Origin of the sequence: Escherichia sp. E.sYA108, from assembly GCF_011754335.1 — a bacterium.
Classification (GTDB): Bacteria; Pseudomonadota; Gammaproteobacteria; order Enterobacterales; family Enterobacteriaceae; genus Escherichia; species Escherichia coli.
Map to the genome: position 1 here is coordinate 115,344 of NZ_JAAQVZ010000001.1, position 115,343 is coordinate 230,686.

General features: G+C 51.5%; 96 protein-coding genes and 1 tRNA gene (1 of these 97 only partly in view). 52 read left to right on the forward strand and 45 right to left on the reverse strand.

Going from position 1 to position 115,343, the window contains the following annotated elements:
* Positions 1-14: 14 nt before the first annotated feature.
* The gene (gene gpmM, locus HBM92_RS00565; protein ID WP_000116566.1) at positions 15-1,559 is read right to left on the reverse strand and encodes a 2,3-bisphosphoglycerate-independent phosphoglycerate mutase; all 1,545 of its coding nucleotides are present in this window, start codon (positions 1,557-1,559) and stop codon (positions 15-17) included.
* Between the two features lie 244 nt (positions 1,560-1,803).
* On the opposite strand from gpmM, the gene HBM92_RS00570 reads away from it, so the two are divergent.
* From HBM92_RS00570 to cysE, 5 genes are all read left to right on the forward strand, one after another.
* Positions 1,804-2,235, forward strand: coding sequence for a rhodanese-like domain-containing protein (locus HBM92_RS00570; protein ID WP_001156181.1), 432 nt, complete (start codon positions 1,804-1,806; stop codon positions 2,233-2,235).
* Between the two features lie 140 nt (positions 2,236-2,375).
* Entirely contained in the window at positions 2,376-2,627 is a 252-nt protein-coding gene (grxC, locus tag HBM92_RS00575; RefSeq protein WP_000024392.1) for a glutaredoxin 3, read from the forward strand.
* 63 nt (positions 2,628-2,690) lie between these two features.
* Positions 2,691-3,158: a protein-export chaperone SecB gene (gene secB, locus HBM92_RS00580; RefSeq protein ID WP_000003377.1), complete on the forward strand. Its 468-nt coding sequence runs from the start codon at positions 2,691-2,693 to the stop codon at positions 3,156-3,158.
* Positions 3,158-4,177: an NAD(P)H-dependent glycerol-3-phosphate dehydrogenase gene (gene gpsA / locus HBM92_RS00585; RefSeq protein ID WP_001076194.1), complete on the forward strand. Its 1,020-nt coding sequence runs from the start codon at positions 3,158-3,160 to the stop codon at positions 4,175-4,177. Before secB ends, gpsA begins: the two co-directional genes overlap by 1 nt.
* 79 nt (positions 4,178-4,256) lie before the next feature.
* Positions 4,257-5,078, forward strand: coding sequence for a serine O-acetyltransferase (gene cysE, locus HBM92_RS00590; RefSeq protein WP_001277561.1), 822 nt, complete (start codon positions 4,257-4,259; stop codon positions 5,076-5,078).
* A 54-nt stretch (positions 5,079-5,132) separates the two neighbouring features.
* On the opposite strand, the gene trmL is transcribed toward cysE, so the two are convergent.
* The 7 genes from trmL to HBM92_RS00625 all read right to left on the reverse strand — a co-directional run bounded on the left by trmL (position 5,133) and on the right by HBM92_RS00625 (position 16,434).
* Positions 5,133-5,606, reverse strand: a complete 474-nt coding sequence (gene trmL / locus HBM92_RS00595; protein WP_000932347.1) for a tRNA (uridine(34)/cytosine(34)/5-carboxymethylaminomethyluridine(34)-2'-O)-methyltransferase TrmL — start codon at positions 5,604-5,606, stop codon at positions 5,133-5,135.
* A gap of 47 nt (positions 5,607-5,653) precedes the next feature.
* Positions 5,654-6,844 carry a quinone-dependent L-lactate dehydrogenase gene (lldD, locus tag HBM92_RS00600; protein ID WP_000586976.1) on the reverse strand — a complete coding sequence of 397 codons (1,191 nt, stop codon included), beginning with the start codon at positions 6,842-6,844 and terminating at the stop codon, positions 5,654-5,656.
* The gene (lldR, locus tag HBM92_RS00605; RefSeq protein WP_001304974.1) at positions 6,841-7,617 is read right to left on the reverse strand and encodes a transcriptional regulator LldR; all 777 of its coding nucleotides are present in this window, start codon (positions 7,615-7,617) and stop codon (positions 6,841-6,843) included. Before lldR ends, lldD begins: the two co-directional genes overlap by 4 nt.
* On the reverse strand, positions 7,617-9,272 hold the full coding sequence (lldP, locus tag HBM92_RS00610; protein ID WP_001443182.1) for an L-lactate permease: 1,656 nt from the start codon (positions 9,270-9,272) through the stop codon (positions 7,617-7,619). Before lldP ends, lldR begins: the two co-directional genes overlap by 1 nt.
* A gap of 411 nt (positions 9,273-9,683) precedes the next feature.
* Positions 9,684-14,786: a trimeric autotransporter adhesin UpaG gene (gene upaG / locus HBM92_RS00615; protein WP_032290772.1), complete on the reverse strand. Its 5,103-nt coding sequence runs from the start codon at positions 14,784-14,786 to the stop codon at positions 9,684-9,686.
* Between the two features lie 43 nt (positions 14,787-14,829).
* Positions 14,830-15,513: a DUF3251 domain-containing protein gene (locus HBM92_RS00620; RefSeq protein ID WP_001049694.1), complete on the reverse strand. Its 684-nt coding sequence runs from the start codon at positions 15,511-15,513 to the stop codon at positions 14,830-14,832.
* Between the two features lie 558 nt (positions 15,514-16,071).
* Positions 16,072-16,434: a YibL family ribosome-associated protein gene (locus HBM92_RS00625; RefSeq protein WP_000665680.1), complete on the reverse strand. Its 363-nt coding sequence runs from the start codon at positions 16,432-16,434 to the stop codon at positions 16,072-16,074.
* 283 nt (positions 16,435-16,717) lie between these two features.
* Here HBM92_RS00625 and yibT point away from each other — a divergent pair, with 283 nt between their 5' ends.
* A complete protein-coding gene (yibT, locus tag HBM92_RS00630) occupies positions 16,718-16,927 on the forward strand; it encodes a protein YibT (RefSeq protein WP_000517097.1) in 210 nt (69 codons plus the stop codon).
* A 10-nt stretch (positions 16,928-16,937) separates the two neighbouring features.
* Here the strand turns inward: yibT and mtlR are convergent, their stop codons facing one another.
* The 3 genes from mtlR to mtlA form a co-directional block, all read right to left on the reverse strand.
* Positions 16,938-17,525 carry a mannitol operon repressor MtlR gene (mtlR, locus tag HBM92_RS00635; protein WP_000228269.1) on the reverse strand — a complete coding sequence of 196 codons (588 nt, stop codon included), beginning with the start codon at positions 17,523-17,525 and terminating at the stop codon, positions 16,938-16,940.
* A complete protein-coding gene (gene mtlD, locus HBM92_RS00640) occupies positions 17,525-18,673 on the reverse strand; it encodes a mannitol-1-phosphate 5-dehydrogenase (RefSeq protein WP_000645420.1) in 1,149 nt (382 codons plus the stop codon). The genes mtlR and mtlD overlap by 1 nt, the downstream gene beginning before the upstream one ends.
* Before the next feature lie 419 nt (positions 18,674-19,092).
* Positions 19,093-21,006 carry a PTS mannitol transporter subunit IICBA gene (gene mtlA, locus HBM92_RS00645; protein ID WP_000093271.1) on the reverse strand — a complete coding sequence of 638 codons (1,914 nt, stop codon included), beginning with the start codon at positions 21,004-21,006 and terminating at the stop codon, positions 19,093-19,095.
* A gap of 536 nt (positions 21,007-21,542) precedes the next feature.
* Between mtlA and HBM92_RS00650 the strand changes: the two genes are divergently transcribed.
* The 8 genes from HBM92_RS00650 (at position 21,543) to aldB (ending at position 31,466) form a co-directional block, all read left to right on the forward strand.
* Positions 21,543-21,905: a DUF3302 domain-containing protein gene (locus HBM92_RS00650; protein WP_000479632.1), complete on the forward strand. Its 363-nt coding sequence runs from the start codon at positions 21,543-21,545 to the stop codon at positions 21,903-21,905.
* Between the two features lie 2 nt (positions 21,906-21,907).
* Positions 21,908-23,044 (forward strand): HlyD family secretion protein, encoded by a 1,137-nt coding sequence (locus HBM92_RS00655; protein ID WP_000364934.1) that lies wholly within the window; start codon positions 21,908-21,910, stop codon positions 23,042-23,044.
* Between the two features lie 70 nt (positions 23,045-23,114).
* Positions 23,115-23,723, forward strand: coding sequence for a glutathione S-transferase (locus tag HBM92_RS00660; RefSeq protein WP_000779792.1), 609 nt, complete (start codon positions 23,115-23,117; stop codon positions 23,721-23,723).
* Positions 23,724-23,820: 97 nt separating this feature from the next.
* Positions 23,821-25,212: an L-seryl-tRNA(Sec) selenium transferase gene (selA, locus tag HBM92_RS00665; RefSeq protein WP_000206261.1), complete on the forward strand. Its 1,392-nt coding sequence runs from the start codon at positions 23,821-23,823 to the stop codon at positions 25,210-25,212.
* A complete protein-coding gene (gene selB, locus HBM92_RS00670) occupies positions 25,209-27,053 on the forward strand; it encodes a selenocysteine-specific translation elongation factor (RefSeq protein ID WP_000582430.1) in 1,845 nt (614 codons plus the stop codon). The genes selA and selB overlap by 4 nt, the downstream gene beginning before the upstream one ends.
* Before the next feature lie 190 nt (positions 27,054-27,243).
* The gene (gene yiaY, locus HBM92_RS00675; protein ID WP_000741494.1) at positions 27,244-28,395 is read left to right on the forward strand and encodes an L-threonine dehydrogenase; all 1,152 of its coding nucleotides are present in this window, start codon (positions 27,244-27,246) and stop codon (positions 28,393-28,395) included.
* A 129-nt stretch (positions 28,396-28,524) separates the two neighbouring features.
* Positions 28,525-29,820 (forward strand): Fic family protein, encoded by a 1,296-nt coding sequence (locus HBM92_RS00680; protein ID WP_000985740.1) that lies wholly within the window; start codon positions 28,525-28,527, stop codon positions 29,818-29,820.
* A gap of 107 nt (positions 29,821-29,927) precedes the next feature.
* A complete protein-coding gene (aldB, locus tag HBM92_RS00685; RefSeq protein WP_000183973.1) occupies positions 29,928-31,466 on the forward strand; it encodes an aldehyde dehydrogenase AldB in 1,539 nt (512 codons plus the stop codon).
* 46 nt (positions 31,467-31,512) lie between these two features.
* On the opposite strand, the gene araD is transcribed toward aldB, so the two are convergent.
* The 10 genes from araD to yiaK form a co-directional block, all read right to left on the reverse strand.
* The gene (gene araD, locus HBM92_RS00690) at positions 31,513-32,208 is read right to left on the reverse strand and encodes an L-ribulose-5-phosphate 4-epimerase (protein ID WP_000893156.1); all 696 of its coding nucleotides are present in this window, start codon (positions 32,206-32,208) and stop codon (positions 31,513-31,515) included.
* Positions 32,202-33,062, reverse strand: coding sequence for an L-ribulose-5-phosphate 3-epimerase (locus HBM92_RS00695; protein ID WP_001304968.1), 861 nt, complete (start codon positions 33,060-33,062; stop codon positions 32,202-32,204). Before HBM92_RS00695 ends, araD begins: the two co-directional genes overlap by 7 nt.
* On the reverse strand, positions 33,055-33,717 hold the full coding sequence (ulaD, locus tag HBM92_RS00700; protein ID WP_000089506.1) for a 3-keto-L-gulonate-6-phosphate decarboxylase UlaD: 663 nt from the start codon (positions 33,715-33,717) through the stop codon (positions 33,055-33,057). Before ulaD ends, HBM92_RS00695 begins: the two co-directional genes overlap by 8 nt.
* Positions 33,714-35,210, reverse strand: coding sequence for an L-xylulokinase (gene lyxK, locus HBM92_RS00705; protein ID WP_000196103.1), 1,497 nt, complete (start codon positions 35,208-35,210; stop codon positions 33,714-33,716). Before lyxK ends, ulaD begins: the two co-directional genes overlap by 4 nt.
* 3 nt (positions 35,211-35,213) lie before the next feature.
* A complete protein-coding gene (gene yiaO, locus HBM92_RS00710) occupies positions 35,214-36,200 on the reverse strand; it encodes a 2,3-diketo-L-gulonate TRAP transporter substrate-binding protein YiaO (RefSeq protein WP_000776928.1) in 987 nt (328 codons plus the stop codon).
* A gap of 12 nt (positions 36,201-36,212) precedes the next feature.
* Positions 36,213-37,490 (reverse strand): 2,3-diketo-L-gulonate TRAP transporter large permease YiaN, encoded by a 1,278-nt coding sequence (gene yiaN, locus HBM92_RS00715; RefSeq protein WP_000153839.1) that lies wholly within the window; start codon positions 37,488-37,490, stop codon positions 36,213-36,215.
* Positions 37,491-37,492: 2 nt separating this feature from the next.
* Entirely contained in the window at positions 37,493-37,960 is a 468-nt protein-coding gene (yiaM, locus tag HBM92_RS25050) for a 2,3-diketo-L-gulonate TRAP transporter small permease YiaM (protein WP_000821445.1), read from the reverse strand.
* Positions 37,961-38,073: 113 nt separating this feature from the next.
* The gene (locus tag HBM92_RS00720; RefSeq protein ID WP_000856282.1) at positions 38,074-38,994 is read right to left on the reverse strand and encodes a DUF4862 family protein; all 921 of its coding nucleotides are present in this window, start codon (positions 38,992-38,994) and stop codon (positions 38,074-38,076) included.
* Positions 38,995-39,016: 22 nt separating this feature from the next.
* Positions 39,017-39,481 (reverse strand): YhcH/YjgK/YiaL family protein, encoded by a 465-nt coding sequence (locus HBM92_RS00725; protein WP_000576092.1) that lies wholly within the window; start codon positions 39,479-39,481, stop codon positions 39,017-39,019.
* 11 nt (positions 39,482-39,492) lie between these two features.
* Entirely contained in the window at positions 39,493-40,491 is a 999-nt protein-coding gene (yiaK, locus tag HBM92_RS00730) for a 3-dehydro-L-gulonate 2-dehydrogenase (RefSeq protein WP_000869018.1), read from the reverse strand.
* A gap of 200 nt (positions 40,492-40,691) precedes the next feature.
* Here yiaK and yiaJ point away from each other — a divergent pair, with 200 nt between their 5' ends.
* Both yiaJ and HBM92_RS00740 read left to right on the forward strand, forming a co-directional pair.
* Complete coding sequence (gene yiaJ / locus HBM92_RS00735; RefSeq protein ID WP_000514241.1) at positions 40,692-41,540, forward strand: IclR family transcriptional regulator YiaJ; 849 nt, start codon at positions 40,692-40,694, stop codon at positions 41,538-41,540.
* Positions 41,541-41,641: 101 nt separating this feature from the next.
* Positions 41,642-42,115: a 4Fe-4S binding protein gene (locus tag HBM92_RS00740; protein ID WP_001296520.1), complete on the forward strand. Its 474-nt coding sequence runs from the start codon at positions 41,642-41,644 to the stop codon at positions 42,113-42,115.
* A gap of 151 nt (positions 42,116-42,266) precedes the next feature.
* Here HBM92_RS00740 and avtA read toward each other — a convergent pair whose 3' ends face one another.
* Both avtA and malS read right to left on the reverse strand, forming a co-directional pair.
* Positions 42,267-43,520, reverse strand: coding sequence for a valine--pyruvate transaminase (avtA, locus tag HBM92_RS00745; RefSeq protein ID WP_000144359.1), 1,254 nt, complete (start codon positions 43,518-43,520; stop codon positions 42,267-42,269).
* A gap of 177 nt (positions 43,521-43,697) precedes the next feature.
* Positions 43,698-45,728 (reverse strand): alpha-amylase, encoded by a 2,031-nt coding sequence (gene malS, locus HBM92_RS00750; protein WP_000761213.1) that lies wholly within the window; start codon positions 45,726-45,728, stop codon positions 43,698-43,700.
* Positions 45,729-46,047: 319 nt separating this feature from the next.
* Between malS and HBM92_RS00755 the strand changes: the two genes are divergently transcribed.
* Positions 46,048-46,872, forward strand: coding sequence for a protein bax (locus HBM92_RS00755; RefSeq protein WP_001297957.1), 825 nt, complete (start codon positions 46,048-46,050; stop codon positions 46,870-46,872).
* Positions 46,873-46,979: 107 nt separating this feature from the next.
* Here HBM92_RS00755 and xylR read toward each other — a convergent pair whose 3' ends face one another.
* The 4 genes from xylR to xylF form a co-directional block, all read right to left on the reverse strand.
* A complete protein-coding gene (gene xylR / locus HBM92_RS00760) occupies positions 46,980-48,158 on the reverse strand; it encodes a D-xylose utilization transcriptional activator XylR (protein WP_000494484.1) in 1,179 nt (392 codons plus the stop codon).
* Between the two features lie 77 nt (positions 48,159-48,235).
* Positions 48,236-49,417 carry a xylose ABC transporter permease XylH gene (gene xylH / locus HBM92_RS00765; protein ID WP_000045978.1) on the reverse strand — a complete coding sequence of 394 codons (1,182 nt, stop codon included), beginning with the start codon at positions 49,415-49,417 and terminating at the stop codon, positions 48,236-48,238.
* Positions 49,395-50,936, reverse strand: coding sequence for a D-xylose ABC transporter ATP-binding protein (xylG, locus tag HBM92_RS00770; RefSeq protein ID WP_001146503.1), 1,542 nt, complete (start codon positions 50,934-50,936; stop codon positions 49,395-49,397). The genes xylH and xylG overlap by 23 nt, the downstream gene beginning before the upstream one ends.
* A 77-nt stretch (positions 50,937-51,013) precedes the next feature.
* The gene (gene xylF, locus HBM92_RS00775; RefSeq protein ID WP_001296518.1) at positions 51,014-52,006 is read right to left on the reverse strand and encodes a D-xylose ABC transporter substrate-binding protein; all 993 of its coding nucleotides are present in this window, start codon (positions 52,004-52,006) and stop codon (positions 51,014-51,016) included.
* Positions 52,007-52,371: 365 nt separating this feature from the next.
* On the opposite strand from xylF, the gene xylA reads away from it, so the two are divergent.
* The 4 genes from xylA to yiaA all read left to right on the forward strand — a co-directional run bounded on the left by xylA (position 52,372) and on the right by yiaA (position 56,213).
* A complete protein-coding gene (gene xylA / locus HBM92_RS00780; protein WP_001149592.1) occupies positions 52,372-53,694 on the forward strand; it encodes a xylose isomerase in 1,323 nt (440 codons plus the stop codon).
* Positions 53,695-53,765: 71 nt separating this feature from the next.
* Positions 53,766-55,220, forward strand: a complete 1,455-nt coding sequence (gene xylB / locus HBM92_RS00785; RefSeq protein WP_000275346.1) for a xylulokinase — start codon at positions 53,766-53,768, stop codon at positions 55,218-55,220.
* Between the two features lie 168 nt (positions 55,221-55,388).
* Positions 55,389-55,730 (forward strand): inner membrane protein YiaB, encoded by a 342-nt coding sequence (gene yiaB, locus HBM92_RS00790; RefSeq protein ID WP_001296517.1) that lies wholly within the window; start codon positions 55,389-55,391, stop codon positions 55,728-55,730.
* Positions 55,731-55,775: 45 nt separating this feature from the next.
* The gene (yiaA, locus tag HBM92_RS00795) at positions 55,776-56,213 is read left to right on the forward strand and encodes an inner membrane protein YiaA (protein WP_001296516.1); all 438 of its coding nucleotides are present in this window, start codon (positions 55,776-55,778) and stop codon (positions 56,211-56,213) included.
* A gap of 41 nt (positions 56,214-56,254) precedes the next feature.
* On the opposite strand, the gene wecH is transcribed toward yiaA, so the two are convergent.
* Complete coding sequence (gene wecH / locus HBM92_RS00800) at positions 56,255-57,250, reverse strand: O-acetyltransferase WecH (RefSeq protein WP_001182637.1); 996 nt, start codon at positions 57,248-57,250, stop codon at positions 56,255-56,257.
* Between the two features lie 174 nt (positions 57,251-57,424).
* Between wecH and HBM92_RS00805 the strand changes: the two genes are divergently transcribed.
* From HBM92_RS00805 to hokA, 4 genes are all read left to right on the forward strand, one after another.
* The gene (locus HBM92_RS00805) at positions 57,425-57,724 is read left to right on the forward strand and encodes a YsaB family lipoprotein (RefSeq protein ID WP_000980102.1); all 300 of its coding nucleotides are present in this window, start codon (positions 57,425-57,427) and stop codon (positions 57,722-57,724) included.
* Positions 57,725-57,818: 94 nt separating this feature from the next.
* On the forward strand, positions 57,819-58,730 hold the full coding sequence (gene glyQ, locus HBM92_RS00810; protein WP_001168544.1) for a glycine--tRNA ligase subunit alpha: 912 nt from the start codon (positions 57,819-57,821) through the stop codon (positions 58,728-58,730).
* A gap of 9 nt (positions 58,731-58,739) precedes the next feature.
* A complete protein-coding gene (gene glyS / locus HBM92_RS00815; RefSeq protein ID WP_001291788.1) occupies positions 58,740-60,809 on the forward strand; it encodes a glycine--tRNA ligase subunit beta in 2,070 nt (689 codons plus the stop codon).
* Positions 60,810-61,131: 322 nt separating this feature from the next.
* The gene (gene hokA, locus HBM92_RS00820) at positions 61,132-61,284 is read left to right on the forward strand and encodes a type I toxin-antitoxin system toxin HokA (protein ID WP_001135732.1); all 153 of its coding nucleotides are present in this window, start codon (positions 61,132-61,134) and stop codon (positions 61,282-61,284) included.
* Here hokA and HBM92_RS25170 read toward each other — a convergent pair.
* The 3 genes from HBM92_RS25170 to HBM92_RS00830 form a co-directional block, all read right to left on the reverse strand.
* Positions 61,261-61,332, reverse strand: coding sequence for a hypothetical protein (locus HBM92_RS25170; RefSeq protein WP_212734239.1), 72 nt, complete (start codon positions 61,330-61,332; stop codon positions 61,261-61,263). The two genes, hokA and HBM92_RS25170, sit on opposite strands and share 24 nt — an antisense overlap.
* Positions 61,333-61,471: 139 nt before the next feature.
* Entirely contained in the window at positions 61,472-61,684 is a 213-nt protein-coding gene (cspA, locus tag HBM92_RS00825) for an RNA chaperone/antiterminator CspA (RefSeq protein ID WP_000014594.1), read from the reverse strand.
* 280 nt (positions 61,685-61,964) lie between these two features.
* A complete protein-coding gene (locus HBM92_RS00830) occupies positions 61,965-62,255 on the reverse strand; it encodes an HTH-type transcriptional regulator (protein ID WP_000455798.1) in 291 nt (96 codons plus the stop codon).
* Positions 62,256-62,688: 433 nt separating this feature from the next.
* Between HBM92_RS00830 and HBM92_RS00835 the strand changes: the two genes are divergently transcribed.
* Positions 62,689-63,399, forward strand: coding sequence for a DUF3053 domain-containing protein (locus HBM92_RS00835; RefSeq protein ID WP_000190516.1), 711 nt, complete (start codon positions 62,689-62,691; stop codon positions 63,397-63,399).
* 49 nt (positions 63,400-63,448) lie between these two features.
* Here the strand turns inward: HBM92_RS00835 and ghrB are convergent, their stop codons facing one another.
* On the reverse strand, positions 63,449-64,423 hold the full coding sequence (gene ghrB / locus HBM92_RS00840) for a glyoxylate/hydroxypyruvate reductase GhrB (protein ID WP_000805032.1): 975 nt from the start codon (positions 64,421-64,423) through the stop codon (positions 63,449-63,451).
* A 103-nt stretch (positions 64,424-64,526) separates the two neighbouring features.
* Positions 64,527-65,186 (reverse strand): OmpA family lipoprotein, encoded by a 660-nt coding sequence (locus tag HBM92_RS00845; RefSeq protein WP_000747625.1) that lies wholly within the window; start codon positions 65,184-65,186, stop codon positions 64,527-64,529.
* A 152-nt stretch (positions 65,187-65,338) separates the two neighbouring features.
* On the opposite strand from HBM92_RS00845, the gene bisC reads away from it, so the two are divergent.
* A complete protein-coding gene (gene bisC / locus HBM92_RS00850) occupies positions 65,339-67,672 on the forward strand; it encodes a biotin sulfoxide reductase (RefSeq protein WP_000013964.1) in 2,334 nt (777 codons plus the stop codon).
* Here bisC and HBM92_RS00855 read toward each other — a convergent pair.
* Both HBM92_RS00855 and tag read right to left on the reverse strand, forming a co-directional pair.
* A complete protein-coding gene (locus tag HBM92_RS00855) occupies positions 67,641-68,081 on the reverse strand; it encodes an N-acetyltransferase (protein ID WP_000617493.1) in 441 nt (146 codons plus the stop codon). The genes bisC and HBM92_RS00855 overlap by 32 nt on opposite strands.
* On the reverse strand, positions 68,078-68,641 hold the full coding sequence (gene tag / locus HBM92_RS00860; RefSeq protein ID WP_000438947.1) for a DNA-3-methyladenine glycosylase I: 564 nt from the start codon (positions 68,639-68,641) through the stop codon (positions 68,078-68,080). Before tag ends, HBM92_RS00855 begins: the two co-directional genes overlap by 4 nt.
* 157 nt (positions 68,642-68,798) lie before the next feature.
* Between tag and HBM92_RS00865 the strand changes: the two genes are divergently transcribed.
* From HBM92_RS00865 to dppA, 5 genes are all read left to right on the forward strand, one after another.
* Entirely contained in the window at positions 68,799-69,497 is a 699-nt protein-coding gene (locus tag HBM92_RS00865) for an autotransporter outer membrane beta-barrel domain-containing protein (RefSeq protein WP_000584467.1), read from the forward strand.
* 228 nt (positions 69,498-69,725) lie between these two features.
* Positions 69,726-70,934 carry an MFS transporter gene (locus HBM92_RS00870; RefSeq protein WP_000189046.1) on the forward strand — a complete coding sequence of 403 codons (1,209 nt, stop codon included), beginning with the start codon at positions 69,726-69,728 and terminating at the stop codon, positions 70,932-70,934.
* A gap of 323 nt (positions 70,935-71,257) precedes the next feature.
* Positions 71,258-72,949, forward strand: a complete 1,692-nt coding sequence (eptB, locus tag HBM92_RS00875) for a kdo(2)-lipid A phosphoethanolamine 7''-transferase (protein ID WP_001269202.1) — start codon at positions 71,258-71,260, stop codon at positions 72,947-72,949.
* Between the two features lie 91 nt (positions 72,950-73,040).
* Positions 73,041-73,117: transfer RNA gene (locus HBM92_RS00880), tRNA-Pro, on the forward strand.
* Between the two features lie 743 nt (positions 73,118-73,860).
* Positions 73,861-75,468 carry a dipeptide ABC transporter substrate-binding protein DppA gene (gene dppA, locus HBM92_RS00885; protein WP_001222871.1) on the forward strand — a complete coding sequence of 536 codons (1,608 nt, stop codon included), beginning with the start codon at positions 73,861-73,863 and terminating at the stop codon, positions 75,466-75,468.
* A gap of 61 nt (positions 75,469-75,529) precedes the next feature.
* On the opposite strand, the gene HBM92_RS00890 is transcribed toward dppA, so the two are convergent.
* Positions 75,530-75,757 carry a hypothetical protein gene (locus HBM92_RS00890; RefSeq protein ID WP_000198577.1) on the reverse strand — a complete coding sequence of 76 codons (228 nt, stop codon included), beginning with the start codon at positions 75,755-75,757 and terminating at the stop codon, positions 75,530-75,532.
* Positions 75,758-75,774: 17 nt separating this feature from the next.
* Here HBM92_RS00890 and dppB point away from each other — a divergent pair, with 17 nt between their 5' ends.
* Genes dppB through dppF form a run of 4 tightly spaced genes read left to right on the forward strand, consistent with a single transcriptional unit; the run spans position 75,775 to position 79,701 of the window.
* Positions 75,775-76,794: a dipeptide ABC transporter permease DppB gene (gene dppB / locus HBM92_RS00895; RefSeq protein WP_000938855.1), complete on the forward strand. Its 1,020-nt coding sequence runs from the start codon at positions 75,775-75,777 to the stop codon at positions 76,792-76,794.
* A gap of 9 nt (positions 76,795-76,803) precedes the next feature.
* Positions 76,804-77,706: a dipeptide ABC transporter permease DppC gene (dppC, locus tag HBM92_RS00900; RefSeq protein ID WP_000084677.1), complete on the forward strand. Its 903-nt coding sequence runs from the start codon at positions 76,804-76,806 to the stop codon at positions 77,704-77,706.
* A 10-nt stretch (positions 77,707-77,716) separates the two neighbouring features.
* Positions 77,717-78,700, forward strand: a complete 984-nt coding sequence (gene dppD, locus HBM92_RS00905) for a dipeptide ABC transporter ATP-binding protein (RefSeq protein ID WP_001196477.1) — start codon at positions 77,717-77,719, stop codon at positions 78,698-78,700.
* Positions 78,697-79,701 carry a dipeptide ABC transporter ATP-binding subunit DppF gene (gene dppF / locus HBM92_RS00910; RefSeq protein ID WP_000103580.1) on the forward strand — a complete coding sequence of 335 codons (1,005 nt, stop codon included), beginning with the start codon at positions 78,697-78,699 and terminating at the stop codon, positions 79,699-79,701. The genes dppD and dppF overlap by 4 nt, the downstream gene beginning before the upstream one ends.
* A 29-nt stretch (positions 79,702-79,730) precedes the next feature.
* Here dppF and HBM92_RS00915 read toward each other — a convergent pair whose 3' ends face one another.
* Positions 79,731-81,002 (reverse strand): aromatic amino acid transport family protein, encoded by a 1,272-nt coding sequence (locus HBM92_RS00915; protein ID WP_001298005.1) that lies wholly within the window; start codon positions 81,000-81,002, stop codon positions 79,731-79,733.
* 475 nt (positions 81,003-81,477) lie between these two features.
* On the opposite strand from HBM92_RS00915, the gene HBM92_RS00920 reads away from it, so the two are divergent.
* A complete protein-coding gene (locus tag HBM92_RS00920) occupies positions 81,478-81,585 on the forward strand; it encodes a type I toxin-antitoxin system toxin Ldr family protein (RefSeq protein WP_000170738.1) in 108 nt (35 codons plus the stop codon).
* Between the two features lie 375 nt (positions 81,586-81,960).
* Positions 81,961-82,068 (forward strand): type I toxin-antitoxin system toxin Ldr family protein, encoded by a 108-nt coding sequence (locus HBM92_RS00925; protein ID WP_001295224.1) that lies wholly within the window; start codon positions 81,961-81,963, stop codon positions 82,066-82,068.
* Positions 82,069-82,153: 85 nt separating this feature from the next.
* Here the strand turns inward: HBM92_RS00925 and bcsG are convergent, their stop codons facing one another.
* The 3 genes from bcsG to bcsE are packed head-to-tail and all read right to left on the reverse strand — an operon-like array spanning position 82,154 to position 85,589.
* Positions 82,154-83,833 carry a cellulose biosynthesis protein BcsG gene (bcsG, locus tag HBM92_RS00930; protein ID WP_000191569.1) on the reverse strand — a complete coding sequence of 560 codons (1,680 nt, stop codon included), beginning with the start codon at positions 83,831-83,833 and terminating at the stop codon, positions 82,154-82,156.
* Positions 83,830-84,021: a cellulose biosynthesis protein BcsF gene (bcsF, locus tag HBM92_RS00935; RefSeq protein WP_000988308.1), complete on the reverse strand. Its 192-nt coding sequence runs from the start codon at positions 84,019-84,021 to the stop codon at positions 83,830-83,832. Before bcsF ends, bcsG begins: the two co-directional genes overlap by 4 nt.
* Positions 84,018-85,589 (reverse strand): cellulose biosynthesis c-di-GMP-binding protein BcsE, encoded by a 1,572-nt coding sequence (bcsE, locus tag HBM92_RS00940; protein WP_001204945.1) that lies wholly within the window; start codon positions 85,587-85,589, stop codon positions 84,018-84,020. The genes bcsF and bcsE overlap by 4 nt, the downstream gene beginning before the upstream one ends.
* Positions 85,590-85,861: 272 nt before the next feature.
* Between bcsE and bcsR the strand changes: the two genes are divergently transcribed.
* The 9 genes from bcsR to HBM92_RS00985 all read left to right on the forward strand — a co-directional run bounded on the left by bcsR (position 85,862) and on the right by HBM92_RS00985 (position 101,602).
* Entirely contained in the window at positions 85,862-86,050 is a 189-nt protein-coding gene (gene bcsR / locus HBM92_RS00945; protein WP_001063314.1) for a cellulose biosynthesis protein BcsR, read from the forward strand.
* Between the two features lie 11 nt (positions 86,051-86,061).
* Positions 86,062-86,814 (forward strand): cellulose biosynthesis protein BcsQ, encoded by a 753-nt coding sequence (bcsQ, locus tag HBM92_RS00950; protein WP_000279525.1) that lies wholly within the window; start codon positions 86,062-86,064, stop codon positions 86,812-86,814.
* The gene (gene bcsA / locus HBM92_RS00955) at positions 86,811-89,429 is read left to right on the forward strand and encodes a UDP-forming cellulose synthase catalytic subunit (RefSeq protein WP_000025883.1); all 2,619 of its coding nucleotides are present in this window, start codon (positions 86,811-86,813) and stop codon (positions 89,427-89,429) included. Before bcsQ ends, bcsA begins: the two co-directional genes overlap by 4 nt.
* Before the next feature lie 10 nt (positions 89,430-89,439).
* Complete coding sequence (gene bcsB, locus HBM92_RS00960) at positions 89,440-91,779, forward strand: cellulose biosynthesis cyclic di-GMP-binding regulatory protein BcsB (RefSeq protein WP_001296510.1); 2,340 nt, start codon at positions 89,440-89,442, stop codon at positions 91,777-91,779.
* Between the two features lie 6 nt (positions 91,780-91,785).
* Positions 91,786-92,892, forward strand: a complete 1,107-nt coding sequence (gene bcsZ, locus HBM92_RS00965) for a cellulose synthase complex periplasmic endoglucanase BcsZ (RefSeq protein WP_001304954.1) — start codon at positions 91,786-91,788, stop codon at positions 92,890-92,892.
* The gene (bcsC, locus tag HBM92_RS00970; RefSeq protein WP_001225077.1) at positions 92,874-96,347 is read left to right on the forward strand and encodes a cellulose synthase complex outer membrane protein BcsC; all 3,474 of its coding nucleotides are present in this window, start codon (positions 92,874-92,876) and stop codon (positions 96,345-96,347) included. Before bcsZ ends, bcsC begins: the two co-directional genes overlap by 19 nt.
* Positions 96,348-96,428: 81 nt before the next feature.
* Positions 96,429-98,417 (forward strand): biofilm formation regulator HmsP, encoded by a 1,989-nt coding sequence (gene hmsP / locus HBM92_RS00975; protein ID WP_001266320.1) that lies wholly within the window; start codon positions 96,429-96,431, stop codon positions 98,415-98,417.
* A 182-nt stretch (positions 98,418-98,599) separates the two neighbouring features.
* Positions 98,600-99,886 (forward strand): C4-dicarboxylate transporter DctC, encoded by a 1,287-nt coding sequence (dctA, locus tag HBM92_RS00980; RefSeq protein WP_000858214.1) that lies wholly within the window; start codon positions 98,600-98,602, stop codon positions 99,884-99,886.
* A 219-nt stretch (positions 99,887-100,105) separates the two neighbouring features.
* Complete coding sequence (locus tag HBM92_RS00985) at positions 100,106-101,602, forward strand: M16 family metallopeptidase (protein ID WP_001163136.1); 1,497 nt, start codon at positions 100,106-100,108, stop codon at positions 101,600-101,602.
* Between the two features lie 95 nt (positions 101,603-101,697).
* Here HBM92_RS00985 and kdgK read toward each other — a convergent pair whose 3' ends face one another.
* Positions 101,698-102,627 (reverse strand): 2-dehydro-3-deoxygluconokinase, encoded by a 930-nt coding sequence (kdgK, locus tag HBM92_RS00990; protein WP_001297976.1) that lies wholly within the window; start codon positions 102,625-102,627, stop codon positions 101,698-101,700.
* Positions 102,628-102,858: 231 nt separating this feature from the next.
* On the opposite strand from kdgK, the gene pdeH reads away from it, so the two are divergent.
* Complete coding sequence (gene pdeH, locus HBM92_RS00995) at positions 102,859-103,626, forward strand: cyclic-guanylate-specific phosphodiesterase (protein ID WP_001304951.1); 768 nt, start codon at positions 102,859-102,861, stop codon at positions 103,624-103,626.
* A 69-nt stretch (positions 103,627-103,695) separates the two neighbouring features.
* Positions 103,696-105,756 (forward strand): AsmA family protein, encoded by a 2,061-nt coding sequence (locus HBM92_RS01000; protein ID WP_001443179.1) that lies wholly within the window; start codon positions 103,696-103,698, stop codon positions 105,754-105,756.
* Positions 105,757-105,934: 178 nt separating this feature from the next.
* On the opposite strand, the gene HBM92_RS01005 is transcribed toward HBM92_RS01000, so the two are convergent.
* The 3 genes from HBM92_RS01005 to HBM92_RS01015 all read right to left on the reverse strand — a co-directional run bounded on the left by HBM92_RS01005 (position 105,935) and on the right by HBM92_RS01015 (position 109,611).
* Complete coding sequence (locus tag HBM92_RS01005; protein ID WP_001149007.1) at positions 105,935-107,257, reverse strand: MFS transporter; 1,323 nt, start codon at positions 107,255-107,257, stop codon at positions 105,935-105,937.
* Positions 107,258-107,649: 392 nt separating this feature from the next.
* Positions 107,650-108,663 carry an inner membrane protein YhjD gene (yhjD, locus tag HBM92_RS01010; protein WP_000191257.1) on the reverse strand — a complete coding sequence of 338 codons (1,014 nt, stop codon included), beginning with the start codon at positions 108,661-108,663 and terminating at the stop codon, positions 107,650-107,652.
* A 48-nt stretch (positions 108,664-108,711) separates the two neighbouring features.
* On the reverse strand, positions 108,712-109,611 hold the full coding sequence (locus HBM92_RS01015) for a LysR family transcriptional regulator (RefSeq protein WP_016265956.1): 900 nt from the start codon (positions 109,609-109,611) through the stop codon (positions 108,712-108,714).
* 519 nt (positions 109,612-110,130) lie between these two features.
* Between HBM92_RS01015 and HBM92_RS01020 the strand changes: the two genes are divergently transcribed.
* Entirely contained in the window at positions 110,131-110,733 is a 603-nt protein-coding gene (locus HBM92_RS01020) for a helix-turn-helix transcriptional regulator (RefSeq protein ID WP_001167663.1), read from the forward strand.
* Between the two features lie 50 nt (positions 110,734-110,783).
* Here HBM92_RS01020 and HBM92_RS01025 read toward each other — a convergent pair whose 3' ends face one another.
* Positions 110,784-112,433 (reverse strand): alpha,alpha-trehalase, encoded by a 1,650-nt coding sequence (locus HBM92_RS01025; protein WP_000934214.1) that lies wholly within the window; start codon positions 112,431-112,433, stop codon positions 110,784-110,786.
* Between the two features lie 404 nt (positions 112,434-112,837).
* Here HBM92_RS01025 and ccp point away from each other — a divergent pair, with 404 nt between their 5' ends.
* Both ccp and HBM92_RS01035 read left to right on the forward strand, forming a co-directional pair.
* Entirely contained in the window at positions 112,838-114,235 is a 1,398-nt protein-coding gene (ccp, locus tag HBM92_RS01030; protein ID WP_000784838.1) for a cytochrome c peroxidase, read from the forward strand.
* Positions 114,236-114,445: 210 nt separating this feature from the next.
* Positions 114,446-115,343, forward strand: partial view of a glutamate decarboxylase gene (locus tag HBM92_RS01035; RefSeq protein ID WP_000372240.1) — the 5' portion only. Its footprint extends 503 nt past the window's final position; the window shows 898 of its 1,401 coding nt (coding positions 1-898); its start codon is at positions 114,446-114,448; its stop codon lies beyond the right edge, outside the window.

The following is a 115,343-nucleotide window of genomic DNA, read 5'->3' on the forward strand; positions in this document are numbered from 1 at the left end:
CTCATGGGGAGGGATTATTCCACGATGAACAGCGGCTTACCAGTCATCTCTTGCGGGATTTCCATACCCATCAGCGACAACATGGTCGGCGCGATGTCAGAAAGTTTGCCGCCTTCAACCGCTTTCACGTTCTTATCACCAACGTAAATCAGCGGAACTGGCAGGTTGGTGTGTGCTGTGTGTGCCTGACCCGTTGCCGGATCGCGCATCTGTTCAGCGTTACCGTGGTCAGCGGTGATCAGCAGTTGTCCACCCACGGACTCAACCGCTTTCGCGACTTCTTCCACGCAGTGATCCAGCGCTTCAACCGCTTTAACCGCCGCTTCCATCACCCCGGTGTGACCTACCATGTCGCCGTTCGGATAGTTACAGATAATGGTGTCGTATTTGCCGCTCTTGATTGCCGCAACCAGTTTTTCGGTCAGCTCTGCGGAGCTCATTTCCGGTTGCAGATCGTAGGTAGCCACTTTCGGTGAGTTGATCAGAATGCGATCTTCGCCTTTGAACGACTCTTCTACGCCACCGTTGAAGAAGAAAGTAACGTGGGCATATTTTTCGGTTTCGGAAATACGCAGCTGAGTTTTGTCGTTTTTCGCCATCCACTCGCCGAAGGTGTTAACCAGGGAAGCGGGTGGGTAAGCCACTGCGGTTTTGATGTCGGCAGCGTATTCGGTCAGCATCACGAAATCGACGTTAACCACTTTCTTACGCGCGAAGCCATCGAAATCAGCGTTCACGAAAGCACGAGTGATTTCACGCGCGCGGTCAGCACGGAAGTTCATGAAAATCAGCGCATCGCCGTCTTCCATTGCCGCATCTGGCTGACCTTCTGCACGAATAACGGTCGCTTTCACGAACTCGTCGTTTTCGTCGCGAGCATAAGCAGCCTGCAAACCGGCAACGGCGGTATCGGCCTGGAACTCACCTTGCGCCAGAGTCAGCAGGTCATAAGCTTTTTCAACGCGATCCCAACGGTTATCGCGGTCCATCGCGTAGTAACGACCAATGATGGACGCTACGCGGCCTTTACCCAGCGCGGCAAATTTCTCTTCGAATTTTTTCAGCGAGGATTCAGCACTGCGCGGCGGAGTGTCGCGACCGTCAAGGAATGCGTGTAGGTAGATTTTTTCTGCGCCGCGTTCAGCTGCCAGTTCTACCATCGCCATGATGTGATCTTCGTGGCTGTGTACACCACCTGCGGAGAGCAGACCCATAATGTGTACTGCTTTGCCTGCGTTTTTCGCTTTATCTACTGCACCAGTCAACACCGGATTAGCAAAGAAAGCGCGATCTTTGATTTCAACGTCCAGACGAGTCAGGTCCTGATACACGATGCGGCCGGCACCCAGGTTAACGTGGCCTACTTCGGAGTTGCCCATCTGACGGTCAGGCAGACCGACTTCCAAACCGGAAGCGTCGATCAGGGTATGCGGACGATTGGCCCACAGTGCATCCATTACCGGGGTTTTAGCACTAAAAATGGCGTTATCCTGCTGTTCTTCGCGATAGCCATAGCCATCCAGAATCACCAGTACCATAGGTTTTTTAGAAACCGACATTGCGACAACCTCATACTCAAGAGTCAAAATTTGCGTAATTTTACTACAGCTGAATCGATAAAATAGCCTCTGAAGATCAAAATATACGACCGCTCGCGGCAAGCAGATGCCAGATTTACGCTTTTTTTTCGTCGCGCCCCGCAAAATTGCATTCCAGTTAACGCGCTGGCTGTATTTGCCGCACTGCGCAGGTATACTCCTTTCCTGGTTTTTTTAATCACTACGTCGGGAGTTGTTACCCCCCATGCAAGAAATTATGCAATTTGTTGGCCGTCATCCCATACTGAGTATCGCCTGGATCGCGTTACTGGTGGCGGTTCTTGTGACTACGTTTAAGAGCCTGACCTCGAAAGTGAAGGTGATTACTCGTGGTGAAGCTACGCGTCTGATCAACAAAGAAGACGCTGTGGTTGTGGATTTACGTCAGCGTGATGACTTCCGTAAAGGCCATATCGCAGGTTCTATCAACCTGTTGCCGAGCGAAATCAAAGCCAACAATGTTGGTGAGCTTGAGAAGCACAAAGACAAACCGGTTATCGTGGTAGATGGTTCTGGCATGCAGTGCCAGGAGCCTGCAAACGCGCTGACGAAAGCTGGTTTTGCGCAAGTATTCGTACTGAAAGAAGGCGTCGCTGGCTGGGCTGGCGAAAACTTGCCTTTGGTGCGCGGCAAATAATTTACCTGCCGTTTTTCATGATGCAGGCCGTTAGCTGCAATTAGGCCCCCAGCGACTTATTGTTATAAGCTTCTGGGGACACTCCATTTTGCTGCCGCCCTGCAACATGAAATTTCAGGGTAAAAAACAGGAGCTAATTTATGGCCAATGTTGAAATCTATACCAAAGAAACCTGCCCGTATTGCCATCGTGCAAAAGCACTGCTGAGCAGCAAGGGCGTGAGTTTTCAGGAGTTGCCGATCGATGGCAATGCCGCTAAGCGTGAAGAGATGATCAAACGCAGCGGTCGCACCACGGTTCCACAGATTTTTATTGACGCACAGCACATTGGTGGCTGTGATGACTTGTATGCATTGGATGCACGTGGTGGACTGGATCCCCTGCTGAAATAACGTGTGAACGTTGGCATTACATTGCGCAGTATTTTAAGGACAACACTTAAGGGTTTTCTACACATGTCAGAACAAAACAACACCGAAATGACTTTCCAGATCCAACGTATTTATACCAAGGATATTTCTTTCGAAGCGCCGAACGCGCCGCACGTTTTCCAGAAAGATTGGCAGCCAGAAGTTAAACTTGATCTGGATACGGCATCTTCTCAACTGGCAGATGACGTTTACGAAGTGGTACTGCGTGTTACCGTAACGGCCTCCCTGGGCGAAGAAACCGCGTTCCTGTGTGAAGTTCAGCAGGGCGGTATTTTCTCCATCGCGGGTATCGAAGGCACCCAGATGGCACATTGCCTGGGCGCATACTGCCCGAACATTCTGTTCCCGTATGCTCGTGAGTGCATCACCAGCATGGTATCCCGCGGTACATTCCCGCAACTGAACCTTGCGCCGGTTAACTTCGATGCGCTGTTCATGAACTATTTGCAGCAGCAGGCTGGCGAAGGTACTGAAGAACATCAGGATGCCTGATGAACCAACGTAATGCTTCAATGACTGTGATCGGTGCCGGCTCGTACGGCACCGCTCTTGCCATCACCCTGGCAAGAAATGGCCACGAGGTTGTCCTCTGGGGCCATGACCCTGAACATATCGCAACGCTTGAACGCGACCGCTGTAACGCCGCGTTTCTCCCCGATGTGCCTTTTCCCGATACGCTCCATCTTGAAAGCGATCTCGCCACTGCGCTGGCAGCCAGCCGTAATATTCTCGTCGTCGTACCCAGCCATGTCTTTGGTGAAGTGCTGCGCCAGATTAAACCGCTGATGCGTCCTGATGCGCGTCTGGTGTGGGCGACCAAAGGGCTGGAAGCAGAAACCGGACGTCTGTTACAGGACGTGGCGCGTGAGGCCTTAGGCGATCAAATTCCGCTGGCGGTTATCTCTGGCCCAACGTTTGCGAAAGAACTGGCGGCAGGTTTACCGACGGCCATTTCGCTGGCCTCGACGGACCAGACCTTTGCCGATGACCTCCAGCAATTGCTGCACTGTGGCAAAAGTTTCCGCGTTTACAGCAACCCGGATTTCATCGGTGTGCAGCTTGGCGGTGCGGTGAAAAACGTCATTGCCATTGGCGCGGGGATGTCCGACGGTATCGGTTTTGGCGCGAATGCGCGTACGGCGCTGATCACCCGTGGGCTGGCTGAGATGTCGCGTCTTGGCGCGGCGCTGGGTGCCGATCCTGCCACCTTTATGGGCATGGCGGGGCTGGGCGATCTGGTGCTGACCTGTACCGACAACCAGTCGCGTAACCGCCGTTTTGGCATGATGCTCGGTCAGGGCATGGATGTACAAAGCGCGCAGGAGAAAATTGGTCAAGTGGTGGAAGGCTACCGCAATACGAAAGAAGTCCGCGAACTGGCGCATCGCTTCGGCGTTGAAATGCCAATAACCGAGGAAATTTATCAAGTATTATATTGCGGAAAAAACGCGCGCGAGGCAGCATTGACTTTATTAGGTCGTGCACGCAAGGACGAGCGCAGTAGCCACTAAACCCAGGGAACCTTTGTTACCGCTATGACCCGGCTCGCGCAGAACGAGCCGGTCATTATCTCATCGTGTGGAGTAAGCAATGTCGTGTGAAGAACTGGAAATTGTCTGGAACAATATTAAAGCGGAAGCCAGAACGCTGGCGGACTGTGAGCCAATGCTGGCCAGTTTTTACCACGCAACGCTACTCAAGCATGAAAACCTTGGCAGTGCATTGAGCTACATGCTGGCGAACAAGCTGTCATCGCCAATTATGCCTGCTATTGCTATCCGTGAAGTGGTGGAAGAAGCCTACGCCGCCGACCCGGAAATGATTGCTTCTGCGGCCTGTGATATTCAGGCAGTGCGTACCCGCGACCCGGCAGTCGATAAATACTCAACCCCATTGTTATATCTGAAAGGTTTTCATGCTTTGCAGGCGTATCGCATCGGTCACTGGTTGTGGAATCAGGGCCGTCGCGCGCTGGCTATTTTTCTACAAAACCAGGTCTCTGTAACGTTCCAGGTTGATATACACCCGGCAGCAAAAATTGGTCGCGGTATCATGCTCGACCACGCGACAGGCATCGTCGTTGGTGAAACGGCGGTGATTGAAAACGACGTATCGATTCTGCAATCTGTGACGCTTGGCGGTACGGGTAAATCTGGTGGTGACCGTCACCCGAAAATTCGTGAAGGCGTGATGATTGGCGCGGGCGCGAAAATTCTCGGCAATATTGAAGTTGGGCGCGGCGCGAAGATTGGCGCAGGTTCCGTGGTGCTGCAACCGGTGCCGCCGCACACCACTGCCGCTGGCGTTCCGGCACGCATTGTCGGCAAGCCGGATAGCGATAAACCGTCAATGGATATGGATCAGCATTTCAACGGCATTAACCATACGTTTGAGTATGGTGATGGGATCTGACATTCTGTGATCGTGCCGGATGCGGCGTGAACGCCTTATCCGGCCTACCGCATCTTAATCTCTCAACACCGCTCCCGGATACCCCAGCTGGCGCCAGGCTTCATACACCACCACCGACACCGCATTGGACAGGTTCATGCTGCGGCTGTCCGGCACCATTGGAATACGAATTTTTTGTTCAGCGGGCAGGGCATCAAGAATGCTCGCTGGCAGGCCGCGTGTTTCCGGGCCGAACATCAGATAATCGCCATCCTGATAGCTTACGGCGCTGTGAGCAGGCGTACCTTTCGTGGTGAGGGCAAACAGACGCTGGGGATTTTCTGCTTCGAGAAACGCGCGATAGTCATGATGACGCGTAACGGCGGTAAACTCGTGATAGTCCAGCCCCGCGCGGCGCAGGCGCTTATCGTCCCAGGCAAATCCCATCGGTTCGATGATATGCAGACGAAAGCCGGTATTAGCGCAAAGACGGATGATGTTGCCAGTATTTGGCGGAATTTCTGGTTCGTAAAGTACGATGTTTAGCATACTGCCCCCTTAGTGCGGGGGCAGGATAGCAGATATTCGTCTAACCCTTAAGCTGCATTCCCTTTCGCCATTGGAGCCAGTGCCGCAGGCAACTCTTTACCCAGCCCCTGCACCAGCGAATCTTGCGTAATTTCGCTAATCGATTTCGCGCCAGTCAGCGTCATCGCCACTTTCATCTCTTTTTCGATCAGATTTAGCAGATTAGCTACACCCGCCTGGCCCGCTGTTGCCAGTGCATACAGGAAAGCACGACCCAGCAGTACGGTGTCGGCACCGAGCGCAATCATACGCACGACATCAAGCCCGTTACGTATTCCGCTATCCGCCAGAATGGCGATATCACCTTTCACCGCATCCGCAATAGCAGGCAGTGCACGAGCAGAAGAGAGTACGCCATCTAACTGGCGGCCACCGTGGTTAGAAACCACAATTCCATCAGCACCAAAACGTACTGCATCGCGCGCATCTTCCGGATCGAGGATCCCTTTGATCACCATCGGGCCATCCCAGAAATCGCGGATCCACTCAAGGTCTTTCCATGAGATGGACGGATCGAAGTTATTCCCCAGCCAGCCGATGTAATCTTCCAGTCCGGTTGGTTTGCCGAGGTAAGCCGAGATATTACCTAAATCATGCGGACGACCGTTCAGGCCCACATCCCACGCCCATTGCGGATGCGTCACCGCCTGCAAGTAGCGGCGCATTGCCGCGTTCGGGCCGCTCATCCCAGAATGCGCATCACGATAACGCGCTCCCGGCGTTGGCATATCCACGGTGAAAACCAGCGTCGAACAACCCGCGGCTTTTGCTCGCTCCAGGGCGTTACGCATAAAGCCGCGATCGCGCAGCACATAAAGCTGGAACCACATCGGACGTTTGATAGCCGGAGCCACTTCTTCAATCGGGCAAACGGAAACCGTCGAGAGAGTAAACGGAATGCCATGCGCATCTGCTGCTTTGGCAGCCTGAACTTCGCCGCGTCGCGCATACATGCCACACAAACCTACCGGACCTAGCGCCACCGGCATCGACAATTTCTCATTAAACAGCGTCGTTTCCAGGCTTAAGTCAGACATGTTTTTCAGAATACGCTGGCGCAGCGCCACTTCTGACAAATCTTCCACGTTGCGGCGCAGCGTGTATTCAGAATATGCCCCCCCATCCATATAGTGGAACAGGAACGGCGGCAGAATGCGTTGCGCTGCGGCGCGATAATCGCTGGCTGCGGAAATAATCATGCGTTTTTCTCCCTCGAATGCTCATTATGGTCACCAGGCAGGCGGGTAATACGTGCATGGCGAGCCTGATCTTCATCGAATCGTTTCATGGTGGTGTGAACAAAGCTAAGGTGCGCCATCATTGCTTTACGCGCCCCGTCAGCATCACCGGCAAAAATGGCGTCAATGACCGCCTGATGTTGTTCGGTCAGCTGTGAAAAAACCGGGGGTACCAGGTACATCCGCTGGCGGCTATGCTTCACAGAGGATTGCAGGACATCGAAGAAACCGCGCATGGTTTGCAGCAACACAATGTTATGTGAAGCTTCGGCAATCGCCAGATGAAAACGAACGTCCGCTTGTGAGGCGAGATCCGGGTCTTCACTTAGCGTTGCTTCAAAGCAAAGCTGAATCTTTTCTTTTTCTCCAGGTGTGGCGCGCATTGCTGCATGCCATGCGGTGCTGGCTTCAATGGCGTATCGGGCTTCCAGAATATCGAAACTGTAATCCGGATCATCGGCCATCAGCGTTTTCAGCGGCTGGACGATGTTTTGCTCCGACCATGTGTCATGACGCCAGCGAATAAACGTCCCGCCGCCACGTCGACTGAGCAGCACACCTTCGCTTACCAGTTTCGCCAGCGCCTCGCGCAGTGAATTTCTCGACACGCCGAGTTGCATCGCCAGTTGACGTTCAGCGGGCAACTTCATGCCCGCTTCCAGGTTTTTTTCATCAATCAGCGCCCGCACACGATCGGCAACCTCGTCTGACAGGCGTCTGGGTAAAACAATCATTAAGGAATCATCCACGTTAAGACATAGGCCTGAAGCGTGGTGATCACGCCCACCATACAGGTGAAGATCAGGCTGTGTTTGACAGTAAAGCGGAACAAATCAGACTCTTTGCCCACCAGGCCTACCGCCGCACAGGCGATAGCGATAGATTGCGGGGAGATCATCTTACCGGTGACACCACCGGTGGTGTTGGCAGCAACCAGCAACAGGTCAGAAACGCCAATTTGTTGTGCGGCGGTAGCCTGCAAAGCGGCAAACAAAGCATTAGATGACGTATCCGACCCGGTCAGGAATACCCCAAGCCAGCCGAGGAACGGCGAGAAGAAGGTGAATGCATGACCGGTGTGCGCCAGTGCCAGCGCCAGTGTTGATGACAGTCCGGAATAGTTCGAGATAAAGGCGAACGCCAGCACCATGCCGATGGAGTAGATAGGCAGAGCCAGTTCTTTCAGCGTGCTGCCGAAGGTGCTGATAGCGTCAGATGGTTTCATCTTCAGCCAGACAATCGAGAGCAAGGCAGCAAACAGAATGGCGGTACCGGTGGCAGAGAACCAGTCAAACTTAAACACGGCGGCATACGCTGTCGCTTCGCTGACCACTGGCGGCATACGGGCAACCAGTTTATCGAGGTACGGCACCGGAATGTTGATCATCCACTCATACAGCGCACCGCCTGAAGCGAACAGGGCTTTAAACGGCGGGATACTCCACAGCGTTACGGTGGCGGTCAGGAACAGGAACGGTGTCCAGGCGCGCAGCACCTGACCTGCCGTGTAACCTGTGTGAGCCAGCGTCATATCAACCTGTGACGCCCCTAAGTCACCGAAGCGGAATACGCGCACTGGTTGCCAGCGTTTGAGGAACAGTGTCAGACAGAGCAGCGATACCAGCGAAGAGATAATGTCTGGCAGTTCCGGCCCAATGAAGTTGGAACTGAGGTACTGTGCGATAGCAAACGAACCACCCGCAACCACGACCGCAGGCCAGGTTTCTTTGATACCGCGCCAGCCGTCCATAATCGCCATGATCCAGAACAGCACGATAATGGTCATAAACGGCAGCTGACGCCCCACCATCTGCCCAATCTCAAAGCTGTCGATGCCTGTTACCTGCCCGGCGACCAGAATCGGAATACCCATCGCACCAAATGCCACTGGCGCGGTGTTAACAATCAGGCACAGCCCGGCGGCGTACAGTGGTTTAAAGCCCAGACCGACCAGCAATGCGGCGGTAATTGCTACCGGTGCGCCAAAGCCTGCGGCTCCTTCAAGGAAAGCGCCGAAACAGAAACCGACGATCAGCATTTGCAGGCGCTGGTCAGGGGTTATCGAAAGAATAGACGAGCGGATGATGTCAAACTGCCCGGTTTTCACCGAGATCTTATAGACGAACACCGCTGCAATAATGATCCACGCGATGGGCCACAACCCGTAGAAGAAGCCATAAACCACCGAGGCCAGCGCGTTAGCGACCGGCATTTTATAGAACAGCAAAGCCACGGCAAGGGCGATTGCCACCGTCCATGAGGCGGCGACGTATCCTTTCAGTTTGAGCTTAATCAGCGCAAAGAAGAAAAACAGGATGGGAAGCGATGCTATCAGGCTGGAAAGCCAGATATTCCCGGCGGGATCGTAGTTTTGTTGCCAGAGATTCATTGCAGGTCTCCTGCAGTCCACACACGCCGTGTAATGAGTCTGTTGCTCATCTCCTTGTCACACGTTGTGTAAAAGTGGCACTGCCAATTGTGTTGTGTAGGGATAATGACAATGGATAGTTAACTAAATGTTATGCATTGGCAACATTGATGTGAGTTTTAATTGGGGAATTGTGAACCAGAGGTCAGATAAGCGAAGAATTGGTAGGGCCAATTCTGGGAGAGAGGTAATAAAGAAAAGGGCAATTCCCATCAGAGAATTGCCCTCAGATTGTTGATCTGGTGCGCCTTATCTTGCCGGATGCGGCGTGAACGCCTTATCCGGCCTACAGGGTAGTGCTGAATCACCCCGTAGGCCTGATAAGCGTAGCGCATCAGGCAATGTGGCGTTTACCCATTTGTTAATGGATGATTACCACTGAATACCGGCACCGAGTGCGGCGGAGTATTCACCCTGGCTATTGGTACTACCTTGTAATTTGTAGACCCAACGACCATTGGCGCTCACCATCGACACACCTAAAGCAACAGCCGATTCACCGTTGTAAGTACCGCCACCAATAGAGGCCATGCTGGCACCCGGCGTGTAAGCCTGCGGCAGACCGGTCATTGCCATTGCAGAAGCGATACCACCACTCAGCTTGCTTTCAGTTTTGGACAGTTTGTTATCCATCTCAACCATGCGCTGATCGGTGTATTGCTTCGTTTCCTGCACACTTTGCTTCAACTGCGCATAGTTCACTGCGTCGTTGTTGTTCACGCCAGCAGAAACGTTGCTGATGCGAGTCGTACCGCTATTGCCGCCACCGAGAGTGATGTTGCTGTAGTCGATAGAGCCATCAGCTTTGGTGTCGTAGCGAACGCCGCCTGCTTCAGAAGACTTCAGTTGCGAAACGTTAACCGCATCGGTGGCATTAACACCGGCAGCAACGTTGGTGATACGACGCTGGTTGGTAGAAGAACCCACAGAGATGGTGTTTTCTTCGTCTGCTACGGAACCCGTGCCCAGTGCGACGCTGTTGTCAGCGGCAGCAATGGAACCAGAACCAATCGCAACACTGTCTTTACCCTGCGCGTTGGCATCTGCGCCATCGGTGTTGGTCTTGAAGTACTTAGTGCTACCGGTGGTTACGATATCGCCAATGCCGTTTTCGATATTGGTCACGCGAGTATCCAGATTAGTGACCTGAGTGTTCAGGTTAGTAATGCTCTGGGTATTCTGGGAAACCTGCGCGTCCGTTACTTTCAACTGACCCACGTTAACCGCATCGGTATCCGCCGAACCTGCTGCGACGTTGGTGATCTGACGTTGACCGTCTTCACTGCCGACAGAGAACTCACCCACAGAGTTCTGCGGTGCATCCATGTTGTAGGCAGTGTAGTTGGTCTGCGCACCACGGGTAGTCTGAGAACCATTACCCATTGCAATGCTGTCGGCATGATTTGCGCGTGCGTTAGAACCGATAGCAATACCGTTGATCGCATCAGCCAGAACCAGCGTGTTCAGGCCGATACCAATACCCGCATTACCATTAACGATGGTTTTCGCGCCCATTGCCAGCGAGTCTTCACCGACTGCCAGTGAGTCTTCAGCCGTTGAGTTGGCGTGATAGTATTTGGTTGGTGTGGTTGCGACTGCACCAATGGCGTTTTGCAACTGGCGAACAGTGACCGCATCATGGGCTTCAGAACCATCCGCGACGTTGATGATTTGACGATATTTACCGTCATCACCAATCGACAACGCGCCAAGCAGTTCGCCATCCGTGGTGTCATAACCAATCACAACACCTTCTTCCGATACGCTGGTGTTACGAGTCCCTTTAACTATTACACGGCTGGAAACGGAACTGCTACCCAGAGCGATACCCGTATCAACTTCGCTGATGCTGTCCTGACCGATGGCTACACTGCTGGCATGAGAGGCAACTGCGTTATAACCTACAGCTGTAGCGCCAATACCTGAAGCGCTGGCATCGTTGAACGCTAAGCCGCTGTCGTTGGTACGTACATAGTTAATACCCGCACCGTTTTCCTCGATGTAGGTTTCGCTAGTGTTACCAGCAAGCTGGTTAATCATTTGGCTATTTTGCGTAACCAGAATATTGGTTGCGTTTAACTGGGAACCGTTAACAGCATCGGTACTGGTTGTGGAGAGATCACCAGCCGCAACGTTGGTGATTTTGCTGGCATTGCCATCATGGCTGGCGTTGTAGGCACCTGCGTCTTCATCCCACAGCAGCGCGTTATTATCGAGCGCATCCAGGGCTTCACCGACGTTGTTGTAATCGGTATTTGCAATGGTGTAAGTCGGTGCAGTGATAGTACCGTCAGCGTTGACTTCTGCATCACCACCCAGCGCATCAGCGATGTACTTATTAGTGCTATAGAGCTGTGAGCCATTAATGGCATCGTTGCTGGTGGCAGAGACTGCACCGTTAGCGACGTTAGTGATTACACTGGCAGTTTTATCTTTCCCGTGAGCGGCGCTAAATGCACCGTTACCGCCATTGGCTGTTGTATCCCACAGCAGAGCATCATCCAGCGTGGTATCGATCGCTTCCAGCGCGTCACCGACGTTGTTGTAACTGCCGCCAGCGATGGCATAAGTTGGTGTAGTGATACTGCCGTCAGTGTTCACCACAGCATTCCCGCCCAGAGCATCGGCAATGTAGTCACTAACACCATAAAGTTGTGAACCGTTAATGGCGTCGCTGCTGGTGGACGAGACTGCACCGTTTGCAACATCAGTGATTACACTGGGAGCATTATTAATGCCGTGTTTGGCGCTGAATTTGCCTGCGGTTGCATCCCAAAGTAGGGCGTCGCCGAGTGATGTGCTAAATGATGTGTTAATGGCTGCCAGAGCATCACCGACGTTAGTGTAGTCAGTACCACCAATAGTGTAGGTTGGCCCACTTAATACACCCGTATCGCTGATATCAGCACCACCACCAAGATATGACGTAAATGAATCCGCTACGCCATAAAGTTGTGAGCCATTAATGGCATCAGTGCTGTTAGAAGATATCTTGCCAGCCAGTAAGTTGGTGATCTTGCTGGTAGCTTCGGTACCGTGCGCGGCGCTGAATGCGCCAGCCGCTTTGTTCCACAGCAGAGAATCGTCCTTAAGGTCGCCAACGGAATCCGTCAGGTTAGTGATGTTGGTGGTGTTGGTCGACACGTTATCGTTGGTGGTTTTGAGCTGGGAGCCGTTAACGGCGTCAGTGCTGCCAGCTGTCAGGTCACCGGCTTTGACATTGGTGATCTTGCTGGTGGCGTCAGTGCCGTGAGCGGCGCTGAATGCGCCAGCTGTTTTGTTCCACAGCAGGGAGTCGTCACCGAGACCGTTAACAGCGTCAGTCAGGTTGGTGATGTTGGTGGTGTTGGTCGACACGTTATCGTTGGTGGTTTTGAGCTGAGAGCCGTTAACGGCGTCAGTGCTGCCAGCTGTCAGGTCACCGGCTTTGACATTGGTGATCTTGCTGGTGGCGTCAGTGCCGTGCGCGGCGCTGAATGCGCCAGCTGTTTTGTTCCACAGCAGGGAGTCGTCACCGAGACCGTTAACAGCGTCAGTCAGGTTGGTGATATTGGTGGTGTTAGTGGCGATGTTGGTGGTGTTGGTCGTCACGTTGTCGTTGGTGGTTTTGAGCTGGGAGCCGTTAACGGCGTCAGTGCTGCCGGCAGTCAGGTTGCCAGCGGTGACGTTGGTGATCTTGCTGGTGGCGTCAGTGCCGTGCGCGGCGCTGAATGCGCCAGCTGTTTTGTTCCACAGCAGGGAGTCGTCACCGAGACCGTTAACAGCGTCAGTCAGGTTGGTGATATTGGTGGTGTTAGTGGCGATGTTGGTGGTGTTGGTCGTCACGTTGTCGTTGGTGGTTTTGAGCTGAGAGCCGTTAACGGCGTCAGTGCTGCCGGCAGTCAGGTTGCCAGCGGTGACGTTAGTGATTTTGCTGGTGGCTTCGGTGCCGTGTGCGGCACTGAATGCTGTGCCGTTCCACAACAGAGCATCCTGCTGCAGGTCGTACAATTGAGAGCCGTTTACTACATCGGTGCTGGTTGCAGAAACCGTACCTTTAGCAACATTAGTGATTTTGTTGGTGGCATTTGCACCGTGATTGGCGCTGAACGCCCCCGCGGTTTTATTCCATTGTAGGGTATTATTGTCGATTCCTGACAGAGCATCACCCACGTTATTATAGGTTCCGCTTCTCAACGCGTAGCTTACTGCGGTTACGGTGCCATCGCTGCCTACAGTAGCGCCTCCTCCGAGTCGCTTGGCGACTGAATCACTGATCGTATAAAGCTGTGAGCCGTTGATGGCATCGGTACTGGTGTTGCTTATGGCACCAGCAGCCATATTAACAATTTTGCGTTTTGTTGCGCTGTTGCCAACTGAAACCGTATTGCTTGCATCTGTGGTCGATCCTGCGCCGATAGCGACAGAATTGTCGGTCGCTGCTGCAGCCCCTACACCGATGGCGACAGAATCATTGCCGTTTGCCCTGGACTGGCTACCGAAAGCAAGGCTGTTGCTGCCACCAGCGGCACTACCCTCTCCCAATGCGATGGCATTCTCTCCCGAGGACAAACTGTTACTTCCCAACGCGATTGAGTTCACTTTGCTTGCAATGCTACCTTGCCCCAGCGCAATCGCATTTTGTTCGCTGGCTTCACTGGTGTTACCTAATGCAATACTGGATTCGCCAGATGCCTGACTTGCATTACCCAGGGCCATCGAATTCACTCCCAGGGCTTGCGTTTTGTTCCCTATCGCGATGGCGTTATCGTTCGAACTGCTACTGTCAGCACCTATTGCCAGTGAGCCAGTGCTATTAGCTGTAGATTTTCTGCCGAATGCGAGGCTATCAGCACCGCCAGCTTTGCTACTTGCTCCCAGCGCCATTGCATACTCTTTTGACGCATTGGCATTATCACCGAGGGCGATGCTCATAATTTCGTAAGCTTTAGCCGTATTTCCTAACGCAATAGTTTTTTCACCATCGGCAAGGGAGGAGTCCCCAATAGCAAGAGATGTAAAACCATTCGTCTTTGCGTAACGACCAAAAGCCATCGAACGATCGCCATTTGCTACTGACGATGCACCTAGCGCGACACTTCTGTCACCCATTGCTTTTGCACTAACCCCGAACGCCATGGATGCTCCACCAGTTGCAAGGGTTTTTGACCCGATGGCAGAACTGTACTCACCTTCGGCTATCGCGTCATATCCTAAAGCTGTACTCGCGCCACTAGTGTTCATAAAGGTATTTGCTTTTGCCCCTTTACCGATAGCAACCCAGCCGTCACCTGCTGAGCCATCGCCATAATCAGTTGGCTGCCCAGTGTAATTATCTGCACTTGCCCCAAACGACGACAACAACCCACCCGCAACCAGTGCAGAAATTAACAGCTTACTGCGCCCGCTTTTTTTACCACGGCTCTTCGCCGTTTCGCTGGCAACGGTGTAACTGCCTGTTGCCGGATTCCAGATAACTTTAAATATTTTGTTCATTATTGATGCTCTCTATTCCTTGATATAAGCGCAGAAGCTGCATTTATTTTTTGTTTTTCCGCTGTGGAGATTCAGCAGGTTGAAGACGGTCGAACTGAATATTTGCCATGTTGATGGCTAATTTCAGATATTTGAGGTTGTTGGGCGAGACACCTTTTAGCGTCAAATTAATGTCTTGCCATTGACCTGGTAATAATTTCAGGGAGGAGTTCATTGCGGTACTAAATAGCAATTGCTGCCATTTTGCTAATGCGTTGATGTCGGTGGGTTTTTCTCCCCCCCATGTTGCGTAGAAACCCATATTTGATACAGGAACACTTAATAAGTTAACCAGTGAAATACGAATAACACTGCCGTTTTCTACTGCGTCAATAGACAGTATTTTCCCTGCCAAACCAACAGAGCCGTTATTTAAAATAAAGTATTGGGTTTGTGCCGGGTTAAATTCTGTAAAGACAAATTCGTCCTGTTTGTTTTTAACTGCCTTCACCACACCAGCGAGCGTTTTGGTACTGTTTATGATGGTAGTTTGTTGTTTTTCAAAGTGTTCTATCTTGCGCTTGTCGAGTTCTTGTTGTTTTTCAAGCGCCTCAATTTTGCTTTTTTGCAACTCTTGCTGTGTAACGAGATCGTCGACCTTACTCGCTTTTTCAATATAGTCACACCCTACCAATAAGCAAAGTTGCAATATCATTAACACGCTTAACAGTGTTTTCTTTAGGTTCATAGGATGAATTCCTTTTCATAATCCCGATACAGTTGATAATTACGGCACAATCATTTTTTTTATGAATGATTGGAATGGGGCATATCCGCAAAATAAATTTGTTAGAGAGTTTTTGTATTAATTGGTTGTGCGAATATGTTATTAAATGTCAAACGATTTCAGTTTGTAGCCAATAATATTAATCGCGCGGATTTTAATGATCGGTGTCAATCGATGTCAAATGTTTCACCGGATAAAGGCACAGGGCAGGGAAAGGTAAATATTCAGTTGAGTGATGTTTTATTGTGGAATTTGCGAAGCTGATTGAAAAATTTAAATAATTAATTATGTTTCGAGCATTGATATGCGGAAATTCATTGTTGATATTGATACATCATTCTTTAATGTGTACCTGATTTTCAGAATTTAGCCTGCTACGATCGCTCAGAAGTGTAGGTGGAGTTGAATATATAATGTTAAGAACGTTATAAAGATTCGATCTCTGAAACAGGCTCCTGCATGTGCCAGCAGGAGCGAGTAAATGGTGAGAGGCTGTGATTACAGCGACGAGAAAGGAACTTAAAACGCAGTCTTTGAGAACCCTGTCATCTCTTGCAGGCCCATTTCGCGGCCCAGCGCGGTCATTGGGTGCACAACCACCAGTCCGCGAACACTTTTTTTCAGCTTGCCCATATCAGCCTGCTCTTTTTTGGTGATTGCACGCTGGAACGGCATCTTCATCAGTTTCTGCGCTTCTTTGCTGAGTTTCTGGCTGTGAACTTCGCGCAGGCGAGCAATTTCTGCTTCCAGAGTGGCTTTCTCTTTTTCCAGTTCGGCATATTTGTCTGCGGCTTCAACCAGCGACAGATCGGCCTGCTGGTGACGGATGGCGTCCAGACGATCGCTGAGACGTTTGATTTCGTTTTTTTCGACTTCTTTCATGTGATGACTTCTGATAGAGATAAATTTATAGCCTCTAGTATGCGCGACCAGGTGCTTTGTTCACAACTGATGGCATTGTAATAGTTCCAGATTGTAACCATTTATGCGTTAAAAAATCACCCAATACATTGATTAGTTAAGAAATTTAAAGAAAAAAGATAGTCAACAGAAGCAGGTGATTATTGAGGATTGAGCACGTTTTCCTTAATGTCATTTATACCGGGATCTAAACTAAAATTGGCGGCCGCGCATTCCCGGCGCGGGGTAATACGGAGATATCATCATGGGCAAATTAGGTGAAAACGTTCCGCTTCTTATCGATAAAGCCGTAGATTTCATGGCATCCAGCCAGGCGTTCCGGGAGTATCTGAAAAAACTACCTCCCCGTAACGCGATTCCGTCCGGAATACCTGATGAAAGCGTGCCGTTATATCTACAACGTCTGGAGTATTATCGTCAGCTTTATCGTCCGAAACAGGTAGAGGAGAAGTAAGCGAAAGTACTTACTTTTGAAAGGCTTTTTTTAAGCTGATTTTGGAAATCAGCTCTGTCAGTGAAAGGACCATTGTTGATCGCACAGCCTGTTGGTAACGCTGAATTTGCATTGCATACAAACTGGAGTCTGCAGGTTCAAACTGTGGCGGCGGTGGTAACGCCGCCACGCAATGCAGTTCACCAAAGGGTCCAAGTATTTCGTCGTCGGTAAAAGCGTACTCGTTGCCGTCGTGATTTAGCTCTTCACGCAATGCCATCAGCAGTTCCGCATCTTCGTATTCCTGGCGGTTAATGACGCCCAACCCGTAAATGAGTTTTAAACGCACAGAAAGATCGCCCAGCGGACCATCGCCGTCGAGTAACGGTTCTACAGCATACTTCACCGCGTAATCGTCTTTGCGGAATACCTGAAGCACCAGAAGATTTACCGCCTCGGTCAAAAGCTCGACGGCGGTGATCAGAAAGCTTCGCACGGTTTTGCCAGCATTCAGACGCTCAAGCACACGGTTTTCAAAGGCCTGGGTTTGTTCCATTGTTGCCTGCATATCTGACAATCTGTTATTCGGGCGCAGGGTATCCTGCGCCTGGTCCACCATTATTGCATTGCTTTATAAGCGGTTACCGCCTCGGATACAACCTCGCTGTTGGCATCAAGACCGGAAATCTGTGCCAGCGCGGCTTGTGGGCCTTTGTCGGCAATCAGCGCTGCCAGTTCCTGAGCCTGCGGGTCATCTTCACTGCGGAAGTGCATTGCAGCGGCAATACCTTCAATCAGGTTTTTATGTGGCAGACCATATTCCAGGGTTCCGAGCAGTGGCTTGATCAGACGGTCGCCAGCACTCAGTTTACGCAGCGGCTGACGGCCTACGCGTTCTACATCATCTTTCAGGTACGGGTTCTCGAAACGACCGAGGATTTTCTGGATGTATGCCGCATGTTTGTCAGCATCAAAGCCGTAGCGCTTGATCAGTACCGCGCCGCTTTCTTCCATTGCCCCTTTTACCACCGCGCGGATTTTCTCGTCGAGAATTGCGTCACGAATGGTCTGATGACCGGCCAGTTTTCCGAGGTACGCGGTTATAGCATGACCTGTATTCAGGGTGAAGAGTTTACGTTCGACAAATGCCATCAGATTGTCGGTTAATTCCATGCCTGGGATGTTCGGCAGCGCGCCTTTGAACTGGGTTTTATCAACAATCCATTCGCTGAATGTTTCTACCGTCACTTCCAGCGGATCGTTAGTTGCCGAAGCCGAAGGCGGTACGATGCGGTCAACGGCGGAATCAACAAAGCCAACGTGTTCTTCTACCCACGCTTTGGCATCTTCCGGCAGGGCGTTCATCACATGGCCTTTCAGCTGCGTGGTGCCGCGGACCATGTTTTCACAGGCGATGATGTTCAGCGGAGATTCATTACCTTGTTCTTTACGTTTCACCAGCCCTTTGGCGATGGCCGGAGCAATACGTTCCAGCACGACAGGGCCAACGGCGGTAGTGACTAAATCGACCTGAGCAATCAGATCAACGACATCATCGCCAATGCTGCTGACGGCATTGACGCCGGAAACGGTATCTACCTGCTCGGTTTCACCAACCACATGAACCTGATAGCTATGACGGGCATTCAGGGCATCAAGTACCACCTGATTTACATCGGCAAACGTCAGTTGGATACCCGCGTCCGCCAGCAGTTTACCGATAAAGCCACGACCGATATTACCTGCGCCAAAATGTAATGCTTTCATAGTATTAACCTTCATCAATGTTTTTACCCGAGAGGGCTGGGGTGAGGCTTTTCCCTCACCCAAACCCTCTCCGTGAGGAGAGGGGCTTTTTGCCGGATGCGGCGTAAACGCCTTATCCGGCCTACGTGTTTGGCACCGACCTGTAGGCCTGATAAGACGCGTCAGCGTCGCATCAGGCATTGTGTACCGACTGCCGGATGCGGCGTAAACGCCTTATCCGGCCTACGTGTTTGGCACCGACCTGTAGGCCTGATAAGACGCGTCAGCGTCGCATCAGGCATTGTGCACCGACTGCCGGATGCGGCGTAAACACCTTATCCGACCGACAAAACAAATTGTGCTTTATGTTGTAGGCCTGATAAGCGAAGCGCATCAGGCAATTAGCCCCACCTTCTTCATGCGGAGAGGGTGGGAATGGATTACTTACGACCTGCCAGCAGTTCCAGCACTTCATCCACGCTGGTGGTGTGTGCCAGACGCTCGATGACGGACTCATCATCCAGTGCATTGGTCAGGCTGGTGATAACCTGAATGTGCTCGTTGTTACGGGCAGCAATACCAATCACCAGACGGGCAATGTCATCTTCTTCTTCACCGAAGCGCACGCCTTCCGGGTACTGGCAGAACACGACGCCCGTTTTCAGTACGCGATCTTTCGCTTCAACCGTACCGTGTGGCACCGCAATAGACTCACCCAGATAAGTCGGGGTCAGTTTTTCACGATCCAACATCGCCTGAACGTATTCCGGCTCAACGTAACCGCCTTTCACCAGCTGCTCGCCAGCAAAACGAATCGCTTCTTCTTTGGTGGCCGCTTTGCGACCGAGGAAGATGTTCTCCGCGCCCAGTTTGAACAGATTAGCACTGGAATCGTCAAAGCTGTCTTTCAGACTGTCTTTCACTTTCACTTCGTTTTCAGTATGGCGCTGGGCAGCAACCAGACGTTCGGTCAGGCTGGTGTACAGGCCGCTGTCGAGGAAGTTGGTCAGCGAAATATGCTGTGCCTGCGGAACCTGGCGCATAGCGCGTTCGGTCAGGTCACGGTGAGTGATGACCAGGTCCACATCTGGCGGCAGGTTGTTGATCGCGCTGTTAGTGACCGAAATCTGCGACAGACCTGCATCCTGAATTTTCTTACGCAGCACGCCTGCACCCATCGCACTGGAACCCATACCGGCATCACAGGCAACGATGATTTTACGTACGTGGCTCAGGTCGTTAGTCACATCGCCCGCAGACAGCGGAGATGCGCCTTTAGACTCAGCTTTCATTTCCTGAACGCGACGTGCAGCAGCTTCAATATCATCTTCTTCTTTCACTTTGCTGGTTTTCAGCAGAATGGCAGAGACAACGAAGGAGACTGCCATCGCCGCACACACACCCGCGATGTTAGCGAAGTAAGCACCTTTTGGCGTCATCGCCAGTACAGCAAGGATAGAACCCGGAGATGCCGGAGAAACCAGACCACCGCCCAGGATAGTCAGCGTGAACACGCCAGTCATACCGCCGAGGATAACGGCCAGAATCAGACGCGGATTCATCAGCACATACGGGAAGTAGATTTCGTGGATACCCCCCAGGAAGTGGATGATTGCCGCACCGCCCGCAGACTGTTTAGCGCTACCACGACCAAAGAACATGTACGCCAGCAGCACGCCCATACCTGGACCTGGGTTAGCTTCAATCAGGAAGAAGATGGATTTACCCAGTTCATGGGACTGCTGAATACCCAGCGGCGAGAAGATACCGTGGTTAATAGCGTTGTTGAGGAACAGGATCTTCGCCGGTTCAACAAAGATAGACGCCAGCGGCAGCATGTCATGGACAACCATGAAGTTAACGCCCGCCGCCAGCATTTTAGACAGGGCTTCAACAACCGGGCCAATGCCGAGAAATGCCAGAATAGCGAGGATCATCCCGATGATGCCTGCGGAGAAGTTATTCACCAGCATTTCAAAACCGGATTTGATCTTACCGTCTACCCAGCGGTCGAAGTGCTTAATGCACCAGCCGCCCAGCGGACCTGCAATCATAGAACCGAGGAACATCGGCATGTCTGCGCCGACGATAACGCCCATGGTGGTGATGGCACCGACTACGCCGCCACGTTCGCCGCCTACCAGCTTACCACCGGTATAACCGATCAGCAGCGGCAGGAGATAAGTGATCATCGGCCCGACCAGCTTCGCCAGCGTTTCGTTCGGTAACCACCCTGTTGGAATAAATAACGCGGTGATGATACCCCACGCGATAAACGCGCCGATATTTGGCATCACCATGTTGCTGAGGAAACGACCAAAGCTTTGCACTTTGATCTTAATATCGGATGACATAAAAACACCCCTTCTTATGTTTGCTGTCGCGCAGGCTGGAAGCCCGAGGTTTTTTGTTAATGTGGCGGCAGAGGTAGCCGGACCTTGTAGATACTGCGAAATCTGGCACTGAATCGGTTAACTGTCCAGTCGGCGGCCTTTTGTGTGATATCAGTCACATAAATGTAGGGGGTAGAGAGGTAATTGACGTGATGCTCATCACAAAATGCTTGTGTAAAAAAGCAACAAGGCGGCGATTTTCGCTAAAAATGGCATTTAAATGTGAGTTATGTCACATTTTTATTTTGATGGTTTGTTGAATCTTTGTGATCTGAATCACAAGATATTTTCTTACGGCGTTCACCTGATGTGATCTACAGCATGTTATGCCTTCGTCATGAAATCGTTATGTAACTAAGCAACTCATCACCTCTTAAAATTATTCTTTGGTGTTATGGCGAGAATCGCGAACCCGGATTATTGTCAAAATATCAGCCTGACTCCCTTCTGGCTGCCAGCCAAAAAACAACACTGATAAACGTGAATCCGAGGCAGATATGTTTCTAAACTATTTCGCGTTGGGAGTGCTGATCTTCGTCTTTCTGGTGATTTTTTATGGAATCATCGCGATACATGACATCCCTTATCTGATTGCCAAAAAGCGCAACCATCCCCATGCCGACGCTATTCATACGGCGGGCTGGGTGAGCCTGTTTACTCTGCATGTTATCTGGCCGTTCCTGTGGATCTGGGCGACGCTCTATCAACCGGAGCGCGGCTGGGGCATGCAGTCGCATGTTACGCCGCAAGAGAAAACGACTGACGCGGAAATCGCCGCACTTTCTGACCGGATTTCCCGGCTGGAGCACCAACTCGCCGCCGAGAAAAAGACTGACTATTCCACGTTTCCGGAGATCTAATTATGGATCTATTGATTGTTTTAACTTACGTGGCGCTGGCGTGGGCGGTCTTTAAAATCTTCCGCATTCCGGTGAATCAGTGGACGCTGGCGACGGCGGCGCTGGGAGGCGTGTTTCTGGTGAGTGGTTTGATTTTGTTGATGAACTACAACCACCCTTACACTTTTACCGCGCAAAAGGCAGTGATAGCGATCCCCATCACGCCACAGGTGACGGGAATTGTTACTGAAGTCACCGACAAAAATAATCAGCTTATTCAGAAGGGCGAGGTGCTTTTTAAGCTCGACCCGGTTCGTTACCAGGCGCGAGTTGACAGGCTTCAGGCAGACCTGATGACGGCGACGCATAATATAAAGACGCTGCGCGCGCAGCTCACTGAAGCGCAGGCCAACACCACCCAGGTTTCAGCGGAGCGCGACCGTCTGTTTAAAAATTATCAACGTTACCTGAAAGGCAGCCAGGCGGCGGTGAATCCGTTCTCGGAACGTGACATCGACGATGCGCGGCAAAATTTCCTCGCGCAGGATGCGCTGGTGAAAGGCTCGGTGGCGGAGCAGGCGCAGATCCAGAGCCAGCTCGACAGTATGGTTAACGGCGAGCAATCGCAGATTGTGAGCTTAAGAGCGCAACTTACTGAAGCAAAATATAACCTTGAGCAGACTGTCATTCGCGCACCGAGCAATGGCTACGTCACTCAGGTACTGATCCGCCCAGGTACATACGCAGCTGCCTTGCCGCTGCGTCCGGTGATGGTCTTCATCCCCGAGCAAAAACGGCAAATTGTCGCCCAATTTCGGCAAAACTCGCTGTTACGTCTGAAACCCGGCGATGATGCGGAAGTGGTGTTTAACGCGCTACCTGGGCAGGTGTTTCACGGCAAACTGACCAGTATTTTACCTGTCGTGCCAGGCGGTTCTTATCAGGCGCAGGGGGTATTGCAATCATTAACGGTCGTGCCCGGCACGGACGGTGTGCTGGGAACCATTGAACTGGACCCTAACGCTGATATCGATGCCTTACCCGACGGCATATACGCCCAGGTGGCAGTTTACTCCGACCATTTCAGCCATGTTTCGGTGATGCGGAAAGTGCTGCTAAGAATGACCAGTTGGATGCATTATCTTTATTTGGATCATTGAGACTTGTATCACCTGTGTTTTGCGCGAGCCTGAGCCATACTGATATTTTTCCTCGCACAAAGGACTCGGCATGAAACTCGTCGGTAGCTACACCAGCCCGTTTGTACGCAAACTTTCTATTCTGTTGTTAGAAAAGGGCATAACGTTCGAATTTATTAATGAACTGCCCTATAACGCGGATAACGGCGTGGCGCAATTTAACCCGTTAGGAAAAGTGCCGGTGCTGGTGACCGAAGAGGGCGAATGCTGGTTTGATTCGCCGATCATCGCTGAATATATTGAATTAATGAATGTTGCTCCGGCGATGTTGCCGCGCGATCCGCTGGAGTCGTTGCGGGTGCGCAAAATTGAGGCACTGGCGGATGGCATTATGGATGCCGGGCTGGTATCGGTGCGTGAACAGGCGCGTCCGGCGGCGCAGCAGTCTGAAGATGAATTGTTACGTCAGCGTGAGAAAATCAACCGCAGTCTGGATGTGCTGGAAGGATATCTGGTCGATGGCACGCTCAAAACCGATACGGTCAATCTGGCGACTATCGCCATTGCCTGTGCCGTCGGATATCTCAATTTCCGCCGCGTTGCGCCAGGCTGGTGTGTCGACCGCCCACACTTAGTCAAACTGGTCGAAAACCTGTTTAGCCGCGAAAGTTTTGCTCGCACCGAACCGCCAAAGGCTTGATGCGCGATATGTCCTCCTGACCCATCTCACGTTACAATCCGTGGTTATGTTAAACGCCCTTCTCCGTGTGAGAGGGCCTTGATCAGCCAGGTTTCCTATGACAACCGAAACGCGTTCCCTCTATAGTCAACTTCCGGCTATTGATCGCTTATTGCGCGATAGCTCCTTCCTTTCTTTGCGTGATACTTATGGTCACACCCGCGTGGTGGAATTGCTGCGTCAGATGCTTGACGAAGCGCGAGAAGTGATTCGAGACAGCCAGACGCTGCCCGCGTGGTGTGAAAACTGGGCGCAAGAAGTCGATGCCCGGTTGACGAAAGAGGCGCAAAGCGCGCTGCGTCCGGTAATCAACCTGACGGGAACCGTGCTGCATACCAACCTTGGGCGAGCTTTACAGGCGGAAGCCGCGGTGGAAGCCGTTACGAAGGCTATGCGTTCGCCAGTGACCCTCGAGTACGATCTGGACGACGCCGGACGCGGACATCGCGATCGGGCGCTGGCGCAGCTGCTGTGCCGTATTACGGGGGCGGAAGATGCCTGTATCGTTAATAACAATGCGGCGGCGGTGTTATTGATGTTGGCGGCCACTGCCAGCGGGAAAGAGGTGGTGGTTTCTCGCGGCGAACTGGTGGAGATTGGCGGCGCGTTTCGTATTCCCGATGTTATGCGTCAGGCAGGATGCACCCTACACGAAGTAGGGACCACCAACCGCACGCACGCGAATGATTATCGTCAGGCGGTGAATGAAAATACCGCACTGTTGATGAAAGTACATACCAGTAACTACAGCATTCAGGGGTTCACCAAAGCGATAGATGAAGCGGAACTGGTGGCGCTCGGCAAAGAACTGGATGTTCCAGTGGTGACTGATTTAGGCAGTGGCTCGCTGGTCGATCTTAGCCAGTACGGTTTGCCGAAAGAGCCAATGCCGCAGGAGTTGATTGCGGCGGGCGTCAGTCTGGTGAGCTTCTCCGGCGACAAGCTGTTAGGCGGGCCGCAGGCAGGAATTATTGTTGGTAAAAAAGAGATGATCGCCCGCCTGCAAAGCCACCCGCTGAAGCGTGCATTACGCGCGGATAAAATGACCCTCGCGGCGCTGGAAGCCACGTTGCGTCTTTATTTACACCCTGAAGCTCTGAGTGAAAAATTACCGACCCTGCGCCTGCTTACCCGCAGCGCAGAGGTCATTCAAATCCAGGCACAACGTTTACAGGCTCCCCTTGCCGCACATTACGGCGCGGAGTTTGCGGTACAGGTTATGCCATGTCTTTCGCAGATCGGCAGTGGTTCGCTGCCGGTTGATCGCCTGCCGAGCGCGGCATTAACGTTTACCCCCCATGATGGACGCGGTAGCCACCTTGAGTCATTAGCCGCCCGCTGGCGTGAATTGCCAGTGCCGGTGATTGGTCGTATTTATGACGGACGATTGTGGCTGGATTTACGCTGCCTTGAAGATGAGCAACGGTTTTTGGAGATGTTGTTGAAATGATTATTGCGACTGCCGGACACGTTGACCACGGCAAAACAACCTTGTTGCAGGCGATTACGGGCGTAAATGCCGACCGTCTGCCGGAAGAAAAAAAGCGCGGCATGACCATCGATCTCGGCTATGCCTACTGGCCGCAGCCGGATGGTCGCGTGCCTGGTTTTATCGACGTACCCGGTCATGAAAAGTTTCTTTCCAACATGCTGGCGGGCGTTGGTGGTATCGATCACGCGCTGTTGGTGGTGGCGTGCGATGACGGTGTGATGGCACAGACCCGTGAGCATCTGGCGATTTTGCAGCTGACCGGTAACCCGATGCTGACAGTGGCGCTGACCAAAGCCGATCGCGTGGACGAAGCGCGTGTTGATGAGGTTGAACGCCAGGTAAAGGAGGTGCTGCGGGAATACGGTTTTGCTGAGGCAAAACTGTTTATCACCGCAGCAACCGAAGGTCGGGGAATTGATGCTCTGCGCGAGCATCTGCTTCAGTTACCAGAACGTGAACACGCCAGCCAACATAGTTTCCGCCTCGCGATCGACCGCGCATTTACCGTAAAAGGTGCCGGGCTGGTCGTCACCGGTACGGCGTTAAGCGGGGAAGTGAAAGTAGGCGATTCACTCTGGCTGACTGGTGTAAATAAACCGATGCGCGTGCGTGCGCTGCATGCGCAAAATCAGCCAACAGAAACTGCCCATGCCGGGCAGCGTATCGCGCTTAACATCGCGGGTGATGCGGAAAAAGAGCAGATTAACCGTGGCGACTGGCTGCTTGCCGATGTGCCGCCGGAGCCGTTCACACGGGTGATTGTCGAGCTTCAAACCCATACACCGCTGACCCAGTGGCAGCCGCTGCATATTCACCACGCCGCCAGCCACGTTACGGGACGTGTTTCGCTACTGGAAGATAACCTTGCCGAGCTGGTGTTCGACACGCCGCTGTGGCTGGCGGATAACGATCGCATAGTGCTGCGCGATATCTCGGCCCGCAACACGCTGGCGGGGGCGCGTGTGGTGATGCTTAACCCGCCGCGTCGCGGTAAGCGTAAGCCGGAATATCTGCAATGGCTGGCGTCTCTTGCACGGGCGCAGAGCGATGCCGATGCGTTATCTGTTCATCTGGAACGCGGCGCGGTTAACCTTGCGGATTTCGCCTGGGCACGGCAGCTCAACGGCGAAGGGATGCGCGAACTGCTGCAACAGCCTGGCTATATTCAGGCTGGTTACAGCTTGTTGAATGCGCCAGTTGCCGCCCGCTGGCAGCGGAAAATTCTCGATACATTAGCGACTTATCATGAGCAACATCGCGATGAACCTGGTCCTGGGCGCGAACGTCTGCGACGTATGGCGTTGCCAATGGAAGATGAAGCGCTGGTACTGTTGCTGATTGAAAAGATGCGCGAAAGCGGCGACATCCACAGTCATCACGGCTGGCTGCATCTGCCGGATCATAAAGCGGGCTTCAGTGCAGAGCAGCAGGCCATCTGGCAAAAAGCAGAGCCGCTGTTTGGTGACGAGCCATGGTGGGTGCGTGACCTGGCAAAAGAGACGGGAACCGACGAGCAGGCAATGCGCCTGACGCTACGCCAGGCGGCCCAACAGGGGATAATTACTGCGATCGTCAAAGATCGTTATTACCGTAACGATCGGATTGTCGAATTTGCCAATATGATCCGCGATCTCGATCAGGAATGCGGTTCAACCTGCGCGGCGGATTTCCGCGATCGCTTAGGCGTAGGCCGCAAGCTGGCAATTCAGATTCTGGAATATTTTGACCGTATTGGCTTTACGCGTCGTCGGGGAAATGATCATTTATTGCGCGACGCATTATTATTTCCGGAAAAATAAGGAAATGATTAATTCATAATAAATATGAATTAATACAAAATTTCTTATTAATGTTAAGAAGGCACGTTATTTGATGAATGTAACGTGCTTTTTATTAAAAATATTTTAATAAACGGTAATGTTGATCATATTTTCAAATGAAAATCCTCAGTAAGCTGCCCGCCCTTTTTTACACTTTCAGGAGTGTGTTATGGCAGCTTCAACCTTTTTTATTCCTTCCGTGAATGTTATTGGTGCTGATTCATTGAATGATGCAATGAATATGATGGCAGATTATGGATTTACCCGTACCTTAATTGTCACCGACAACATATTAACGAAATTGGGTATGGCGGGTGATGTGCAAAAAGCACTGGAAGAACGCAATATTTTTAGCGTTATTTATGATGGCACCCAACCTAACCCCACCACGGAAAACGTCGCCGCAGGTTTGAAATTACTTAAAGAAAATAATTGCGATAGCGTGATTTCCTTAGGCGGTGGTTCTCCACACGACTGCGCAAAAGGTATTGCGCTGGTTGCAGCCAACGGCGGTGACATCCGCGATTATGAAGGCGTTGACCGCTCTGCAAAACCGCAGCTGCCGATGATCGCCATCAACACCACGGCGGGTACGGCCTCTGAAATGACCCGTTTCTGCATCATCACTGACGAAGCGCGTCACATCAAAATGGCGATTGTGGATAAACATGTAACTCCGCTGCTTTCTGTCAATGACTCCTCTCTGATGATCGGTATGCCGAAGTCACTGACCGCTGCAACGGGTATGGATGCCTTAACGCACGCTATCGAAGCGTATGTTTCTATTGCCGCCACGCCGATCACTGACGCTTGTGCACTGAAAGCCGTGACCATGATTGCCGAAAACCTGCCGTTAGCCGTTGAAGATGGCAGCAATGCTAAAGCGCGTGAAGCAATGGCTTATGCCCAGTTCCTCGCCGGTATGGCGTTCAATAATGCTTCTCTGGGTTATGTTCATGCGATGGCGCACCAGCTGGGCGGTTTCTACAACCTGCCACATGGTGTATGTAATGCCGTTCTGCTGCCACACGTTCAGGTGTTCAACAGCAAAGTCGCTGCTGCGCGTCTGCGTGACTGTGCTGCTGCCATGGGCGTTAACGTGACAGGCAAAAATGACGCGGAAGGCGCAGAAGCGTGCATCAATGCCATCCGTGAACTGGCGAAGAAAGTGAATATCCCGGCAGGCCTGCGTGACCTGAACGTGAAAGAAGAAGATATTCCAGTGCTGGCAACCAATGCCCTGAAAGATGCGTGTGGGTTTACTAACCCGATTCAGGCAACTCACGAAGAAATTATGGCGATTTATCGCGCAGCGATGTAATCATCATTCCCACAACGGCTGGCGAGTTGTCAGCCGCTTTTTCAACTATCTCAAAACTTGCTTTTTTTGAGATAGTTTCTCTTTCCTGCTATACACTATCTCAATATTGCGCTTTTTTGAGATAAGCACATGGCTATCAAATCACCTCCCGGACTTATTCCTTTATCACACTTATCGGGTGAGGAACTCCTGGCCCACCTGCGCTTTAACCGGGTTACCGATGAAAAAGGACGTTATCTGCCTTTTGATGAGTTGCAGTACCGCATCAAAAAAGGAGAAAACGTCGATGTGGCGTGGACGCTTACCCGTCTGGCGCGCAACGCGGCGATCCAACGAATTAATTATTGCAATGAAGCGGGTGAACAGGCCGGATTCAACATTACCCCGGTGATTGCAGAAGCGTGCGAGCTTGTCGACAAACGTGCTACCGCGCTGGCGCTGAAAGATCAGACTGAACGGTTACGCGGGGCCGGAGCCGAGTTAAGCCAGTTACGCCTGGAAGAGCCGATCACCAGCTCCCAGCTGGAAGGTGCGAATACTACAACGCTGGTGGCGAGAAAAATGCTGGAAACAGGGCGGTCGCCACGCACTGAAGACGAGCATATGATTGCGGGAAATGCCCGGCTGATGGCGGAAATTCCGCACTTACTCGCAGAACCGCTGACACCTGCGCTTATTCGCCAGTTACATGCCATTGGTATGGGTGGAATCAATGACGCGAAATATCGTCCGGGAGAATTTCGTGAAACAGATGATGTTGTGATCGCCGACTATGATGGCAATATAGTGCATCAACCGCCCGCTGCGGCATTGTTACCGGAACGGCTGGAAAAAGTTTGCCAGTGGTTAAACAGCCATGAAGGGTATATTCATCCGTTGGTCCGTGCCTGCATTCTGCATTTTATGCTGGCCCATGAACATCCGTTTCGGGATGGCAACGGGCGCACCAGTCGGGCGCTGTTTTACTGGTATATGCTGAAATCGGGCTACGATGTCTTTAAATATATTTCCATCAGCAGTTTGCTTCATGCTGCACCGGTCAAATATGCCGCCAGCTACCAGTACACTGAATCAGATGGTATGGATCTGACTTATTTCCTTGAATATCAGGCGGGTGTCATTAAACGTGCTCTGCAAAACTGGCAGCAGCATATCGATGAAATTACACAACGAAGCGCAAAACTCGATAGTGTGCTGTTTAGCTCTGGTGTGCTTAAACGCCTGAATCCGCGCCAGGTAACGCTCCTGAATGTGATGCTCGCCAATCCGGGGAAAGAGTACACAGTTGCTGAAATTAGTGTGAGTCTGAGCGTCTCGGATAATACGGCGCGGACCGATTTACGGACAATTGTTAAAGAAGGATTCGCGCAAGAGAAAAGAATTAATAACCAGCAAGCAGTGTACGTCGCACACTACCCGCTGTAGCTTTTGCCCGTAAATTCGTGATAGCCGTCGTAAAGCTGTTACCGACTGGCGAAGATTTCGCCAGTCACGTCTACCCTTGTTATACCTCACACCGCAAGGAGACGATCATGACCAATAATCCCCCTTCAGCACAGATTAAGCCCGGCGAGTATGGTTTCCCCCTCAAATTAAAAGCCCGCTACGACAACTTTATTGGCGGCGAATGGGTAGCCCCTGCCGACGGCGAGTATTACCAGAACCTGACGCCGGTGACCGGGCAGCTACTGTGCGAAGTGGCGTCTTCGGGCAAACGAGACATCGATCTGGCGCTGGATGCTGCGCACAAAGTGAAAGATAAATGGGCGCACACCTCGGTGCAGGATCGCGCGGCGATTCTGTTTAAGATTGCCGATCGAATGGAACAAAACCTTGAACTTTTAGCGACGGCAGAAACCTGGGATAACGGTAAACCCATTCGCGAAACCAGTGCTGCCGACGTGCCGCTGGCGATTGATCATTTTCGCTATTTTGCCTCGTGTATTCGGGCGCAGGAAGGTGGGATCAGTGAAATTGATAGCGAAACCGTGGCCTATCATTTCCATGAGCCGTTAGGCGTGGTGGGGCAGATTATCCCGTGGAACTTCCCGCTGCTGATGGCGAGCTGGAAAATGGCTCCCGCGCTGGCGGCTGGCAACTGTGTGGTGCTGAAACCCGCACGTCTTACTCCGCTTTCTGTACTGCTGCTAATGGAAATCGTCGGTGATTTACTGCCGCCAGGGGTGGTGAACGTGGTCAACGGCGCAGGTGGGGAAATTGGCGAATATCTGGCGACCTCGAAACGCATCGCCAAAGTGGCGTTTACCGGCTCAACGGAAGTGGGTCAACAAATTATGCAATACGCCACGCAAAACATTATTCCGGTGACGCTGGAGCTGGGCGGCAAATCGCCAAATATCTTCTTTGCTGATGTGATGGATGAAGAAGATGCCTTTTTCGATAAAGCGCTGGAAGGCTTTGCACTGTTTGCCTTTAACCAGGGCGAAGTTTGCACCTGTCCAAGCCGTGCTTTAGTGCAGGAGTCTATCTACGAACGCTTTATGGAACGCGCCATCCGCCGTGTCGAAAGCATTCGCAGCGGTAACCCGCTCGACAGCGTGACGCAAATGGGCGCGCAGGTTTCTCACGGGCAACTGGAAACCATCCTCAACTACATTGATATCGGTAAAAAAGAGGGCGCTGATGTGCTCACCGGCGGGCGGCGCAAGCTGCTGGAAGGCGAACTGAAAGACGGCTACTACCTCGAACCGACGATTTTGTTTGGTCAGAACAATATGCGCGTGTTCCAGGAGGAGATTTTTGGCCCGGTGCTGGCGGTAACCACCTTCAAAACGATAGAAGAAGCGCTGGAGCTGGCGAACGATACGCAATATGGCCTGGGCGCGGGCGTCTGGAGCCGCAACGGTAATCTGGCCTATAAGATGGGGCGCGGCATTCAGGCTGGGCGCGTGTGGACCAACTGTTATCACGCTTACCCGGCACATGCGGCGTTTGGCGGCTACAAACAATCAGGCATTGGCCGCGAAACCCACAAAATGATGCTTGAGCATTACCAGCAAACCAAGTGCCTGCTGGTGAGCTACTCGGATAAACCGTTGGGGCTGTTCTGATGTGAAAGGCTGCCCGGCGTGTATTGCCGGGCACTATCAGGTATGGCTACTGCCCGTAATAGGCATTGGCCCCATGCTTACGCAGGTAGTGCTTATCCAGCAGTTCGTTTTGCATCGCAGGGAGCTGTGGCGCAAGCTGGCGCGAGAACAGACCCATATAGGCGCACTCTTCCAGTACCACGGCGTTATGCACCGCATCGGCGGCATTTTTTCCCCAGGCGAACGGGCCGTGAGAATGCACCAGTACCGCCGGGATTTGTGCCGGGTTCAACCCACGCTCTTCGAAGGTTTTAATGATCACTTCGCCGGTCTGGTATTCATACTCGCCGTTGATCTCTTCTGCGGTCATCAGGCGCGTGCAGGGGATGGCTCCGTAAAAATAATCGGCGTGAGTAGTGCCCCAGGCGGGGAGATCAAGTCCGGCCTGCGACCAGATGGTGGCGTGGCGCGAGTGGGTATGCACTATGCCGCCAATCTCCGCAAAGCGACGGTAAAGCGCCAGATGCGTTGGCGTGTCGGAAGAGGGCTTTTTGCTGCCTTCCACCACCTTGCCGCTGGCTATCTCAACCACCACCATATCGTCGGCGGTCATTACCTCATACTCAACGCCGGAAGGCTTAATCACCATCCATTGCCGCGTTTCGTCTATCGCGCTGACATTGCCCCAGGTGAACGTCACCAGATGATGAACGGGAAGCGCCAGGTTTGCCGCCAGCACGTCAGCTTTCAGTTGCTCTAACATATAAATCCGGCCTCCTGCATACGCGCTTCAATCCAGCGCCGCGCCTGAATAATCTCCAGCACCGGCTCTTTGGCTTTTTCGGTCCACATTTCAATCAGAAATGATCCGCGATAGTTCAGCTCATGCAGCGTTTTGAAGATGCCAACAAAATCGACACAGCCTTCGCCAAACGGCACATCGCGGAACTGTCCGGGGCTATGTTCGGTAACGGGTTGAGTGTCTTTCAGGTGGATGGCGGCGATACGGTCGATGCCCAGTTTCAGTTCGGCGGGAACATCATTGCCCCAGGCGCTGAGGTTGCCGACGTCCGGGTAGACGGTGAACCACGGCGAGGCGAGCATCTCGTCCCATTTTTTCCATTTGCTGATGGAGTTCATAAACGCAGTATCCATAATCTCCACTGCCAGCATGACTTGTGATGCCGCCGCCTGTTCGACCGCCCACGCCAGCCCTTCAGCAAAACGTTGCTGGGTGCCTTCGTCGTGGTCTTCGTAATAGACGTCGTAACCTGCCAGTTGAATAGTACGAATGCCGAGATCGCGCGCCAGGCGAATCGCTTTACTCATAATCTCCCGCGCCCGCTGGCGCACGGCGTCGTCCCGGCTACCAAAAGGAAAACGACGATGTGCGGACAGGCACATTGACGGAATAGCAACACCCGTTTCGATCATCGCGGTAACCAGCGAAGTACGTTGTGCGGCGCTCCAGTCAAGACGTGACAACCGTTCGTCGGTTTCATCCACCGACATTTCGACAAAATCAAAACCACAGCTTTTTGCCAGCACCAGCCGCTCCGGCCAGGAGAGATCTTTCGCCAGCGCTTTTTCATAAATGCCTAACGGATGATTACGCACGCTTGCCTCCCCAGATGGAGTCGATTTGCGCATGGAAATCGCCAGCCACTTGCGCCGGATTTGCTGCGCCTGCCAGCGCCCGTCCGGCAATAAACGCTTTCACGCGGATCTCTTTAAACAGCGGCAGGTCAGCAGGGGTAATCCCGCCGGTAATGGAAAGCTCAAGGCCGATATCGGAAAGCGCTTTCATGCGTGCCAGATCGGCCTCGCCCCACTGTTGCCCGCTGGCCTGCGCGTCACGACCACGATGATAAATGGCCTGCCGCACGCCAATACGATGCCAGTCACGGGCATCGTCCAGCGTCCAGTTGCCGAACAGCTCGATCTGGATTTCACCGCCGCAGCGTTGCGCCATCGCGTGGCCTTTTTCCACCGTGGCGAGCGGCGCGGCGCAGATGATGGTCATCCAGTTAGCGCCTGCGCCAAATGCCTGTTGCGCGAGCGTTTCACCCGCGTCGGCGACCTTCCAGTCGGCAACGATGATTTTGTCAGGGCACTGTTCGCGCAAGGCTTTCACTGCGCCAAGCCCTTCGTTTAAACAGAGAATGGTGCCTGCTTCGACAATATCGACGCTGTCTTTTAACCGCGTCACGTCGCGCTGCGCGGCTTCAAGTGATGAGTGGTCGAGGGCCAGTTGCAGAAGTGGTCGACTCATAATGTGTGCTCCTTGATGTGGGCGTGATAACCCTGAAGTGCGGCAATGAGATGTTGATAGCGTTGGTATTTTTGTTGGTAAAGCTGATGCGCGGCCATATCCGGCAGCAGGGTGCGTACCGGGTGCTGTAAGTCACGTTGGGCTTCGCTGAAATCGCGATAAACCCCGGTACCGACGCGGGCGGCAAGTGCCGCACCAAAGCAGCCGGTTTCTTCCACCTGCGGCAGCTCGATACGCAGACCGCTGACGTCCGCCAGCATTTGCATCCAGACATCGGAGTGCGCCGGGCCGCCAGTGACGCGCAGGGTGTGCACATCAGTAAAACGTTCGCGCATCCGGTTGAGATGGGTCATATGGCTGAACACCACCCCTTCATAGATAGCCTGTAAGAGGTGTGCACGGGTGTGAATGGCCTGCATCCCGTAGAAACCGCTGGTCATTTCGAGTCCGGCGTTGCTGCCGTACAGGAACGGCAGGAAAAAGAGATCGCCACCGGCTTTCGGCAAACTGGCTACGGCCTGATTAATCTCAGCAAATGAGATTTCTCCCCACTGTGCGGTAAACCATTCGAGATTGCCGGAAGAGGTGGGGCTGGCTTCGTGAACGATAAATTGACCATCGTTAACGTAGCGACCATAGACATACGGATGCGCTTCACCGTCACGTAAACCGTGGGTTATGCCGCTGGTCACCGCCCAGGTCCCCATCACCGCATTGAGGGTGAATTCGTCTTCGAGCCCGGCGCAGAGTGCGGTGGAAACCACATCAAACAGGCCGCCGACAACGGGGGTACCCGCTTTCAGACCGGTCAGTACGGCTGTCTGAGCGGTGATTTCCCCGCAGATTTCGGCAGATCCGACAACAGGCGGCAGGGCGTGATTGATTTCAGCAATCCCCAGCCAGTCGGTAAGGCACGGGTCATATTCCCCGCGACTCATGTTGTAGAGATTGGACTCAGAAATATTGCTCTCTTCACAACCTTTGACGCCGGTTAAACACCAGCGCAGGTAGTCGTGCGTCATCATCACGCAGCCAATTTGCGCGTAGCGTTCTGGTTCGTGCTCTTTCAGCCAGCGTAACAGCGACACCGGATGCCCGGTCCATAAGGTTTGTCGGGTCAGCGGATAGAGTTTTTCCGGGATGCCATCTTCCTGCCAGCGACGAACGATTTCCATCGCCCGGCGATCCGAGGACAAAATGGCGTTACCGAGCGGTTTGTCGTTTTTATCAAGTAGAAATAAGCCCTTTCCCTGCGCGGAGATGCCGATACCGACAATTTGTTCCCCGCTGACGCCGGAATGGGTAAGCAGGGCGCGAATGACAGCAGTGCAACATTGCCACAGTTCTGCCATGTCGCGCTCTGCCCAGCCTGGCTGTGGACTTAATGCGCACAGCGGCAGGCGCTGCACGCCCGCCTCCCGGCCTTCTCGGTCATACAGCCCGGCTTTCAGCCAGCTACCGCCACAATCTAACCCCAGCCAGTATTGCGTCATGGTTTATTGCACCTCATCCACGGCTTTCAGCAGATCAGCACCCTGCGGAACATCTTTAACAAACATGTCACGGACCTGGGTACCCAGCGCATCGCTAAAGGCTTTGCGGTCGAGATCGGTGATGACTTCCACGCCCGCTTCTTTCATACCGTCGATGATTTTTTGCTGATCTTCGGCGACCAGTTTGCGCTGATAGCTACCCGCTTCCTGCGCAGATGAGATCAGTGCTTGCTGGAACTCCGGGGTTAAGCCATCAAACTTCGCTTTGTTGATCACCACCAGAAGCGGCGAATAGGCGTGATGGGTCAGAGAAAGGTACTTCTGCACTTCATAAAATTTTGCTGACCAGACGACGTTGATCGGGTGTTCCTGAGCGTCGATAGTGCGGGTTTCCAGCCCGGTATAGACTTCGGCAAACGGCATCGGGATCGGGTTAGCGCCAAAAACTTTAAATGCAGCGATATTCATCGGGCTGTTGTTGGTGCGGATTTTCAACCCTTTCAGGTCGGCAGGCGTTTTGACCGGTGCACGCGAGTTGGTGACATCGCGCCAGCCGTTTTCCCAGTAGGCCAGTACTTTCAGCCCCTTACCTTCAAGGGAGACTTTCAGGTCATCACCGACTTTGCCGTCGAGCGTTTTATGCGCGTGAGCGGTATCGCGGAACAGGAACGGGACATCGAGCAGGTTGATGACGGGCGAGAGTCCCGTAAAGTTGTTAGAGCCAGACATCTCCATATCAATAGTGCCGCCACGCACGCCGCTGATCATCGCCTGCGCATTACCAAGGGTGCTATCCGGGAACAGTTTTAATTTCAGTTCGCCTTTGGTTTTTTCCTGCAGTAATTCATTAAATTTTTTCGCCGCAATATGTTGTGAATCGGTTTGTGAGGTTTCATAACCGAAACGTAATGATTGTGCCGCCAGAGAAGATGTGCTGAACGTCGCCACTCCGGCAATTAATAAAGCGTAGGTTACAGAACGTAATTTCATTATGATTTCCTTTTAACTCATCCATTTAAGAGGAGCGGTAATGAGCTCCGGTATAAAAATAAATAATGCTAACAACATGAATAAAACCATGACGTAAGGCGCAACGCCTTTTACCGCATCGTCAAATTTAAGTTTCGCCACGCCGCATACCACGTTAAGAACATTACCGACTGGAGGCGTAATCAGTGATATTGAACAGTTGATAATAAACATGATGCCGAAATAGACCGGATCTATTCCCGCTTCTTTCACTAATGGCATTAATACTGGTGTAAGAATTAATACGGTAGGCGTTAAGTCCATGACCGTACTGATCACCATAATAGCGAGCATAATGACGATGAATAATAAGCGAGGCGAATCAACCAACGGTTGTAATAGCTCCGATACCATCATGGGTAATTCGGCGATCGTAATAAGCCATGCAGATACCGCAGCAGAGGCCACCAGGAACATCACCACGGATGTGGTTTTTGCCGCGTTAATCAGCACATGATAAAGCGTGGAGAAGGTCATCTCGCGATAGACCACCACCGAGACGAACAGAGCGTAGAAGGCGGCAACCGCGCCTGCTTCGGTCGGTGTAAATAACCCCGAACGGAAACCGCCAATAATAATTATCGGTAAAAAGAGCGCCCAAATACCGGAAACTAAGGATTGCCAGACTTCTCGCAGTGAGGCTTTCGGCTGACAAGGTAAATTCAGTCGTTTTGCCTGCCACCACCAGGTAACCATCAGCGTGACGCCCATCATGATGCCTGGCGCAATGCCCGCCATAAACAGTTTGCTGATGGAGAGTCCGCTGGAGACGCCGAAGATAATGAGTGGTATGGAAGGCGGGATAATGGCCGCAATAATCCCCCCGGAACCGATAAGCCCGGCGGCGCGGTTTACCGGATAGTTGGCCTGGCGCATCATCGGCACCAGCAGCGCCGCGACAGCTGCGGTATCAGCAACCGCAGAACCGGACAGGCTTGCCATGATCATCGCTGCCAGCACGCCCACGTAACCCAGACCGCCTGGCCTGTGGCCTACCAGTTTCATTGGCAAGTCGACGATACGTTGCGACAGGCCGCCCGCGTTCATGATCTCACCCGCCAGTACAAAGAAGGGGATGGCTAACAGGGAGAAGCTGTCTGCGCCATTTACCAACGTTTGTGCCAGAATTTGCACATCAAAGATATCCATCCAGAACATCAATGAAATGCCGCACAGTAATAATGCCCAGGCGATGGGAACGCCAATTGCGATAGCCCCTAACAAACTGACAATAAATATAAGGATTGTCATCGTCAGGCTCCTTGTTGGTTTCGGCTGGGGGTATTTGTGAACTGCCGGTATAAGTGACGCAATTCCAGCAATGCGATAATCAGACTGGTGGGGATAGCGGCGGCGTACATTAAGCCAATGGGGACGCCAAGAATGGGCGATAAGTTGCTCCAGTCTTGCGCTGTTTTTTCTATAGCGCCCCAGGCCAGCCCCAGACACAGCAATAAAATGAGCGTATGGGTTAGCAGCGAAACACGTTGTTGATTAGCCGGTGAGAGTTTTTCGACTAAAAAAGTAACCTGCACATGGCTGTTGTCCATATAAGCAACGATTGCGCCAATAAAGGTTAACCAGACAAATAAAAGTCGGGATAATTCATCAATCGATAATATACTTGTGTGGAATCCATATCGAAGAATGATATTAATAAAAATAATACAAGACAGTATTGCGATGATGATCGCAAGAATGCCTTCGAGTATCCGTTTCATAACGAGTCCTTCTGGTTATGCAATATTTTTTATGCGCTAATGTTGTTAATATTCGTAATAATTATCAGAAAACGGCTAATTAGATATTCAAAGTGATATATAAATGGTTCTGTTTAACGAGATTCATTCAGAGAGTGAATGCCGTTGCGTAATATTTCGATGCGATGGTGCACATCAGCCGTCGCATTTATTTCCAGTAGCTTGATCCCAGCAAAATGCAATGTTGACGATTCTGCTACATTAAATAACTCGCGAACATGATCTGTGGTCATCAGGCTTTCTGCGCAGAATGGTGCAAACGGTGCGTGTAAATCCTGCCATTCGCCGTATGCCCCGTTTAGCGTCGTACCAGAGAACATTAACGCGCCGAGTTTTCCGGCTTGTTTCGCCATTTGGGTGTGGGTCAGCGGCAGCGTTGTATTGCGCCCTTCAATGGCAGAGCGCGCCCAGTTGATACAGATGCTGATGTCATAATCGGTAATAACTTCCAGCACATTTTCTAAAGGCAAAAAGCCTTTTCGGGGGGAAGAAGATGTCATGGCGTCGCAGTGTTCCAGCACCAGCTTGCACGGCCAGTCCCAACTGGCGATTTCTTTCAATGAGCGGGCAAAAGCGTCCGTCGCTTGCATAACATTAGGATTCGTTGCTAACGGTGCAGCCTGGAGCTCCAGTGCGAGCACTTTATTAGCCTGCAATGAGTTGATTTTATTGAACAGGTGGCGATAGTACGCCACGCAGGCCTGGCGCTGTTCTTCATCACTGGAGGCGAGACCAAACCCGCTGTTTTCGCTGCGGCGACGCATGGTTTCCATCACTGCGGTGACGACAAATTTCCAGCTCTCTGGCGTATGACGGAGTAACCATTGATCGCCCAGCGGGTGAAAATTTTCCAGGCAAGGTTGTTCCAGCCCCAAAATGTCTGGAGTCTCAGATAATTGTCGCCAGAAATCCTTCTCTTCCTCTTCACTTCTTTGGTGAAAAGAAGGTGCACAGGGATACGCGCCGATAATATAACCGGCATTATTCGTTTTCATTATGTGCTCCAGTAATCATTTTTTATAAAGCAGCGAGGGCCACTTTAACCACGATCTTGCGTATTGCCGTAGTGGCATTTTTATTACATGCCGGGCGATGTACATCCTGCGGGAAGAAAATAGCGTAACTACCCGGTATCATTTCTATAAATGATTCATGTTCACTATCGTGATAAAAAATAATATCGCGCTGCTCTAATAGTGATTCGCTGACTTTATTGTTTCCCGTATCAATGGCAATGCCGATTTTCTCTTCACCCCACGCCAGAAACTGAATATCGATATACCGACGATGCACTTCCGGACGGTTTTCTACCGCCTCGCGTGTGGTTAAATCGATAATTTGCGCATAAATATTCTTGCCGTCGATTTCGACAACGCCCGGTTCCAGGGCGTTGAAGTCGGTGGTGCGCAGAAAATCGAGCGCCTTTTCAATGGCGGCGGGCAAACGGCACGGATTAGGCTGCGCGATATGTCCAAAAATCATGGCTTATCTCCTTATAACGCCTGGATTTTTGCCCACACGCTGTCATCAACGGTAATACCGTTACGGCGGTTTTCTGCCAGCAGGGTAGTAAATTCGTGGCCGGGTAAACGAATAGCCTGGTTTTCGTCAGCACGCTCGGCACTGGTAACGTAATCCATAATGCGTTGCAGTTTGGCATCGCGGGTGGGACCGTCGATAAGCTTGTCCACTTCAATGGCAATAAAAATTTGTGAAATGCCGTATTCGTCGCTGTTGTCCTCGGTGACTTCGGCAACCGATGCGCCGTCAGAAAGGAGGGTAGCGATCATATCCAGCACAATCGACATGCCCGAACCTTTCCAGTAGCCCATCGGCAAAATGCGGCGATTTTTCTCAATAACGCCAGGTTCTTTGGTCAAATTGCCCTCATCATCAAAGCCACCATCTACCGGGAGCTGACGACCTGCCAGGCGATTAACTTCTAACATGCCGTAAGAGAACATCGACATCGACATATCGACCATGGTGATCGGCGTGGAAGGAATGGCGACGATCAGCGGGTTGGTGCCGATGCGACACTCTTTTGCGCCCCACGGTGGCATTACGGCGATGGAGTTGGTCCAGCAAATGCCAATATAGCCTTTTTCCGCCGCCTGCCAGCCGTAGCTGCCGCCGCGCATCCAGTGGTTGGCATTACGTAGTGCCACCAGACCAATACCGTGATCGGCAGCCAGTTCAATGGCGCGATCCATCATCTTTTTCGCTGTCAGGTTACCGATCGAACGCTGGGCGTCCCACTGTTCAATTGCGCCGAGGCTGGTTATACGTTTGGGTTGGGCATCAGGAATGATATCGCCGTTTTCCAGTTGTTGAATGAAACGAGGGAAACGATTAACGCCGTGAGAATAAACGCCGGATTCGGTGGTGCGGGCGAACATCTCTGCACAGGCGTCAGCCGTTTCGTTGTCAACGCCGCGTGAAATTAAGACCCGATTAAAGGCTGCTTTTAACTGCTCAAATGTCACTTTCATCCCAGGCTTCCTTGTTTTTTTGATCGCTTTTTTGGCTTAAAATTTCAATATACGAAACTTGATTTCAAATATATCGATCACTTTTTAACAAAGCAATCTGATTGATGAATTTCAAAAAACTTAAAAATCAAGTGGTTATAAATTATCTGTCGAGATCGTGAACTACGGCACACTTTGCGCTACCATCAGGACGCGACAAAATGGGGAAAGAAGTGATGGGAAAAAAAGAGAACGAGATGGCGCAGGAAAAAGAGCGCCCAGCCGGAAGCCAGAGTCTGTTTCGTGGGTTGATGCTGATTGAGATTTTGAGCAACTATCCAAACGGTTGTCCGTTGGCGCATCTTTCGGAGCTGGCTGGTTTAAATAAGAGTACCGTCCATCGCTTATTGCAGGGATTACAGTCCTGCGGCTATGTGACCACCGCGCCCGCCGCAGGGAGTTATCGCCTGACCACCAAATTTATTGCCGTCGGGCAGAAGGCGCTATCTTCGCTGAATATCATTCATATCGCCGCTCCGCATCTTGAGGCTCTGAACATCGCCACTGGTGAAACTATTAACTTCTCCAGCCGCGAAGACGATCACGCTATTTTGATTTATAAGTTGGAACCCACAACCGGGATGCTGCGAACCCGTGCCTATATAGGCCAGCATATGCCGCTCTACTGTTCCGCAATGGGCAAGATCTACATGGCGTTTGGTCACCCGGACTACGTGAAGTCATACTGGGAAAGCCATCAGCATGAGATCCAGCCGTTAACCCGCAATACCATTACCGAGCTGCCCGCGATGTTCGACGAACTGGCGCACATTCGTGAAAGTGGAGCGGCGATGGACAGAGAAGAAAACGAACTCGGCGTCTCCTGTATTGCTGTTCCGGTGTTTGATATTCATGGGCGGGTGCCGTACGCCGTGTCGATTTCGCTTTCGACATCACGTCTGAAACAGGTGGGAGAGAAAAATCTCCTGAAACCACTGCGTGAAACCGCGCAGGCTATTTCTAATGAACTGGGATTTACTGTCAGGGACGACCAGGGCGCGATTACATAACCCTTTGGACAAGTGCCAAAACTTTAACATTTCCTTCGTTGGATCAAAGCAGTAGGGACGCGCTCTCTGGCACTCTGCTGTTTTAGTGCAAAGGAGTGATCATGAACCGGTTTATTATTGCGGATGCGACGAAATGTATCGGTTGCCGTACCTGTGAAGTGGCTTGCGCAGTGTCGCATCAGGAGAATCAGGATTGCGCTGCGTTGTCACCAGACGAGTTTATTTCCCGTATTCGTGTTATTAAAGACCACAGCTGGACCACGGCAGTAGCCTGTCATCAGTGTGAAGATGCACCGTGCGCGAATGTCTGCCCTGTTGACGCGATAAGCCGCGAACATGGGCATATTTTCGTTGAACAATCACGTTGCATTGGCTGTAAAAGCTGTATGCTGGCTTGCCCGTTTGGTGCGATGGAGGTCGTTTCTTCGCGCAAAAAGGCGAGGGCGATTAAGTGCGATCTGTGCTGGCATCGGGCGACGGGGCCGGCCTGTGTTGAAGCCTGCCCGACAAAGGCGTTGCAGTGCATGGATGTCGAGAAAGTGCAGCGACATCGGCTACGGCAGCAGCCTGTTTGAAACGTTTTTCCGGCGTTTCTCAACGCAGGGATAGTGCGCTTTGTTTATGCCGGATGCGGCTAAAACGCCTTATCCGGCCTACAAATTCTACCAAATTCAATATATTGCAGAAATCATGTAGGCCTGATAAGCGTAGCGCATCAGGCAATTTTTAGTGACTTTCAGCCCAGGCTCTTTCTATCTCTTCCGCCAGAATCTTCACACCCGCCTCAATTTTCTCCGGCTCTGGTACGTAGTTCATGCGCATACATTGATGCGTATGCGGCCACGGTTTATCCAGTCCCGGGAAGAAGTTGTGCCCCGGCACCATCAGCACGCCGCGTGCTTTCAGGCGCTGGTAGAGCTGCTCGGTCGTAATGGGCAAATCCTTAAACCATAGCCAGAGGAAAATGGCTCCTTCCGGTTTATGAATCAGGCAGCGATCTTCCGGTAAATAGCGGCGAATGATGGCGATAGTTTCCTGAACACGCTGGTAGTAAAACGGTTTGATGACTGTTTCAGACAGGCGCAGCAGATCGTTACGCTTAATCATTTCACACATCATCGCCGGACCAATACCGCCAGGTGCCAGGCTGATAATGCCGTTCATATTGGTGATGGCGGTGATGATTTTTTCATTGGCGATGATAATGCCGCAGCGGGAGCCAGGTAGCCCCAGCTTGGAAAGACTCATGCACAGCACGATATTCGGATTCCATAGCGGGCGCGCTTCGCTGAAGATGATACCCGGGAACGGGACGCCATAAGCGTTATCAATCACCAGCGGAATACCGTGTTGATTCGCCAGCGCGTCAAGCTTCAGCAACTCTTCGTCAGTAATCACATTGCCTGTTGGATTCGTCGGCCGGGAGACGCAAATCATCCCGGTTTCTTCGCCAATATGTAGATGCTCAAAATCGACGTGGTATTTAAACTGGCCTTCCGGCAGCAGTTCAATATTCGGACGCGCAGAGACAAACAGATCTTCTTCCAGTCCGGCGTCAGCGTAGCCAATGTATTCCGGTGCCAGCGGGAACAGCACTTTTTTGACCCGACCATCGGCACGGCGTCCGGCAAACAGATTAAATAAGTAGAAAAACGCGCTCTGGCTGCCGTTTGTTAGTGCAATATTCTGTGGTTCGATATCCCAGCCCAACTTCTCGCGCAGCATTCCGGCAAGCAGTGTGAGTAGCTCCGTTTTCCCCTGTGGACCGTCATAATTGCACAGTGCATCAGTCGCTTTGCCACTTTCCAGCATGTCGGTCAGTAGCGTCTGGAAGTAGTCCTGCATTTCCGGGATCTGCGCCGGATTACCGCCGCCGAGCATAATCGCGCCAGGCGTGCGTAAACCGTCGTTCAGATCTTCCATCAGCAGCGTAATGCCGGAGTGGCGGGTAAATTTGTCACCAAAAAGGGAGAATGTCATAGCGGGATATCTGTCGAACTCTGTAGCAAGGAAGGTAACAATAACGCTACATTTGCTGGGGTGCAAATCGGTCTGTTGAAGAGTGAGCGGTGCTTTATCCTGCAATGCTGATTAGGGCTGACATTTTATCCTGGTTGGCGGCTTCCCGAGGTACTGACGAACGGGAAGCCGGAAAAGTCACTGTTGCCCCGCCCAGATGACCAGCACTTTATCGTCGCCATGCTCACGAACAAAGCCGTAGCCCTGCTTCAGCGAAAGTGTCGTTTGTTTGCCCGCGCCAATTGCGGGATGGCGGGCGCGGAACTGGCTGATTTTTTGCCAGTGCGCGACGCTGGCGGCAGATTTACCGCTAACATCCTGCCAGTTCATATCCGAACGCGTACCTTGCAGCGGATCAGAACCGGTAGGACCGAACGGACGCGAGGATTCATCGCCATAAAAAATTTGTACCGCGCCTGGCGCTAATAATAATAACTCTGCTGCTTTGTCGCCCCCTTCACGGAACAGGCGGGTATCATGCGACGAGAGGTAGCTCAACACGTTGAAATCCTGCAATTTCTCCGCCATTTGCTGCCAGGTCGTATCCATCTGCGCCAGACAATCGACTGCTTTCGCCGCCTGCTCCTGATAATCGAAATTGATCATCGCATCGAAGTCGTGGCGATAGTAATCACTTTGCATCACGCCGTGGCCCCAGGCTTCACCGGTCATCCAGAAAGGTTTGTCATCTAATGCTTTGTCGGGGTTAGCTTTTTTCCATTCGCGAAGTGCAGCGCTGGCTTCGGTTTTCAGTTGCTGCCAGGCGGGCAACTCAACATGTTTGGCGGTATCGACCCGAAAACCATCAATCCCATAGTCGCGGACCCACTGACTTAACCAGTGGGTTAAGTAATCGCGAGGGGTAAAGCCGTCGATGTCTTTAGCGTGGGTATCCGTTTTGTTTTTATAGAACACTGGCAGACCAGAAGCGCTAGTTGATTCGGTTTTGATATCCGGCAAAAAGGCCAGCGACATAGTGAGATCGTCGAATCCAGGATTGTCGTAATCGCCGATATCCGTTCTGATCCAGTTTTTTCCCCACCATTTATCCCAGCCTGTTTTGTCGCTGAAATTAATGTAATCGTTAAAGCTATGCCAGGTTTGCCCGGCGGCAGGTTTCCAGTCGCTCCAGCGTTCACCCAGCGTTTTTTTCAGCTCGTCACCAGAAAGATATAACGCGCCAAACTGATACTCCTGCATATCCGCCAGCGTGGCATAGCCGGTGTGGTTCATCACGACATCAAAGAGAATACGAATACCGCGCTGATGCGCGCTATCAACCAGCGTCCGTAGATCGGCTTCACTGCCCATATTGGCATCAAGATTCGTCCAGTCCTGTGTGTAATAACCATGATAGGCATAATGCGGGAAATCACCTTTTGTACCGCCGCCGACCCAGCCGTGAATTTGCTCAAATGGGGCGCTTATCCATAAAGCATTAACGCCCAACTGCTGGAGATAATCCAGTTTGTTGGTCAGGCCGCGTAAATCGCCGCCGTGAAAAGTGCCAATTTCCGCCATACCGTCTTTATGACGTCCGTAACTCTGGTCATTACTGGGATCGCCGTTTTCGAAACGATCTGTCAGCACAAAGTAAACCGTGGCGTTATGCCAGTCGAAAGGGGCGGATGTGTCAGTTTCTGCCCGTTCCAGCAGGAGTAAACCGTTGCTGGTGGCAGCGGGTTGTAACGTTATTTGACCGTTCTTCACTATCGCAATTTGCTGGCTGTAATAATCCCGGACAGCGGCTCCCTCCGCAAAAGTGGCGCTGACATCCAGTGTGAGCGGTAATCCATCCCATTTCGGGCATTCACGGACCAGGCTTGCTACCGGTTCGACGGTGTTCTGGAGGGAAATCATCAATGTTGGCGTACCGGAGCGGGTGTCTAGTTGCAGCGTATATTCGCCGTCCCTGAACAATCGCCATTGAGGTGGCGTGTTGCTACAAGGTTGCAGGGAAAGCATCTGATTGAGTTTTATCGCATCCGCAGGCTGCCAGCACTGTTGGTCAAAATTTAGCATTAGTGGACGCGTACCTTTGGGCAACTGCGCGTGGCTGACAAATGTTCCCGTCCCCTGTTCGCTAAAGGCAGGGAACCCCGGAGAAGTCCAGCTGGCGGCAACGGCGAAGCCAGGAAGGAGTGTCAGAAAACAGGCGGCGAGTTTCATGGCGGATGAGTCCTTATTGCTGCGATTTCAGACAGTTTGCCAGCGATAAGCCAGACAAAACTCATCCCTGAGCGGTAAGTCCACAGGATGAGAAGCAAGGGTGAGCGATCGCGCGCAAAAAACGGCTGAATTTTGCGATAAACCCCACATTTTCTGCGATTTAGCGCCAATCTGAATCGTTAACTCGTGACATAGTTTCAGATTTGGACTATTCCTTGGGGTGCTCTTGACAGCTATTTTTGATATGATTTGAGATTCAACTCTCAAATTTGTAAAAAATATAAGGTGTTGGAATGATTAAATCCGACCAGGAGACCTGATGATTTTGACTCCCATACGACGATATGGGGCGATGATTCTTATGTTACTCACTCTGGTGTTTTCGAGTGAGGTGTTAGCGAAGACGCACACAACAACAGCGAGTCAAAAGTCCCACTTAACTAAAGCTAGTAATAAACAGGTAAGCAGTAAACAAGAGTATTCTCGCAATAGTGCAAAGAGTAGTTCACTTCCTGATTTGCGAAAATACCCTTCCGGAACACCAAGGAAAAAGGCGTTTCTCCGGACTGTAATGCCTTACATTACCAGCCAAAATGCGGCCATTACTGCGGAACGTAACTGGCTGATTTCAAAACAGTATCAGGGCCAATGGTCACCTGCTGAGCGTGCGCGTCTGAAAGACATCGCCAAACGCTACAAGGTGAAGTGGTCTGGTAATACGCGAAAAATCCCGTGGAATACCTTGCTTGAACGCGTAGACATTATCCCTACCAGTATGGTGGCGACGATGGCTGCAGCAGAAAGCGGTTGGGGAACGTCAAAGCTGGCGCGCAACAACAACAACCTGTTCGGCATGAAATGCATGAAAGGACGTTGTACCAATGCGCCGGGTAAAGTGAAAGGGTACTCACAGTTTAGTTCTGTCAAAGAATCGGTGAGCGCCTATGTCACTAACCTCAATACGCACCCGGCTTACTCTTCGTTCCGTAAATCGCGTGCACAACTGCGTAAAGCGGATCAGGAAGTGACTGCCACAGCGATGATTCACAAGCTGAAGGGCTACTCGACCAAAGGGAAGAGTTATAACAACTACCTGTTCGCAATGTACCAGGATAACCAACGGTTAATCGCGGCGCATATGTAATTGCATTTCCTCGAGCCTTATCCGACTTGTCAGGCGGATAAGGCTTTTGCTCGTATCAGGTGGTTGTGCTGAGTTACCTGATGCGACGCCGATAATTCTCATCATCGCTACAACATGACCTCGCTATTTACATCGCGATACTCTTTTGGCGTTGTGTCATATGCTTTTTTAAAAACAGAGTAGAAATATTGCAGCGATGGATAACCGCACATTTGCGATATCTCGTTAATTGACAAGGTAGTAGAAATCAGCAGGCTGCGCGCTTTCTCCAGCTTTTCGGCATGAATCATGGCGTGAATGGTTTCGCCCACCTCTTCTTTAAAACGCTTCTCAAGATTGGAGCGTGATATGCCCACCGCATCCAGTACCTGATCCACTTTAATCCCTTTACAGGCGTGATTACGAATGTAATGCATGGCCTGAATAACGGCGGGATCGGTCAGCGAGCGGTAATCTGTTGAGCGCCGTTCAATGACGCGAACTGGTGGGACCAAAATCCGCTGTAGCGGCATTTCTTCTTTATCTAATAATCGATGCAACAGTTTTGCCGCCTGATAGCCCATTTGCCGTGCGCCCTGAGCGACCGAAGAAAGGGCGACACGCGACAGATAGCGGGTCAGTTCTTCGTTATCGATGCCAATCACGCATAATTTTTCCGGTACGGGAATGTGTAGATGTTCACATACTTGCAGAATATGCCGCGCCCGGGCGTCAGTAACGGCAATAATCCCGGTTTGCGGTGGCAGCGTTTGTAGCCAGTCTGCCAGCCGATTTTGCGCGTGTTGCCAGTTCTCTGGCGCGGTTTCTAACCCCTGATAAACCACTCCGCGATACTTTTCTTCGGCGACAAGCTGACGAAATGCATATTCGCGTTCAGTGGCCCAACGTTTACCGCTTGATTCCGGAAGACCATAAAAAGCAAAGCGGTTAACGCCTTTCTCTTTTAAATGCAAAAATGCGCTTTCAACCAGCGCATAGTTATCGGTGGCAATGTAATGAACGGGTGGGTAACTTTCGGCAAGGTGATACGAGCCACCAACCCCAACAATGGGGACGTCGACATCAGCCAGCGCTTGCTCGATTTGTTTGTCGTCGAAGTCGGCAATGACGCCATCTCCTAACCAGTCCTTGATTTTATCAATGCGGGCGCGGAAATCTTCTTCAATGAAAATATCCCATTCCGATTGTGACGCCTGTAAATATTCCCCTACGCCTTCTACTACCTGCCGGTCATAGGCTTTATTGGCATTGAACAGTAATGTGATGCGGTGACGTTTAGTAAACATGGTTCTTTTCCTGCTGAATCATGCAAAAACTCAAAACCGGTAATACGTTACCGGCTTTGAGAAAATTTTTATCAAAATCAAGAACGGCGTTTGGTTGCGGAGTCCATCCATACTGCCAGCAACAGAATCGCACCTTTAACGATATACTGCCAGAAGGTCGGTACATCCATCATACTCATGCCGTTATCCAGTGAAGCCATGATGAATGCCCCCATTACTGCTCCAGCCACGCTCCCGACGCCGCCTGCCAGACTGGTGCCGCCAATCACACATGCTGCAATTGCGTCCAGCTCGGCGATATTTCCCGCAGAAGGTGAACCAGCGCCGAGTCGAGAACTGAGGATTAATCCGGCGATGGCTACCATTAATCCGTTAATAGCGAACACGGCAAGTTTGGTGCGTTCAACGTTAATCCCGGAGAGACGTGCCGCTTCCAGATTGCCGCCGATGGCATAAATGCGTCGTCCAAATGCCGTCCGCGTTGCCATAAACATTCCGCCGAGTAACAGCAACGTCAGCAGCAGAACAGGAGTGGGAACACCACGGTAATCATTCAACAGCCAGATTGCGCCTAATACGATGATAGCGGTTAAAGCCTGGCGACCGACTACTGCGGTAGAGGCCGGAGACTGCAAACCCAAAGCCTGACGGCGCATTCTTCCGCGCCATTGCCAGCCAACAAAAGCCATTAAGCCAAGCGCGCCAATGATGAAGCCGGTGCTGGCAGGTAGATAGCTTTGCCCAATTTGTGACATCGCGGCGCTGGTGGGGGAAACAGTCGTGCCGTTGGTGATGCCAATGAGTATGCCACGAAATGCCAACATGCCCGCGAGGGTGACAATAAATGAAGGGACTTTGCGGTACGCGACCCACCATCCGTTCCAGGCTCCGAGAAGCAGTCCCAGAACCAACGTCACAATGATGGTAAGTGGCAAAGGCCAGCCTAGCCAGACGTCACAAATCGCCGCGACGCCACCTAACAGCCCCATCATTGAGCCGACGGAAAGGTCGATTTCAGCAGAAATTATGACGAACACCATTCCTACCGCGAGGATGCCGGTAATCGCGGTTTGGCGTAACAGGTTGGAGACGTTACGGGCGCTTAAGTAGGCACCATCGGTGGTCCAGGTAAAGAACAGCATGATTGCGATGATAGCTGCAATCATCACGAAGACCTGCAAATTCAGTGATTTCAGCCCGGAAAAGCCACCGGATGTCGGTACGGCTAATTTCACTTCAGACGGATTGCTTTTCGACATGATGTTCGCTCCTCAATGCGGCTTCCATCACCTGCTCCTGAGTCAGGTTATGATTTATCAGGTTGGCTTTTAGTTTCCCTTCATGCATCACCAGTACACGATCGCTAAGGCCGAGCACTTCAGGTAATTCGGAAGAGATGACAATAACGGCAATACCCTGCTGGACGAGTTGGTTAATTAATTTGTAGATCTCGTATTTCGCGCCAATATCGATACCCCTGGTGGGTTCATCAAGAATGAGAATGCGCGGGTTAAGTAACAGACAGCGAGCGAGGATCGCTTTTTGTTGATTGCCGCCGCTCAAACGTCCAATAGCAAGGTCGGGGGACGACGTTTTAACTTTGAGTTGCTGGATTGATTCCAGAATACATTTTTGCTCTGCCGCGTCATCAAGCTGGCTAATACTACCGGTAAATTTTTTGAGTGCGGCGAGGGTAATATTTTTACCAACCGCCATTACCGGAACGATGCCGTCGCGCTTTCTGTCTTCGGGTACCATCGCAATCCCCTGGGCGATGGCTTGCTGACAGTTACGAATATCTACCTGTTTGCCGTCAATATAAATTTTCCCTTCCCATTGTCCGGGCCACACACCAAACAGGCACTGAATAGTCTCGGTACGTCCGGCACCAACGAGTCCGGCGATACCCAGTATTTCGCCACGTTTCAGGGAAAACGAGACATCATTAACTCGTTTAATATGACGATTAACCGGATGCCATGCCGTCAGATGTTCAATACGTAATATTTCATCTCCGGTGGTATGTGGTTCATTAGGGTAAAGCGCGGTTAACTCTCGCCCGACCATCATGGTGATAATATCGTCTTCACTCATTCCAGCAGCATCACGCGTGCCAATGTGCTGACCGTCGCGAATAACGCAAATCGTATCGGAAATCGCTTTGACTTCGTTGAGTTTGTGCGAAATATAAATACAGGCGATACCGTGCTGTTGTAGATCGCGAATAATATCCAGTAAAACCGACGTTTCCTGCTCAGTTAATGAGGCTGTCGGCTCATCGAGAATTAACAAACGCACCTGTTTATTAAGTGCCTTGGCAATTTCAACCAGTTGTTGTTGCCCAAGTCCTAAATCGCCAACGCGGGTATCAGGTGAAATGGATAAACTGACCTGTGCGAGCAGCTTCTGACAGCGTAGCGTCATCAGGTCATAATCCATAATGCCATTATGGGTTATTTCGTTACCCAGGAAGATATTTTCCAGCACGGTCAGTTCTTTCACCAGCGCCAATTCCTGGTGAATAATGGCGATACCTTTGCGTTCGGTATCGCGGATGTGACTCGCCTGAATCTCTTCTCCCGCAAAAATAATTTCGCCTTCGTAGGAACCATGGGGATAAATACCACACAGCACTTTCATCAGCGTTGATTTACCTGACCCATTTTCCCCACAGAGTGAGACGATTTCGCCAGCATTCAACCGCAAGCTGACGTTATCAATCGCCTTCACACTGCCGAAGGTTTTGGTAATGTTCTTCATTTCAAGTAGATAAGGCATAACGACTCCACCTAAGCCAATCAATTCACGCGGCATGGAGAGAAATCACGCCCCCGCTCCGCGCCGGGGCGTAACGCTTACAGCTCGCTCTCTTTGTGGAATCCGTCTTTAACTACCGTATCTTTGATGTTGTTTTTATTCACATCGATCGGTGTCAGCAGGCGGGAGGGAACATCTTTCAGGCCATTATTCAGTGTGGTATCCGCTTTTGGCTCCTGACCATTGCCCAACTCAACGGCAATTTCTGCGGCAGTATTTGCCAACAATGTAATAGGTTTATACACCGTCATAGTTTGCGTACCGGCAGCAATACGTTTAATACCTGCAAGATCCGCATCCTGGCCGGAAATTGCTACTTTCCCTGATAAACCTTGCGCGCTTAATGCCTGAATTGCCCCTCCTGCGGTGGCATCGTTTGAGGCAACTACAGCATCAATTTTGTTATTATTGGCGGTTAGCGCGTTTTCCATAATTTTCAATGCGTTTTCCGGTAACCAGCCATCAACCCATTGGTCACCAACGACTTTAATTTTTCCGGAATCAACATAAGGTTTTAATACTTTCATTTGCCCGGCGCGGAACAGCTTGGCGTTGTTATCTACCGGCGAGCCGCCCATCAGGAAGTAATTACCTTGCGGAACAATATCGACCAGGGCTTTTGCCTGCAGTTCACCGACTTTTTCATTATCGAAAGAAATATAAAAATCGATATCCGCATCGTTAATCATACGGTCGTAAGCTAATACTTTAATACCTTCTTGTTTGGCTTCTTTTACAACGTTACTTAATACCTGACCGTTATAAGGAATAATGACAAGAACATCGACACCCCGGTTAATCATGTTTTCAATCTGCGACATTTGTGTTTCTTCATTGCCATTTGCAGACTGTACAAATACTTTCGCGCCGAGAGATTCTGCTTTTTTCACAAAAATATCTCGATCTTTTTGCCAGCGTTCAAGACGGAGATCATCAATCGCCATACCTATTTTGACTTCTTTGGCGTGTGCCGCAACGTTGGTAAGCAGAAGTGAGGTGCAAAGGGTGAGTAGAATGTTCTTTATTTTCATGGTGTAGGGCCTTCTGTAGTTAGAGGACAGCTTTAATAAGTAACAATCACCGCGATAAACGTAACCAATTTTTAGCAACTAAACAGGGGAAAACAATTACAGATTTTTATCTTTCGATTACGATTTTTGGTTTATTTCTTGATTTATGACCGAGATCTTACTTTTGTTGCGCAATTGTACTTATTGCATTTTTCTCTTCGAGGAATTACCCAGTTTCATCATCCCATTTTATTTTGCGAGCGAGCGCACACTTGTGAATTATCTCAATAGCAGTGTGAAATAACATAATTGAGCAACTGAAAGGGAGTGCCCAATATTACGACATCATCCATCACCCGCGGCATTACCTGATTATGGAGTTCAATATGCAAGCCTATTTTGACCAGCTCGATCGCGTTCGTTATGAAGGCTCAAAATCCTCAAACCCGTTAGCATTCCGTCACTACAATCCCGACGAACTGGTGTTGGGCAAGCGTATGGAAGAGCACTTGCGTTTTGCCGCCTGCTACTGGCACACCTTCTGCTGGAACGGGGCGGATATGTTTGGTGTGGGAGCGTTTAATCGTCCGTGGCAGCAGCCTGGTGAGGCACTGGCGTTGGCGAAGCGTAAAGCAGATGTCGCATTTGAGTTTTTCCACAAGTTACATGTGCCATTTTATTGCTTCCACGATGTGGATGTTTCCCCTGAGGGCGCGTCGTTAAAAGAGTACATCAATAATTTTGCGCAAATGGTTGATGTCCTGGCAGGCAAGCAAGAAGAGAGCGGCGTGAAGCTGCTGTGGGGAACTGCTAACTGCTTTACAAACCCTCGCTATGGCGCGGGTGCGGCGACGAACCCAGATCCTGAAGTCTTCAGTTGGGCGGCAACGCAAGTTGTTACAGCGATGGAAGCAACCCATAAATTGGGCGGTGAAAACTATGTCCTGTGGGGGGGTCGTGAAGGTTACGAAACGCTGTTAAATACCGACTTGCGCCAGGAGCGTGAACAGCTGGGCCGCTTTATGCAGATGGTGGTTGAGCATAAACATAAAATCGGTTTCCAGGGCACGTTGCTTATCGAACCGAAACCGCAAGAACCGACCAAACATCAATATGATTACGATGCTGCGACGGTCTATGGCTTCCTGAAACAGTTTGGTCTGGAAAAAGAGATTAAACTGAATATTGAAGCTAACCACGCGACGCTGGCAGGTCACTCTTTCCATCATGAAATAGCCACCGCCATTGCGCTTGGCCTGTTCGGTTCTGTCGACGCCAACCGTGGCGATGCGCAACTGGGCTGGGACACCGACCAGTTCCCGAACAGTGTGGAAGAGAATGCGCTGGTGATGTATGAAATTCTCAAAGCAGGCGGTTTCACCACCGGTGGTCTGAACTTCGATGCCAAAGTACGTCGTCAAAGTACTGATAAATATGATCTGTTTTACGGTCATATCGGCGCGATGGATACGATGGCGTTGGCGCTGAAAATTGCAGCGCGCATGATTGAAGATGGCGAGCTGGATAAACGCATCGCGCAGCGTTATTCCGGCTGGAATAGTGAATTAGGCCAGCAAATCCTGAAAGGCCAAATGTCACTGGCAGATTTAGCCAAATATGCTCAGGAACATAATTTGTCTCCGGTGCATCAGAGTGGTCGCCAGGAGCAACTGGAAAATCTGGTAAATCATTATCTGTTCGACAAATAACGGCTAACTGTGCAGTCCGTTGGCCCGGTTATCAGTAGCGATACCGGGCATTTTTTTAAGGAACGATCGATATGTATATCGGGATAGATCTTGGCACCTCGGGCGTAAAAGTTATTTTGCTCAACGAGCAGGGTGAGGTGGTTGCTGCGCAAACGGAAAAGCTGACCGTTTCGCGCCCGCATCCACTCTGGTCGGAACAAGACCCGGAACAGTGGTGGCAGGCAACTGATCGCGCAATGAAAGCTCTGGGCGTTCAGCATTCTCTGCAAGACGTTAAAGCATTAGGTATTGCCGGACAGATGCACGGTGCAACCTTACTGGATGCTCAGCAACGGGTGTTACGCCCTGCCATTTTGTGGAACGACGGGCGCTGTGCGCAAGAGTGCACTTTGCTGGAAGCGCGAGTTCCGCAATCGCGGGTGATTACCGGCAACCTGATGATGCCCGGATTTACTGCGCCTAAATTGCTATGGGTTCAGCGGCATGAGCCGGAGATATTCCGTCAAATCGATAAAGTATTATTACCGAAAGATTACTTGCGTCTGCGTATGACGGGGGAGTTTGCCAGCGATATGTCTGACGCAGCTGGCACTATGTGGCTGGATGTCGCAAAGCGTGACTGGAGCGATCTCATGCTGCAGGCTTGCCACTTATCTCGTGACCAGATGCCCGCATTATACGAAGGCAGCGAAATTACTGGTGCTTTGTTACCTGAAGTTGCGAAAGCGTGGGGTATGGCGGCGGTGCCAGTTATCGCAGGCGGTGGCGACAATGCAGCTGGTGCGGTTGGTGTGGGAATGGTTGATGCTAATCAGGCAATGTTATCGCTGGGGACGTCGGGGGTCTATTTTGCTGTCAGCGAAGGGTTCTTAAGCAAGCCAGAAAGCGCCGTACATAGCTTTTGCCATGCGTTACCGCAACGTTGGCATTTAATGTCTGTAATGCTGAGTGCGGCTTCGTGTCTGGATTGGGCCGCGAAATTAACCGGCCTGAGCAATGTCCCTGCTTTAATCACTGCAGCTCGACAGGCTGATGAAAGTGCCGAGCCAGTTTGGTTTCTGCCTTATCTTTCCGGCGAGCGTACACCACACAATAATCCCCAGGCGAAAGGGGTTTTCTTTGGTTTGACTCATCAACATGGCCCCAATGAACTGGCGCGAGCAGTGCTGGAAGGCGTGGGTTATGCGCTGGCAGATGGCATGGATGTCGTGCATGCCTGCGGCATTAAACCGCAAAGTGTTACGTTGATTGGTGGCGGGGCGCGTAGTGAGTACTGGCGTCAAATGCTGGCGGACATCAGCGGTCAGCAACTGGATTACCGCACGGGTGGCGATGTGGGGCCAGCACTGGGCGCAGCAAGGCTGGCGCAGATTGCGGCGAATCCAGAGAAATCGCTCATTGAGTTGTTGCCGCAACTACCGTTAGAACAGTCGCATCTACCAGATGCGCAGTGTTATGCCGCTTATCAGCCACGACGAGAAACGTTCCGTCGCCTCTATCAGCAACTTCTGCCATTAATGGCGTAAACGTTATCCCCTGCCTGACCGGGTGGGGGATAATTCACATCTATATATATAAATAATTAATTAATATTTAGTATGAATTTATTCTGAAAATCATTTGTTAATGGCATTTTTCAGTTTTGTCTTTCGTTGGTTACTCGTAATGTATCGCTGGTAGATATGGAGATCGTTATGAAAACCTCAAAGACTGTGGCAAAACTATTATTTGTTGTCGGGGCGCTGGTTTATCTGGTTGGGCTATGGATCTCATGCCCATTGTTAAGTGGAAAAGGTTATTTTCTTGGCGTGTTAATGACGGCAACTTTTGGCAACTATGCATATCTTCGCGCAGAAAAACTTGGGCAACTGGATGATTTTTTTATCCACGTCTGTCAGTTGGTAGCGTTAATCACTATCGGTCTCTTGTTTATCGGTGTTTTAAACGCACCTATCAATGCTTATGAAATGGTGATCTACCCCATCGCCTTTTTTGTCTGCTTGTTTGGTCAAATGCGTTTGTTTCGCTCGGCATGAGCAACATAAAGTTCTTACACATTCAGGAATGAAAGGAATACTGTGATGGACAACAAAATATCAACCTATTCTCCGGCATTTAGTATTGTTTCATGGGTAGCCCTTATTGGCGGTATTGTTACCTATCTGTTAGGACTATGGAATGCAGAGATGCAGTTAAATGAAAAAGGGTATTATTTTGCCGTACTGGTATTAGGTTTGTTTTCCGCGGCGTCTTATCAAAAGACCGTTCGGGACAAGTATGAAGGCATACCTACCACCCCCATTTATTATATGACTTGCCTGACGGTCTTTATTATCTCTGTTGCGTTGTTGCTGGTAGGTCTATGGAATGCAACGTTATTACTCAGCGAAAAAGGCTTTTATGGGCTGGCTTTCTTCTTAAGCTTGTTTGGTGCAGTAGCGGTGCAGAAGAATATTCGTGATGCCGGAATAAACCCACCAAAAGAAACACAGGTTACCCAGGAAGAATACAGCGAATAATTCACATAAGCCCGGTCAGTCCAATGTGACCGGGCTTCTACTTAACTCACTAATCTGTTTCTGTCGATTCGTTGTACCAGCATAGAAAGTAATAAACTCACTGCCAGGGTCGCGCAAAAGATCCAAATAATATCGAGTATTGGCCAGTTTTTAAGCTCAATCCCCCGGGTGCGCAGTGCATGGATAATCAATGCATGGAACCCGTATATACCTAACGAATGGCGGGAGATTAAGCCAAGTCCGCAAATAGTACGCGTATACAGCGTGTTTTTAACCAGAGTCAATAACGCGATTGCGCAGATAAAAACCATCGGCCCACAGTAAAGATACCAGGTATCGGCAAAATTTCCGCGCCACTGTAATTCATATAATGTCCCGCGAGAGATAATAAAAACCCCCGTCGCAAACAGTGCGGCGCTCACCCACGACAGTGCTTTATGCTGTGTGTCCATCATCCCTATAGCGCGGCCCAACATGCCATAAAGGATGTAGTAAAAAGTATCGCCATTGATATATAAGTTAATTGGCAGCCATTCAAAACCGTCGATTTTCTGCGGCACGGTGTTTGGGTTAGCGATGACACCAATCACCACCATTAGCACCAGCAACATTTTTCCGCCGACGTTCTTCACCTGAATCAGCGGTGAAACCAGATAAATCACTGCAATCGCGAAGAAAAACCATAAATGGTAAAACACTGGCTTTTGCAGCAGGTTTTTCAGCGCTAACTCCACATTGATGGAGGTAAACAGCGCAATGTAGAGCAGCGCGATTGCGCTATAAAAAAACAGGCATAAGCCGATACGCAAGAAATGGCGCGACTGGGCGCTGCGTTCGCCAAAAAAGAGATAGCCGGAAATCATGAAAAATAGCGGCACGCTGACACGAGAGGCAGAATTCAGAACATTGGCGATATCCCAGGTGATGGGGCTAACACTATGAGCATTGGTCACATACCAGGTAGTGGTGTGAATCATCACCACCATTAAACACGCTATCCCTCGCAGGTTATCAATCCAGTAAATTTTGGGCTGCATCTGTGTCTCTGTATCTGGTTAAAAAAAGTCTGACCGATAAATCATTCAGTTGGCGCACTGGAATAATCTGAGTTTTATCACTACAGCTTATAGAGGCTTAAGGAAATTCGTAAGATATCAGCCACTATACCGATATAAATAATAAGACTCACCTGCAAACCAGACGGTAATTTAATGATGATGAACGCTTTCTTTCCAGCAATGGCGCTTATTGTGCTAGTGGGTTGTTCTACACCGCCACCCGTGCAGAAAGCACAACGGGTAAAGGTTGATCCTCTGCGTTCGTTGAATATGGAAGCGTTATGCAAGGATCAGGCGGCAAAACGTTATAACACCGGCGAGCAAAAAATCGACGTCACCGCCTTCGAACAGTTCCAGGGAAGCTATGAAATGCGCGGTTATACCTTCCGGAAAGAGCAGTTTGTCTGTTCTTTTGACGCGGATGGCCATTTTTTGCATCTTTCCATGCGTTAAGCCCTGCTTTTTCCCGTTTCGTACTGTATATCTTCCATCCAGCGGGTATACTGATCCCTTCCTTTAAATCCACACGTATCCAGCACGAAATAATATGCAAAAGTTTGATACCAGGACCTTCCAGGGCTTGATCCTGACCTTACAGGATTACTGGGCTCGCCAGGGCTGCACCATTGTTCAACCATTGGACATGGAAGTCGGCGCGGGAACCTCTCACCCAATGACCTGTCTGCGCGCGCTGGGGCCAGAACCGATGGCGGCTGCTTATGTTCAGCCTTCTCGTCGCCCGACCGATGGTCGCTACGGCGAAAACCCCAACCGTTTACAGCACTACTATCAGTTCCAGGTGGTCATTAAGCCATCGCCGGACAATATTCAGGAGCTGTACCTCGGTTCTCTGAAAGAGCTGGGCATGGACCCGACCATCCACGACATCCGTTTCGTGGAAGATAACTGGGAAAACCCGACGCTGGGTGCCTGGGGGCTGGGCTGGGAAGTGTGGCTAAACGGCATGGAAGTGACGCAGTTCACTTACTTCCAGCAGGTTGGTGGTCTGGAATGTAAACCGGTTACCGGTGAGATCACCTACGGTCTGGAACGTCTGGCCATGTACATTCAGGGCGTAGACAGCGTTTACGACCTGGTCTGGAGCGACGGCCCGCTGGGTAAAACCACCTACGGCGACGTGTTCCATCAGAACGAAGTGGAGCAGTCCACTTACAACTTCGAATACGCGGATGTGGACTTCCTGTTCACCTGCTTCGAGCAGTACGAGAAAGAAGCGCAGCAACTGCTGGCGCTGGAAAATCCGCTGCCGCTGCCAGCCTACGAGCGTATTCTGAAAGCCGCCCACAGCTTCAACCTGCTGGATGCGCGTAAAGCCATCTCCGTCACCGAGCGTCAGCGCTATATTCTGCGCATTCGCACCCTGACCAAAGCAGTGGCAGAAGCATACTACGCTTCCCGTGAAGCCCTCGGCTTCCCGATGTGCAACAAAGATAAGTAAGAGGCGGCTATGTCTGAGAAAACTTTTCTGGTGGAAATCGGCACTGAAGAGCTGCCACCAAAAGCACTGCGCAGCCTGGCTGAGTCCTTTGCTGCGAACTTTACTGCGGAGCTGGATAACGCTGGCCTCGCACACGGCACCGTTCAATGGTTTGCTGCTCCGCGTCGTCTGGCGCTGAAAGTCGCTAACCTGGCGGAGGCGCAACCGGATCGCGAAATAGAAAAACGCGGCCCGGCAATTGCCCAGGCGTTCGACGCTGAAGGCAAACCGAGCAAAGCGGCAGAAGGTTGGGCGCGTGGTTGCGGTATTACCGTTGACCAGGCTGAGCGTCTGACTACCGATAAAGGCGAATGGCTGCTGTATCGCGCCCATGTGAAGGGTGAAAGCACCGAAGCACTGCTGCCGAATATGGTTGCGACTTCGCTGGCGAAACTGCCGATCCCGAAACTGATGCGTTGGGGCGCAAGCGACGTGCACTTCGTGCGTCCGGTTCACACCGTGACCCTGCTGCTGGGCGACAAAGTTATTCCGGCTACCATTCTGGGTATTCAGTCCGATCGCGTGATTCGCGGCCACCGCTTTATGGGCGAGCCGGAATTCACTATCGACAATGCCGATCAGTATCCGGAAATTCTGCGTGAGCGCGGGAAAGTCATCGCCGATTACGAAGAACGTAAGGCGAAGATTAAAGCCGATGCTGAAGAAGCAGCACGTAAGATTGGCGGTAACGCTGACTTAAGCGAAAGTCTGCTGGAAGAAGTGGCTTCGCTGGTGGAATGGCCGGTTGTGCTGACCGCAAAATTCGAAGAGAAATTCCTCGCGGTGCCGTCTGAAGCGCTGGTTTACACCATGAAAGGTGACCAGAAGTACTTCCCGGTGTATGCGAACGACGGCAAACTGCTGCCGAACTTTATCTTCGTTGCCAACATCGAATCGAAAGATCCGCAGCAGATTATCTCCGGTAACGAGAAAGTCGTTCGTCCACGTCTGGCGGATGCCGAGTTCTTCTTCAATACCGACCGTAAAAAACGTCTTGAAGATAACCTGCCGCGCCTGCAAACCGTGTTGTTCCAGCAACAGTTGGGGACGCTGCGCGACAAAACTGACCGCATTCAGGCGCTGGCTGGCTGGATTGCTGAGCAGATTGGCGCTGACGTTAACCACGCTACCCGTGCGGGCCTGCTGTCTAAGTGTGACCTGATGACCAACATGGTCTTCGAGTTCACCGACACCCAGGGCGTTATGGGGATGCACTACGCGCGTCACGATGGCGAAGCGGAAGACGTAGCTGTCGCGCTGAATGAGCAGTATCAGCCGCGCTTTGCCGGTGATGACCTGCCGTCTAACCCGGTAGCCTGTGCGCTGGCGATTGCTGACAAGATGGATACCCTGGCGGGTATCTTCGGTATCGGCCAGCATCCGAAAGGCGACAAAGACCCGTTTGCGCTGCGTCGTGCCGCACTTGGCGTGCTGCGTATTATCGTTGAGAAGAACCTCAACCTTGATCTGCAAACGCTGACCGAAGAAGCAGTGCGTCTGTATGGCGATAAGCTGACTAACGCCAACGTGGTTGATGATGTTATCGACTTTATGCTCGGTCGCTTCCGCGCCTGGTATCAGGACGAAGGTTACACCGTTGACACCATCCAGGCGGTACTGGCGCGTCGTCCGACTCGTCCGGCTGATTTCGATGCCCGTATGAAAGCGGTATCGCACTTCCGTACCCTGGAAGCAGCTGCAGCACTGGCGGCGGCGAACAAACGTGTATCTAACATTCTGGCGAAATCTGACGAAGTGCTGAGCGATCGCGTGAATGCCTCTACTCTGAAAGAGCCGGAAGAAATTAAGCTGGCTATGCAGGTTGTGGTGCTACGTGACAAGCTGGAGCCGTACTTTGCGGAAGGTCGTTACCAGGATGCGCTGGTCGAACTGGCTGAGCTGCGTGAACCGGTCGATGCTTTCTTCGATAAAGTGATGGTCATGGTTGATGATAAAGAATTGCGTATCAACCGTCTGACCATGCTGGAAAAACTGCGCGAACTGTTCCTGCGCGTTGCGGATATTTCGCTGTTGCAGTAATAACGCCGTTATTAAAAAGCCTGCCATCTGGCAGGCTTTTTTTATCGCTAAATAATACAGCAACCTTTAATAATCTTCTGCTGAATAAAGATTATCTCATATATTAATTTTATGAGATTTTTTTAGGATTATATCAAGGAGAAGAAACGAACTTATTAAGCTGGAATAGCCACGGGTGCTTGAGACTGTTTGTCTCAGGTATTCACCGAAAGGCAGACAGAGAAAAGCCCCACCTGACTATAAATCAAAGTGAGGCCCCTCTATGCATAGACACCATAAGGTTAGCCTCTTACTCGTTGGAAATCAACACAGGGGGCTGGGAATGCCGCAGAAATATAGATTACTTTCTTTAATAGTGATTTGTTTCACGCTTTTATTTTTCACCTGGATGATAAGAGATTCACTGTGTGAATTGCATATTAAACAGGAGAGTTATGAGCTGGCGGCGTTTTTAGCCTGCAAATTGAAAGAGTAAGCGTCTTCGGCGGGAAATTATTCCCGCCTTTCTTACGGTGTTGCGCATTCTCATTGCACCCAAATTTATTCTTCACAAAAATAATAATAGATTTTATTACGTGATCGATTATTTATTTCCTGAAAAACAAATAAAAAAATCCCCGCCAAATGGCAGGGATCTTAGATTCTGTGCTTTTAAGCAGAGATTACAGGCTGGTTACGTTACCAGCTGCCGGGCCTTTAGCGCCGCTTTCGATGGTGAAGGACACTTTCTGACCTTCGTCCAGAGATTTGTAACCATCGTTCTGGATAGCAGAGAAGTGTACGAACACGTCTTTAGAGCCATCGTCAGGAGTGATGAAGCCGAAGCCTTTGTCAGCGTTGAACCATTTTACGATACCAGTCATTTTACCGGACATAGTGTATTACCTTTAATAATTAAGTGTGCCTTTCGGCGATATGGCGTGCTTTACAGATTTTGAAGCGTTAAAGGAATGTGCACTACGAGGGGTATCAACGATAACTCTTGAAGGGACTTGCCTTACTACACTGCTTTAATGGTCTGTACGTCAAACCGTTGATGTGCATTAAGCCACGCATTGGTGGGTGATGCAACAATTATTTTTCATATTTATGATTAATCGGTTGGAAAACGGTCCTGTTATCAGGACCGTAAACAGAAATAAAGTGGATAAAAGTCTATTCCATCAACTGCTTACTTAATGCCGGGTTGGCTTGAATCAAACGCATCAGTTTTAGTTCGGCACTTGAAGGCTTCACGCGTCTGGATTCCCATTCCTTTACCATGGCGACTGATACGCCCAAAACCCGGGCGAAATCATCGATTTTTAATCCTGTCCCTTTTCGTAACTGCTCAATTTCGGTACAGGACGTTGTTCTGTGCGTCAGGGTAATTTTCTGCGTTTCATCTTTAAAAACAATCTGTTCCAGGCTGCTCAACAGCTCATGCATTGGATCTTTATATTCCATTGAAAACTCCTCAAATCACACTGCGGGATCGTGAATTGCATCGAAGCTCATTAAGAATAGTCGGGAAAAACAGACACAGCGGGGTGTAGTCAGGGCATACTCTGACTATGATTCGATTCAGCCAGTCATTTAGCGTGACTTATAGCCACCTAACGATCTGATAAATGCCGATATATCTCTTACCACTCCCGGTTTGTAAAGATTTCGAAAATCTAACGTTCTGCGAAGGCGTAAATCTCTGGCTACAAAAAAGGCAACGGCAATATCATTTTTTAACAATGAAACAACAAATTAACCTTGTTTCATTTTCTCCATGATTTTACCAGGAAGATTACGTAGAAAGGGTATCCTGCAAGCCTGTCCTGGACTATCCTTGTCACGTCAGACACGCGTGTGTCGTTGTGCGCTTTTTTTGGGTGAAAGGAGTAAGAAAATGGCGACAGGAAAGTCCTGCTCTCGCTGGTTTGCGCCTCTTGCGGCGTTATTAATGGTAGTTAGCCTGAGTGGGTGTTTTGATAAAGAAGGCGATCAGCGTAAAGCGTTTATCGACTTCCTGCAGAATACAGTGATGCGTAGCGGTGAACGTCTACCAACCCTGACTGCCGATCAGAAAAAACAGTTTGGTCCTTTTGTCTCTGATTACGCGATTCTGTATGGTTATTCTCAGCAGGTGAATCAGGCGATGGATTCCGGTCTGCGCCCGGTTGTAGACAGCGTTAACGCAATTCGCGTACCGCAGGATTACGTTACGCAAAGCGGTCCGCTGCGTGAAATGAACGGTTCGCTGGGTGTGCTGGCGCAACAGCTGCAAAATGCGAAGTTGCAGGCCGATGCTGCGCACTCTGCGTTAAAACAGAGTGATGACCTGAAACCGGTCTTTGATCAGGCATTCACCAAAGTGGTAACGACGCCAGCTGATGCATTGCAACCGTTGATTCCGGCGGCACAAACTTTCACGCAACAACTGGTGATGGTTGGAGACTACATTGCTCAGCAAGGTACTCAGGTGAGCTTTGTCGCAAATGGCATCCAGTTCCCGACTTCACAGCAGGCAAGTGAATATAACAAACTGATTGCGCCATTACCGGCACAACATCAGGCGTTTAATCAGGCCTGGACTACAGCAGTTACTGCAACCCAATAAAGAGTAAAAGCCCGAGCGATTATCGGGCTTTACTCCACGCAGTCGCGGCTTAGTCCGCGACGTGCGGATTCACACAGTTCTTCTCAACCTTTCCTTGTAACGCATCAATCAAATTATCCACGGCACAGGCGGCCATGCCATAACGCGTCTCATGAGTGGCAGATCCAATATGCGGTACTGCGACGACGTTGGCCATTGAGAGCAACGGCGAATCTACGGACAGTGGCTCTTGTTCGAAGACATCCAGCCCGGCGGCGTGAATTTCCCCTTTCTGCAATGCAGCAATCAGTGCATTTTCATCAACCACCGGGCCACGTCCGGCATTAATGAAAATGGCGGAGGATTTCATTTTGGCGAATTGTTCTGCGCCAAACAGATGATGCGTCTCATCCGTTAACGGCAGGATCAGGCAAACGAAATCTGACTCTTGTAACAGAGTATCCAAATTGCAGTAGCGGGCGTTGAAGCGTTCTTCTGCTTCTTTATGGTGGCGACGCGCGTTATAGAGGATGGGCATGTTGAAGCCAAAGTGCGCACGTTGTGCCAGCGCCATGCCGATCCGTCCCATCCCGACAATGCCCAGTGTTTTATGGTGAACGTCAGTGCCGTACCAGTCCGGGCCTATGCTCGCGGTCCATTCGCCTGCTTTTACCCGTTCTGCTACCTCCACAACCCGACGAGCGGTAGACAACACCAGCGCCATCAGCGTATCGGCGACGGTTTCTGTTAATACGGTTGGTGTGTGCATCAGCAGAATTTTTCGGGCGGTAAGCGCATCGACATCAAAATTGTCATAGCCGACGGAGATCGTTGATGTGGCACGCAGTTTCGGCATTTTTTCCAGCAATGCGGCATCAACATTCTCGTTTGAACCCAGCAAGCCTTCAGCTTCGGCAAAAATTGCTGCATTTTGTTCGACGGTTTGTGGGCTGAGGTTTGCCACCTGGTGAACGGTGAAATGTTCTTGCAGGCGTTGCAGTAAATCATCAGGTAAGGCTTTGTAGAGGATAACGGACGGCTTCATGCTTCTCTCCATTCACTGATAAGGCGATCACCTTAGCCTGAAATATGATGAAGGAAAACTGAAGAATGCCAGGTGATTTCTGCATCACCTGACATGAAAGGGATTACAGTGGGCTTAAGGTAATTTCTACACGGCGGTTTTGCGCTTTACCTTCTGCGGTGCTGTTGCTGGCGATTGGGTTAGCCGGGCCAAGGCCTTGAGTACGGATGCGGCTGGCGTCCACGCCCTGGGTGATCAACGCGCTGGCAACGGAATCCGCACGCTGCTGGGAGAGACGCATGTTCAGGTCGTGACCCCCCGTGCTGTCGGTATAACCAATCACGTTAACCGCCGTTTTCGGATACTCTTTCAGTACCATTGCCACGCCGGTCAGGGTGTTAGCGCCCGCCGGTTTCAGGGTTGCGCTGCTGCTGTCGAAGGTCACATTGTTCGGCATATTGAGGATAATGTTATCCCCGCTGCGGGTTACGCTAACACCAGTGCCGCGCATTTTGTCACGCAGCTTCGCTTCCTGCACATCCATGTAATAACCAACGCCGCCGCCCAGAGCTGCGCCTGCTGCTGCGCCAATGAGCGCGCCTTTACCGCGATCTTTCTTCGAAGAAGAGAGCGCACCAATACCCGCGCCAACGAGAGAGCCCAGACCTGCGCCGATAGCAGATTTACCTGCTTCGCGTTCGCCGGTGTAAGGGTTAGTTGTACAGCCAGATACCGCCAGAGCGCCACTCACTACGGCGGCAATAAGATAAACACGTTTCTTCATTGTTAATCCTTAATAACCTTTTTATTCTTTGCCACGGGTTCCGTGGCGGGAGATTATGCCGCGTGAGCATGAAGATTATTCCTGGGAATACTCGGAAATTTGTAAGTAATATTTAACTGCTCAATACATCTAACCTTTCAGGAGTCTTCGGTTTGGCCAACTCATCCTCACGATATTCCGTTCTGACTGCCGCCCACTGGGGGCCTATGCTGGTTGAAACCGACGGCGAAACCGTGTTTAGCTCGCGTGGCGCGTTAGCCACAGGAATGGAAAACTCCTTGCAGAGCGCGGTTCGCGACCAGGTTCACAGCAATACGCGGGTGCGATTTCCAATGGTGCGCAAAGGCTTTCTTGCGTCACCGGAAAATCCGCAAGGCATTCGTGGGCAGGATGAATTTGTTCGCGTGAGTTGGGATGAGGCGCTGGAGCTTATTCACCATCAGCATAAACGCATTCGTGAGGCTTATGGTCCGGCATCGATTTTTGCTGGTTCCTACGGCTGGCGTTCAAACGGCGTGCTGCATAAGGCCTCGACATTATTACAACGCTATATGGCGCTGGCAGGCGGTTATACCGGGCATCTGGGGGATTATTCGACCGGCGCGGCACAGGCGATCATGCCGTATGTCGTGGGTGGCAGCGAAGTTTATCAACAGCAAACCAGTTGGCCGCTGGTGCTGGAACATAGCGATGTCGTGGTGCTGTGGAGTGCTAACCCACTCAATACGCTGAAAATTGCGTGGAATGCATCCGATGAGCAGGGGCTTTCTTACTTTTCCGCACTGCGTGACAGCGGGAAAAAGCTGATCTGCATTGATCCAATGCGATCGGAAACCATCGATTTCTTTGGCGATAAAATGGAGTGGGTGGCACCACACATGGGCACCGATGTTGCGTTGATGCTGGGGATCGCCCATACGCTGGTGGAAAATGGTTGGCACGACGAAGCGTTTCTGGCGCGTTGCACCACAGGTTATGCCGTCTTCGCCTCTTATTTGCTGGGCGAGAGTGACGGTATAGCGAAAAACGCCGAATGGGCGGCAGAGATTTGTGGTGTTGGCGCAGCGAAAATCCGCGAGCTGGCGGCTATTTTCCACCAAAATACAACCATGCTGATGGCAGGCTGGGGAATGCAGCGCCAACAGTTTGGTGAGCAAAAACACTGGATGCTCGTCACGCTGGCAGCAATGTTGGGGCAAATCGGCACACCCGGCGGCGGTTTTGGTCTTTCTTACCATTTTGCCAATGGTGGTAACCCCACGCGGCGCGCTGCGGTACTCTCTTCCATGCAGGGCAGCTTGCCGGGTGGCTGCGATGCGGTAGATAAAATCCCTGTCGCCCGCATTGTTGAAGCACTGGAAAACCCTGGTGGCGCATATCAACATAACGGTATGGACCGACATTTCCCGGATATTCGTTTTATCTGGTGGGCGGGCGGTGCCAACTTTACTCATCATCAGGATACCAATCGCCTGATCCGTGCCTGGCAAAAACCGGAGCTGGTGGTGATCTCTGAATGCTTCTGGACGGCTGCGGCGAAACACGCGGATATCGTTCTGCCTGCGACCACCTCTTTTGAGCGTAATGATCTCACCATGACCGGTGATTACAGTAATCAGCATCTGGTGCCGATGAAGCAAGTGGTGCCGCCACGCGATGAAGCGCGTAATGATTTTGATGTTTTTGCCGACTTGAGTGAACGTTGGCAGAAGGGCGGTTATGCACGTTTTACGGAAGGAAAAAGTGAGCTGCAATGGCTGGAAACGTTTTATAACGTTGCCCGGCAGCGCGGGGCAAGCCAGCAGGTTGAATTGCCGCCATTTGCTGAGTTCTGGCAAGCCAACCAGTTAATTGAGATGCCGGAAAACCCGGACAGTGAGCGGTTTATTCGCTTCGCCGATTTTCGCCGCGATCCGCAGGCGCATCCATTAAAAACCGCCAGCGGTAAGATTGAAATCTTCTCGCAGCGTATTGCCGATTACGCTTATCCGGATTGCCCGGGGCATCCAATGTGGCTGGCGCCGGACGAATGGCAGGGCAATGCCGAACCGGAACAGTTGCAGGTACTTTCTGCTCATCCGGCGCATCGTCTGCACAGCCAGCTGAATTACAGTTCTCTGCGCGAATTGTACGCGGTGGCAAATCGTGAGCCTGTCACCATTCATCCTGACGATGCCCAGACGCGCGGCATACAAGATGGCGATACTGTTCGGCTGTGGAACTCACGCGGGCAAATTCTTGCCGGAGCGGTCATTAGCGAGGGAATTAAACCTGGCGTGATTTGTATTCACGAAGGCGCATGGCCAGATCTGGATTTAACCGCTGACGGCATTTGTAAAAACGGCGCAGTGAACGTGCTGACCAAAGATCTCCCCAGCTCGCGGCTGGGGAATGGCTGTGCGGGTAATACGGCGCTGGCATGGCTGGAAAAATACAACGGTCCGGAACTGACACTTACAGCGTTTGAACCACCGGCCAGCTCATAATCCAGGTGGGTAGTTGGGTTTCATCCTGCCATGCGCAATCGACAATGTGAAAACCCTGCGCATGGTAGAAATCTATCGCCGGTTGATTTTTTTGATAAACCTCCAGCATCAGATGGGGATGGCGCTGCTGCACATACTGCATCAGCGCCTTACCAATACCGCGTCTGACGGCCTTCGGTGCGACAAACATTGCTGCCAGAAATCGGCCTTCCATAATACTGACAAAACCGAGAAGCTTGCCGTCTTCTTCCCAGACCCAGTTTTGCGCGTTGGCAAGATACGCATCGCGCACCAGCGGAATGCAGTCACGCCAGTAACTCGATTTTATAAAGGGATGCCCCCAGATTGTACTTTCCAGCCACAGTTCGAGGAGCGCGGGGAGTTCTGAACGTTGCGCTTCCCGAATCATGGTTTATTTCCCGGATGGCAACAGCAGCCAACCACATGATCATTCACCAGCCCACATGCCTGCATAAAGGAGTAACAGATTGTGGTACCGACAAACTTAAAACCACGTTTTTTTAGTGCTTTAGATAGGGCGTCGGAGGCGGGTGTAGATGTGGGGATTTCGCTCAACGTTGTGGCTTGTGTCACCTGTGGTTGATGATTGACAAACGACCAGACAAAGTCGGCAAACGGTTCGCCGTTCTGTTCCATTTGCAGGTACGCCCGCGCATTACCAATAATTGCCTGAATTTTCCCACGATGGCGGATAATCCCGGCGTCCTGTACCAGTCTTTCGACATCCTCTTCCTGCATTGCGGCAACTTTCACCGGATCGAACTGATGAAAGCATGCGCGATAGTTTTCGCGTTTTTTGAGGACGGTGATCCACGATAACCCAGCCTGCTGCCCTTCCAGGCAGATCATTTCGAACAGTTTTTTACTGTCAGTTTCAGGCACGCCCCATTCATTATCATGGTAGGCAATATAAAGCGGGTCCTGACTCACCCAGCCGCAACGTTCCATACTTTCCCTCGCTATGTACCCGATCGTAAAAATTTCAGCCGCTTTTCTTGACGCATCGGTGAAAAAGTCAATATTTAATACAGGGCTACTATGCCCGATATCCTTCATACAATGACAATAATATTGCCGAATTCGGCTCTTCCCTGGAGTCGTGTTAATGATCATAAAAAAAAGCGGTGGTCGCTGGCAGCTAAGCCTGCTTGCGAGCGTGGTAATCAGTGCCTTTTTTCTCAACACAGCTTACGCCTGGCAACAAGAATATATCGTTGATACGCAACCCGGACATTCCACAGAGCGTTACACCTGGGATAGCGATCATCAACCTGATTACAACGATATTTTGTCGCAACGTATTCAAAGTAGCCAAAGGGCGCTGGGACTGGAAGTCAATCTGGCGGAAGAAACCCCTGTGGATGTGACCAGCAGTATGAGTATGGGCTGGAATTTTCCTTTATATGAGCAGGTTACAACCGGCCCGGTCGCGGCATTACATTACGATGGCACAACTACCTCGATGTATAACGAGTTTGGCGACAGTACTACCACGCTGGCCGATCCGTTATGGCATGCCAGCGTGAGTACCTTAGGCTGGCGTGTTGACTCCCGGCTTGGCGATCTTCGACCCTGGGCGCAAATCAGCTATAACCAGCAATTTGGCGAGAATATCTGGAAGGCGCAATCAGGCCTGAGCCGGATGACGGCGACAAACCAGAACGGCAACTGGCTGGATGTCACCGTAGGCGCTGATATGTTGCTCAATCAAAATATTGCTGCCTATGCTGCGCTATCTCAGGCAGAAAATACCACTAACAATAGCGACTATCTGTATACGATGGGGGTTAGTGCCAGATTTTAACGTTATAGATACAATTGAAACCCATAAATAACAACTAATGTGGCGATAGTGGGGACTAACTTACTAAATAATAAATTTGGCGAATAATTGTCGAGTCATTCATTCCTGAACTAATGCATTTCATTCCGTTCTGATGGCATTTCATGCCGTTTTTCCCCAGGCATAAAGCGCACTTCGTTATGGTTGTCAGCAGAGATTTTTCCTTTTTATTACTGCAGGAATACTGCCATGACACCTTCAAATTATCAGCGTACTCGCTGGCTGACACTCATCGGTACTATCATTACCCAGTTTGCTCTGGGGTCGGTTTATACCTGGAGTCTGTTTAACGGTGCGCTTTCTGCCAAGCTGGGGGCTCCTGTAAGCCAGGTTGCTTTCTCTTTCGGCTTGTTAAGTCTGGGGCTGGCAATTTCGTCTTCTGTTGCGGGCAAATTGCAGGAACGTTTTGGTGTTAAACGCGTCACTATGGCTTCCGGCATTTTGCTGGGATTAGGTTTCTTCCTGACAGCACATTCCAACAACCTGATGATGCTGTGGTTAAGCGCCGGTGTGTTGGTTGGTCTGGCGGATGGTGCGGGTTACCTGTTGACGCTCTCTAACTGCGTGAAGTGGTTTCCGGAGCGTAAGGGACTTATCTCTGCTTTTGCTATCGGTTCTTATGGTCTGGGCAGCCTGGGTTTTAAATTTATCGACACGCACCTGCTCGAAACGGTGGGTCTGGAAAAAACCTTTGTTATTTGGGGCGCGATTGTACTGGTGATGATTGTCTTTGGCGCAACGTTAATGAAAGATGCGCCGAAGCAGGAAGTGAAAACCAGCAATGGTGTGGTGGAGAAGGACTACACCCTGGCAGAGTCGATGCGTAAACCGCAGTACTGGATGTTAGCGGTTATGTTCCTGACTGCGTGCATGAGTGGTCTGTATGTGATTGGTGTAGCGAAAGATATCGCTCAAAGCCTGGCGCATCTTGATGCAATTTCCGCAGCCAATGCTGTGACGGTTATTTCCATCGCCAACCTTTCTGGTCGTCTGGTGCTGGGCATTCTGTCTGACAAAATCGCCCGTATCCGTGTTATCACCATTGGTCAGGTGATTGCGCTGGTGGGTATGGCTGCCCTGCTGTTTGCACCATTGAATGCAGTGACGTTCTTTGCAGCGATTGCCTGTGTGGCATTTAACTTTGGTGGCACGATTACGGTGTTCCCGTCACTGGTCAGTGAGTTCTTCGGCCTCAATAACCTGGCGAAAAACTACGGCGTCATTTACCTCGGTTTCGGTATCGGCAGCATTTGTGGTTCGATTATCGCTTCACTGTTTGGCGGATTCTATGTGACTTTCTACGTGATTTTCGCCCTGCTGATTCTGTCACTGGCGCTTTCTACGACCATTCGCCAGCCAGAGCAGAAAATGTTGCGTGAGGCGCATGGCTCCCTTTAATCATCTGCCGCGAGCTACTGGGCTTCAGCTTCAGTGTGCATCAAACGCATCAACGAAATGTATAAACAATAACGCGTAAAATTTGGGCCAGTTAGCTGGCCCTTTTTACTGCTTTTTGTAACGCTAAAGTCTCTTTTCAAACTTGCATTTTTGTAAATTTGTGCTTCGTGCACACTCTTTCCCCACACTTTTTCCCTTTGCTGTGGTCTACTTATTCGCGCGTGTAGATTTTACTTATCTGACTACCTCCGCACTTTTCCCCTGCCTGGCCTGAAAAGCCACTAAGCAGGGTGTTATCACCTGTTTGTCCAGGGTTTGTTTGCATGAGATACATCAAATCGATTACACAGCAGAAGCTGAGCTTCTTGCTTGCAATCTATATTGGCCTTTTTATGAATGGCGCGGTTTTTTACCGCCGCTTCGGCAGCTATGCGCACGATTTTACCGTCTGGAAAGGTATTTCTGCTGTTGTTGAACTGGCCGCCACCGTACTGGTGACCTTCTTTTTACTGCGTCTTCTTTCGCTGTTTGGCCGCCGCAGCTGGCGTATTCTGGCATCGCTGGTGGTGCTCTTTTCCGCAGGTGCCAGCTATTACATGACCTTCCTTAATGTAGTCATTGGTTATGGCATCATCGCATCCGTCATGACCACCGATATCGACCTGTCAAAAGAAGTTGTTGGTCTGAACTTTATTCTCTGGTTAATCGCCGTAAGCGCGTTGCCTCTTATCCTTATCTGGAATAACCGCTGTCGTTACACCTTGCTCCGACAACTGCGAACCCCAGGGCAACGTATTCGCAGCCTGGCGGTCGTCGTACTGGCAGGTATTATGGTTTGGGCACCGATTCGTTTGCTGGATATCCAGCAGAAGAAAGTGGAGAGGGCGACAGGTGTTGATTTGCCGAGTTATGGCGGCGTCGTCGCGAACTCTTATCTGCCATCAAACTGGCTTTCGGCATTAGGTCTTTATGCCTGGGCGCGGGTCGATGAATCTTCCGATAACAATTCTCTCCTTAATCCTGCGAAGAAGTTTACGTACCAGGCTCCACAAAACGTTGATGATACATATGTCGTTTTCATTATTGGTGAAACCACGCGCTGGGATCATATGGGCATTTTCGGCTATGAACGCAATACCACACCGAAGCTGGCTCAGGAGAAAAATCTGGCGGCGTTCCGTGGTTACTCCTGTGATACTGCAACCAAACTCTCACTGCGTTGCATGTTTGTACGTCAGGGTGGAGCAGAAGATAATCCGCAGCGCACATTAAAAGAACAGAACATTTTCGCGGTATTGAAGCAGTTAGGATTCAGTTCTGATCTCTACGCTATGCAAAGCGAAATGTGGTTCTACAGCAATACGATGGCGGACAACATTGCTTATCGTGAGCAGATTGGTGCGGAGCCACGTAACCGTGGCAAGCCGGTAGATGATATGTTGCTGGTAGACGAAATGCAGCAATCGCTGGGGCGCAACCCGGATGGTAAGCATCTGATCATTCTGCATACCAAAGGCTCACACTTTAACTACACCCAGCGTTACCCGCGCAGCTTTGCGCAGTGGAAGCCGGAATGTATTGGTGTTGATAGCGGCTGTACCAAAGCGCAGATGATCAACTCATACGACAACTCGGTGACCTATGTGGATCACTTTATTTCCAGCGTGATTGATCAGGTTCGCGATAAGAAAGCGATTGTGTTCTATGCAGCTGACCACGGTGAGTCAATTAATGAACGCGAGCACCTGCACGGCACGCCGCGTGAACTGGCACCGCCGGAACAGTTCCGTGTGCCGATGATGGTCTGGATGTCGGATAAATATCTGGAAAATCCGGTCAATGCGCAGGCATTTGCGCAGCTGAAAAAAGAAGCCGACATGAAAGTGCCACGCCGTCATGTAGAGCTGTACGACACCATCATGGGTTGTCTTGGCTATACTTCACCGGATGGTGGAATTAACGAAAACAACAACTGGTGCCACATCCCGCAGGCAAGAGAGGCGGCGGCTAACTAAGAGGCCTGCTGACTTTCTCGCCGATCAAAAGGCATTTTGCTATTAAGGGATTGACGAGGGCATATCTGCGCAGTAAGATGCGCCCCGCATTCGGTGATTGGCGCAGCCTGGTAGCGCACTTCGTTCGGGACGAAGGGGTCGGAGGTTCGAATCCTCTATCACCGACCAAATTCGAAAAGCCTGCTCAACGAGCAGGCTTTTTTGCATCTGTAGCTCATGAGGAAGAGAACCCCCGGGGGCGGGGAGGTTCGACTCGACGTAGGCCTGATAAGACGCGCCAGCGTCGCATCAGGCAAATGTACCGGCCCATTGTCGGATGCGGCGCGACCGCCTTATCCGATCTACACACCACACATTTCCCTGTCAAATTTGCGCCCCATATCTCACTATCCATTAACGGATTTGTGACAGAAACCATTGTCTTTTTTTATATTTGCTTAAATCTTTTTTTGCGTTACTTATGGCTGGCGCTGGCATTTTCCGCTGTGCGTTTTAGCGTTCATGGTATTAATCGCTCAGATATCCACCTTTTCCTCAGATTTTTTTCACAAAATGCATAAAACTTAATCACCAATTGTTGCTAAATATTAAGCTGATTGTTCTGGTCATGTTGGAGTAGCACAAATTTCTCTGCTGCAAATAGCTGTTTGAAGTTTTTTTAATCTTTGTTTGTGGATTCTCACCGTTGGTGTAAATCCCGGTTGGCTGTATTGACGTTTTCACATTCTGTTGACAGATTGTAGGTCACGAGGGGCATTTTATGGAGGATCCGCACTGTTACACTGATGTTAATTAGTACGGCATCCCCACCTCATAACGTTGACCCGACCGGGCAAAAAACAAAAAAGGTCAGGCAGCGACAACCCACTGCAAAGGGTTAAAACAACAAACATCACAATTGGAGCAGAATAATGCGTATTTCCTTGAAAAAGTCAGGGATGCTGAAGCTTGGTCTCAGCCTGGTGGCTATGACCGTCGCAGCAAGTGTTCAGGCTAAAACTCTGGTTTATTGCTCAGAAGGATCTCCGGAAGGGTTTAACCCGCAGCTGTTTACCTCCGGCACCACCTATGACGCCTCTTCCGTACCGCTTTATAACCGTCTGGTTGAATTTAAAATCGGCACCACTGAAGTGATCCCGGGCCTCGCTGAAAAGTGGGAAGTCAGCGAAGACGGTAAAACCTATACCTTCCATCTGCGTAAAGGTGTGAAGTGGCACGACAATAAAGAATTCAAACCGACGCGCGAACTGAATGCCGATGACGTAGTGTTCTCGTTCGATCGTCAGAAAAACGCGCAAAACCCGTACCATAAAGTCTCTGGCGGCAGCTACGAATACTTCGAAGGCATGGGCTTGCCAGAGCTAATCAGCGAAGTGAAAAAGGTGGACGATAACACCGTTCAGTTTGTGCTGACTCGCCCGGAAGCGCCGTTCCTCGCTGACCTGGCAATGGACTTCGCCTCTATTCTGTCAAAAGAATATGCTGACGCGATGATGAAAGCCGGTACACCGGAAAAACTGGACCTCAACCCAATCGGTACCGGCCCGTTCCAGTTACAGCAGTACCAGAAAGATTCCCGTATTCGCTATAAAGCGTTTGATGGCTACTGGGGCACCAAACCGAAGATCGATACGCTGGTCTTCTCTATTACTCCTGACGCTTCCGTGCGTTACGCGAAATTGCAGAAGAACGAATGCCAGGTGATGCCGTACCCGAACCCGGCAGATATCGCCCGCATGAAGCAGGATAAATCCATCAACCTGATGGAAATGCCGGGGCTGAACGTCGGTTATCTCTCGTATAACGTGCAGAAAAAACCACTGGATGACGTGAAAGTTCGCCAGGCTCTGACCTACGCGGTGAACAAAGACGCTATCATCAAAGCGGTTTATCAGGGCGCGGGCGTATCAGCGAAAAACCTGATCCCGCCAACCATGTGGGGCTATAACGACGACGTTCAGGACTACACTTACGATCCTGAAAAAGCGAAAGCCTTGCTGAAAGAAGCGGGTCTGGAAAAAGGTTTCTCCATCGACCTGTGGGCAATGCCGGTACAACGTCCGTATAACCCGAATGCTCGCCGCATGGCGGAGATGATTCAGGCAGACTGGGCGAAAGTGGGCGTGCAGGCCAAAATCGTCACCTACGAATGGGGTGAGTACCTCAAGCGTGCGAAAGATGGCGAGCATCAGACGGTAATGATGGGCTGGACTGGCGATAACGGGGATCCGGATAACTTCTTCGCCACCCTGTTCAGCTGCGCCGCCTCTGAACAAGGCTCCAACTACTCAAAATGGTGCTACAAACCGTTTGAAGATCTGATTCAACCGGCGCGTGCTACCGACGACCACAATAAACGTGTTGAACTGTACAAACAAGCACAGGTCGTGATGCACGATCAGGCTCCGGCACTGATCATCGCTCACTCCACCGTGTTTGAACCGGTACGCAAAGAAGTTAAAGGCTATGTGGTTGATCCATTAGGCAAACATCACTTCGAAAATGTCTCTATCGAATAATTAAAGCCATACAAGACTGATGGCAAAGGCAAAACTGCCTGATGCGCTCCGCTTATCAGGCCTACGAAAACTCTGCAATGTATTGAGTTTGCACGATTTTGTAGGTCGGATAAGGCGTTTGCGCCGCATCCGGCATAAACAAAGCGCTCTTTGTCAACAATCTGCATACCCGGTGGCGCTGTGCCTCTGCGTGCAGCGCCATCCGGCAGCAATACTTCATTCCCTGTCCCACAAGGGCGGGAATTGATTTGTGAGCAATACAGACACGCAGTTCCAGGCTGCGGGTCATTATAGAGAATCCGGGTTATGTTGCAGTTTATTCTCCGACGTTTGGGACTCGTCATCCCCACGTTTATCGGTATTACCCTTCTCACATTTGCCTTTGTCCACATGATCCCGGGCGATCCGGTGATGATCATGGCGGGCGAACGTGGGATCTCCCCAGAGCGTCACGCGCAATTGCTGGCTGAACTCGGCTTAGATAAACCGATGTGGCAGCAGTATCTCCATTACATTTGGGGCGTAATGCACGGTGATTTAGGCATTTCGATGAAAAGCCGAATTCCGGTATGGGAAGAGTTCGTGCCGCGCTTTCAGGCCACGCTGGAACTTGGCGTCTGCGCGATGATTTTTGCGACCGCAGTCGGGATTCCGGTTGGTGTGCTGGCTGCGGTTAAACGTGGTTCCATTTTCGATCACACAGCGGTTGGCCTGGCGCTGACCGGCTACTCGATGCCAATTTTCTGGTGGGGCATGATGCTGATCATGCTGGTTTCGGTGCACTGGAACCTGACGCCTGTCTCCGGTCGTGTGAGCGACATGGTGTTCCTCGATGATTCCAATCCGTTAACCGGTTTTATGCTGATCGACACCGCCATCTGGGGTGAAGACGGTAACTTTATCGATGCCGTCGCCCATATGATCCTGCCCGCCATTGTGCTGGGTACCATCCCGCTGGCGGTCATTGTGCGTATGACGCGCTCCTCGATGCTGGAAGTGCTGGGCGAAGATTATATCCGCACCGCGCGTGCCAAAGGTCTTACCCGGATGCGGGTGATTATCGTCCATGCGCTGCGTAACGCGATGCTGCCGGTGGTGACCGTTATCGGCCTGCAGGTGGGAACATTGCTGGCGGGGGCGATTCTGACTGAAACCATCTTCTCGTGGCCCGGTCTGGGGCGCTGGTTGATTGACGCACTGCAACGCCGCGATTATCCGGTAGTGCAGGGCGGCGTATTGCTGGTGGCGACGATGATTATCCTCGTCAACCTGCTGGTCGATCTGCTGTACGGCGTGGTGAACCCGCGTATTCGTCATAAGAAGTAAGGGGACATCATGTCACAGGTTACTGAAAATAAAGTGATTAGCGCACCGGTGCCGATGACCCCGTTACAGGAGTTCTGGCACTATTTTAAACGCAACAAAGGCGCGGTTGTCGGGCTGGTTTACGTCGTCATCGTGCTGTTTATCGCGATCTTTGCCAACTGGATTGCACCCTATAACCCAGCGGAACAGTTCCGCGATGCACTGCTCGCCCCGCCAGCCTGGCAGGAAGGCGGCAGCATGGCGCACTTGCTGGGCACTGATGACGTGGGGCGTGATGTGCTGTCGCGGCTGATGTACGGCGCGCGCTTGTCGCTGCTGGTTGGCTGTCTGGTAGTGGTGTTATCGCTGATTATGGGCGTTATTCTCGGCCTGATCGCTGGTTACTTTGGCGGTCTGGTCGATAACATCATCATGCGTGTGGTCGATATCATGCTGGCGCTGCCAAGTCTACTGCTGGCACTGGTGCTGGTGGCGATTTTCGGCCCGTCGATTGGTAACGCCGCGCTGGCGCTAACCTTCGTTGCGCTGCCGCATTATGTGCGCTTAACCCGCGCCGCCGTGCTGGTGGAAGTTAACCGCGATTACGTCACCGCGTCTCGCGTGGCGGGTGCCGGGGCAATGCGCCAGATGTTTATTAACATCTTCCCGAACTGCCTTGCGCCGCTGATTGTTCAGGCGTCGCTCGGTTTCTCTAACGCCATTCTCGATATGGCTGCTCTTGGTTTCCTCGGCATGGGCGCGCAGCCGCCAACGCCGGAGTGGGGCACCATGCTCTCTGATGTGTTGCAGTTCGCGCAAAGCGCCTGGTGGGTCGTGACCTTCCCGGGTCTGGCGATCCTGCTGACGGTGCTGGCATTTAACCTGATGGGTGACGGTCTGCGTGACGCGCTCGATCCCAAACTGAAGCAGTAAGAGGTTCGAGATGGCGTTATTAAATGTAGATAAATTATCGGTGCATTTCGGCGACGAAAGCGCACCGTTCCGCGCCGTAGACCGCATCAGCTACAGCGTAAAACAGGGTGAAGTGGTCGGGATTGTGGGTGAGTCCGGCTCTGGTAAATCGGTCAGTTCGCTGGCAATTATGGGGCTGATTGATTATCCGGGCCGCGTAATGGCGGAAAAGCTGGAGTTTAACGGTCAGGATTTGCAGCGTATCTCAGAAAAAGAGCGCCGCAACCTGGTGGGTGCCGAAGTGGCAATGATCTTCCAGGACCCGATGACCAGCCTTAACCCGTGCTACACCGTGGGTTTCCAGATTATGGAAGCGATTAAGGTGCATCAAGGCGGCAACAAAAGTACCCGCCGTCAGCGAGCGATTGACCTGCTGAATCTGGTCGGTATTCCCGATCCGGCATCGCGTCTGGATGTTTACCCGCATCAGCTTTCCGGCGGCATGAGCCAGCGCGTGATGATCGCCATGGCGATTGCCTGTCGACCAAAACTGCTGATTGCCGATGAACCGACCACTGCGCTGGACGTGACCATTCAGGCGCAAATTATCGAACTGCTGCTGGAGCTACAGCAGAAAGAGAACATGGCGCTGGTGTTAATTACCCATGACCTGGCGCTGGTGGCGGAAGCGGCACATAAAATTATCGTGATGTATGCAGGCCAGGTAGTAGAAACGGGCGATGCGCACGCTATCTTCCATGCGCCGCGTCACCCGTATACTCAGGCATTGCTGCGTGCGCTGCCGGAATTTGCTCAGGACAAAGAACGTCTGGCGTCGTTGCCAGGTGTCGTTCCCGGCAAGTACGACCGCCCGAACGGCTGCCTGCTTAACCCGCGCTGCCCCTACGCCACTGACAAATGCCGTGCTGAAGAACCGGCGCTGAATATGCTCGCTGACGGGCGTCAGTCCAAATGCCATTACCCACTTGATGATGCCGGGAGGCCGACACTATGAGTACGCATGAGGCCACCTCGCAACAACCGCTGTTGCAGGCTATCGACCTGAAAAAACATTATCCGGTGAAGAAAGGCATGTTCGCGCCGGAACGTCTGGTGAAGGCGCTGGATGGCGTTTCGTTTAACCTTGAACGTGGCAAAACGCTGGCAGTAGTAGGTGAATCTGGCTGCGGTAAATCGACCCTCGGTCGGTTGCTGACGATGATTGAAACGCCCACCGGCGGCGAACTGTATTACCAGGGGCAGGATCTGCTCAAGCACGATCCGCAGGCGCAGAAGCTACGTCGGCAGAAAATCCAGATTGTCTTCCAGAACCCTTACGGTTCGCTGAATCCGCGTAAAAAAGTTGGGCAGATTCTCGAAGAGCCGCTGCTGATCAACACCAGCTTAAGCAAAGAACAGCGTCGGGAAAAAGCCCTGTCGATGATGGCGAAAGTCGGCCTGAAAACCGAGCATTACGACCGCTATCCGCATATGTTCTCCGGCGGTCAGCGTCAGCGTATCGCCATTGCCCGAGGTCTGATGCTCGACCCGGATGTGGTGATTGCCGATGAGCCGGTTTCCGCGCTGGACGTCTCAGTGCGTGCGCAGGTGCTGAATCTGATGATGGATTTGCAGCAGGAACTGGGGCTATCTTATGTCTTTATCTCCCACGATCTGTCGGTGGTGGAGCACATTGCTGATGAAGTGATGGTGATGTACCTGGGCCGCTGCGTGGAGAAGGGGACGAAGGACCAAATCTTCAATAACCCGCGCCACCCGTACACTCAGGCGCTGCTCTCCGCGACACCACGCCTGAACCCGGACGATCGTCGCGAACGCATCAAACTTACCGGTGAACTGCCAAGCCCGCTGAATCCACCGCCAGGCTGCGCCTTCAACGCCCGCTGTCGTCGGCGCTTCGGCCCCTGCACCCAGTTGCAGCCGCAGCTAAAAGACTACGGCGGTCAACTGGTAGCCTGTTTTGCTGTTGATCAGGATGAAAATCCGCAGCGTTAACTCACAAAACCGGGGCCATGCGCTCCGGTTTACTCAATCAACTTCAACAGTGGCGACAAGCATAACAAAATGCCGTACAGCAGAATCATCCAGGCTTTAAACCCGCGAAGTTTTTCCAGTTGTGAGACTTTATAGATCAGGAAAAACGGAATGAGGCACGACACAATGCCATATAACGGGCTTCCCAACTGAAAGAACACCAGCACCGATACACGAAACGAAACCCAAATCGTCAACGTAATGACGATAAAAGTGCAGATCGCCAGAGTCAGCACGAGTGAGTTAATTTTCCTGGTATCAATAATTCGGCTTAACAGATTGAGAATAATGCCTTTAATGGCCTCGTGGAAACCGAGATAAATGCCAAAGAATGCAGTCAGTACGGCAAAGATATTCAGTACCGTAGAGGTGATATGAATGATATGCCCAGGGATCACCTGCGCGGCCAGTGCCAGTGCCGAGATATTTTGTTCAAAGGCAGAAACGGCTTCTTCGTGGCTAATTGAGAAGGTAAACGAAAAGGCAAAAAACAAGATCACCGCAATGAGCGTGATATAGCTAATCCGGTGGGTACGCAGCGCGAGCCGGGTTGCCAGTACTTTATCCGCTTCCCGTTTACGATAGGCAATATTCATTGGGTTAAGTACCTGAATAAATACCGCGGAAAAGAAGCAAAATGGAATAGTAAGCAGGACATCGCGGAAAAAGTCGGAGGCTTGCGGGAAGGCGGTTATATTGGCGAAATTCCAGTGCGGGATCATCGCAAAACCGAACACGACAATAATCCCCACTTTGACCACCACCATTGGTCCGGAAATCTTAAACAGTAATCGTTCACCACCAGACGCAATCGCCACCAGTACGGCGAAAATGGCGACTTTATAAAATAGAGATTGAGAAAGATCGGCATCGGTTAAACCGAAGGTTTTCAGGTACGAGGCGCTGTCGAAAACCACGGAGAGAGAGTAGATAAAAATCCCGTGGATAATCATCAAAAAGTAGATAACCCCGAGGAAAATTCCCCAGTTCTTCCCCAGGTAATGACTGATAATATCGGTGTAGTCATTACAGGAATCGCTTTCAGAAAGGGTTTTTAAATAAATGTCCTGTACTACCCAGGTGGCAGGATAAGCAATGATCGCTGCGGTAATAAATACCCAAATTCCCTTCAAGCCAATTTGTACTGGCATCAGCACGGTTCCGGCACCAATCGCCATGCCTATGCATAATAAAACCCAGCCGAAGTCGTAGCGTGTAAACGGCAATTTCTGATCGTGTTTCGGTAGTGTGTTGTGCTGCATAAAGTCCTGTCCAGAAAGAAGTCGGCCTCGCAAAAATGAATAAACCCAGTTTCTCTTGCGCAACAGGTGGAGAAGTCGAATACGCAGTATGTAAAAAATGAGGCAACAGATTCACTGGGGAGGTCGCGAGGAGGCGCAATTCTACAAAATTGCGCATTTCACTACTAGTCTGGAGTCAGCCCGGATATGAGCTGCAACTATTGCAAATAAAGAAATTAAGCTGGAAGGCATCACGCAATGAGGAAGATTGCCGGGTGCTGACGGCAAAAAACAATCGTAAAATCAGCGGCAAGCCGGAAGGGTTCCGGTGAGGCGCAATGTTGCGGGGGCTTTATCCCTGGTGGCATTGGTTGCTGGAGAGAGAAAACCCCCGCACGTTGCAGGTATGCACCTGACAACATCACGGGGGCTAATCTTGAACCTAGACCACTCAAGAATAGCCGCGAAACGTTGTCATTACAACTCAGGCGGCTATATGACGCTCGCAGAGCTGGGCATGGCCTTCTGGCATGATTTAGCGGCTCCGGTCATTGCTGGCATTCTTGCCAGTCTGATCGTGAACTGGCTGAACAAGCGGAAGTAACGTGCCAGACGGGCGTCAGGCTGCCGTAATGGCAATTTGCGCCCGGATCAGGCCGCAGGGATAAAACTCTGCGGCCTTTTTCGTAAGAAAAATGCAACGGTTGCAAGCGGATAATATTCTGCGGAATGCGCAGCACAGAGTGAAGACGTGACGGATTCCGGAACAGAAAAACAGTCGTAGAATCAGCGGCAAGCCGGAAGGGTTCCGGTGAGGCGCAATGTTGCGGGGGCTTAATCCCTGGTGGCATTGGTTGCTGGAGAGAGAAAACCCCCGCATATTGCAGGTATGCACCTGACAACATCACGGGGGCTAATCTTGAACCCAAACAACTCAAGAATAGCCGCGAAACGTTGTCATTACAACACAGGCGGCTATATGACGCTCGCAGAACTGGGCATGGCCTTCTGGCATGATTTAGCGGCTCCGGTCATTGCTGGCATTCTTGCCAGTATGATCGTGAACTGGCTGAATAAGCGGAAGTAACGTGTCATGCGGGCGTCAGGCTGCCGTAATGGCAATTTGCGCCCGGATCAGGCCGCAGGGGGAAACTCTGCGGCCTTTTTCGTTCTTACTGCGGGTAAGGCACCCAGTCGCCGCCGTTCAGGCGAACGTACGGTTTATCCTGGTATTGAATAACTACTGCATTTGAGTTCTCGGAGACCGGTGCTGTTTGTGGCAACCCACTGGTGAGTTTTTTCCAGTCAACATTGTCTTCGGAGAAAATCTTGCCATCAAGAACGCGAACCACCAGATCGGAGATAGCCAGGAAGCTGCTCGGTTGGTCGATGACAATCGGTGCCCCCTGATGTGGTGCCTTCATGCCGAAGAATTTCACCCCAACGGGGACGTCTGTGATAGACGGGCTAGGGATATCACGTAGACCAGATACCTGCATTCTGTCGCCCTTCAGCGCGCCGCCGTGTTCCGGCACCACGACCACCATCACTTTACGACCCGATTTCTCCAGTTCAGTAAAGAAGGCGTCCAGTTCATCAAAGAATTTTTGCGCCCGCGCGTTGTAATCCGCTGTTTTGCTGACGCCCGGATAATGGTTGCCGTCATGCAGTGGAAGCGTGTTGTAGAACGTGGCACTACGGCTGTTTTTATCTTTTTCGGTAACGTCCAGCCAACGGTTAAGCACGGCGGTATCGTCATAAACCGGCGAACCATCAAAGCCCAGCAAAATAACCGGCAGATTTGTTTGATCCATCAATTCGCTCTGCATGCCGCCATTTTCGCGAACTTCTTTCAAAAAACCGCCGAACTGGCCGTTATGTCCCATCATCAGGTGCTGGGTAAAGCCCAGTTTCGACAGGTTATCAAACAGATAGCAGTCGTTATTTGCCGGTTGATACAGATTAGTGTGCGAAGTCTGCCCGCAGCTGGCGCGCAGTAAACGGATCGCCGCCGGGCCACTGTAGGAGGTGGCGGAGTTAAAGTTCTTGAACTCAATATCGAAATGCGACCACAGTGGATGCGACATCAATCCGGCGGCTTCAATATCCGACCAGGAAAGCGAACAGATATTAATCACCAGTAGTTCAAATGGCTGAGCATCAGCGGGCAGCGAAGACGGGAAGATCGATTTACGTTTCGCCTCCGCGTTATAGAAATTATTCAGCCAGGCGTTAAGGTTTGCTGTTGTTGGCGGTGCAGTTTGTGCGGGTATATCACCCACTACCGGTGCGCCACCCGTCGCCGCAACGGTTGCCGCTGCGTTACCACCCGTCGTTGTTACAGTGGTCGTCGGTTGACCGGCTGGCCACAAGGAGAAACTTGGTCCCGCCAGGGTAAGTACGTTCAGCCATAGCAGAATGGCAACCACAAAAACGGTAATGCGAATCCATTGTGACAGGAATAACCAGGCCACGAATAAAACAAAAATGGCCCCAATCATCTGCCAGTTAATAAAGCGTGTGACAAGATCGATTAAATAATCGGTACTGAACCCCGCCACCTGCGAACCCTGGCTCATTATGCTTTCCGGGCCAGGCAACCAGGTGTCATGCCAGAACAAAGCAAAGCCGATCGGCAGGGCAATCCAGTGGCGCAAGCGATGCAGGCTGTAGCGCGGAATGGGCATCAGCAGAAACGCGGCAAACACCAGATTGAGGAGCGGATGGAAGTTAAGATATCCCGCCCACAACAGGCCGAACTTAACCAGAAAATAGAAGTTCCAGCCGGAAAGGCCGCGCCAGTATTGCCAGAGGGAAGAAGGCATGGCGGTATTTTGCGTAAATTGAGTCATTTTTTGGTTGCCCTGGCTTTTTCCGTGCGGCGTAACGTCCCGGCCGGTTTAACATAACGAGGTTTAGCAAAGAACAAACGTAAGGTGTCGCGAATGCGTCGCAAAGAGTGCCGCGCCAGATAGCCCAGCGGGAAAAATATCAGTGCGCAAACGACAATAATTTCAATGATATCGCTGATGGTCATCATGATGAGCGCTCCACAGCATCATCTAACAGTCGCATTGGTTCTGGTATTCGTCGCCAGTGGCGACCATCGTGCTCGGCATTGATGACCGGTTTAGAACTTTGCGCTAAAGGCAGCGGCATGCCCCATTGTTCTGGGGCAAGCAGGCGCATCTGCACCAGCTCGGCACTGATTTGATCATCTTCAAACCAGACCATTCGGTTTGAGAAAATGTCGCCAGTAGGCAATGGGAAAATATGATTCAACGCGGTATCCAGATCGTTAATCCGACAGAATGAGAGAAACAGCACCAGCCGATTACCGCCAATGGTCATGATATCGCCGGTACGGTTAGGGCGACATAGCGTCAGGGCTTGCTCAACGCGGATACCCGGTACCGGACGTAGGGCAACCAGAACGCCTTTACCGTGGGCAGGTAATAGAGGGTTATTCATCATGTTGTTGACGGCATTACAGAACACATCCCACTTCTGGAAACCACGCAGTTTGAGCGGCTGGGTCATTGACAGCAAGGTAGTGATATCTTCCGGCACATAGCGACTAAACTTCTGCCCTTGCACGCTTTCGATCATCGTCAGACAGCGGGAGAGTGGCGCATTCCACGGGATAACCATATTTGCACCGCAGGCCAATAATAAACGTTCATCGGTGGCGCGCAGGCTGGCGGTATTTTCCCGTACGAGGATTTTCATCGCACTACCGCGCTGGCGACGCAGAGTATGAATGCTGCGGGCCAGTGGCTCGATTTGTGCATTTTGCTGTAAAGAAAAGACCACCGTCGCCGCCTGAGCGGTACGGGCTTCATTGAACAGGACTTCGTTATTGTTGAACAGTTGCCAGTGTTCCGATAGCGGCGGAGCACCCTCCAGTACAGCAACATTACTCAGAATGCGTTTTTCGTCGCTGCGTGGTTGGATTTCCGCCTCCTGGTGTTGAACTAATGTCCAGCAACCATTTTGTTGCTGAACGCTAAGCTGCTGACGGGCGCTGACCCCTTTTTCGTTGCACCAGAAAGCAATATCCAGCAAATGTTGGTCGCCCTGAAAACGCAAACTGGCAAGACCAAAAAGTGAACGGTATTCCTCAAGTAACAATGAAAATTGTTTATCGTTATTATTTCCGGAATTAATTACCAAAAGCGAACAATGGTTTAGCCGGCTCCATTTATTCATTTTATCCAACCATGAGCGAAGCCGCTCGGCAGGAATGTTTTGCCATGCGTTATTTGCGCAAACAAGAATAAAAAGGTAATTATGGGGATCAATAGAACACTGCAAATCACGGGCCAAATAGTATAGACCTTTTTCATGATTTAGCATTGAAAATAATGTTATTTTTCCCGGCCCTTGAGAATCATCTAATTGAAAGATTTTCGCTGGATCGCTGTCCATGCTAATGACCGCGACGTGTGCGGTTTCAGCCTGGGATGCAATTGTTTGATTCGCCAGACTGATAGCATCTTCATGGCGATCGACGTTAAACCACCAGACGCCGCCTGCTGGCATATGTCGCAGCTCATCCCATAATGATGAGATACCGATAGAGAATACAGGGTCCACAATGTCCCTCATGTCAACATTTTGTCTGATTATCAGTTTACTAGCGAAAGCTAAGAAATAAACCTACCATTGAAATTAAAACTTATCAGATTTAGCATGTGAATCAATTTAGCAGGTCACAAGACATGTGATTTTAGTCTTTTCGTTTTTAACTTTTTCTGTTGCGTAACGGAAAGTCAAAAAGTGAGCACATTCCCGTCTCGCCGTAAACAATAAACCGACGAAATGCTCACAGTTAGAATTGTCTCATGAACGGTACGGTTATTTCATAGGGATCAAGAAAAATGAATAACAATGAACCAGATACTCTGCCTGATCCCGCGATAGGCTATATCTTCCAGAATGATATTTTGGCGTTAAAGCAGGCATTTTCACTGCCTGATATTGATTATGCCGATATTTCCCAACGCGAACAGTTGGCCGCGGCATTAAAACGCTGGCCGTTGCTGGCAGAGTTTGCGCAACAAAAGTAGGGGATTGGTGAATGGCCGTACTGGGATTGCAGGGGGTTCGGGGAGGCGTGGGGACAACAACCATCACCGCCGCATTAGCCTGGTCATTACAAATGTTGGGAGAAAATGTCCTGGTGGTCGATGCCTGCCCGGACAACTTGTTGCGCCTGTCATTTAACGTTGATTTTACCCACCGTCAGGGTTGGGCCAGAGCTATGCTGGATGGCCAGGACTGGCGTGACGCCGGGTTACGCTATACCTCGCAGCTCGATTTGCTGCCTTTTGGTCAGTTATCCATTGAAGAACAAGAAAATCCACAGCACTGGCAAACCCGGCTGAGCGATATTTGCTCCGGCTTACAGCAACTAAAAGCCAGCGGGCGTTACCAGTGGATTTTAATTGACTTACCGCGTGATGCCTCGCAGATAACCCACCAGCTGCTGAGTTTGTGCGATCACTCGCTGGCAATCGTCAATGTGGATGCCAACTGCCATATCCGACTGCATCAGCAAGCGCTGCCGGATGGTGCACATATTTTGATTAATGACTTCCGTATTGGCAGCCAGGTTCAGGACGATATTTACCAGCTTTGGTTGCAAAGCCAGCGCCGATTGCTGCCGATGCTCATTCATCGTGATGAAGCGATGGCTGAATGTCTGGCAGCTAAGCAACCAGTCGGTGAATTTCGCAGTGATGCGCTGGCGGCTGAAGAAATACTGACGCTGGCTAACTGGTGCCTGTTAAACTATTCCGGGCTGAAAACGCCAGTCGGGAGTGCATCATGAGTATCCTGACCCGGTGGTTGCTTATCCCGCCGGTCAACGCACGGCTTATCGGGCGTTATCGCGATTATCGTCGTCACGGCGCGTCGGCTTTCAGCGCGACGCTCGGCTGTTTCTGGATGATCCTGGCCTGGATTTTTATTCCGCTGGAGCACCCGCGCTGGCAGCGTATTCGCGCAGAACATAAAAACCTGTATCCGCATATCAACGCCTCGCGTCCGCGTCCGCTGGACCCGGTCCGTTATCTTATTCAAACATGCTGGTTACTGATCGGTGCATCGCGCAAAGAAACGCCGAAACCGCGCAGGCGGGCATTTTCAGGTCTACAAAATATTCGTGGACGTTACCATCAATGGATGAACGAGCTGCCTGAGCGCGTTAGCCATAAAACACAGCATCTTGATGAGAAAAAAGAGCTCGGTCATTTGAGTGCCGGGGCGCGGCGGTTGATCCTTGGTATCATCGTCACCTTCTCGCTGATTCTGGCGTTAATCTGCGTTACTCAGCCGTTTAACCCGCTAGCGCAGTTTATCTTCCTGATGCTGCTGTGGGGGGTAGCGCTGATCGTACGGCGGATGCCGGGGCGCTTCTCGGCGCTGATGCTGATTGTGCTGTCGCTGACCGTTTCTTGCCGTTATATCTGGTGGCGTTACACCTCGACGTTAAACTGGGACGATCCGGTCAGCCTGGTGTGCGGGCTTATTCTACTCTTCGCTGAAACGTACGCGTGGATTGTGCTGGTGCTCGGCTATTTCCAGGTCGTATGGCCTCTGAATCGTCAGCCGGTGCCATTGCCGAAAGATATGTCGCTGTGGCCGTCGGTGGATATCTTTGTCCCGACTTACAACGAAGATCTCAACGTGGTGAAAAATACCATTTACGCTTCGCTGGGTATCGACTGGCCGAAAGACAAGCTGAACATCTGGATCCTCGATGACGGCGGCAGGGAAGAGTTTCGCCAGTTTGCGCAAAACGTGGGGGTGAAATATATCGCCCGTACCACTCATGAACATGCGAAAGCGGGCAACATCAACAATGCGCTGAAATATGCCAAAGGCGAGTTCGTGTCGATATTCGACTGCGACCACGTACCAACGCGATCGTTCCTGCAAATGACCATGGGCTGGTTCCTGAAAGAGAAACAGCTGGCGATGATGCAGACGCCGCACCACTTCTTCTCGCCGGATCCGTTTGAACGCAACCTGGGGCGTTTCCGTAAAACACCGAACGAAGGCACGCTGTTCTATGGTCTGGTGCAGGACGGCAATGATATGTGGGATGCCACTTTCTTCTGCGGCTCATGTGCGGTGATTCGCCGTAAGCCGCTGGATGAGATTGGCGGTATTGCTGTCGAAACGGTAACCGAAGATGCGCACACTTCTCTGCGTCTGCACCGTCGTGGCTACACCTCCGCGTATATGCGTATTCCGCAGGCAGCGGGGCTGGCGACCGAAAGTCTCTCGGCGCATATCGGTCAGCGTATTCGCTGGGCGCGCGGGATGGTGCAAATCTTCCGTCTCGATAACCCGCTCACCGGTAAAGGGCTGAAGTTTGCTCAGCGACTGTGCTATGTCAACGCCATGTTCCACTTCTTGTCGGGCATTCCACGGCTGATCTTCCTGACTGCGCCGCTGGCGTTCCTGCTGTTTCATGCCTACATCATCTACGCGCCAGCGTTGATGATCGCCCTGTTTGTGCTACCGCATATGATCCATGCCAGCCTGACTAACTCGAAGATCCAGGGCAAATATCGCCACTCTTTCTGGAGTGAAATCTACGAAACGGTGCTGGCGTGGTATATCGCACCACCGACGCTGGTGGCGCTGATTAACCCGCACAAAGGCAAATTTAACGTCACCGCCAAAGGTGGACTGGTGGAAGAAGAGTACGTCGACTGGGTGATCTCGCGGCCCTACATCTTCCTTGTTCTGCTCAACCTGGTGGGCGTAGCGGTTGGGATCTGGCGCTACTTCTATGGTCCGCCAACCGAGATGCTCACCGTGGTCGTCAGTATGGTGTGGGTATTCTACAACCTGATTATTCTCGGCGGCGCAGTCGCAGTATCGGTAGAAAGCAAACAGGTACGCCGATCGCACCGCGTGGAGATGACGATGCCCGCAGCAATTGCCCGCGAAGATGGTCACCTCTTCTCGTGTACCGTTCAGGATTTCTCCGACGGTGGTTTGGGGATCAAGATCAACGGTCAGGCGCAGATTCTGGAAGGGCAGAAAGTGAATCTGTTGCTTAAACGCGGTCAGCAGGAATACGTCTTCCCGGCTCAGGTGGCGCGCGTGATGGGTAATGAAGTTGGGCTGAAATTAATGCCGCTCACTACCCAGCAACATATCGATTTTGTGCAGTGTACGTTTGCCCGTGCGGATACATGGGCGCTCTGGCAGGACAGCTACCCGGAAGATAAGCCGCTGGAAAGTCTGCTGGATATTCTGAAGCTCGGCTTCCGTGGCTACCGCCATCTGGCGGAATTTGCGCCTTCTTCGGTGAAGGGCATATTCCGTGTGCTGACTTCTCTGGTTTCCTGGGTTGTATCGTTTATTCCGCGCCGCCCGGAGCGGAGCGAAACGGCACAACCATCGGATCAGGCTTTGGCTCAACAATGATGATAACGCGATGAAAAGAAAAATATTCTGGATTTGTGCAGTGGCTCTGGGGATGAGTGCGTTCCCCTCTTTCATGACGCAGGCGACGCCAGCAACGCAACCACTGATCAATGCTGAGCCAGCTGTAGCCGCCCAGGCGGAGCAAAATCCGCAGGTGGGGCAAGTGATGCCGGGCGTGCAGGGCGCAGATGCGCCAGTCGTGGCGCAGAACGGTCCTTCCCGTGATGTGAAGCTGACCTTTGCGCAAATTGCGCCGCCGCCGGGCAGCATGGTGCTACGTGGCATTAACCCGAACGGCAGCATTGAGTTTGGTATGCGCAGCGATGAAGTGGTGACGAAGGCGATGCTCAACCTCGAATACACGCCATCGCCATCATTACTGCCTGTCCAGTCGCAGTTAAAGGTTTATCTCAATGATGAACTGATGGGCGTGCTGCCAGTGACCAAAGAACAGTTGGGTAAAAAAACGCTGGCACAAATGCCCATTAACCCGCTGTTTATTACTGATTTCAACCGTGTGCGGCTGGAGTTTGTCGGCCATTATCAGGACGTGTGCGAAAACCCGGCCAGCACCACGCTTTGGCTGGATGTTGGGCGGAGCAGTGGACTGGATCTGACCTATCAGACCCTGAATGTGAAGAATGACCTGTCACACTTCCCGGTGCCATTCTTTGACCCGCGTGATAACCGCACCAACACCTTGCCGATGGTCTTTGCGGGTGCGCCGGATGTTGAGCTGCAACAAGCATCTGCCATTGTCGCCTCGTGGTTTGGTTCGCGTTCTGGCTGGCGTGGGCAGAACTTCCCGGTGCTCTATAACCAACTGCCGGATCGCAATGCCATTGTCTTTGCCACCAATGACAAACGCCCGGACTTCCTGCGCGATCATCCGGCGGTAAAAGCCCCGGTGATTGAGATGATTAACCATCCGCAGAATCCTTACGTCAAACTGCTGGTGGTGTTTGGTCGTGACGACAAAGACTTGTTGCAGGCAGCGAAAGGTATCGCTCAGGGTAACATTCTGTTCCGTGGTGAAAGTGTGGTAGTGAATGAAGTGAAACCGCTGCTACCGCGTAAACCGTACGATGCGCCGAACTGGGTGCGTACCGATCGTCCGGTCACCTTTGGTGAACTGAAAACCTATGAAGAACAATTACAATCCAGCGGTCTTGAGCCAGCAGCGATTAACGTTTCGCTAAACCTGCCGCCGGATCTCTACCTGATGCGCAGTACCGGCATTGATATGGATATTAATTACCGCTACACCATGCCGCCGGTGAAAGACAGTTCGCGGATGGATATCAGCCTGAATAACCAGTTCCTGCAATCCTTCAACCTGAGCAGCAAACAGGAGGCGAACCGCCTGCTGCTGCGGATTCCGGTATTACAAGGTTTGCTGGATGGCAAAACGGATGTCTCTATTCCAGCGCTGAAACTGGGCGCGACCAACCAGCTGCGGTTCGACTTTGAGTATATGAACCCGATGCCGGGCGGTTCGGTGGATAACTGCATTACCTTCCAGCCGGTGCAGAATCATGTGGTGATTGGTGACGACTCCACCATCGACTTCTCGAAGTATTACCACTTCATCCCGATGCCGGATCTACGCGCCTTTGCTAACGCGGGCTTCCCGTTCAGCCGGATGGCGGATTTGTCGCAAACCATCACCGTGATGCCGAAAACGCCAAACGAAGCACAGATGGAAACCTTGCTGAATACCGTTGGCTTTATCGGTGCGCAGACGGGCTTCCCGGCGATTAACCTGACGGTGACCGATGATGGCAGCACCATTCAGGGCAAAGATGCCGACATCATGATCGTCGGTGGTATCCCGGACAAACTGAAAGATGACAAGCAGATCGACCTGTTGGTGCAGGCTACCGAAAGCTGGGTAAAAACGCCGATGCGCCAGACCCCGTTCCCCGGTATTGTGCCGGACGAGAGCGATCGCGCGGCAGAAACCCAGTCAACGCTGACCTCTTCCGGTGCGATGGCGGCGGTGATTGGCTTCCAGTCGCCGTATAACGACCAGCGCAGCGTGATTGCGCTGCTGGCAGATAGCCCACGCGGTTATGAAATGCTTAACGATGCGGTGAACGATAGCGGCAAACGCGCCACCATGTTCGGTTCGGTCGCGGTGATCCGCGAGTCCGGTATCAACAGCCTACGTGTTGGCGATGTTTATTACGTAGGTCATCTGCCGTGGTTCGAGCGCTTGTGGTATGCGCTGGCAAACCATCCGATTCTGCTGGCGGTGCTGGCGGCTATCAGTGTGATATTGCTGGCGTGGGTACTGTGGCGTCTGCTGCGTATTATTAGTCGTCGTCGTCTTAACCCGGATAACGAGTAATTGAAGATGAATGTGTTGCGTAGTGGACTCGTGACGATGCTGCTGCTGGCTGCCTTTAGTGTTCAGGCAGCCTGTACCTGGCCTGCCTGGGAGCAGTTTAAAAAGGATTACATCAGTCAGGAAGGGCGCGTCATCGACCCCAGCGACGCGCGCAAAATCACCACCTCCGAAGGGCAAAGTTACGGCATGTTCTTTGCCCTGGCGGCTAACGACCGTGCAGCTTTCGATAATCTTCTCGACTGGACGCAGAACAATCTCGCTCAGGGTTCTTTAAAAGAACATTTGCCCGCCTGGCTGTGGGGCAAGAAAGAGAACAGTAAGTGGGAAGTGCTGGACAGCAATTCGGCCTCCGATGGTGATGTCTGGATGGCCTGGTCGTTGCTGGAGGCGGGGCGTTTGTGGAAAGAGCAGCGTTATACCGACATCGGCAGCGCATTGCTAAAACGTATCGCGCGGGAGGAAGTGGTGACGGTGCCTGGGCTGGGCTCCATGTTGTTACCGGGCAAAGTGGGTTTTGCTGAGGATAACAGCTGGCGTTTTAACCCCAGCTACCTGCCGCCGACGCTGGCGCAGTATTTCACCCGCTTTGGCGCGCCGTGGACCACGCTGCGCGAAACCAATCAACGTTTATTGCTGGAAACCGCCCCGAAAGGCTTTTCGCCAGACTGGGTGCGCTATGAGAAAGACAAAGGCTGGCAGCTAAAAGCCGAAAAAACATTGATCAGCAGCTACGACGCTATCCGCGTTTACATGTGGGTAGGCATGATGCCTGACAGCGATCCGCAAAAAGCGCGGATGCTCAACCGGTTTAAACCGATGGCGACATTCACTGAGAAAAACGGTTATCCGCCGGAAAAAGTGGATGTGGCTACGGGGAAAGCGCAGGGTAAAGGACCGGTCGGTTTTTCTGCCGCCATGCTGCCCTTTTTACAAAACCGCGATGCGCAGGCCGTTCAGCGCCAGCGCGTGGCCGATAACTTTCCCGGCAGCGATGCCTATTACAACTATGTGCTGACCCTGTTTGGACAAGGCTGGGATCAACACCGTTTCCGCTTCTCGACAAAAGGTGAGTTATTACCTGACTGGGGCCAGGAATGCGCAAATTCACACTAAACATATTCACGCTTTCCCTCGGTCTGGCCGTCATGCCGATGGTCGAGGCAGCACCAACCGCTCAGCAACAGTTGCTGGAGCAAGTTCGGTTAGGCGAAGCGACCCATCGTGAAGACCTGGTGCAACAGTCGTTGTATCGGCTGGAACTTATTGATCCGAATAACCCGGATGTGATTGCTGCCCGTTTTCGTTCTCTGTTACGTCAGGGCGATATTGATGGCGCACAAAAACAGCTCGATCGGCTGTCGCAGTTAGCGCCGAGTTCAAATGCGTATAAATCGTCACGGACTACGATGCTGCTTTCCACGTCGGATGGTCGTCAGGCACTGCAACAGGCAAGATTGCAGGCGACGACTGGTCATGCGGAAGAAGCTGTGGCGAGTTACAACAAACTGTTCAACGGTGCGCCGCCGGAAGGTGACATTGCTGTCGAGTACTGGAGTACGGTGGCGAAAATTCCGGCCCGCCGTGGCGAAGCGATTAATCAGCTAAAACGCATTAATGCGGATACGCCGGGCAACACGGGCCTGCAAAACAATCTGGCGCTATTACTGTTTAGTAGCGATCGCCGTGATGAAGGTTTTGCCGTCCTGGAACAGATGGCGAAATCGAACGCCGGGCGCGAAGGGGCCTCTAAAATCTGGTACGGGCAGATTAAAGACATGCCTGTCAGCGATGCCAGCGTTCAGGCACTGAAAAAATATCTCTCGATCTTTAGCGATGGCGATAGCGTAGCTGCTGCACAATCGCAACTGGCAGAACAGCAAAAACAGCTGGCCGACCCTGCTTTCCGCGCTCGTGCGCAAGGTTTAGCGGCGGTGGACTCTGGCATGGCGGGTAAAGCCATTCCCGAACTACAACAGGCGGTGCGGGCGAACCCGAAAGACAGTGAGGCTCTGGGGGCGCTGGGCCAGGCGTATTCTCAGAAAGGCGATCGCGCTAATGCGGTGGCGAATCTGGAAAAAGCCCTCGCGCTGGATCCGCACAACAGCAATAACGACAAATGGAACAGTCTGCTGAAAGTAAACCGCTACTGGCTGGCGATCCAGCAGGGCGATGCCGCGCTGAAAGCCAATAATCCTGACCCGGCAGAACGGCTGTTCCAGCAGGCACGTAATGTCGATAACACCGACAGCTATGCAGTGCTTGGGCTGGGCGATGTGGCGATGGCGCGCAAAGATTATCCCGCCGCCGAACGCTATTACCAGCAGACCTTGCGTATGGACAGCGGCAACACTAACGCCGTGCGCGGGCTGGCGAATATTTACCGCCAGCAGTCGCCAGAAAAAGCCGAAGCGTATATCGCCTCGCTCTCTGCCAGCCAGCGGCGCAGCATTGATGATATCGAACGCAGCCTGCAAAACGACCGTCTGGCACAGCAGGCAGAGGCACTGGAAAACCAGGGGAAATGGGCGCAGGCGGCAGCACTTCAGCGGCAACGACTGGCGCTGGACCCCGGCAGTGTATGGATTACTTACCGACTTTCGCAGGATCTCTGGCAGGCCGGACAACGCAGCCAGGCCGATACGTTAATGCGCAATCTGGCGCAGCAGAAGCCGAACGACCCGGAGCAGGTTTACGCTTACGGGCTGTACCTCTCCGGTCACGACCAGGACAGAGCGGCGTTGGCGCATATCAACAGCCTGCCGCGCGGGCAGTGGAACAGCAATATTCAGGAGCTGGTTAATCGACTGCAAAACGATCAGGTGCTGGAAACCGCTAATCGCCTGCGAGAAAACGGTAAAGAGGCAGAAGCGGAAGCGATGCTGCGCCAGCAACCGCCTTCCTCGCGTATTGACCTCACGCTGGCTGACTGGGCGCAGCAGCGACGTGATTACACCGCCGCCCGCGCTGCATATCAGAATGTCCTGACGCGGGAGCCAACTAACGCCGATGCCATTCTTGGTCTGACGGAAGTGGATATTGCTGCCGGTGACAAAGCGGCGGCACGTAGCCAGCTGGCGAAACTGCCTGCCATTGATAACGCCTCGCTGAACACACAGCGGCGCGTGGCGCTGGCACAGGCGCAGCTTGGCGATACCGCAGCGGCGCAGCAGACATTTAATAAGTTGATCCCGCAGGCAAAATCTCAGCCACCGTCGATGGAAAGCGCGATGGTACTGCGTGATGGTGCGAAGTTTGAAGCGCTGGCGGGCGATCCAACGCAGGCGCTGGAAACCTACAAAGACGCTATGGTTGCATCCGGTGTGACCACGACGCGTCCGCAGGATAACGACACCTTTACCCGGCTGACCCGTAACGACGAGAAAGATGACTGGCTGAAACGCGGCGTGCGCAGCGATACGGCGGACCTCTATCGCCAGCAGGATCTTAACGTCACTCTCGAGCACGATTACTGGGGTTCGAGCGGTACCGGTGGTTACTCCGATCTGAAAGCGCACACCACTATGTTGCAGGTGGACGCGCCCTATTCTGACGGGCGGATGTTCTTTCGCAGTGATTTCGTCAATATGAACGTCGGCAGTTTCTCCACTAATGCCGATGGCAAATGGGATGACAACTGGGGCACCTGTACATTACAGGACTGTAGCGGCAACCGCAGCCAGTCGGATTCCGGTGCCAGCGTGGCGGTCGGCTGGCGAAATGACGTCTGGAGCTGGGATATCGGTACCACGCCGATGGGCTTCAACGTGGTGGATGTGGTCGGCGGCATCAGTTACAGCGATGATATCGGGCCGCTGGGTTACACCGTTAACGCCCACCGTCGGCCCATCTCCAGTTCTTTGCTGGCCTTTGGTGGGCAAAAAGACTCTCCGAGCAATACCGGGAAAAAATGGGGCGGCGTGCGTGCCGACGGCGTGGGGCTAAGTCTGAGTTACGATAAAGGTGAAGCAAACGGCGTCTGGGCATCGCTTAGCGGTGATCAGTTAACCGGTAAAAATGTCGAAGATAACTGGCGTGTGCGCTGGATGACGGGCTATTACTATAAGGTCATCAACCAGAACAATCGCCGCGTCACAATCGGCCTGAACAACATGATCTGGCATTATGACAAAGACCTGAGTGGCTACTCACTCGGTCAGGGCGGTTACTACAGTCCGCAGGAATACCTGTCGTTTGCCATACCGGTGATGTGGCGGGAGCGCACGGAAAACTGGTCGTGGGAGCTGGGGGCGTCTGGCTCGTGGTCGCATTCACGCACCAAAACCATGCCGCGTTATCCGCTGATGAATCTGATCCCGACCGACTGGCAGGAAGAAGCTGCGCGGCAATCCAACGATGGCGGCAGCAGTCAGGGCTTTGGCTACACGGCGCGGGCATTACTTGAACGACGTGTTACTTCCAACTGGTTTGTCGGCACGGCAATTGATATCCAGCAGGCAAAAGATTACGCACCCAGCCATTTCCTGCTCTACGTACGTTATTCCGCCGCCGGATGGCAGGGTGACATGGATTTACCGCCGCAGCCGCTGATACCTTACGCCGACTGGTAAGTTTTCAGATAGCGCCTCTCTTAATGCCGCTGCGATCGGGTATACTCGGGCGGCAATCTGGGATTTCCGGGGGGAGACAATTTGCGCGTAAGTCGCTCGTTAACAATCAAGCAGATGGCAATGGTGGCAGCCGTTGTCCTGGTGTTCGTTTTTATTTTTTGCACCGTTTTGCTGTTCCATCTGGTCCAGCAGAATCGCTATAACACGGCTACGCAACTGGAAAGCATTGCTCGCTCTGTCCGCGAACCCTTATCTTCTGCCATTTTGAAAGGCGATATTCCCGAAGCGGAAGCTATTCTTGCCAGCATTAAACCGGCCGGCGTGGTCAGCCGTGCCGATGTAGTGCTGCCCAACCAGTTCCAGGCGCTGCGTAAAAGTTTTATTCCAGAGCGTCCGGTGCCGGTAATGGTTACTCGCCTGTTTGAGCTACCGGTGCAAATCTCGCTGGGCGTTTACTCGCTGGAACGTCCGGCAAACCCGCAGCCAATTGCCTATCTGGTGTTACAGGCGGATTCCTTCCGCATGTATAAGTTCGTGATGAGCACCCTCTCAACGTTAGTGACCATTTACTTACTTTTGTCGTTAATATTGACGGTGGCGATTAGCTGGTGCATTAACCGCCTGATTTTGCATCCGTTACGCAATATTGCTCGCGAACTTAACGCCATCCCACCCCAGGAGCTTGTTGGTCACCAACTGGCATTACCGCGTCTGCATCAGGACGATGAAATCGGTATGTTGGTGCGCAGTTACAACCTCAACCAGCAATTGCTGCAGCGCCATTATGAAGAACAGAACGAAAATGCGATGCGCTTCCCGGTGTCGGATTTGCCGAACAAAGCCTTGCTGATGGAGATGCTGGAGCAGGTGGTGGCGCGTAAACAAACTACCGCGCTGATGATCATCACCTGTGAAACCCTGCGTGATACTGCGGGTGTGCTGAAAGAGGCGCAACGAGAAATTCTGCTGCTGACGCTGGTGGAAAAACTCAAATCGGTACTGTCGCCACGCATGATCCTCGCGCAGATTAGCGGTTATGACTTTGCTGTCATTGCCAACGGTGTACAGGAACCGTGGCACGCTATCACATTAGGTCAGCAAGTGCTCACTATCATTAGCGAGCGCCTGCCGATTGAACGTATTCAACTCCGTCCGCACTGTAGCATTGGCGTGGCGATGTTCTACGGCGATCTCACCGCCGAACAGCTTTACAGTCGCGCTATTTCTGCGGCATTTACCGCTCGCCATAAAGGCAAAAATCAGATTCAGTTCTTTGATCTGCAGCAGATGGAAGCCGCCCAGAAGCGGTTGACGGAAGAGAGCGATATCCTTAATGCACTGGAAAATCATCAGTTTGCGATTTGGTTACAGCCACAGGTCGAGATGACCAGCGGTAAACTGGTCAGTGCGGAAGTGTTACTGCGTATCCAGCAACCGGATGGCAGTTGGGACCTGCCCGATGGCTTAATCGATCGCATTGAGTGCTGTGGGCTGATGGTTACCGTCGGTCACTGGGTGCTGGAAGAGTCCTGTCGATTGCTTGCTGCCTGGCAAGAGCGCGGCATTATGCTGCCCTTGTCGGTAAACCTCTCAGCGCTGCAACTGATGCATCCAAATATGGTGGCGGATATGCTGGAACTGTTAACCCGCTATCGCATTCAGCCGGGAACACTGATTCTGGAAGTGACAGAAAGCCGACGTATTGACGATCCTCATGCTGCGGTGGCAATCCTCCGTCCGCTGCGCAATGCCGGAGTTCGGGTGGCGCTGGATGATTTCGGCATGGGCTACGCAGGGCTGCGTCAGCTGCAGCATATGAAATCGTTGCCAATCGACGTACTGAAAATCGACAAAATGTTTGTTGAAGGTTTGCCGGAAGATAGCAGCATGATTGCTGCAATTATCATGCTGGCGCAGAGCCTGAACTTACAAATGATTGCCGAAGGCGTGGAGACTGAAGCACAACGCGACTGGCTGGCAAAAGCGGGCGTTGGTATTGCCCAGGGCTTCCTTTTTGCTCGCCCACTCCCTATTGAAATCTTCGAAGAGAGTTACCTGGAAGAAAAGTAGCTACCCCAAACTGATTACAAAACTTTAAAAAGTGCTGGTTTGTGCGAGCCAGCTCAAACTTTTTAACCTTTTTGTTTCAATTATGATCCAGGTACATTTCTGTGATGTTGTCTGGGTGTTATTTTAAGGCCGCAGGTACCCCATAACCTTACAAGACCTGTGGTTTTACTAAAGGACACCCTATGAAAACCTCTCTGTTTAAAAGCCTTTACTTTCAGGTCCTGACAGCGATAGCCATTGGTATTCTCCTTGGCCATTTCTATCCTGAAATAGGCGAGCAAATGAAACCGCTTGGCGACGGCTTCGTTAAGCTCATTAAGATGATCATCGCTCCTGTCATCTTTTGTACCGTCGTAACGGGCATTGCGGGCATGGAAAGCATGAAGGCGGTCGGTCGTACCGGCGCAGTCGCACTGCTTTACTTTGAAATTGTCAGTACCATCGCGCTGATTATTGGTCTTATCATCGTTAACGTCGTGCAGCCTGGTGCCGGAATGAACGTCGATCCGGCAACGCTTGATGCGAAAGCGGTAGCGGTTTACGCCGATCAGGCGAAAGACCAGGGCATTGTCGCCTTCATTATGGATGTCATCCCGGCGAGCGTCATTGGCGCATTTGCCAGCGGTAACATTCTGCAGGTACTGCTGTTTGCCGTACTGTTTGGTTTTGCGCTCCACCGTCTGGGCAGCAAAGGCCAACTGATTTTTAACGTGATCGAAAGTTTCTCGCAGGTCATTTTCGGCATCATCAATATGATCATGCGTCTGGCACCTATTGGTGCGTTCGGGGCAATGGCGTTTACCATCGGTAAATACGGCGTCGGCACACTGGTGCAACTGGGGCAGCTGATTATCTGTTTCTACATCACCTGTATCCTGTTTGTGGTGCTGGTATTGGGTTCAATCGCTAAAGCGACTGGTTTCAGTATCTTCAAATTTATCCGTTACATCCGTGAAGAACTGCTGATTGTACTGGGGACTTCATCTTCCGAGTCGGCGCTGCCGCGTATGCTAGACAAGATGGAGAAACTCGGCTGCCGCAAATCGGTGGTGGGGCTGGTCATCCCGACAGGCTACTCGTTTAACCTTGATGGCACATCGATATACCTGACAATGGCGGCGGTGTTTATCGCCCAGGCCACTAACAGTCAGATGGATATCGTCCACCAAATCACGCTGTTAATCGTGTTGCTGCTTTCTTCTAAAGGGGCGGCAGGGGTAACGGGTAGTGGTTTTATCGTGCTGGCGGCGACGCTCTCTGCGGTGGGCCATTTGCCTGTAGCGGGTCTGGCGCTGATCCTCGGTATCGACCGCTTTATGTCAGAAGCTCGTGCGCTGACTAACCTGGTCGGTAACGGCGTAGCGACCATTGTCGTTGCTAAGTGGGTGAAAGAACTGGACCACAAAAAACTGGACGATGTGCTGAATAATCGTGCGCCGGATGGCAAAACGCACGAATTATCCTCTTAATCTCACCACTTATGCCCGCACTCCCTTCCCCGAGTGCGGGTGTTTGCGCATAATTGACCCCTGTGCCTGAACTTACCACCTGGGTGAGTTCAGGTTTATTTCACTTCTTCCGTGACATTTTCATGTTCTTGCGGTCTAACACGAAGTGTTTTTAACGTCATTTAGACTGACCGACAACGGGCAGTTTTTTATTACCAGGATAGTTGATCAGGGGTTCACATGCAGGGCACAAAAATTCGACTTTTAGCGGGCGGTTTGCTGATGATGGCCACTGCTGGCTATGTGCAGGCAGATGCGCTCCAGCCTGATCCAGCATGGCAACAGGGGACGCTTTCCAACGGTTTACAGTGGCAAGTGCTGACTACGCCCCAACGTCCCAGCGATCGTGTTGAAATTCGCCTGCTGGTTAATACCGGTTCGCTCGCCGAAAGTACACAACAGAGCGGTTACAGTCACGCCATCCCTCGTATTGCGCTAACGCAAAGCGGTGGCCTTGACGCAGCGCAGGCGCGTTCATTGTGGCAGCAGGGGATCGACCCTAAACGCCCGATGCCGCCGGTAATTGTCTCTTATGACACCACGCTGTTTAATCTGAGTTTGCCCAATAACCGTAACGACTTGCTGAAAGAGGCGCTCTCTTATCTGGCAAATGCCACTGGCAAACTGACTATCACGCCAGAAACCATCAACCATGCGTTGCAAAGTCAGGACATGGTGGCAACCTGGCCTGCCGATACTAAAGAGGGCTGGTGGCGTTATCGTCTGAAAGGATCAACCTTGTTAGGTCACGATCCTGCCGATCCGCTGAAACAACCCGTTGAAGCGGAAAAGATTAAAGATTTCTATCAGAAATGGTACACCCCGGATGCAATGACGCTGCTGGTGGTGGGAAACGTGGATGCGCGCTCGGTCGTCGACCAAATCAATAAAACGTTTGGCGAACTGAAAGGCAAACGTGAAACACCGGCTCCGGTGCCGACGCTTTCTCCGCTGCGTGCGGAAGCGGTGAGTATTATGACCGACGCGGTGCGTCAGGACCGGCTATCTATCATGTGGGATACGCCGTGGCAGCCGATTCGTGAATCAGCCGCACTGCTGCGCTACTGGCGTGCGGACCTGGCCCGTGAGGCGCTGTTCTGGCATGTTCAGCAAGCGTTAAGCGCCAGTAACAGTAAAGACATCGGTCTTGGATTTGACTGTCGTGTGCTGTATCTGCGTGCGCAGTGTGCCATCAACATCGAATCACCAAACGACAAGCTGAACAGCAACCTTAATCTGGTGGCGCGTGAACTGGCGAAGGTTCGCGATAAAGGTCTGCCGGAAGAAGAGTTCAATGCGTTAGTGGCGCAAAAGAAACTGGAGCTGCAGAAACTGTTTGCCGCCTATGCGCGAGCTGATACCGATATTCTGATGGGGCAGCGGATGCGTTCGTTGCAAAATCAGGTCGTCGATATCGCGCCGGAGCAATATCAGAAACTGCGTCAGGATTTCCTTAACAGCCTGACGGTGGAGATGTTAAATCAGGATCTGCGTCAGCAGTTGTCGAATGATATGGCGTTAATACTGCTGCAGCCGAAAGGCGAGCCGGAATTTAACATGAAAGCGTTGCAGGCGGCCTGGGATCAAATCATGGCCCCATCGACTGCGGCTGCCGCCACATCTGTCGCCACGGATGACGTACATCCTGAAGTGACGGATATTCCACCTGTACAGTAATGCCTGATGGTGATGAGTTAGCACAACCATCAGGTATTTATGGATGAGCTGGATAGGGGGGTAACACTCTATCCAGCCTTTTGCATATGCTGCTTTTACGCTGGCATCGCTTCACGCGGGATAATCGCGCCGCGATACTGAATAACGGTACTTGCGGTCAGGTGCCCGCGTTTCGCTGCGTCTTCCGCAATTCCGCCCGTCAAACGTACCGCCAGATAACCGGCACTGAAAGAGTCGCCAGCTGCGGTGGTATCGATCACTTTTTCTTTCGGCAGTTTTACCGCCGGAACATCCACTAACCCTTCGCCAGCAATGGACACCAGGCAAGAATCCGCCCCGCGTTTCACCACCACTTCTTTCACGCCCGCGTTATGGGTGCGCGCAATGACGTCTTCCACCGGCTGTTGACCCCACAGCGCGTCTTCATCGTCCAGCGTCAGGAAGGCGATATCCGTGCATTCCAGCATTTGTTGGTACACCTGCTGTGTCTCTTCTTTGCTGGCCCACAGGCGCGGACGATAGTTATTGTCGAAAATCACTTTTCCGCCGTTGGCGCGGCATTCGCGCAGCAGGGAAAGCAGCTTTTCGCGGCTGGTCGGGCTTAAGATCGCCAGGCTAATCCCGCTCAGGTAGAGATAATCGAAATTCGCCAGCTCTTCGCAAATCGCCGCGGATTGCTCACTCTCCAGCCAGAATTTGGCGGCGGCTTCGTTACGCCAGTAGTAGAACGTACGTTCGCCGGTGCTGTCGGTTTCAATGTAGTAAAGGCCCGGCAGACGGTTTTCCATCCGTTGGGTCAGGGAAGTATCAACGTTCTCGCCGCGCCAGGCGTCCAGCATCTGCTGGCTAAAACTGTCCGTTCCCAGCGCCGTTACGTAATGAACGGTTAATGCCGCAGGATCGACCTGACGGGCGATATAGACGGAAGTGTTCAGGGTATCGCCGCCGAAACCGCGCTTAACGTCCGCGCCTTTCTCGGAAAGCTCAATCATGCATTCGCCAATCACGGCAATCTTTTTGGACATAGTCGTGAACCTGATCTGTAAAAAATTAGCGTTAGTTTGCGCTGTGGTGGTTTGCTGGTCAACCATATTAAAACAGTGTTCCATTATTTTTTTGAGCCAGAACGTATTCCTGAAAGATTCCATTGTGGAGTGGGGAAATTTACCCCGGCCAGGCGGTAAAGTTCTGCCTTTGCGCGCCGATAATCTTTGTCGAGTCCGGGCAGCATCACTTTTAAACACAGGACATCTTTGATGATAAGGCAGGTTATCCAGCGAATAAGCAACCCTGAAGCAAGCATCGAGAGCTTGCAGGAACGGCGTTTTTGGTTGCAGTGTGAGCGTGCTTACACCTGGCAGCCGATCTATCAAACATGCGGGCGGTTAATGGCCGTGGAGCTATTAACGGTGGTCACGCATCCCTTGAACCCTTCGCAACGCCTGCCGCCGGATCGCTATTTTACTGAAATCACCGTTAGCCATCGGATGGAGGTTGTGAAAGAGCAGATTGATTTGCTGGCGCAAAAAGCCGACTTCTTTGTAGAGCACGGCCTGCTGGCATCGGTCAATATTGATGGCCCTACGCTCATCGCCCTGCGTCAGCAACCAAAAATCCTGCGCCAGATTGAGCGTCTTCCCTGGCTGCGTTTCGAACTGGTGGAACACATCCGCCTGCCGAAAGATTCAACCTTTGCCTCGATGTGTGAATTTGGCCCGCTGTGGCTGGATGATTTTGGTACCGGGATGGCAAATTTCTCTGCACTAAGTGAAGTGCGTTATGACTACATCAAAATCGCGCGAGAACTGTTTGTGATGCTGCGTCAGTCACCGGAAGGACGCACACTCTTTTCTCAGCTTTTACATCTAATGAATCGCTATTGTCGCGGGGTGATTGTCGAGGGCGTAGAAACACCAGAAGAGTGGCGTGATGTTCAGAACTCGCCCGCATTCGCCGCACAAGGCTGGTTTCTTTCACGCCCGGCACCGATAGAAACGCTGAATACGGCGGTTCTGGCGCTATAAGCTGCCTCATTTTCCGCCTGGCTGGACTATCTTTAGGACTGGCACAGGAAGAATATGAGGAAGCGAACGATGAGCAAGGCAGGCAAAATAACCGCTGCGATTTCAGGGGCTTTCTTGTTGTTGATTGTCGTGGCGATCATTTTGATTGCAACTTTTGACTGGAATCGACTCAAACCGACCATCAACCAGAAAGTCTCTGCGGAGTTGAATCGTCCGTTCGCTATCCGTGGCGATCTGGGCGTGGTGTGGGAGCGGCAAAAACAAGAAACTGGCTGGCGCAGCTGGGTGCCGTGGCCCCATGTACACGCGGAAGACATCATTCTTGGCAATCCACCGGATATTCCCGAAGTCACAATGGTGCATTTGCCGCGAGTAGAAGCGACGCTGGCCCCGCTGGCGCTGCTGACCAAAACGGTCTGGTTGCCGTGGATCAAGCTCGAAAAGCCCGACGCGCGCCTGATTCGCCTCTCCGAAAAGAACAATAACTGGACGTTTAATCTCGCCAACGATGACAACAAAGACGCGAATGCAAAGCCGTCGGCGTGGTCGTTTCAGCTGGATAATATTCTTTTCGATCAAGGGCGGATCGCCATTGATGACAAAGTAAGCAAAGCGGATCTGGAAATTTTTGTCGATCCGTTAGGCAAGCCGCTGCCGTTCAGCGAAGTTACCGGATCGAAAGGTAAAGCGGATAAAGAAAAGGTGGGCGATTACGTTTTTGGCCTGAAGGCGCAGGGACGTTATAACGGTGAACCGCTCACTGGTACGGGAAAAATAGGCGGTATGCTGGCGCTGCGTGGCGAAGGAACGCCGTTTCCGGTACAGGCTGATTTCCGCTCTGGTAACACCCGTGTTGCTTTTGATGGCGTTGTGAATGACCCAATGAAGATGGGGGGTGTCGATTTACGGCTTAAATTTTCTGGCGATTCGCTGGGTGATCTCTATGAACTGACGGGCGTTCTGCTGCCCGATACACCGCCGTTTGAAACGGATGGTCGGCTGGTAGCGAAAATCGACACTGAAAAATCGTCGGTCTTTGATTATCGCGGTTTTAATGGGCGCATTGGCGATAGCGATATCCACGGTTCTCTGATCTATACCACCGGCAAGCCACGACCAAAACTGGAAGGTGATGTCGAGTCGCGGCAATTGCGGCTGGCGGACCTGGGACCGTTGATTGGCGTTGATTCCGGGAAAGGGGCAGAAAAGTCGAAACGGTCTGAACAGAAGAAGGGCGAAAAAAGCGTTCAGCCTGCGGGCAAAGTGCTGCCTTATGACCGCTTCGAAACCGATAAATGGGACGTTATGGATGCCGATGTTCGCTTCAAAGGGCGGCGCATTGAGCATGGCAGCAGCCTGCCGATTAGCGATCTTTCTACTCATATCATCCTCAAAAATGCTGACCTGCGCCTGCAACCGCTGAAATTTGGCATGGCGGGCGGCAGCATTGCGGCGAATATTCATCTGGAAGGCGATAAAAAGCCGATGCAAGGGCGGGCAGATATTCAGGCCCGTCGGCTGAAACTGAAAGAACTGATGCCGGATGTGGAACTGATGCAGAAGACGCTGGGGGAAATGAACGGTGACGCGGAACTGCGCGGTAGCGGTAACTCGGTGGCGGCGCTTTTAGGCAACAGTAACGGCAACCTGAAACTGTTGATGAATGACGGGCTGGTGAGCCGCAACCTGATGGAGATTGTTGGGCTGAATGTCGGCAACTACATTGTCGGTGCGATATTTGGTGACGATGAGGTGCGGGTGAACTGCGCGGCAGCGAATCTGGATATTGCCAACGGTGTGGCGCGTCCGCAGGTTTTTGCTTTCGATACTGAGAACGCGTTGATTAACGTTACCGGCACGGCAAGTTTTGCTTCGGAACAGCTGGATTTGACTATTGATCCGGAGAGTAAAGGGATTCGGATTATCACACTGCGTTCGCCGCTGTATGTGCGTGGGACGTTTAAAAATCCGCAGGCTGGGGTGAAAGCCGGGCCGTTGATTGCTCGCGGAGCCGTTGCGGCGGCACTGGCAACGCTGGTAACACCGGCGGCGGCGTTACTGGCGCTGATCTCACCTTCCGAAGGGGAGGCTAATCAGTGCAGGACAATTTTGTCGCAGATGAAGAAGTGATGATAATTGCCGGATGTCTGACATCCGGCAATTAAACAGATTTAGATTGTTGGCAAAGTGTGCTTTGTTCATGCCGGATGCGGCGTGAACGCCTCCGGCTTACAAATCCTTGCTAATTCAATATATTGTATGGAAATTCTGGCCTGATAAGCGTAGCGCATCAGGCTTTTCACTCTGATTACAACGACTGATGTCGCGTCTCATGGGTCAGCAGCAGGGCGATTAACGTCAAGCCAGCCATCGCCGCCAGATATAGCCCCACCGCACCTAACCCGTAGTTAGTCTGCAACCAGGCTGCGATATATGGCGCAACGGAAGCCCCGAGAATCGACGATACGTTGTAAGAGAACGATGCTCCGGTGTAACGCACTTCTGTCGGGAACAGCTCTGGTAACAGCGCGCCCATCGGACCGAAGGTCAGCCCCATCAGACTTAACCCCAGCAGCAGGAAGGCAAAAACCAGAATCGGGTTGCCAGAACCGAGCAAAGGGTTAAAGGCGAATAGCGCGAACAGGATGATCAGCGTGGTGATGATTACCATGCTTTTACGGCGACCAAAGGCATCAGCCAGTAATCCGGCGACGGGCACCATCACGCCAAAACCAATAACTGCCATCATCAGCATCCACAACACTTCGTTACGCGGCAGGCCAAGCCCAACTGGCGCGGCGGCGGTACTAAAGGTCATAGAGTAGACCGTCATGATGTAAAACAGCGTATAGGTTGCCAGCATAATGAACGTACCCAGTACGGTTACGCGAACATGTTTGGTCAGCAGCGTACCCAGCGGGATCTTCACCTGTTTTTTCGCTTTAGCGACTTTCTCAAACACCGGCGACTCATGCAGCGACACGCGAACATACAGGCCGATAATGACCAGCACCGCCGAGAAGATAAATGGCACACGCCAGCCCCAGCTCATAAACTGCTCGTCGGTCAGTAGCCAGGAAAGCAGCAAGAAAGTGCCGTTGGCAAAGAAGAAGCCAATCGGTGCGCCCAGCTGCGGGAAGGAGCCGTACAATGCACGTTTGCGCGGTGGGGCGTTTTCAGTCGCCAGCAGCGCCGCGCCGCCCCATTCACCACCTAAGCCCAGACCCTGACCAAATCGAGCCAGCGCCAGCAGCAGCGGGGCGAAAATACCAATCGTGGCATAGCCTGGCAGCAGGCCAATCACCACGGTCGAAATCCCCATCGTTAGCAACGAGGCGACCAGCGTCGCTTTACGCCCAACGCGATCGCCAAAATGACCAAAAACGGCAGAGCCAATGGGGCGCGCGACGAAGGCGATGGCAAAGGTGGCGAGCGACTGTAGCGTTGCTGCCGTTGGATCGCCCTGCGGGAAGAAGATATGCGGAAACACAATAACGGCCGCAGTGGCGTAAATGTAAAAGTCGAAGAACTCAATGGCCGTGCCAATGAGAGAGGCGACAAGGACTTTATTACGCGAGTTGATCGGCGTGTATTCTTGCTCGTGGTCGAGTGTTGTGGCTGTTGCTTGCATAATCTTTTCTTATTTTTTGGCTAACGAATAGCCATATTACGCACAGCAAAAGTGATATTTCAATGTGTAACAAATCGCGGAAATGGTCAAAAATCAGGCAAAAAGGGGATAATGTTTAGGCCAGTGATTTTTCTTCTATGAAATGCTTCACATAATTTTATAAATGGTGGATTAAACTGGTTTTAGGTTAAATAAAAGTTACCAACTGGATTTATATGCTGGGGTTATAAGTTGGAATGAAATTGTTTGCTCCTGAATAGATGGCTAAAGAGGCTCTGGGAAAGAGTTTCAAGAGGTTATGTGTGCATTATAGCCGGATGCGATGCTGGCGCATCTTATCCGGCCTACGGGGAGCCAGGCCGAATAAATTCGTACGCCGCATCCGGCCTATTTTAAGGCTGCGTTTTCCCCGGCATTCGCGGGTCGTCTTTATATTCGGCGGTGGCAATCCACGCCGCGCAAAACAGCGTCAAACGGGCGAAGAAGTAGAAAAATGCCATCAGCCCCAGCACGGAACCAAATGCTGCGCCAGAGGGTGATTTCATCAACGATGGCAGGGTGTAGGTCATCACGATTTTAATCACTTCAAAACCAATAGCAGCCAGAAATGTTCCGCGGATCAGGGCTTTTTTGCGCGGACGGTGGCGCGGCAACCGCCAGAAGATCCAGAAGAAAAGCAGATAGTTGGCGAAGATGGAAATCGCCAGGCCAATCAACCGCCATGTCGGTTTCAGCCACTCAATGCTGTTCAGGTGCAGGGCGCTAATAATCATTTGCTGCGCAGAACCGGCAACCGAGGTGATAGAAAGCGTCACAATCAGCGCAATCAACAAACCAATCAGCGAAATAAAATCACGCAGATATTTTACCCAGAACTTCTCCTGATCTTGCGGCGAGCGTTCCCAGACATCGCGTGACTGGGCGCGAATCGCTTCACGCAGGTTACCCATCCAGTTGATGCCGGAATAAAGCGCCACTGCCAGACCGACAAGCCCTACAGTCGTACGCTGCTGAACGGCGGTGTTGATGGTGTTTTTCAACGTGGCGGCTAGCGTCGGATCGCTAATGTTTTGCAGAATTTTGTCGAAGATATCCTGTAGCAACATCGGATGGGAGGCCAGCACAAAGCCCCCTGCGGCAAACGACACCATCAAAATGGGGATCATCGACAAAAATGAGAAATAGGTGATAGCCGCCCCAAACTGGTTACCCAGCCGATCGTTAAAGCGTTCTGTCGCGCGAATCAGGTGCGCAATAACCGGTTGGCGTTGGACTTTCTCGGCAGTGGTGGTGACGGTTTCCAGCGCCTGGCTAACTTTGCCGCCTTTCTCGCTATTATCCAACTGCTTAATCGGCTCGTGCTCCAGATCCTGGGTGGGACGTTTGATCTCGTTTTCCTGCGTCATCCGCTCTTTTGTCCTTCTGTCGTGGTTATTCTTAAAAAGTATAGTCGGTCAGTCCAGGTGCTCTTTCATTACGCCAGCCAGCCACTGCATAAACAGGTTTACACGCCGGGAAAGCTCCCGACGCTGCGGATAAACCAGTGAAAGGGACAGCGGCTCGGCACGGTAGCCAGGCAACACTTCAATAAGCCGCCCGGCACGCAGGGCTTCGCGCACGGCAATGCGCGGGATCTGAATAATCCCCAGACCGGCAATACCGGCGGCGAGATAGTTTTCGCTACTGTTTACCGTCAACATGCCGCCAGACTTAAACCACTGGACGCCATTAACGCTGGCAACCTCAAAACCTAACGGATGTACACCCAGGTGCGGTGTATAACGCACTATTGCGTGTGAAGTCAGATCATCGGGGCTTTGCGGATAACCAAAGCGCGTCAGATAGTGTGGACTGGCACAGTTGACCATGGCCAGTTTGCCGAGAGAACGGGCGATAACGCCATCTTCCGGTAATGCGCCAGTGCGTATCACGCAATCAAAACCATCATGAAGAATATCTACCGGACGGTCATGGCTACTCAGTTCCAGCTCAATTCCCGGATGCAGATAGAGAAATTCCGACAAGCGCGGTAGTAACAGGCTTTTCGCGATTCCTGACGGGATGTCGATGCGTAATTTACCGCTGATACTGGTGGCATCCTGTTGAAACAGACCGTCCAGTTCGCTGAGATTACTCAACACATCTTTTGCTCGTTGATAATAGGTCATGCCTTCTGGCGTGAGTTTGACCCGTCGCGTGGTGCGCTGGAGAAGCTGGGTGCCAAGTTGATGTTCCAGTGCCTGTATCTGGCGCGAAACACTTCCCTTTGGCAAAGCAAAGAAATCCGCTGCGCGGGAAAAACTTTCCAGCTCCGCGACTTTGATGAACAACTGCATTGCGTGAATTTTATCCATCTCTTTGACCGATTGTTGTTCACAACGAAACAGTAGCGCGCATATCGCATTGTTTATTGTTTTTTCTAACATCTAATGCCGGGTTTCACAATGTTGTCATGATGAATGTGGCGATTTCTCAGCAGGAAAAGGGAGGAATAGCTTTATGAGAAAGGTGAATTCCCTTAAACAGAGCGTATTTTTCAGCGATTCACTTTAAAGTGAATAGAAGATGTATTGGCTATTTGTGCTTATTTTTATCTCATTGCCGTTTGTTATTTTTGTTTATGGTCGCGGAATTTCATTTTTGATTGCATGCGTACTAACTACCGATATAAGGAAATCCTCAAAAATGTTTTAAATAGTGCCCTCGACATGTAATTTCAGGCGTTTAGCTGTAACTATTTATATCGGTAACTATTTTCTACGCGTTATCTCTGTAGAATGGCCACCGCCAAATGGCGAATTCTTATTTTTTCTCGCGAGTAATACCCTTCCACTACTTAAGTCTTTTTAACGTATTCAGGTGGAGATTCAGTTATGCAAATAGTCATGTTTGACAGGCAGTCAATATTTATTCATGGAATGAAAATCAGTTTACAGCATCGTATTCCAGGAGTGAGTATTCAGGGGGCCAGTCAGGCAGACGAGTTATGGCAAAAGCTGGAAAGTTACCCTGAAGCCTTAGTGATGCTCGATGGCGATCAGGATGGTGAGTTTTGCTACTGGTTGCTGCAAAAAACCGTGGTGCAATTTCCTGAGGTTAAGGTGTTAATTACGGCGACGGATTGCAACAAACGGTGGTTACAGGAAGTTATTCATTTTAATGTGCTGGCCATTGTGCCTCGTGATTCAACCGTCGAGACATTTGCGTTGGCGGTAAATAGTGCGGCGATGGGGATGATGTTTCTGCCTGGAGACTGGCGAACGACGCCGGAAAAGGACATTAAAGATCTCAAATCGTTAAGCGCCCGCCAGCGGGAGATTTTAACCATGTTAGCGGCGGGCGAATCAAATAAAGAGATCGGCAGGGCGCTGAATATCAGTACCGGAACGGTAAAAGCGCATCTGGAATCACTGTATCGCCGTCTGGAAGTCAAAAATCGCACCCAGGCGGCAATGATGTTAAATATCTCCTCCTGAAGAGGATAATTTTACAGCCAGCAGGAAGTTAGCGGCTGGCTGTAAAAATATTATGGTTCGCCGTACAAACCAATTAAACGGCGTACCACACCGTTAGTCCAGCCAAACCCATCCTGCAACGGATACTCGCCACCGCCGCCTTCGCGAGGAACACCATCGGCAATATGGTATTTCTCGATCAGTTTGTGCTGTTCCAGATAGAACTGATTCACCGTCTTCAGCCAGTTGCGCGCGATTTCATCACCCAGAAGGTCATCGCCGTACATCTTAAATCCCTGAATTGCCATCCATTGTAACGGTGCCCAGCCGTTGGGTTTATCCCACTGTTCACCGGTTTCGTACTCGCTTGCCAGAATCCCGCCAGGTGTCAGTAACCGGCTGCGCACGGCGTTTGCCAGACGATCGGCCTGTTCATGGTTCGCCATACCGACATAGAGCGGCACAATGGCGGCAGCGGAAAACAGCGCCAGTTGCTCGCGTCGCCAGTCGTAATCGCGGTAGATGCCGTTTTCATCATCCCAGAGGTAACGGTTTACCGCATCGCGACGGGCACTGGCCTTCTGGCGGAACAGTGCTTCTGTCTCTTTCTCGCCTTTCAGCGCCGAGATGTTGGCGATGGCGCTCTCCAGTTTAAACAGGAAGGCATTCAGATCGATGGGGATGAACTGGGTGGTACGAATGCTCGCCAGACGACCAGTATCACGCAGCCAACGGGAAGAGTAATCCCAACCGGAGGCCGCCCCCGCACGTAAATCGCGGTACACCTCGTTAGGCGGGCGACCAGAATGTTTCGCGGTTTCAACGTCCTCAAGCCAGGATTCGTCACGCGGCGTGTCGCGATCGTCCCAGTAACGGTTGAGCAGCGAGCCGTCCGGCATCCGCACAACATGGCGATAGGCCTGATTAGGGATCAACGATTCTGCACCGTCCATCCAGAAGGCATATTCCATTTTCAGGTGGTCGAGATAGCGGCGCGCGCCGCGTACACCATCTTCTTCAAACAACTCCACCATCAGCGCAAAAACCGGTGGTTGCGAGCGGCTCAAATAATAGGTGCGGTTGCCGTTGGGGATGTGGCCGTAGTTTTCGATCATCCAGGCGAAGTTATCGGCCATGCATTTCAGCAAATCTTCCCGACCACTTTCCGCCAGCCCCAGCATGGTGAAATAGGAATCCCAATAGTAGGTTTCGCTAAAACGGCCGCCCGGGACAATATATGACTGCGGCAGCGCCAGCAGAGAAGACCACGGAATGTGATCCTGTGGTTCACGGGTTAGCACCGGCCACAGCTGGTCGATATGCTCTTTCAGGGAATTTTGCGGGTCCGATACATACTCGCTGGAGTAGACCTCCGGCAGCCAGAAGTGGTTTTCAACAAACTTGCGCAAGTCAAAATCACGATGACGGCGCACTTTACGGTAGCGGATTAAAATATCCAGCGGGTCCATTTTGGGTGCGCAGTCGGGAAAGGTTTTACTGTCGGGGAAAATTTTCGCCGACTGAACATGCTCGAACAGTTCGAGATAGCGATCGGCAGGCGTCAGCGCATCAGAGGCGGGCAGCCCTTCAATCATCTCGGGTTCCGGTTCTGCCTCGATCATCTCATCCAGTTTTAATTCATACGGGTCCAGCTCATAGCAGAGATCGACCTCGATCATCAGTTCGTCTGGATTAGGGTTTTGAATTTTCTGATTGAGCATAAGGATCCGACCTCCGAAATTCGTCGCTAATTATCGGGCTTTTCTTTAAGGGTAGTCATTCGCTCCGCCTGGTGGGCGACAAAGCGTGCGGTGGATCACGTTTATTAACCTGCCAAAAAATATAACGCACTAATATCAATGGAATTTATAAAAATACGGATTTCGTGTTGTTTTTCATTTTCAGAACATTCAATCCTGCTCTCGCCGCAATCATGATATGCCATTCCTGAGCTGGATAATAGGCACTGGCTATCTTATTGATAGTTTATATTCATGTAATTGATTGATTCCTATCAAAAAGCATATCTCCCTGTTTTTTATGATGGCTTTGTCTCGCAGAGACGTTTGCAGCATTCTGGAAAATTTTCTGGGTCACAATAACTCACTACCGTGAGGGAAGAATAATGAAAATGGTCTCACGTATTACCGCGATCGGCCTGGCTGGCGTCGCGATTTGCTATTTAGGGTTATCTGGTTATGTGTGGTACCACGATAATAAACGCAGTAAACAGGCCGATGTTCAGGCATCTGCTGTCAGTGAAAATAATAAGGTTTTAGGCTTTCTCCGCGAAAAAGGATGCGATTATTGCCATACGCCTTCGGCAGAATTACCTGCCTATTATTATATTCCCGGCGCGAAACAGTTGATGGATTACGACATAAAGCTTGGATATAAATCTTTTAACCTCGAGGCCGTGCGTGCGGCTCTGCTGGCTAATAAACCCGTTTCGCAAAGCGATCTGAATAAGATTGAATGGGTGATGCAGTATGAAACTATGCCGCCAACGCGTTATACCGCGCTACACTGGGCGGGTAAGGTGAGTGATGAAGAGCGGGCGGAAATACTGGCCTGGATTGCAAAACAGCGCGCGGAATATTACGCCAGCAATGATACTGCTCCGGAGCATCGCAATGAACCGGTGCAGCCCATCCCGCAAAAACTGCCTACCGATGCGCAAAAAGTGGCGTTGGGTTTTGCGCTGTATCACGATCCCCGTTTATCGGCGGATAGCACCATTTCATGCGCTCATTGCCATGCGTTGAATGCGGGGGGCGTCGATGGCAGAAAAACATCGATTGGTGTTGGTGGCGCAGTTGGGCCGATTAACGCGCCGACGGTATTTAACTCAGTATTTAATGTTGAGCAGTTCTGGGATGGTCGTGCGGCAACATTGCAGGATCAGGCTGGTGGACCGCCGTTGAACCCGATTGAAATGGCGTCGAAATCCTGGGACGAAATTATTGCTAAGCTGGAAAAAGATCCGCAGCTTAAAGCGCAGTTCCTCGAAGTCTATCCGCAAGGTTTCAGTGGCGAAAATATTACTGATGCCATTGCTGAATTTGAGAAAACATTAATTACGCCGGATTCCCCATTTGATAGATGGTTGCGTGGAGATGAGAATGCTCTGACGGCGCAACAGAAAAAAGGCTATCAATTATTTAAAGATAATAAATGTGCAACTTGTCATGGTGGTATTATTCTCGGCGGACGTTCCTTTGAACCGTTGGGGCTGAAAAAAGACTTTAACTTTGGTGAAATTACGGCGGCGGATATTGGTCGTATGAATGTTACTAAAGAAGAGCGTGATAAATTGCGTCAGAAAGTACCCGGTTTACGTAACGTTGCTTTAACGGCACCGTACTTCCATCGCGGTGACGTGCCGACGCTGGACGGGGCGGTGAAACTGATGCTGCGCTATCAGGTAGGCAAAGAGCTGCCGCAGGAGGATGTGGATGATATCGTCGCTTTCCTGCACAGTCTGAACGGGGTTTACACGCCGTATATGCAGGATAAACAATAATTAATTTGATCGCCCGAACAGGAGTGTTTGGGCGATTTTTATTACGATAATAAAGTCTGTTTTTAATATTATCATATTAAATGTTTATATTATAAAAAGTCGTTTTTCTGCTTAGGATTTTGTTATTTAAATTAAGCCTGTAATACCTTGCTTCCATTGCGGATAAATCCTACTTTTTTATTGCCTTCAAATAAATTTAAGGAGTTCGAAATGGACCAGAAGCTGTTAACGGATTTCCGCTCAGAACTACTCGATTCACGTTTTGGCGCAAAGGCCATTTCTACTATCGCGGAGTCAAAACGATTTCCGCTGCACGAAATGCGCGATGATGTTGCATTTCAGATTATCAATGATGAATTATATCTTGATGGCAACGCTCGTCAGAACCTGGCCACTTTCTGCCAGACCTGGGACGACGAAAACGTCCATAAATTGATGGATTTGTCGATCAATAAAAACTGGATCGACAAAGAAGAATATCCGCAATCCGCTGCAATCGACCTGCGTTGCGTAAACATGGTTGCCGATCTGTGGCATGCGCCTGCACCGAAAAATGGTCAGGCCGTTGGCACCAACACCATTGGTTCTTCCGAGGCCTGTATGCTCGGCGGGATGGCGATGAAATGGCGTTGGCGCAAGCGTATGGAAGCCGCAGGCAAACCAACGGATAAACCAAACCTGGTGTGCGGTCCGGTACAAATCTGCTGGCATAAATTCGCCCGCTACTGGGATGTGGAGTTGCGTGAGATCCCTATGCGCCCCGGTCAGTTGTTTATGGACCCGAAACGCATGATTGAAGCCTGCGACGAAAATACCATCGGCGTGGTGCCGACTTTCGGCGTGACCTACACCGGTAACTATGAGTTCCCGCAGCCGCTGCACGATGCGCTGGATAAATTCCAGGCCGACACCGGTATCGACATCGACATGCACATCGACGCCGCCAGCGGTGGCTTCCTGGCACCGTTCGTCGCCCCGGATATCGTCTGGGACTTCCGCCTGCCGCGTGTGAAATCGATCAGTGCTTCAGGCCATAAATTCGGTCTGGCTCCGCTGGGCTGCGGCTGGGTTATCTGGCGTGATGAAGAAGCGCTGCCGCAGGAACTGG

What these genes read in the sequence shown, in the direction of transcription:
- mtlR (WP_000228269.1), bottom strand. Translation starts at nt 17,525, where the DNA reads ATGGTGGACCAGGCGCAGGATACCCTGCGCCCGAATAACAGATTGTCA.
- HBM92_RS00650 (WP_000479632.1), top strand. Translation starts at nt 21,543, where the DNA reads ATGTTTCTAAACTATTTCGCGTTGGGAGTGCTGATCTTCGTCTTTCTG.
- mtlA (WP_000093271.1), bottom strand. Translation starts at nt 21,006, where the DNA reads ATGTCATCCGATATTAAGATCAAAGTGCAAAGCTTTGGTCGTTTCCTC.
- dppA (WP_001222871.1), top strand. Translation starts at nt 73,861, where the DNA reads ATGCGTATTTCCTTGAAAAAGTCAGGGATGCTGAAGCTTGGTCTCAGC.
- dppC (WP_000084677.1), top strand. Translation starts at nt 76,804, where the DNA reads ATGTCACAGGTTACTGAAAATAAAGTGATTAGCGCACCGGTGCCGATG.
- HBM92_RS00805 (WP_000980102.1), top strand. Translation starts at nt 57,425, where the DNA reads ATGATGATGAACGCTTTCTTTCCAGCAATGGCGCTTATTGTGCTAGTG.
- grxC (WP_000024392.1), top strand. Translation starts at nt 2,376, where the DNA reads ATGGCCAATGTTGAAATCTATACCAAAGAAACCTGCCCGTATTGCCAT.
- xylF (WP_001296518.1), bottom strand. Translation starts at nt 52,006, where the DNA reads ATGAAAATAAAGAACATTCTACTCACCCTTTGCACCTCACTTCTGCTT.
- HBM92_RS00625 (WP_000665680.1), bottom strand. Translation starts at nt 16,434, where the DNA reads ATGAAAGAAGTCGAAAAAAACGAAATCAAACGTCTCAGCGATCGTCTG.
- glyS (WP_001291788.1), top strand. Translation starts at nt 58,740, where the DNA reads ATGTCTGAGAAAACTTTTCTGGTGGAAATCGGCACTGAAGAGCTGCCA.
- HBM92_RS00725 (WP_000576092.1), bottom strand. Translation starts at nt 39,481, where the DNA reads ATGATTTTTGGACATATCGCGCAGCCTAATCCGTGCCGTTTGCCCGCC.
- malS (WP_000761213.1), bottom strand. Translation starts at nt 45,728, where the DNA reads ATGAAACTCGCCGCCTGTTTTCTGACACTCCTTCCTGGCTTCGCCGTT.
- xylH (WP_000045978.1), bottom strand. Translation starts at nt 49,417, where the DNA reads ATGTCGAAAAGCAATCCGTCTGAAGTGAAATTAGCCGTACCGACATCC.
- yiaB (WP_001296517.1), top strand. Translation starts at nt 55,389, where the DNA reads ATGAAAACCTCAAAGACTGTGGCAAAACTATTATTTGTTGTCGGGGCG.
- HBM92_RS00740 (WP_001296520.1), top strand. Translation starts at nt 41,642, where the DNA reads ATGAACCGGTTTATTATTGCGGATGCGACGAAATGTATCGGTTGCCGT.
- bcsF (WP_000988308.1), bottom strand. Translation starts at nt 84,021, where the DNA reads ATGATGACCATCAGCGATATCATTGAAATTATTGTCGTTTGCGCACTG.
- HBM92_RS00920 (WP_000170738.1), top strand. Translation starts at nt 81,478, where the DNA reads ATGACGCTCGCAGAGCTGGGCATGGCCTTCTGGCATGATTTAGCGGCT.
- kdgK (WP_001297976.1), bottom strand. Translation starts at nt 102,627, where the DNA reads ATGTCCAAAAAGATTGCCGTGATTGGCGAATGCATGATTGAGCTTTCC.
- HBM92_RS00660 (WP_000779792.1), top strand. Translation starts at nt 23,115, where the DNA reads ATGAAACTCGTCGGTAGCTACACCAGCCCGTTTGTACGCAAACTTTCT.
- bcsZ (WP_001304954.1), top strand. Translation starts at nt 91,786, where the DNA reads ATGAATGTGTTGCGTAGTGGACTCGTGACGATGCTGCTGCTGGCTGCC.
- bcsE (WP_001204945.1), bottom strand. Translation starts at nt 85,589, where the DNA reads ATGAGGGACATTGTGGACCCTGTATTCTCTATCGGTATCTCATCATTA.
- dctA (WP_000858214.1), top strand. Translation starts at nt 98,600, where the DNA reads ATGAAAACCTCTCTGTTTAAAAGCCTTTACTTTCAGGTCCTGACAGCG.
- HBM92_RS01025 (WP_000934214.1), bottom strand. Translation starts at nt 112,433, where the DNA reads ATGCTCAATCAGAAAATTCAAAACCCTAATCCAGACGAACTGATGATC.
- HBM92_RS00915 (WP_001298005.1), bottom strand. Translation starts at nt 81,002, where the DNA reads ATGCAGCACAACACACTACCGAAACACGATCAGAAATTGCCGTTTACA.
- gpmM (WP_000116566.1), bottom strand. Translation starts at nt 1,559, where the DNA reads ATGTCGGTTTCTAAAAAACCTATGGTACTGGTGATTCTGGATGGCTAT.
- secB (WP_000003377.1), top strand. Translation starts at nt 2,691, where the DNA reads ATGTCAGAACAAAACAACACCGAAATGACTTTCCAGATCCAACGTATT.
- lldP (WP_001443182.1), bottom strand. Translation starts at nt 9,272, where the DNA reads ATGAATCTCTGGCAACAAAACTACGATCCCGCCGGGAATATCTGGCTT.
- cspA (WP_000014594.1), bottom strand. Translation starts at nt 61,684, where the DNA reads ATGTCCGGTAAAATGACTGGTATCGTAAAATGGTTCAACGCTGACAAA.
- bcsC (WP_001225077.1), top strand. Translation starts at nt 92,874, where the DNA reads ATGCGCAAATTCACACTAAACATATTCACGCTTTCCCTCGGTCTGGCC.
- yiaK (WP_000869018.1), bottom strand. Translation starts at nt 40,491, where the DNA reads ATGAAAGTGACATTTGAGCAGTTAAAAGCAGCCTTTAATCGGGTCTTA.
- HBM92_RS00720 (WP_000856282.1), bottom strand. Translation starts at nt 38,994, where the DNA reads ATGAAAACGAATAATGCCGGTTATATTATCGGCGCGTATCCCTGTGCA.
- dppD (WP_001196477.1), top strand. Translation starts at nt 77,717, where the DNA reads ATGGCGTTATTAAATGTAGATAAATTATCGGTGCATTTCGGCGACGAA.
- ghrB (WP_000805032.1), bottom strand. Translation starts at nt 64,423, where the DNA reads ATGAAGCCGTCCGTTATCCTCTACAAAGCCTTACCTGATGATTTACTG.
- HBM92_RS01020 (WP_001167663.1), top strand. Translation starts at nt 110,131, where the DNA reads ATGCAAATAGTCATGTTTGACAGGCAGTCAATATTTATTCATGGAATG.
- HBM92_RS01005 (WP_001149007.1), bottom strand. Translation starts at nt 107,257, where the DNA reads ATGCAAGCAACAGCCACAACACTCGACCACGAGCAAGAATACACGCCG.
- HBM92_RS00680 (WP_000985740.1), top strand. Translation starts at nt 28,525, where the DNA reads ATGGCTATCAAATCACCTCCCGGACTTATTCCTTTATCACACTTATCG.
- avtA (WP_000144359.1), bottom strand. Translation starts at nt 43,520, where the DNA reads ATGACATTCTCCCTTTTTGGTGACAAATTTACCCGCCACTCCGGCATT.
- HBM92_RS00985 (WP_001163136.1), top strand. Translation starts at nt 100,106, where the DNA reads ATGCAGGGCACAAAAATTCGACTTTTAGCGGGCGGTTTGCTGATGATG.
- xylB (WP_000275346.1), top strand. Translation starts at nt 53,766, where the DNA reads ATGTATATCGGGATAGATCTTGGCACCTCGGGCGTAAAAGTTATTTTG.
- eptB (WP_001269202.1), top strand. Translation starts at nt 71,258, where the DNA reads ATGAGATACATCAAATCGATTACACAGCAGAAGCTGAGCTTCTTGCTT.
- yiaO (WP_000776928.1), bottom strand. Translation starts at nt 36,200, where the DNA reads ATGAAATTACGTTCTGTAACCTACGCTTTATTAATTGCCGGAGTGGCG.
- yiaA (WP_001296516.1), top strand. Translation starts at nt 55,776, where the DNA reads ATGGACAACAAAATATCAACCTATTCTCCGGCATTTAGTATTGTTTCA.
- selA (WP_000206261.1), top strand. Translation starts at nt 23,821, where the DNA reads ATGACAACCGAAACGCGTTCCCTCTATAGTCAACTTCCGGCTATTGAT.
- yiaJ (WP_000514241.1), top strand. Translation starts at nt 40,692, where the DNA reads ATGGGGAAAGAAGTGATGGGAAAAAAAGAGAACGAGATGGCGCAGGAA.
- xylR (WP_000494484.1), bottom strand. Translation starts at nt 48,158, where the DNA reads ATGTTTACTAAACGTCACCGCATCACATTACTGTTCAATGCCAATAAA.
- HBM92_RS00830 (WP_000455798.1), bottom strand. Translation starts at nt 62,255, where the DNA reads ATGGAATATAAAGATCCAATGCATGAGCTGTTGAGCAGCCTGGAACAG.
- HBM92_RS01015 (WP_016265956.1), bottom strand. Translation starts at nt 109,611, where the DNA reads ATGGATAAAATTCACGCAATGCAGTTGTTCATCAAAGTCGCGGAGCTG.
- HBM92_RS00845 (WP_000747625.1), bottom strand. Translation starts at nt 65,186, where the DNA reads ATGAAGAAACGTGTTTATCTTATTGCCGCCGTAGTGAGTGGCGCTCTG.
- lldD (WP_000586976.1), bottom strand. Translation starts at nt 6,844, where the DNA reads ATGATTATTTCCGCAGCCAGCGATTATCGCGCCGCAGCGCAACGCATT.
- bcsQ (WP_000279525.1), top strand. Translation starts at nt 86,062, where the DNA reads ATGGCCGTACTGGGATTGCAGGGGGTTCGGGGAGGCGTGGGGACAACA.
- HBM92_RS00865 (WP_000584467.1), top strand. Translation starts at nt 68,799, where the DNA reads ATGATCATAAAAAAAAGCGGTGGTCGCTGGCAGCTAAGCCTGCTTGCG.
- HBM92_RS00570 (WP_001156181.1), top strand. Translation starts at nt 1,804, where the DNA reads ATGCAAGAAATTATGCAATTTGTTGGCCGTCATCCCATACTGAGTATC.
- dppF (WP_000103580.1), top strand. Translation starts at nt 78,697, where the DNA reads ATGAGTACGCATGAGGCCACCTCGCAACAACCGCTGTTGCAGGCTATC.
- hokA (WP_001135732.1), top strand. Translation starts at nt 61,132, where the DNA reads ATGCCGCAGAAATATAGATTACTTTCTTTAATAGTGATTTGTTTCACG.
- HBM92_RS00835 (WP_000190516.1), top strand. Translation starts at nt 62,689, where the DNA reads ATGGCGACAGGAAAGTCCTGCTCTCGCTGGTTTGCGCCTCTTGCGGCG.
- yiaY (WP_000741494.1), top strand. Translation starts at nt 27,244, where the DNA reads ATGGCAGCTTCAACCTTTTTTATTCCTTCCGTGAATGTTATTGGTGCT.
- HBM92_RS00620 (WP_001049694.1), bottom strand. Translation starts at nt 15,513, where the DNA reads ATGAACCTAAAGAAAACACTGTTAAGCGTGTTAATGATATTGCAACTT.
- yiaM (WP_000821445.1), bottom strand. Translation starts at nt 37,960, where the DNA reads ATGAAACGGATACTCGAAGGCATTCTTGCGATCATCATCGCAATACTG.
- lyxK (WP_000196103.1), bottom strand. Translation starts at nt 35,210, where the DNA reads ATGACGCAATACTGGCTGGGGTTAGATTGTGGCGGTAGCTGGCTGAAA.
- HBM92_RS00925 (WP_001295224.1), top strand. Translation starts at nt 81,961, where the DNA reads ATGACGCTCGCAGAACTGGGCATGGCCTTCTGGCATGATTTAGCGGCT.
- bcsR (WP_001063314.1), top strand. Translation starts at nt 85,862, where the DNA reads ATGAATAACAATGAACCAGATACTCTGCCTGATCCCGCGATAGGCTAT.
- trmL (WP_000932347.1), bottom strand. Translation starts at nt 5,606, where the DNA reads ATGCTAAACATCGTACTTTACGAACCAGAAATTCCGCCAAATACTGGC.
- bcsG (WP_000191569.1), bottom strand. Translation starts at nt 83,833, where the DNA reads ATGACTCAATTTACGCAAAATACCGCCATGCCTTCTTCCCTCTGGCAA.
- wecH (WP_001182637.1), bottom strand. Translation starts at nt 57,250, where the DNA reads ATGCAGCCCAAAATTTACTGGATTGATAACCTGCGAGGGATAGCGTGT.
- tag (WP_000438947.1), bottom strand. Translation starts at nt 68,641, where the DNA reads ATGGAACGTTGCGGCTGGGTGAGTCAGGACCCGCTTTATATTGCCTAC.
- HBM92_RS00890 (WP_000198577.1), bottom strand. Translation starts at nt 75,757, where the DNA reads ATGACCCGCAGCCTGGAACTGCGTGTCTGTATTGCTCACAAATCAATT.
- HBM92_RS00870 (WP_000189046.1), top strand. Translation starts at nt 69,726, where the DNA reads ATGACACCTTCAAATTATCAGCGTACTCGCTGGCTGACACTCATCGGT.
- pdeH (WP_001304951.1), top strand. Translation starts at nt 102,859, where the DNA reads ATGATAAGGCAGGTTATCCAGCGAATAAGCAACCCTGAAGCAAGCATC.
- HBM92_RS00755 (WP_001297957.1), top strand. Translation starts at nt 46,048, where the DNA reads ATGATTTTGACTCCCATACGACGATATGGGGCGATGATTCTTATGTTA.
- yhjD (WP_000191257.1), bottom strand. Translation starts at nt 108,663, where the DNA reads ATGACGCAGGAAAACGAGATCAAACGTCCCACCCAGGATCTGGAGCAC.
- ccp (WP_000784838.1), top strand. Translation starts at nt 112,838, where the DNA reads ATGAAAATGGTCTCACGTATTACCGCGATCGGCCTGGCTGGCGTCGCG.
- yibT (WP_000517097.1), top strand. Translation starts at nt 16,718, where the DNA reads ATGGGCAAATTAGGTGAAAACGTTCCGCTTCTTATCGATAAAGCCGTA.
- cysE (WP_001277561.1), top strand. Translation starts at nt 4,257, where the DNA reads ATGTCGTGTGAAGAACTGGAAATTGTCTGGAACAATATTAAAGCGGAA.
- araD (WP_000893156.1), bottom strand. Translation starts at nt 32,208, where the DNA reads ATGTTAGAGCAACTGAAAGCTGACGTGCTGGCGGCAAACCTGGCGCTT.
- ulaD (WP_000089506.1), bottom strand. Translation starts at nt 33,717, where the DNA reads ATGAGTCGACCACTTCTGCAACTGGCCCTCGACCACTCATCACTTGAA.
- xylA (WP_001149592.1), top strand. Translation starts at nt 52,372, where the DNA reads ATGCAAGCCTATTTTGACCAGCTCGATCGCGTTCGTTATGAAGGCTCA.
- HBM92_RS00655 (WP_000364934.1), top strand. Translation starts at nt 21,908, where the DNA reads ATGGATCTATTGATTGTTTTAACTTACGTGGCGCTGGCGTGGGCGGTC.
- HBM92_RS00855 (WP_000617493.1), bottom strand. Translation starts at nt 68,081, where the DNA reads ATGATTCGGGAAGCGCAACGTTCAGAACTCCCCGCGCTCCTCGAACTG.
- yiaN (WP_000153839.1), bottom strand. Translation starts at nt 37,490, where the DNA reads ATGACAATCCTTATATTTATTGTCAGTTTGTTAGGGGCTATCGCAATT.
- bcsA (WP_000025883.1), top strand. Translation starts at nt 86,811, where the DNA reads ATGAGTATCCTGACCCGGTGGTTGCTTATCCCGCCGGTCAACGCACGG.
- upaG (WP_032290772.1), bottom strand. Translation starts at nt 14,786, where the DNA reads ATGAACAAAATATTTAAAGTTATCTGGAATCCGGCAACAGGCAGTTAC.
- HBM92_RS01000 (WP_001443179.1), top strand. Translation starts at nt 103,696, where the DNA reads ATGAGCAAGGCAGGCAAAATAACCGCTGCGATTTCAGGGGCTTTCTTG.
- aldB (WP_000183973.1), top strand. Translation starts at nt 29,928, where the DNA reads ATGACCAATAATCCCCCTTCAGCACAGATTAAGCCCGGCGAGTATGGT.
- lldR (WP_001304974.1), bottom strand. Translation starts at nt 7,617, where the DNA reads ATGATTGTTTTACCCAGACGCCTGTCAGACGAGGTTGCCGATCGTGTG.
- selB (WP_000582430.1), top strand. Translation starts at nt 25,209, where the DNA reads ATGATTATTGCGACTGCCGGACACGTTGACCACGGCAAAACAACCTTG.
- bcsB (WP_001296510.1), top strand. Translation starts at nt 89,440, where the DNA reads ATGAAAAGAAAAATATTCTGGATTTGTGCAGTGGCTCTGGGGATGAGT.
- gpsA (WP_001076194.1), top strand. Translation starts at nt 3,158, where the DNA reads ATGAACCAACGTAATGCTTCAATGACTGTGATCGGTGCCGGCTCGTAC.
- mtlD (WP_000645420.1), bottom strand. Translation starts at nt 18,673, where the DNA reads ATGAAAGCATTACATTTTGGCGCAGGTAATATCGGTCGTGGCTTTATC.
- glyQ (WP_001168544.1), top strand. Translation starts at nt 57,819, where the DNA reads ATGCAAAAGTTTGATACCAGGACCTTCCAGGGCTTGATCCTGACCTTA.
- dppB (WP_000938855.1), top strand. Translation starts at nt 75,775, where the DNA reads ATGTTGCAGTTTATTCTCCGACGTTTGGGACTCGTCATCCCCACGTTT.
- xylG (WP_001146503.1), bottom strand. Translation starts at nt 50,936, where the DNA reads ATGCCTTATCTACTTGAAATGAAGAACATTACCAAAACCTTCGGCAGT.